We start from the raw sequence: 115,343 nt of genomic DNA, 5'->3' as shown, positions 1-115,343 counted from the left end.
ATTTATTGGTTTCTGGACTTTCTTTTGAAGATGGTGAAGTGTTTCTTGTGAGGGCGCATGGATTACCACCGGAAAAGATAAGGGAATATGAAAAAAAATATCGTGTAGTGAATCTAACATGTCCAATTGTAATGGATTTATTTGAAAAGGCAAAAAGATTGAGAGAGAAAGGCTACAAGATAGTTGTATTTGGGAAAAAAAGCCATCCGGAAATGATCGCTTTGAAAGGATATGTTTCTGATGCCATGGTTACTAAAGTTCCAGGCAAATTTGTTGAAAAAAAGGTGGCGTTTTTGAGTCAAACCACCTCATCGTTAGAGGAATTCAATGAATTTATATGTGAAACTACAAAAATATCAAAAATTAATGAATTGCTTGTGTGCAACACAATATGTGACCTTACTATAAAAAGGGAAGAAGAGGTGAAGAAACTTTCAAAAATATGTGACCTTATTATCGTAATTGGTGGCAAACATAGTTCAAATACGCTCAAACTTGCAAGGTTAGCTTCCATAAACACTTCTGTGCTTCATGTGGAGAGTGTTAATGAGTTAATTAATATTCCAGATAATGTAAAAAAAGTAGGAATTGTGAGTGGAACTTCTACGTCTGTTTACGATGTAGAAAAAGTTATAGATAGATTAAAAGAATTAGGAGGGATGCTGGAAAATGGACAACAGCTTTGAGAAGCTTCTGGGAGAGTACTTGTTTGATGAGGTAAAAAGAGGTTCTTTAGTGGAAGGAGTAGTCGTAAGAATTTCGGAAAGTGAAGTATTTATAGACTTTGGCTGGAAAGGGGAGGGGTTGGTACCTGCAGAGGAGCTTGTAAGATCTCCAAAAGATTATGGAATAGGTGAAAAGCTAACATTAATGGTTTTAAAAACTAACGATGAAGAGGGGACGGCATTACTATCAGAGAAAAAACCTCTTTTATCGAAATTAAGAAACGAAATTAAAGAAAAATATGAAAAGGGAGAAAAAATTAAAGGCGTTGTAAAACAGCAAATAAAAGGAGGGTACCTTGTATTAATTGAAAATGTTTTACCGGCTTTTCTTCCGGGAAGTGAGTCTTTAATAAAGCAAGGTGAAAATATTCCAGATGGTTTTCTTGAATTTAAGATCATAAAATTTGAATCCAGGGGTCGAAAGCAAAATATTGTCTTATCGCGAAAAGCGATAAAAGATGAATTTGTTAAGCGATTTTTTAGCGAAAGAAAACCAGGAGACGTTATAGAGGGAATAGTGGAAAACATCGAGAAATTCGGTGCTTTTGTGAGAATTGTTGATGGAATTGTTGGATTACTTCCAAACAGTGAAGTTTCGTATGACAATAGTATAACAGCGGAAGATGTAACGGAAATAGGAAAGTCCGTGAAACTTCTTATAAAAGAAATTGATAGGAATAATAAAAAAGTAACCCTTAGTTTGAAAGCGCTTATGCCAGATCCATGGTTGAATGTAGAGAAAAAATACCCGGTTGGGACTGTTGTTTCTGGAACTGTAAAAAGTATTTTACCTTATGGTTTTTTTGTCACTTTAGAGCCAGGTGTGGATGGTCTTGTGCATATAAGTGAAATATTCTGGGGAAAACCCGGGAAAATAAATGATGTAGTTTCAGAAGGAGATGTGGTAAAGGTAGTTGTAAAAGAGGTAGATAAGGAAAAAAGAAAACTTTCTTTGAGCTATAAGATGGCAAAAGGGGATCCATGGGAAGAAGTAGAGGAAAAATATCCTGTTGGAAATTTAGTAACGGGAGTCGTTGGAACTATTCTTACATCAGGTGTAATAATTGATCTCGAAGAGGGAATAAGTGGATATTGTCCTATCTCAGAATTGTCATGGCGATATATTGAAAAACCGGAGGAAATTGTTCGAATTGGGGAAAAAGTTAAGGCTGTTATAATTGATCTTGATAAAGAAGCAAGAAGAATTAGACTGAGTGTAAGAAAATCAACGGAAAATCCATGGGAAAAGTTTTCCAGAAAATATAAAAATGGAGATGTAATTACCGGAAAGGTATTAAAGGAAGTAAAGAAGGGGTATATAATCCTGGTAGAAGATATAGAGGTATACTTACCAAAATCACATACAATTTCAGTTAAAAATGTGGGTGATAGTGTTACGGGAAAAATTATCCGTTTTGTCCAGGATGGAGAAATATACAGAATAACTATAAGTGAAAAAGAACTGGTTGAAAAAGAAAAATTAAAAGAGCTACAAGAAGAAACGGAGAAAGAGAGGACTCTTTCTTTAGAAAGGAAGATAAGCGATGCCAACAGTATTAATAGTGGGAAAGAGTAATGTAGGGAAGTCAACACTTTTTAATAAATTAATCGGTAAAAGAAAATCAATTGTAGATGACAAAGAAGGCGTTACAAGGGATGCGGTTTCAGACCGCGTCTCTTATTTTGGAAAAGTTTTTGAAATAGTGGATACATGTGGAATATTTGAAATTCCGGAAGATTTAATTACTCAAAAAACAAAGGAAAATACAATTTCCATGCTTAAAGAGGCAGATGCAGCAGTTTTTATTGTTGATGGGCGGAAGGGGATAACTTCGGAAGATGAGCATCTTGCTGAACTTTTAAGGAAAAGTGGAATAGAGATAATATTTGTGGCTAATAAGGCAGAAAATGAACGCAAATACCAGGAAGTTTTACCTGATTTGTATAAATTGGGATTTGGTGATCCTATCCCTGTTTCTGCAGAACAGGGGAAAAATATAGATATTCTCATTGAAAAGATTATAGAAATTCTGGAAAATAAAGGCTACGACCTGGAAAGAACAGTTGAGGAAAAAGAAATAATACGTGTGGCAATTGTGGGCAGACCAAATGCGGGTAAATCTTCATTGTTTAATGCCATTCTAAGATCAGAACGCTCACTTGTTACACCTATCCCGGGTACAACTCGTGATGCAATTGATGAATTAGTTACAATAAAAGATAAAAAATATCTTTTTGTTGATACTGCCGGTTTCAAGAGAAAAAGTAAAACAGAGTACAAAAGTCTGGATATGTATAGTACTGTTCGCTCTATAAAAGCTATAGAAATGTGTGATGTGGCAGTTATAGTGATTGACGCGTTGGAAGGCATTACAAAACAGGATCAAAAAATAGCTGGAATAGCGGAAAACAGAGGGAAGGCAACTGTGATAGTTTATAACAAGTGGGATCTTGTGAGTCACGCCAGAGAACGTGTTGATGAGTATATGAATATGTTTTACGAAAAGCTTTATTTTGTGAATTATAGCCCTGTGATTTTTACAAGTGCTGTTAAATCTTCTGGAATTTCAAAGCTCATAAATGCTATAAATGACGCTTACAATGCTTTAAAACATCGGGTATCAACAAGCGCAGTAAATGCTGTTGTACAACGAATGATGATGTTCACACCACCTCCGCGTGGATTAAAAATATTTTATGGAACTCAGGTAGATATAAGACCACCAACTTTTCTGTTTTTCACAAACGGAAGGAAAGTGCCAGAGCATTATCAAAACTTGATTAGAAGAACTATACGTGAAAACATATATTCATTTACTGGTGCACCTATATTTCTTAAATTTAAATCGCACCATTAGAATGTGTTAATATATAGTTTAGAAAAACAAGAAGGGGGAGTTTGATATGAAAAGATTTTTTATGCTGGCTTTTTTAGTAGGGTTAATTGTTTCTGGATTTGCTTTTAAAGTTATTATGGTGACAGACATAGGAGGACTCGGAGATGGTTCATTTATGGATGGGACATGGGCCGGAATTGTTAAAGCTGCAGAAGAGTATGGACTTGAATATGAAGTTATTCAGTCAAAAGAACAAAGCGACTATATTCCAAACCTCAGCAAAGCTGCAGAAGAAGCAGATGTGGTCTTTGCTGTAGGTTTTTTAATGTCTGATGCCTTTTTCAAAGTTGCTCAGCAATATCCTGCAACGTATTTTGTTGGTATTGATTTCAGCTTTCCAGAAGAAAAAAACCTTCCAAATGTGATGACTTTTACTTTTAAAGAGCAGGAAGGTAGTTTTTTAACAGGATACCTGGCAGCGGGAATGACAAGAACAGGAAAAGTAGCAATATTAGGCGGTATCCCCATCCCTCCAGTCCAAAGATATGTTATAGGTTTTGAGGCGGGGGTAAAAGCGTATAACCAGATTCATAAGACTAACATCAAAGTGAAAAGTGTCTATGCAAATACATTTACTGATCCAAAAAAAGGTAAAGAATTTGGGCAGGCTTTAATAAGCGAAGGGTACGATATTATTCAACAAGCCTGTGGTGGTACAGCACTTGGGCTTTTAGAAGCGATAAAAGAAGAAAATCAAAAAAGAGCTAATATAGATAATCTTCCAGAATTCATTGATGACCTGTATAAAAATGGGGGAGTGTTCATGCTTGGTGGTGATATAGAACAGGAATGGCAGGCACCTGGACATATATTAGCGAGTGCTATTAAAAGAGTGGATGTTGCTTCCTATTTAGGTGTTGTTAAAGCTTATACAGGTGAATGGGAACCTGGCAATGTTGAACTGGGAATCAAAGAAAAAGGTGAAGGTATAAGTAGAATGCCATTTACCAAAGGTTTAGTATCAAATAAACTGTTGGCAGAAATTGTTTACATACAAAATCTTGTAGGAATTGGGAAAATAAAAATTCCTTCCACAGAGGAAGAATTAAAAGCTTTCTGGTTGAAGGGGATAGAAATTCCGTTTTGATAGGAGGTAGATTATGCATCGAGTATTAAAAATAACTGATGATATTTTTTATGCAGGTGTAAATGACAGGGACACAGTATTATTTGAAAATATCTGGCCTCTAACAAAAGGTGTGTCTTATAATTCATATCTCATCAGAGATGAAAAAAATGTGCTAATTGATACTGTAAAAATTAGTAAAGTTGAACAATTTGTAGAAAAGATCAGAGAAGTTTTAGGTGGTAAATCTCTCGATTATCTTGTAATAAATCATATGGAACCAGACCATTCAGGATCCATATCTTCCATAATCCACGCTTTCCCGGGTGTAAAAATAATTGGTAATAAAAAAACACGGGAATTTCTTAAAGCATTGTATGGCCTTAGCGATAATTTTGTTGAAATAAAAGATGGAGAAGAACTTTCCCTGGGAAAACATAAATTGAAATTTTATATAACTCCCATGGTTCACTGGCCCGAAACTATGATGACTTACGAGGTAACTGAAAAAATTCTTTTTTCAGGAGATGCTTTTGGAGGGTTTGGTTCACTTGATGGTGGCATATTTGATGATGAAGTTGATATAGATTATTATGAAAACGAAATAAGAAGATATTATTCAAACATTGTTGGCAAGTTTGGACCAATGGTTCAAAAAGCGCTTAAAAAACTTTCAGAAGTTGAAATCAAAATAATAGCTTCCACTCATGGACCCATATGGAGAAGTAACCCTCAAAGAATTATAGAGTCGTACGACAGGTGGAGCAGGTATGAAGTGGAAGAAGGAGTTGTTATAGCTTACGGATCAATGTATGGGAATACTGAGAAGATGGCTGATTTTATCGCGAAAGTTTTGGCCAAAGAAGGGGTAAAGAATATACGTGTTATGAACTCGTCGCAGGTTCACGAATCTTTTATAATAAACGAAATATGGCGATTCAAAGGAGTTATTTTTGGAACATCTACTTATAACAATGGCATTTTTCCTCCCATGGAAAATCTTATAATTAATCTTGCTCATAAAGGAATAAAAAACAGAATATTTGGAGTATTTGGGACATATGGATGGAGTGGTGGAGGTGTAAAAGGAATAGTTGATTATATACAAAGGAATAAATGGGAACTTGCATGTGAACCTGTAGAAGTTCAATTTTCTCCCGATGAAGAAGACTTTGAACGTTTGAGGGAATTTGCAAAAAAATTTGTAAAGAGACTGAGACAAATATAGACAATCCCCCGAACATTCGGGGGATTTATTTTGATGTTATGTAAATTATACGATTATTACCTCTTGATTAAAAAAAGTTTTGTGTTAAAATGGTTATTGAGAATAATTTTCAATAAATAAAAAACAAATTATGGGAGGGTGTTTTATGACGCTTGATAGAGTATTGCCTGGTTTAAGAGTTAGAATAGTGAAAATAAGAGAGAGCGACGTGTCGAATAGAATACTTGGAATAGGAATTATTCCAGATGTTGAAATAGAAGTTGTGCGTTCGTCTCCCATGGGTGATCCACGTCTTTATCGCGTTTTTAACAAATTGGTTACTCTTCGAAACTCTGAAGCAAAGCTTATTGAAGTAGAATTTTTGAGCAATTTTGTTCCCCTTGCTTATGTTTCCGATGGAAAATTTGAGGTTGTAAAACTTCTTGGAGGAAAAATGTTTCAACTGAAAGTTAAGAGGTTCGGGATAACTCCTGGTACAATTTTAGATATCACCAACGGGGAAGTGTTTATTAATTCAACAAAAATAGATTTAGGATTTGGAATTAAAGAGAAGATAATTGTTAGGAGGTTGTAGAAATGATCGTGTCTGTGGGGCTTGTAGGAAATCCTAATGTTGGGAAAACGAGTATTTTCAATACTTTAGTTGGAGCAAGGCAGTATATTGCAAATTGGCCGGGCGTAACTGTTACAAAAGTTGAAGGAGCTACCGAATGGCGTGGAAATATTCTTCGTATTATTGATTTGCCTGGAACTTACAGTTTGACTGCACAAAGTACTGATGAAAAGATTACAAGAAATTTTTTATTTTATTCTCCACCAGATGTGACTGTTTTAATAGCAGATAGTATAAATCCAGAGCAGAGTTTTTATCTCCTTATTGAGACTCTTGAAGTAACAACAAATGTTATACTTGCAATGAATTCTATTGATGAAGCAAAAAGGCTGGGCATAAAAATAGACCGATACGAACTTGAGAAACATTTCGGAGTCCCTGTGGTTTTCACATCTGCCAAAACGGGGGAAGGTGTATCAGAGCTGAAAGATAGGATTCTTGAAGTTGCAAAAGGGAAGGTTTCAAAAAAGGTTCTTTTTAGTTACGGTGAATTTGAGAAAAATATCACATCTATAGAAAAACTTATACCTGAAAATTTATATCAAAATAAAAGATTTGTAGCATTAAAAATCCTGGAAGGAGACAGAGATTTTCTAAAAGTTATAAACAGTAAAACAGAGCTACCAGAGGATTTTGTTGAATCTTCTAAGTCAAAAATAGCAACTGTAAGATATTCCCATGTAAGAAACGTTATAAAAGAAGCTTATTCTGGAGAGTCGTTGAGTATCCAGAAAACAATTAATGATAAAATTGATCATATTTTAACGCATAAATATTTTGGGATACCGTTGCTTATATTAATAATGTACCTTGTTTTTAAATTTACTTTTGATGTAGTTCAACCACTTTCTGACCTTCTGGATGTAGGATTTTCAGCGCTTGGTGAATATATAAAAAGTTTTGGGGATAATGCGTTTCTTTCATTAATTGCAGATGGAGTTATTGGTGGTGTTGGAGGTGTTCTCGTATTTATACCAAATATATTCGCATTGTTTTTCGCTTTAGGGATTCTTGAGGAGACTGGTTATTTGCCCCGTGCAGCTTTTGTTGTTGATAGGATAATGTATAAAATGAAACTTTCGGGAAGAGCTTTTATATCACTCCTTCTTGGTTTTGGGTGTAATGTACCTTCCATAATGAGTACTCGAGGACTTAATGACGAGAAAGAAAGAATTAGTACAATAATTGCCGCGCCGTTTGTGTCGTGTAGTGCAAGACTCCCTGTGTATCTCATGATAGTGGGAATTTTCTTTCCAAAATATAGGGGGGAAATTTTGTTCTCAATATATTTTGTGAGCATTTTGTTAACGGCTCTTTCAGCAATTATAATAAATAAAATATTTTTCAAAGGAGAGGAAGTTCCGCTTATAATGGAACTACCTCGTTATAGAATACCTACGTTGAAGAACATTTATATTTATATGTGGAATAAGGGGAGTCATTTTATAAAAAAAGCGGGAACAATAATATTTGCAACAAGTATTCTTGTTTGGTTTGTTTCATACTTTCCAGATAACGGAAATGTTGAAACGAGTTATGCGGCTTACATAGGAAAATTTTTGGAACCTGTGCTTAAACCGTTAGGATTCAACTGGCAGGTAGGAACCGCTTTGTTTTTCGGAGGAATTGCGAAAGAAGTTATAGTTTCCACTTTTGCAATGCTTTATGGTTTTGCTGAAGAAAATCTTCAAATGGCAAAAGTGGCGTTGACTACTTCATTAACTCCGGTATCAGCGTATGCATTACTTTTATTTGTACTTGCTTACATTCCGTGTTTTGCAACTCTTGCAACAATTCGCTCCGAAACTGGAAAATGGAAATGGGTCGCTGTTTCTGTGGGTTATAGTCTTACACTGGCTTATACACTTTCGTTAATTTTTGTTGGTATAATGAATCTATTAATAAAGTAGCAAAAGTTTATGAATTAAAACAAAATCAAATCAATCTCTAAGCCAATGGACGCAATATATGGAATTTATGTATTTTTATATTTATTCAAAAGTTCGTATAAGCTCAATTTTTTTGAATAAAAGTGTTTAGTGTCTAATTTTTCTAAAAACCATTTAAAACGTAACTTGAAAACATGCTTTCATGTGTTAAAATATTTGTGAACAAAACTAATTGGGGAGGGATAAAGTAATGAAAAAATACACAAAGACTCATGAATGGATTGATACAGATACTGGTTACATGGGTATAACAGAACATGCTCAAAAAGAGTTGGGGGATATAGTTTATGTGGATTTGCCTGAAGTTGATAAAGAGGTCGAAAAAGGTGAAATAATCTTATCAATAGAAAGTGTTAAAGCTGCAACAGATGTTTATGCTCCAGTTTCAGGAAAAGTAGTAGAAATAAATGAAGAACTCGAAACTTCTCCAGAGCTTGTTAATGAAGATGCAGAAGGCAAAGGATGGCTTGTAAAAATTGAAATTTCAGATCCTGCCCAGTTAGATGAGCTTTTTGACAAAGATGAATATTTAAAATTTATCGAAAGTGAAGGTGAATAAAAGTGCTTACAGTAACGGCTTACTCAACTCTGATGTTCATTGCTAATATAGTTCTTGGTGCTGTTCTGGTACTTGGAATAGTCCAGCAAGCAAAATCAACTTTTGGAATAGCAAGTGTCACCTCTATGGTTTATTTGATTATTTCGTTGTCTTTTTTTGCAAGTGGTGGTTTTACAAGATTTTTAACAAGACTCGGATTTTCTATTTCACCTTTTGCATACGCTTTGTTGAGCATAATTTCTATTATGTTACTCAAAAATTTTGGAAGTCTTAAGGTAAGGGAAGGTATGCGTTTTTCCATTGTAGCATCTTTGCTCATGATTTTAATATTGATTTTTGACTTTTTCTGGGTAGGAAATGCAGCAATGATCTCGTTATTTTCTATAGGATGGGCTTATGTTATAATGCTATTTGTTGGTTATACTCATAGAAATATAAAATAAGTGTTGGTTTTGTAATTAGAATGGGGGGGAACCCCCATTTTTTGTTATTTTTGCAATTTAAAACATGAGGTGAAAAAGTGCTGGATCGTTCTGTACTGAATAAAATTCCTGAAAAACCAGGAGTTTATATGTTTAAAAAAAATTCTGAAATTATATACATTGGAAAGGCCAAAAATCTTAAAAAACGTATTTCTTCACATCTGGCAAAAAGAGAAGAAAAAAGTGCTCTGATAGTTTCAGAATCAAATGAGATTGAAACAATTTTAGTTCTCAATGAACGTGAAGCTCTTTTGCTTGAGGCCGTTCTTATTTACAAACATAAACCAAAATACAATGTGATGCTAAAGGGAGCTGAATATTATCCATATATTAGAATAAGCAACGATCTATTTCCTTATGTTGAAGTGGTGAGGAACAAAAGACAATCTGGTACTCATTTTGGACCTTATACGAATGTATCTTTTGCAAAATTGCTTGTCGAAATACTGCAAAAGATTTTTAGATTTAGGACGTGTAAAAAGGATTTGATGAAAGTTAAAAGAAGTTGCATGGAATATCATTTAGGACTTTGCAGTGCACCCTGTGTAAAAGTGATTGATGAGAAAGGTTATACTGCTATTATTGAAAATTTGAAAAGAACACTTTCTGGAGATTTTAAATTTGTACGAGAGTTTGTTACAAAAAAAATGGAACATCATGCAAGAATGCTTGATTTTGAAAACGCTGCAAAATATAGAGATATGATGAATAGTTTTGATGAAGTGATAAAATCTCAGGGAATTATTCTTTCGGATAATCGTAATGTTGATTACATAGCCTATGAAGATAATAAGTTTGTTGTTATAAAAATGCGTGGAGGTATTCTTTTATCAAAGCTCATTTATGAAGCAGATGTGGATATTGAAGAGTTTCTGTATCAATTTTATTATGGGAAGGGAAGCGATCTTCCTGAAAGAATAGTTATAAAAGATCGTGGAAAATTGTCTTTCGAAATTCCGATAACCTTACCAGAGGATGAATCTGATGAAATTCTTTTGAAAATAGCATTTGAAAATCTGATGATTGAACTTGAAAAGGCTGTTATTTCGAGAGAGATATTGAAGCAAATGAAAGAAATACTTGGCTTAAAAAAACTCCCGGTGATTATAGAGGGAACAGATATTTCACATCTTTTTGGAAAACACACCGTTGCATCTCTTGTAGTTTTTGAAAATGGGAAACCTTTAAAGGAGAAATATAGGCGTTATAAACTTGGGAATATTCTTGATGATTATGAAAGCTTAAGGGTATTTGTAAAAAGGAGATATAGTAAACATGAAATTCCAGACTTAGTTTTTGTAGACGGTGGTAAAGGTCAGGTAAATGTTGTAAAAAATACCTTAAAAGAATTGGGAAAAGATGTTCCAGTAGTTGGACTGGCCAAAGAAAATGAGACAATAGTTACCGAAAATGGAATGATATCTTTACCAGACGATCATCCAGTGTTAAGAGCTTTTATAAAAATTAGAGACGAAACGCATCGCCTTGCCAATACTTATAACCAGAAATTACGTGAAAGCAGTTTAAGAAGCACCATTCTTGATAGTATAGAAGGAATAGGACCTAAAAGAAAGAAAAAACTTTTGAAACATTTTGGAACAATTGATGACATAAGACAGGCAAGTATGGAAGAACTGGAAAAAGTGATTGGGAAAAAATTAGCAAGAAGGATTAAAGAAGAGTTATAGAAGGATAAAGTTGATAATTAAGTGTTAACAATTAATTAATCGGAAGAATCTATGTTGAAACATTTTGACAAGTTGCTATAATATAAGAGAACTATTGAAAAGAAACCTTAGGAGGTGTATCCGGTTGACTGCGTACATTATAAGAAGACTTTTGTTACTTCCTCTGATTCTCTTTGGAGTGACCCTCATTATCTTTAGCTTCACTGAAATTCTTGGCCCAGACAAATTACTCTCAGCATATGTTAACCCAAACGTTTTTGACAAACTTTCCAACGAAGAACTTGACGCATTAAAGGCAAAGTATGGATTAGACGCTCCCATGTGGGAAAGATATTTCAAATGGTTAGGAGGAGTTTTAAAAGGAGACCTTGGTTGGTCTGTTACAGCCAAACAGCCTGTTGCTGATGCTATTAAAGAAAGGATACCTTATACAATTGAGCTAGCTCTTTACGCAATGATACCAGTTATAGGTGTTGGTATATGGCTTGGGGTTTCCGCGGCGGTGCATCGTGATAAATTTCTCGATCATTTTATAAGAATATTTGCAATTGTTGGTTGGTCATTGCCTGATTTTGTTTTCGGACTGATAGTATTAATGGTATTTTATTCGGTACTTGGATGGTTTCCACCTGGTACGTTAAGTAATTGGGCTGACGCTGTTGTGAAATCTCCAGAATTTAAAAATATTACTCATCTTGTTACTATAGATGCCCTGTTAAACGGTAGATTTGACATATTCTGGGATGCTTTAAGGCATTTAATTGGTCCAATTCTAACAATTTCATGGCTCTGGTGGGCATACCTTTTGAGAATAACACGTTCAAGTATGCTTGAAGTTCTTGGAAAAGAATATGTAAGAACAGCAAGAGCGAAAGGTGTTGCCGAAAAAGATGTTATAAATAAGCATGCTAAAAAGAATGCAATGATACCGGTGATTACTGTTGCTGGTGCAATGGTGATAGGTTTGTTATCAGGAACCGTTATTGTGGAAGTGATTTTCAATAGAATAGGAATGGGTAGGTTTACCGCGCAGGCTGCAACTCAACTTGATTATGCTGCGATTCTTGGTGGTGTGTTGTTCTATTCTACTGTTTTAATAGTTGGTAATCTAATAATAGATATACTTTACGCTGCAATAGATCCAAGAATAAGACTTGGTTAAGGAGGTGCTTGGAGAAGTGAATACTGAAACCAAAAGAATTTTAAGAAAACTATTTAAGAATCCATCAGCTGTTTTAGGTTTTTCTCTTTTGATATTTTTCACGTTAGTAGCGTTATTTGCTCCTTTGTTAGCACCACCAATAAATCCTTTATTTCCTGATGAAAACGGTAATCCAATGAAACTCGATAATCCATATATTATGCCAATTTTGAGCTGGAATTCGGATCCTGTGGCACCGAGTAAAGATCATCCTTTCGGTATGATTGCCGGGCGCGATATTTATTACGGGGTTGTCTGGGGAACAAGAACAGCGTTTAAGATAGGATTGATAGTGGTTATAGCTTCAACGCTTATAGGTCTTGTAATAGGTTCAATAGCCGGATATTTTGGAGGATGGATTGATGAAGTGTTGATGCGAATTACCGATGTTTTTCTATCAATACCGTTTCTTTTAGCGGCTATGGTTCTTACTACAATTCTTGGAAGTGGTCTTGATAAAGTTATGATCGCTATGATTGTATTTGGATGGATGGCTACAGCTCGTCTTATACGTGCAAACATATTACAGGTTAAGGAAGAACAATATGTTCTTGCTGCAAAAGCTCTTGGGATAAAGAATTTTGTAATAATATTAAGACATATACTTCCAAATACAATTTTCCCCGTTTTAGTACAGTCAACAATGAGATTGGGCTCGTTAGTTATAACTGCTGCTGCGTTATCCTTTTTAGGATTAGGAGCGCCTATAGGATATGCAGATTGGGGTTCAATGCTTAACTATACGAGAAATTATATACTTGGTGCAAGTGGTCAGGCATTTGCGTATTGGTACACAGTTTTCTATCCAGGTGTAGCGATGGTTCTGTTTGTGCTTGCATGGAATCTGGTAGGAGATGCTCTTAGGGATGTATTTGATCCGAAATTGAAATAAAGGAGTGATAGAATTGGAGAGGAAACCACTTCTCAGCGTGAAAAATTTAAAAACATATTTCTATACAGAAGATGGCATTGTTAAAGCTGTTGATGGTGTCGATTTTGAAGTTTATGAAGGAGAAACCTTAGGAATAGTTGGTGAATCTGGTAGTGGAAAAAGTGTTACTTCTCTTTCTATATTGAGGTTGCTGGATGAAAAAGGGAAAATCGAAGATGGTGAAATAATTTTTGAAGGAAAAAATCTTTTGGAACTTGATGAAGATGAAATGAGAAAAATAAGAGGAAATGATATAGCAATGATTTTTCAGGAGCCAATGGTAGCTTTAAATCCTGTGTTTACTGTAGGAGAACAAATAATGGAAGCAATTCTTCTCCACCAGGATGTAAGTAAAAACGAAGCGAGAAAAATGGCCATTGATATGCTTAAAAAGGTTGGTATTCCAGAACCTGAAAAGCGTGTTGACGAATATCCACATGAACTTTCCGGTGGTATGCGCCAGAGGGCAATGATCGCCATGGCTCTTTCCTGTAAACCCAAATTGTTAATTGCAGATGAACCAACCACTGCTCTTGATGTGACTATTCAAGCTCAAATTCTTGAGTTAATGAAGGAACTTCAAAGAGAATATGGTATGGCAATAATACTTATCACACATGATGTTGGAGTTATTGCTGAAAATGCTGATAGGGTTGTTGTGATGTACGGTGGAATGGTTATGGAAACTGCCGAGGTAAAAGAACTTTTCAAAGAAACGAGACATCCATACACATGGGGACTTTTGAACTCCATACCAAGACTTGATATAGAACAGGAAAGACTTTATAATATTCCAGGAATTGTTCCCGATCCGTTACACTTTCCACCTGGATGTAGGTTTAACACAAGATGTGAATTTGTGGAGGGAAAGTGTAAGAAAGAAATACCACCACTTTATGAAGTTAATAAGAATCACCTATCCAGATGTTTCTTCTACAAAAAAGTTGAAGAAGCGCAGAAAATTAACAAGGCTGGTGAAAGCGCATGAGTGATAAAAAAGTATTGGTAAGTGTAAAAAACCTTGTAAAACACTTTCCAATAAGAGCAGGAGTGTTCAAAAGGGTAGTCGCGTGGGTGCGTGCAGTTGATGACATTAGTTTTGATATATATGAAGGAGAAACGCTTGGATTAGTGGGTGAATCTGGTTGTGGTAAAACAACTGCGGGAATGACAATACTGAGGCTATATGAGCCTACTTCTGGAAGAATAATTGTCGGAGAAGAAGATACTACTTATTACTTTTTGCCCAGATATAAGGCAGCAAAATATTTAAAAAATACTTATGTAAAAAAGTTTGAAACAGAAGATCCAGAAACATTTACAGGAGTGGACAAGAAATATTATGAAATGTATAAAAAACTTGGTAAAGATGGCTTTTTAAAAGAGATGCTGGATAATATAAAGGAAAAGAGATCTGAATTTAGAAAAACCATGCAAATAGTTTTTCAGGATCCATATAGTTCACTCAATCCAAGACTTAGAGTGAAAACTATAGTTTCAGAAGGACCTGTACTTCATGGAACAATAAAAAAGTCAAATGTGATTGACAAGGTAAAAGAAGCTTTAGAAGAAGTTGGAATCCACGGTGGTCACATGTATAGATTTCCACATGAATTTTCTGGTGGTCAGAGGCAAAGAATTGGTATAGCAAGGGCTTTATTGATGAATCCTAAACTAATAGTAGCTGATGAAGCCGTAGCTGCTTTGGACGTTTCAATAAGATCGCAGGTAATAAATTTGATGCTTGACCTTCAGAAAAAACATAACCTAACATATTTATTCATTTCACATGACCTGTCAGTCATAAAATATATCTCTGATAGGGTAATTGTTATGTACCTTGGTAAAATTGCTGAAATGGCTCCAAAAAACATATTATTTGAAGAACCTCTGCACCCATATACAAAAGCTTTAATGAGTGCTATACCTGTACCAAATCCAGAGTATAAAAAGAAACGAATAATTCTTCAAGGAGACGTTCCAAGTCCTGTTAATCCTCCAAAAGGGTGTAGGTTCCATCCAAGATGTCCGGTGGCAAAAGAGATTTGTTCAAAACAGGAACCACAACTTAAGGAATTAAATCCAGGACATTATGTCGCGTGTCATTTCCCTGGAACGTTAAAATAACATTAAGATGATAATCTGGTATTTATTGAAAGAGACACCTTTTAGGTGTCTCTTTTTCATTAAATTAGGAATTTATCTTAATTATGTTGAAATATTTTAAAGGAATAGATCTATTTTTACAGGAGGTGTGTAAGCGTGCGTATAAACCATAATTTAAGTGCTCTTAATGCCTGGAGACAAATAAGTTTGACAAATGACAGTATGAGAAAAACTCTTGAAAAGCTTTCCTCGGGATTACGCATAAATAGGGCCTCTGATGATGCAGCGGGATTAGCAATAAGCGAGAAAATGAGGGGACAGATTAATGGTTTAAACATGGCCATTAAAAATTCACAGGACGCTATTTCACTAATCCAAACAGCTGAAGGAGCGTTAAATGAAATCCACTCAATTCTTCAAAGAATAAGAGAACTGGCAGTTCAAGCTTCTTCTGATACTAACACCGATGTTGATAGAGATAGTTTACAGGCAGAAATAGATCAATTGAGATCAGAAATTGATAGAATAGCTCGTTCAACAGAATTTAATACCAAGAAACTTCTTAATGGAAATCTCGAGAGTTTTCGCGCTTCTGCAGATGGTAAAGTAGTGAATGGCGGAATGATAAATTTGACTTTGAATACTGTAGGAACAAACGCAGTTGATGGGACTTATTTAATAGAAGTTGGGCAATTTTCAGGTTCTGCAACGAGTGCGCTGGATGCAAGAATAACACTTATTACTGCTGGTGGAACCACGTCTAAGGTTGTGAATTTTAGCAGTGGAGTTGGAACAATAGGAAATGTGACTTTAAGATGGGACGGTACCAGTTTAACTCTTTCAGATTTTGGTTCTTCTTTGCCAGTAAACGAAGTAGTTGATGCAGCGGTTGCCAGAATTGAAGGTGTAAATACAACTGGCAATCAATTGATTTTTCAGATAGGTGCTAATGAAGGAGCTAATATGGTTTCAGGTATAGATGCAGTGGATTCAAAGAATCTTGGTCTTATTAGTTCAGTAGTTGATGTAACTTCTCAGGATAATGCGGAAAGGACTATAAGTGTTGTGGATGCGGCTATTCATAAGGTTAGTACCGTTAGATCACAACTTGGTGCTGTGCAGAACAGACTGGAACATACTATAGCTAATCTTGGCGTAGCTGTGGAAAACCTCACTGCTTCTGAGAGTAGAATAAGAGACGCTGACATGGCAAAAGAAATGATGGAATTTACAAAACATCAAATTATTGTACAATCTGGTATGGCTATGCTTGCACAGGCTAATACTCTGCCACAAAATATTTTGCAATTGCTTAGAGGTTAAAAATCGCAAATTTCAGCTTTCTGAAAACTTGAGAATAAAAAAACTTAAAATATCGCCCTTTTTCAAAGGGCGATATTTTTTATTATAATCTCTTCAAAAAGGAGGGGAAAAATGAAAATAAAGGAAATAGTGCCAGTTGCTCTGGAAAAAGAACCTGCAGATTTGTTGATCAAAAACGCAAAAATAGTAAATGTGTTTACCGGAAGAATTGAAGAAACAAACATAGCTCTTTACAAAAAAAGAATAGCGGGTATTGGAGATTATAAAACGGCGAAAGATGTTATCGATGCAAAAGGGCTTTATGTTATCCCAGGTTTAATTGACGCGCATATACATATAGAAAGTTCCATGTTATCTCCCATAGAATTTGCCAAGGCTATTTTACCGCACGGGACTACCACAATAATAGCTGATCCCCATGAAATAGCAAATGTTTTAGGAACTGAGGGGTTAGAATACATAATAAAAGCAACTGAAGGGATACCGTTAAACGTTTATATTGCCATACCATCTGCTGTTCCGGCAACCGAGCTTGAAACTTCTGGAGCCAGACTTGGGCCTGAAGATATGGTCAGCTTTGTAGATAAATATCCTTTTAGAATAATAGCTCTTGGTGAGGTAATGAACTATCCTGGAGTGTTGAACTGTGATAGGGAGTTAATTGCGAAAATTGAAATTTTAAGACATAAATACAAAAAAATAGATGGGCATGCTCCAGGTTTGTCAAAAAAGGAATTAAATGCTTATATTGATGCCTTTGTACGTTCAGACCATGAATGTGAAAAAATCGATGAAGCTTTAGAAAAAGTTTCTCGTGGTATGCAAATTTTTATAAGAGAAGGTACTGCTGCAAGGAATTTAGATGCATTGTTACCGGCTGTGGATGTATTTAATCATCAATTTTTTTCCTTTTGCACAGATGATAGAGATCCTTTAGATATCGAAGAAAGAGGGCATATAGATGGTATAATTCGCGAGGCTATAAAACAGGGGCTGGATCCTATTCTGGCAATTCGTATGGCTACAATAAATACCGCTCGTTATTTTAATTTGAGAAGTATGGGAGCAATTGCCCCGGGATATAAAGCAGATTTAGTATTTGTGAACAGTTTAGAGAATTTTGAAATAGAAATGGTAATAAAAGATACAAAAATTGTGTCTGAAAAAGGAAAAATTGTTTCAGAGATTGCAAGTGTTTTTAATAATATTCCATCTACTGTTGGAAAAATTAACGTAAAAGAAATAGAGTTAGAAGACTTGAAAGTCAAGGATAGAGGTAAAAAAATAAGGGTTATAGGTTTGATAAGTGACTCTCTTTTGACAAAAGAGTTGATAATAGAACCTTCAGTTAAAAAAGGAGAGGTAATTCCAGTTGTTCAAAAAGATCTTGCGAAAATAGTTGTCTTTGATCGACATAACGCGTCCGGGTTTAGTATAGGATTTGTGAGCGGTTTAAATATAAAAGATGGTGCAATTGCAACTACAATTGGGCATGATTCACATAACCTTGGTGTTGTTGGTATGAACGATGCTGACATATATACAGCAATGCAAAGAGTTGTTAAAAATAACGGGGGAATAGTAATTGTAAAAAATGGGAAAGTGCTGGCTGAAATGCCGTTGCCAATTGCTGGATTGATGTCAGATAAATCACTTGATGTAGTTACAAAACAGCTGAAAGAACTGAAACAGGCTATAAAGCTTCTTGGATGTACAGATGATGTTCTTATGAATATACATTTTTTACAGCTTGCTGTAATACCGGAGTTGAAAATAACAAATAAAGGATTGGTTAAAGTTTCAAAACAGGAAATAGTGGATCTGTTTGTTTAATTGGAGGTGAAGTTGTGAAGTATATAGGTAAGAAAGTTAAGCGAATAGATGGGGCTGCCAAAGTACAGGGGACTGCCAGATATGCTGCTGATTATTATTTTCATAATATGCTTTATGGTGCAGTGGTGTATGCAAACAAACCTCACGGAATTCTTAAGAAAATTGACACTACAGAAGCAGAGAAATTGCCCGGAGTAGTATATGTTGCTACTTATAAAGACGTTCCTGGAAGTAATAAATTTGGAATAGTTACAAAGGATATGAATTTTTTAGTTCCAGAGGGTGATAAAGTTCGATTTGAAGGAGACGTTATAGCATTGGTAGCAGCTGAAACACCTGAAATAGCACAAAAGGCAGCAGAACTTGTAAAATTCGAAATAGAAGATTTGCCCCCAGTTCTTACAATTGATGAAGCGTTGAAAGACGATCCAGTTGTCAATGGCAAAACTAATGTGGCGTTTCATCGAAAAATAAGAAAGGGTGATGTGAGCAAAGCATTTAAAGAAGCTGATCTTATTATTGAAATGGATTTTGAGACAGGTTATCAGGAACATGCTTACCTTGAACCTCAAGGAGCTGTTGCGTTTTATACACCGGAAGATATTCTGGAAATTTACGTGACAGCACAATGTCCTTTTTATGTTCAGGAAGATGTCGCATCTATTTTGAATCTTCCCCTTAATAAAATAAACGTGATTCAAACAGAAACAGGTGGTGGTTTTGGTGGAAAAGAAGACGTTCCATCTTATATTGCTGCAAAGCCAGCGTTGCTATCATATCTTACAAAAAGACCGGTAAAAATTATTTATACAAGGGAAATGGATATAAAGGAAACGAGTAAAAGGCATCCGAGCAAATCAAAATACAAAGTTGCTTTTAAAAAGGATGGGACGTTAATTGCTGTTGAAACGTCGGTCTATCTTGATATGGGCGCTTATTCGACACTTTCGCCTATTGTTATGTATCGAACGACAATACATTCATGCGGTGCTTATAAAGTTCCAAATGTTTATGTGGATGTTTACGCCATATATACGAATAAAGTTCCATGTGGAGCATTCAGGGGATTTGGCTCGCCTCAGGTTTTATTTGCAATGGAGGCTATAATGGACGAAGCTGCCAAAAAACTTGGAATTGATCCTTATGAAATCAGATATAAGAATGCTCTGGATATAAATGAAGAAACAGCCACCGGCCATAAACTTGTATCTTCAGTTGGAGCTAAAAAAACATTAGAGCGAGTTTACAAAATGTCAGATTATCTGAATTTAAAAGAAAAGGTAGAGAAATACAATAAATCTAATACTTACAAAAAATTAGGACTTGGCTGGTCACACATATTTTATGGAGTAAGTCTTGGTTCTGGTGGGCAACACCTTGATGGCGCAGGCGCGAAAGTTCATGTGCATTCGGATGGGACTATAAATGTCATGATAGGAAATACTGAAATGGGTCAGGGAGCAAAAACAACCATGGCAATTATAGCCGCGGAAGTTCTTGGTCAGGATGTTTCTAAAATACATGTTATGCAACCTCAAACTCTTGTTGTTCAGGATAGTGGTCCTACTGTAGCGTCACGAACAACGGTATTCAGTGGAAATGCCGTAAAAATTGCTGCGGAAAAAATAAAAAGTAATATGAAAACGTTCCTTTCAAATTATTTTGGAGTTGGACATAATGAAATAGTTTTTGAAAATGGAAAATGCTATATACGTGATAAGATCTTTTCTTTTGACGAAATTGCTACCTTATGCAACAATAACAACGTGAAACTTGTGGAAATGGGATGGTTTGAAACACCAAAACTTCACTTTGACCACGAAAATGGAATAGGTGAAGCCTATGTTACTTACACTTTTAGTACTCAACTTTCTTTAGTAGAAGTTGATCTTTTAACTGGAAAAATTCAATTAAAAGAGGCTTGGGTTTGCCATGATATTGGAAAAGTCATAAACTATGATGGAGCCGTTGGACAGGTGCATGGAGGAGTAGTTCAGGGGATGGGCTACGCTGTTATGGAAGAAATCAAGATGAACAATGGACAAATTATTACAAACAACTTTAATAACTATTTAATTCCAACGGTGAAAGATGTTCCAGAAAATATACATGTGGATTTTGTGGAAGATATGTATCCTGAAGGTCCTTTTGGAGCAAAAGGGTTGGGAGAACCTTCGTTAATGAGTTCTCCACCTTCAGTTGCTAACGCAGTTTCACATGCTTTAGGAAAAAGAATACGGAAAATACCAATTGCAATGGAGGATATAATCTAATTTAAAAATTAAAAAGGAGGTTTTACAATGGCAAAGAAAATCCCCGTTGTTGGTCCAACGTTTGAAGAAATGCTACATCCGTGGAAGATTGATCCTGAGATAAGAAAAAGGGCTATTGAAATGAAGAAGAAAGATCCTTTACATCCTGTTAATTTGTATAATATAACGTGGAGAGACGAAAATGATGAGATATACTACTTTGTAATGCCGAAAGAGTTAACCGGGGTTGATGCAAACATAATAGTTTTATATGCTAAAAATTTTCCATCTGGAAGTCATAAAGTTGGTGCTACGTATTCTGTTCTGGCTGAAAAAACTGTTTCAGGTGAAGTTGATCCGCTAAAGCACACGTTGATATGGCCATCTACTGGAAATTATGGGATAGGTGGGGCCTGGGTCTCATCAAGAATGAATTATAAGTCTATAGTGATTCTTCCAGAATTAATGAGTAAAGAACGTTTTGAATTAATAAGGAAATATGGTTCAGAAGTTATAGCCACACCAGGGTGTGAATCTAATGTAAAAGAAATATACGACAAATCCAAAGAACTATATCAAAAGGATCCAGAACATGTAAGAATTTTGAATCAGTTTGAAGAGTTTGGGAATTACAGATTTCATTATTACGTTACAGGTAACACAATGATAGAACTCGTAAAAGAGAAGAAAATAGGCAATGGAAGAATATCGGCTATAGTTTTGGGAGTTGGTTCTGCAGGTACAATAGCAAGTGGCGACAGAGTAAAACAGGAGTTTCCTGAAACAAAAGTTGTAACTGTTGAACCATTACAATGTCCTACAATAGCTATGAATGGGTATGGTGGTCATGACATTCAGGGAATAGGAGACAAACACGTAACATGGATTCATAATGTTATGAACAACGATGCTGTTGTATTGGTAGATGACATGGATTCTAAAAAAATGTTACAGGTACTTAGCGACCCGGAAGGAATGAAATTCCTTAAGGAATTCGTTCCATCAGATGCTGTTGATTTTATCTCTGATAAATTTGGAATATCTGGTGTAGCGAATCTTATAGGGGCTATTAAAATAGCTAAATTCTATAACTTCTCATCAGAGGATAATATATTCATAGTTGCAACTGATAGTATAGAAAGATACAGATCAGTAATGGAGGATTTAACGAGGCAGTTTGGAAAATTAGATAGAGCAGAAGCAAAATCGAGAACAGAGAGAATATTACTTTATCAGGAACCAAGCTGGATATTTGAGGGAGACAAATGGAGTCGAGAAAGATGGCACAATCTTAAATATTACACATGGGTAGAGCAACAGGGAAAAACTGTTGAAGAACTTGACAAACAAAGAGATCAGGCATATTGGAGAGCCCAGCAGGAGAAAGTCTTTGAAACCAACAAGCTAATCGAAGAATACAGAGAAGCACATAAAAATGAATTAATGGAGATGTACTTTTCCGATTGAGGAGGGAAAACGTGACAAAACTATTTAAAAATATATCTTTTCTGTACACATTTGATGAAACCCTGGGAAATATTGAAAATGGATATATTCTCATAGAAGATAATATTATAAAAAAAGTGGGAAAAAATTGGGAAAATATTAAAGCAGATGAAGTGTATGATATGGATGGATATGTGGTGATTCCAGGATTTGTGAATACGCATCATCATTTGTTTCAGTCATTAACTCGGGGACTGGCTCCCGATAAAAAACTTTTTGATTGGCTTGTGTATCTGTACGAAATATGGAAATACATTGATGAAGAAGCTGTATACATAAGTGCAGTAATTGCAATGTATGAGATGATTAAAACAGGAGTTACCACTACAACAGATCATTTATATTTATATCCTTACGGCAACAACAAGCTTTTTGATGCTGAGATTGAAGCGGCGTTACGGACGGGTATAAGGTTTCACCCTACAAGAGGAAGTATGTCTCTCAGTAAAAAAGATGGAGGATTGCCACCAGATAGTGTTGTTCAAAAAGATGAAGAAATTCTTCAGGAAAGTGTAAGAGTTATAGAAAAGTACCACAATTCTGAAAAATATTCAATGTTGAGAATAGCTCTGGCTCCGTGTTCTCCTTTTTCAGTGACTCCTGAGCTTATGATTGAAACGGTAAAACTTGCTGAAAAATATGATGTTTTACTTCATACACATCTTGCTGAAACAAAAGATGAAGAAGAGTATTGCTTAGAAAAGTTTGGAAAAAGGCCGGTTGATTATATGGAAGAACTTGGATGGTTGAATTCAAGAGTATGGTTTGCTCACATGGTCTGGCTTAACGATGAAGATATTGAAAAACTCTCAAAATATAATGTTGGAATGGCACATTGCCCGTCTTCGAACATGCGTTTGGGTTCTGGTATAGCTCCTATTGTAAAGTTAAAAGATAAAATCAGAATAGGAATAGCTGTGGACGGAAGTGCCAGCAATGATACAAATAACATGATTTCAGAAATAAGAAATGCACTTTTATTACAGAGGGTAAGATACGGGGCTGATGCGTTAACCGTATCTGAAGTTCTGGAGCTTGGTACAATGGGCGGAGCAAAGGTTTTACGAATGGATGATTATATAGGAAAGATATCTCCTTTAATGGCAGCAGATTTTATTGGGTTTAAAATGGATAAACTTGAGTTTGCCGGAGGATTAAGTGATCCACTCAACGCAATCGTGTTATGTGATGCAAAACAGGTTGATTTATCAGTTATAAATGGAGTAATAAAAATAAAAGATGGAGAAATTCTTGATGAAGATCTTGAGTTGCTTATAAACAAGCACAATAGTATTTCAAAAAAATTAATAGAAAAAGCGTCAAAGTAGCATTTAGAAAAGTTAACAAACATAATTTGAATGTAACAATCAATATATACTTATGTCTATTAAATTTAAAAAGGCGGTAAAGGCGCATTACATGGGGACTTTTACCGCCTTTTTTTATTGTATAAAAAATTTTGCTTTAATGAGGTAATATGATAAATTTAAAATTGGTTTGTTGTAATTATAGCGGAGCGGAGCGAGAAAAGTGAGAATATATAACGAAAAACACATTCCTGTTCTTTTAGAAGAGGTATTAAAGCATCTTATCTGGAAAGATGACGGGATCTATGTTGATTGTACAGCTGGCGAGGGGGGACATACCAGAGCTATAGCGGAGCGAAATGATAAAATAAGCGTTTTGGGATTAGATGTTGATTCTGAGGTATTGGAGATAGCAGAAAAGAGATTGTCCCACCTGAATAATGTAAAGCTTTTTAAAGCTTCCTACATAGAGTTACCCGTCGTATTAAAAACCCTAAGTATAAATAGGGTAAGTGGTGTTTTGGTGGATTTAGGTGTATCTACCTATCAGCTTAAAGGCGAAGGTAGAGGATTTTCTTTTTCCAAAGACGAACCTCTTGATATGCGAATGAATCTGGAGCAAAAGAAAACCGCTTCTGATGTAGTTAACAATTATTCAGAAGATGAACTATCCAGAATAATATTTGAATTTGGTGAAGAAAAGAGGTTTGCCCGCCGGATTGCGAAATCCATTGTATCACATCGACCAATTAATACAACGTATGAGCTTGTGGAGGCTATAAAAAAAGCTCTTCCTATTGGTGAGCTTCGTCGTAGAAAAAGACATTTTGCAACTAAAACTTTTCAAGCTATAAGAATAGAAGTAAATTCGGAGCTCAAAAATCTTAAAACTTTTCTTAATTTAGTTCCCGAATATCTTGAGCCTCAAGGACGCATTGCAATAATTTCTTTCCACTCCCTGGAAGATCGTATTGTGAAGAATCATTTCAAAGAAGATAAGAGGCTATCAAGTTTAGCTGGTCCAATTGTACCGGGGCGAGAAGAGTTATCTGTGAATCCCAGAGCCAGAAGTGCTAAGTTGCGTGTAGCGGAGCGGAGATAGGAGGTGCGTTAAAATGACTGTTCACAAAGTCAAAAGAAAAGATCTGGCACATGAGGTACCTTTGGTTGATATTTTGAAATTGGTTATTCAGGTTTTAATTCCAGTGATATTGTTCGCTGGAATGATGTATGTAACAACTTATTTTTCTAACATAACACTAAAACTGGAAAATGAGAAACAGTTTTACGAAACAAAATTAATAGACCTCCAGAATGATCTTAATATCCTCGAAAAAAATATCGATAGTACAATGGTTGGTTTTGAGATCATAAAATAGAAATGAAGAATCCAAGATTAAATTTTATTCTTCTGATAATAGTCATAGTACTTTTTGGAATGTTCATAAAGTTAATAAGTTTTGACATAGTTAAAGCTGAAAATACGTACACTGAGAAAATACCGGCGCTTAGAGGAAATATTTATGATAGGCGTGGGAGGCTATTAGCGCTGAGTTATCCAGTGTATGTGGCGTATTTTGACGTGAAATTTTTCAAGGAATATTATAACCCGTCTTATGAAAATGACATAGAACATCTGGAAAACAATTTTAATATTAAAATGGATTTAAATAAACAATTTATCAAATTAGGAGAATCCATTGATAGAGAATTTCTCCTCAAGAAAGTTCCTCCTTCCTTGTTACCTTTTGTAAGTCTTGAATCTCAGGAAAAGAGAAAATTTGTGGGAAGTTTTGGATTGAATAATATAGTTGGTAATGTTAGAGATCACCAGGGAATATCAGGCATAGAAAAGTATTTTAATGATTTTCTTTCGCCCAAACAAAATGGAATGATTAAAGTTTCCTATTCTGGTTTTTTTAGTTTAAGTGCTACAATTTCTGATTATAGCCCTCCAGTAAATGGAAACAATTTAAATTTAACAATTGATTCTGATCTCCAGGCATTAATGTATGCCATTGCCGAAGATTCTTTAAAAAAATATTCAGCAGAGAGTGTTGGAATTATTGTCATGGAAACAAATACAGGAAAATTAAGAAGTATTGTTACAACAAGAAGATGGCCAGATTTTATAATGGGATATATTGAGCCAGGTTCATCTTTGAAACCCATTTTTTATGCGGCAATGCTTGATCTTGGTGTAGTTACGCCAGATTCAACCTACAATTGTCAGGGTTACATCTATCCTGATCCAGACATTGATATAAAAATTACTGACATTCACGCGCATGGTTTACTTGACCTAACCGGGGCCATAGCTCGTTCCTGTAATGTAGCTGCAATATTGACTTCGAAAAAACTTGTTAAAATGTATGGAGAAGAAAAATTATACGATGTATTGATATCTTTTGGCTTTGGTGCGCCAACAGGTGTAGAACTTCCTGGAGAAATTTCAGGAATTCTTAGAAAGGTTGAAAACTGGTCTAAAATAGATTGGGCTTATATTCCAATAGGTTATTCCATTGGAGTTACTCCTTTGCAATTGATATCAGCCTTTAATGCAGTGGTTAATGATGGAATTTATGTTTCACCAACGCTTATCGAAGGAAAGAGTGTTGTTCGTCGCAGAGTTGTCAGTAAAAAAAGTGCGCGTATAATCTTATCAACGTTAAGAGAAGTTGTGAAAAGCGGTACAGGAATTCTTGCAAATGTACCTGGAGTAGCGGTTTATGGGAAAACAGGGACAGCAGAAAAGAAACCAGGCTCTGGAGAGTATTATATGATATTTGAGGGATACTTTAAAAGTTCAGAAAAACAATATACAGTGCTTGTGTGGATTGATAATCCAGAAGGTTATACGCTCGCCGGAAATGTTGCTGCTCCGATTTTTGCAAAGATTGTAAAGGCTATTGTAAATCAGCAGCAGAGAAACAAACGATTATTAGTCACACCTGGAGTAGTTCCTGATCTTAAAGGATGGAATATAAGACAGCTGGAAAGTCTGGCAAGATATTTCAAAATCAAAATAAAAAGCAAGGGATATTATGTTATAAGTCAAAATCCATCACCCGGAAATATATCTGAAGAAATTGAGGTGAACTTGTCTTTTTCTTATCCCGAAAATTAAAATTCAATATAAGGTTTTATTTTTTCGAGAGTTACTTTTCCTATCCCACTTACATTTAACAAGTCTTCATAGGTGGTGTAGTTGCCATTTTCTGTTCTGTAATTTACTATAGCTTTAGCTTTCACCTTACCAATACCCGGGAGTGTTTCTAATTCCTGTTCTGTGGCAGTGTTTATGTTAATTTTTACATGCTCTTTTGATGCGTTGTTGGTGTTAATTTCTGCAGAATCATTAATGTATATTCTGTCTTTAATCTTTTCTAAAGTAGCAGTTCCTATTCCAGGGACATTCAATACATCTTTTATGCTCTTAAAAGGCCCAAATTTTTTGCGATAATCTACTATTGCCTGTGCTTTTGCAGGACCTATTCCGTGTAATGTTTTGATTTCATCAATGGAGGCTGTGTTTAAATCAATAATTTGATTAACGTATTTTCTTGGTTTATAGGTGACTTCACTACTTTTTAGTTTGTTCGGTTCTAATAATACACCTGAAAAAATTATTATAAGAAAAAAAACTACGAAAAACGCGCGATGTTTTTTGAGATTTTTTATTAACCTGGTAATATCAAATATGATTTAGACCTCCTTGTGTACAATAATTCCTGTATTTTACCATAGTAAAAAACTTGCATACCCAACTGTATGAAAACTGTCTCCAGAAATATCAGCGCTTGTTGTATGATGGATGAGCTTTACATTTTCAAAAAGCGGGATAATACTTGCAATAGGACCTATTCCACATGCGGAGATATTGTACTTTAAGGCTATTTCGTACATCCCTTTTATATCTTTTTCCAGGATTTTTTCAATCAATTTCGTATCCTTTTGTAATGTTATGTCTTCACTTTCATAATGATTCATATCTGATGATGCCACGAATAGTAAAGATTTTTCAACCTCCCATATTTCTTTTAAAGTTTTAGTAAGTTTTAAAACATTTTCGTATGATTGATTATTTACAAGTATTGGTACAATTTTGAATGATCCCAGAAAATACGATAGAATTGGTATTTGAACCTCCAGTGAATGTTCTGCAATATGCGAGCTATAATCTGGCACGATGAATGGATTATTTTCTATAAGAAAAGCTGCAAGTTTGGTATCAACAGCAAAATCTCCAAATGGAGTAATCCATTTTCCTTTATCCCATATTGAAAAAGTTCCTTTTCCAATTCCGGTGTGATTTGGTCCTATTAAAATAACAGTTTTGGGTTTACCAAAATCTTTTAGTTTAGAAATAGCAAATGCGGCTGTTTTAGCACTGTATATATATCCTGCATGTGGTAATATAAGTCCAACATTTTGTTTTAAAAATGATAATTCCATTTTTTCTTCAAAAAAGTCTTTTAATAAAGCTTTTAGTTGAAATTGTTCTTTCGGGTAAAATGTGCCTGCTACAGCGGGAATTCTATCAATCACTTATTTCACCACCTTCGCAGTGATAAAGACTATGATATTACGTTTAATGGTACTTTCTTTTTCTGTTTTGAAAAATTTTCCTATTATGGGAAGATCGCCCAAAATTGGAAGTTTTGAAACAGAGTTGCTTTTTTCCTCTCTGGTTAATCCACCTATTATCAATGTTTGACCATTTTTTAATGTTAAACTCGTATTAACTTCCCTTGTATTTTCTTTTGGTAGTCCATACGGGTTACTCACAGACCAATCAAAAGAGCTAACTTTGATTTGCAGTGAAAGATCTATGGTGTCATCAGCATTTATGTAAGGAGTTATACTGAGGCTTATTCCAGATTCTAAATATTGTATGGTTTCAGTTTGATTTTCACCCTGTTTGAGAATAATAGGATATTTGTCACCAATTAGTATATTTGCAGTTTCACCACTTTTAGCGACGATATTTGGGCTGGCAATTACATTGCTTTTTCCATTATTTTTTTCAAGAGCTCCAGCTGTGGTGTTTATGCCGATTTCTGCTTTCCCTATTTCATTTCCTATACTTATTAATTTTTTCATAATTTTGTCAATTCGAGCATCTCCAACGCCTATTCTTAATTGCATATCGCGATTTGTTATCGTTCCAAGATCCGAGATAAACATTGTTCCAAGATCTGAGACAAACGAATCCAGTGTTTCTTCATCTATTACTTTAACTTCTATAGAAGCTAATTTCACCTGTGAAATTTTTTCTATCAGTTGTTTTATTTCACCAGCAATTTTTGCATTTATACCAGTGGCGATTACAAGTCCACTATCCGTATCTATGTAGGTGCTACCGCCGTAGAATTTTACGAGTTCGTTTATTTTATCAGCGCCGCGCGGAACAGCAAATATAAATGAATCAACAGTTTTGGTAGCATTGCTGGTCTCGCTTACAAAATATAAATTGTTCTGTTTTTCTATATTTACATTATAATTTTCTGCTATTCTCTTAAATGTATCAAAAGTGATATCTTTAGCATAAATATTTACAGATTTATCCAGTTTTTTTGAAAAAACAACTGAATATCCTAATTTTTGCATTATGCTTTTTATGATTTCTTCAAGAGAAACGGATTCAGCGTTTATAGTAATCAATCCATCGTTTACCCTTATTGTGCCTTCAAGAGTTTTACTCAGTAGTTCTTTTTCGGATTTTTCAATAGGTGTTATAAAAACTATATTATCGTTTTTTATGATATTTACCTTAGATTTTAAAATCCTTTCAAAGTCTTCAAGTGATGAGTTATTTAAGACCATACTAATTGTTTCTGAAACTCCATTGACTACTACGGAATATCCAAACTTGTTATACACTTCTTTTACAAGAAAACTTATGGGCATATTTTCTGCTCTGACAAATAGTTTATTATTTTTTAGCTCAACAAGGTTTTCACTTTCGGCTTGAATTTTGATGGCATAGTATATGTCATCTTTTTTTTCGATCTTTACATTGTATGTTTTTAGAACAGTTATAAATTGTTCGAAAGATACTCCTTCGAGATTTATTGTAATAGGCGTTTCTGGTATGTTGGAAAGTACAATAGATTTTCCAAAATTTGTAAAAGTTTTTACTATTACTTCTGGTAGTGGTTTTTGATTAACTCTTATATATACCTTCTCATTTTCAACGTATATTTCTGGCTTCTCAATGGTTTTGGTTGATGCGTTTGTAATTGTTGTGATTTCATTTATTATGCTTTTTATAATATCGGGATTTCCATAAAAATACGCATAATTTCCAACTTTAGAGAAATTTACTTTGTTGTTGTACACATTTATAATTTTTGCTATATCTTTTTCGCTCAATTGCGTGGAAACTTTAACTATTGTCGCATCAGTTAACAGTCTATCTAAAATTGCTTTTGCAGAATCAATGTTTTGTTTATTTCCAACAAGTAAGCTTCCGGAATCAAATGTGTAAATCTTAACACCTGTTATACTTTCTATAGATGAGAGGAGTTCTTTCTGAAGAGGCTGTTTAAGAAATTCTGTGGAAACTTTTTCTGAAGACGATTGGATTTTTTCCGTAATGATAGTTTTTAAAAATTCTTCAGCAGATTTGATTTTTTCTGGTGTACCTTTTATGAAAAGTAATTTTACAGATGAATAATATTTAGCGTCTACATTATAATATTCTTTTAGAATATTTTCTATCTCTTGAGAATTTTCTAATAATACTTTAATTGTTTTAATTGTCTGGTTGTAGTACGAACTTTCTTTTTTTATTATTCCAAACCTTTTTATGAAATCCTTTGCAGGTTCAATATCGTATCCTATGAGAAGATAATTATCCCCGATTTTTGATATATCTACGTTGTACATATCTTTTATTGCTTTCTCCAGATTTTCGTCAATTATATAGTCAGTAATTACATAATATTTTTTTCCAAACTCTTTCCGCAGATTATTCAATTTGTTTTCAAACTCTCTTACTAAATCTTTTTTGACTGAAAATACTACAATTTCATCATTAATTTTGGTTCCAGTTGCTTCAAGTAAAGTTTGAAGCACCTCAAATGGAGGATCTGTTGGTAACAACTTTATAGTCAGTTTAGTGTATCCAGATTTCATTTGTTTTGAAACTAATAGTTTGATTTTATCAATCTCTTCTTCTTTTCCACTAATAAGATAATTTCCATTTGAAAGTTTCTTGATAATTGTTACTTTATATTTTTTTAATTCATTTTCATCTAAATTTACGATAGCAGTTTTCATTGAGGCTATTTCTAAGAATTGAATAAATCTTCTATAAATTTCGTCACTTACATAAAGTGTAACAAATACCTTGTTATTGCTCTCAGTAACTATTCCATCACTTTCTGAAATACCTAAATATCTAAGAGCGTTTTGAACTGTGTCTATTTTAACGTCTTCAAGTACCAGGCGATATGGATTTCCAACAGTATGATCTTTTTCCAAATTAAGTACTATTTCTTTCTTGGATTTCGGAACAACTATGTAATTCCCAAGTTTTTGAACATTTACACCCAGACTCGATAAAACTTCAAATATTCTGTCAGGATATTTAACTTTTATTTTTACAGTTGGTTCTTTTTCAAATTCTATTTCTTCTTTTAAGTAAGAAATCAGACGCCCTATTGTTTTTGCAGCCTCACTACTTGAGTAAATGGCTACTTTTTTTAGACCATCAAGGATTACATATTTTACACTGTAAATTTCAGAGATATTTTCCATAAATTTTGTTACAGTTTGCGTGGAAACACTGTAAGGATAATAATACCAGCTTTTTGTTGGTTTAATAGCTATTGCATCTGCTATCATTCTATGTTCTCTAACTCCTCCGTACACGAATATCTTCGATTTGTTTTCTAAATATTTAACGAATGTACCAGACGCAAGTAATGATTTTAACTTTTCAACGTTAAGTTCCCCTTCGTAAACCTGCCAATAACGTGCAAAGTTCTTTTGAATATCTTCAGGTGAACCTATGTATAAAGTTTTATTTGGACCATATGCATAACTAATTTCTGGATTATTAAGTAAAAGCAGTCGTAGACTTTCTTCGATAGTGGCGTTGTCAACCTTTAAATTCACAGTTTTCTCTCGAACACTTTCATAAAGTGAAATGTTTATGCCAAGTGCTTCAGAAAAGTCTCTTGCCACAATATCAAGGGATGCATTCACATATGAAAAACTAAAAAGTTTTTTCGAAACAGATCGAGGCATTTTTACATATATTTTGTTATTTAAAACATACCAATCTGCTTTAACAGGTACTATAGTAAAAAAGAAAATGTTAATACCGCCATTTGTGGAAATAATTTGAATGCCTTCAAGCGGACCTTTTGAAACAGGTAAATAAGTGTTTTCAATATACTCTTTTGAGATTTGCAAATAATAAACTGTTTTAGATTCGTTCCAGCCGAATTCCACATAAGATGGTGCAATTGGTTTATCAAATTCAAACACTGAAATTATTTCTCCGTTAGACTCGTAATAGGTAATGTTTGTTATACTTGCAAGAAGAATTAGAGAAAAACTTGTTAAAATTAAAATCGCTATTTTTTTCATTATATAAACCCCTCCCCATTATTGCTTTATCTTTATTATCTTTATATCACCTTCGGAGACGTCAAGTACAATCAAACCATAACTTAAAGCCTTTAATATGTGGTATCTTTTAAAAATTAAGTCTTCCTGCTTGAAAGTGTAAAAATTTCCTTTTGAGAGCAGGTGCACCATGTTTTGAGTATCAAATCGATAATATCCTATAAAATAGATATTTGGAACAGCCGGGATTTTATTAACTTCAAAATTATTTTCCTTTATGTTCAAAAGATATGGTTTAAAAAAATTAGTTGATTCAACATTTAAATTATATGATTCAAGAGCTTTAATTTTGCTAATATAGGTAAAGTCTTTAGAACTAATATTTACAGGTAAAATTACCGTTTCTTTTTTATTCCAGAACAGATAATAGGTAAGTAGCAATGATATCACCATACCTATTACTATTATCAGTATAATTAACTTTTGCTTCATTCCAGACCACCCAATTCTAAATACATATTCACGGTAACAGTTGATGGCTGGAAAATAATTGGAAATGGCGCTTGAACATTTAAGTTTAGCTTTTTAAAATAGATGGTTTTTGACGATAGAATTTCATTCAATAACTTTGCTGCTTCTTTATCTGTAGTTACAATTGAAATTTTATCATTTTTCAGGTTTATTTGTTCCAGTTTTTCCAGGTTAACTTCCTCTTCTAAATTTTTGCGGAGCTCTTTTAATTCATTAAAAAGTTTTTCGTATTTTGCAAGTGTTTGTGCAAATAACTGAGTATCTATAACGAAGGTATTTACAAAATTTATTGCGTTGAAAACAAAATCATATGTTACAAACGCAATTGTAACTCCAAGAATTATTACAGCTATAGTAAAAGCTATTTTTTTCGGTACGTTCATAAGTTCCCCCCCACTTGATACTTATAAAATTTCACTGCACCATAAATTCTCTTTGAATCAATAATTTTAATATCAACATCTTTATAGAGTTTTTTTAGTTCATTTTTAAGATTTTCAATGTTTATAAATGGTTTCGAGCTAAATTCATAAAATATAATAGTAAATCTTTTTCCGTCAAAGTTTATTTCTTTTATAAAATAATGCACATTATCTTCTTTATTTTGCTGAAGGTTATAAAAAGTATTGAAAAGCACTTTGATAAAAAAAGTACTTTTTACAGATTTTTCAATGGTATTTTTTATTTCATAGAGATTTCTTTCCAGGTTTTTGATCATTTTGTTATAGACTTTCTGTTGTTGTTCTATTTCTTCAGGATACAAGAACGTATCAGTTACTGTAACAGTGTTAAATACTTCAGGATAATTTGCAATTATTCCACTGACTTTCCAGTTGATCCACATTCGTTCGAAAAAATATAGAGAACTTGATGGTATAAGTGATAAAATTATCAGCAAAGCAAAAGTTGATATAGAAATTTTTTTAATTTTTCCACTGTAGAGATTTAACTTTTCCAAGCTCGTACCCCCCTCTCAGCAACAATCCAGTCAAACCTGTCAATGTATTTTTTTTGATTTGAATGATAAAATCTGGTGCCATATATTTTTCTCTTATAAGGGTTGTAAAGTCTATATTTTCCCGTAAAATTTCGTAAAATAGCGAAGATTCAGAAATAATGGAAATTCCTTCTACCATATCTATATTAAAATTTTCACCTGTTGTGTTTATTGTTACCAGCATATCCCTTTCTATTTCAGCTAATAAATCTTGCATTAGCACAGTAAAAATTTTTCTTGCTTCGCTTGTTAATTCTTCATTTCTACTTTCTTCTATTTCAAAGAGTGTGAAGCCTGTTTCGTCTAAAATTATCTGGGAAACGTTTTGAAGGGAGAGCTCTGAAAATCTTATATTTAAAAATTTATCGCTGTCCATTATTACAGTACCAGAGTACTCTTTTGAAAGAATAAAATAAATCCAGACACCAGGGAATTTTTTGACAGGCAATAGTTCTCTTAAAATATCGGGATATAAAATATCGGGTTCGGGGACATTTTTTTCGTAAATGTTTTCTAAAAAAAGCGTAAGGTCACTGTTTTTTATTACAAGTGCGTGTGTTATTCCTCCCTGAGATGGTAAATAATCGAAAAAGAACTCGTTTGTTTCCATGCTTATATTCTGGCTGATTTCAAATTTTAGAAATTTTTTCAATTCTTTTTCGTTGGTTATAGGAGGTGTTTCGATTTTTACGTGTAAGAGGAGATCCCAGGGGATGTTAACGACAATAATATCTTCAATGTGCTGTTTAAATTCTTTTTGCAAAACACCATAACTTGAAATTTTAAGCTTTTTCATTGAGTATTCTCCTATCATATAATTAAAAGTTTCATCTTGCTGTTCGAATGCTATTATGCGCTTTTGTAATAGTGACAATCTTATCATCTCCTGATTATGTTATTGCAAAAAACTAACTCAATTATTTAGAATTGACTTCAAATGAAATAGGTTCAATTGTAAAAATTCCAAATGTTCCACCATTGATCCATTTAAATGGTTTTATTCTAAGTTCAGTTTGATCAAAAAAATTTTCAGAGTATTCAACAGGGACGTTTATTGAATAATTACTAATGGAATAGTACATCATTCCTGTATCTTTGAAATAACGAATATAATCCGCTTTTGATTTCCATAGACCGGCATAAACAAAAGTACTGAAAAGCTCTTCTTCTAATAAGTTTTCATCTATTAGTGATAATATACTAATCAAAGACGTAGCAAAAATAAAACTAAATACGAATATTAGCACTATAAATTCGATCAATGACACGTAATTATCCTCCAAACGAAGATTGCATCTGGAATATAGCAGTATACATAGTATACGCAAGAAGAGCAATAAAAAGTCCAACAAAAGCTATCATCAATGGTTCAATCATTGAGAGTAATTTTTTTGTATCTTGGGTGATTTGCTCTTCAAAGAAATCAGCAACTTTGTTCATTATTGTATCCAGTTTACCAGTTTCTTCCCCTGTACCAACCATCTCATATATTATTTGTGGAAATACTTTTTCTTCTTTTAACGCCATTTTTAAAGTGCTACCATTTCTTACCTTTTCCTGTACATTTTTGATTTTTTTAATAAACGATGGATTGTTTGAAGCTTTTGCAGCCATTTCGAGCGTGTCTATTACTGATACGCCACTTCCAATTAAAACTCCAAATGTTCTACAAAATCTCTCCTGAGTTATTTTTTCCTTTAATTTTCTAACAGGAGGTATTAAATTTCCAAGAAAATTTTTGAAACTCTGACCATACTTTGTTTTCAAAAATAACGCAAACCCGACAATTGCCAATACTCCAAGTATACTTATGAGTGGCCAGCTTGTTAAAAACAAATGGTTTAGTTTTGTTAAAATACTAATAAGTCCACCTACTTGCAACGCGTTCCCGAAGACGCTAAAAAGTCTGGGAAGTATAAAAACACTAATAACTATAATAACTACAATTGCAAAACTTAGAATAAAAGTAGGATATACCATAGCTGATTTTACTTGTTGTTTCATTCTATTTACGCTTTCATAATAGTTTGAAAGTTTTTTCAAGGTGTCCTCGAGGACTCCACCTTCTTCACCAGCTTTTATCATGTTTATTAAAACTTCATCAAAAACATTCTGTTTTTCCAGAGCTTCCGAGAACGAACTTCCACTTTCAAGATCTATAGTTACCTGAGTAAGAACTTTTCTAAATCTTTTGCTGAAAATTTCTTGCTGAGACAGTACTTCAAGTGCTTCTTTAATTCGTACACCTGCACTTATCATAGTTTCAAGTTGTCGTGAAAATAGAACAATATCTTTCAGGGGAATTGTAAAAAGGTTCTTTAAAAATTCAAATCGGGTTTCAGAAGCTTTTGAAATCTCAAGGATGGCAAAACCGTTGTTTCTAAGCTGGTTAATAGCATCTCTTACGTTTTGAGCTTCTATAGTTCCTGATACCTTTTTTCCTTTTCGATTGTAAGCTACATATTTATAGTTCACTATTTCACCTCTTTTAAGGTGCCGTTTTTGAGTTCATAAACTTTTTTGTTTAAATCCTTGAACTGGTTTAAATCGTGAGTTACTACTATAAGTGTCTTTCCCAATAAACTCCAATTTTTCATCAGAGTTTTTATCATGCTAATTCCTGTAGAATCAAGGCTTGCTGTTGGTTCGTCCAATATCAAAAATTCTGGATTATGGGCAATTGCGGAGGCAATTGCCACTCTTCGTTGTTGCCCGCCTGATAACTCAAATGGGGATTTTGAAAGTAATTTTTTTTCTATTCCAGTAATGCTCAATACTTTTTCAAGATTTTCATCAATATTTTCCACGTCAAAATTCTTCATAGAAAACACTATTTCATCGATAACTCGTTCGGAAAAAAATTGATGTTCTGGAAATTGAAAAGCAATACCTATGTGTTTTCTAAATCTGTACGGATCTTTGAATGGGTTTTCGCCGTTAACCTTTATTTTTCCCGAAGTTGGCTTTAAAAGAAAATCAAGTATATACAACAACGTAGTTTTACCAGAACCTGTTCTTCCTGTTATAAAGACAGTCTCGCTGGCTTTAATTTCAAGGTTTATTTCTCTTAAAACTTCTTTCTCATATGGGGTTCCTTTAGCATAGGTAAAACTTAAATTTTCAAGTGTGATTTTCATTCTTTAACAGAAAGGTAGACTCTTATTCCTCCTTCTTTCCATGTATCCTTTACATTTCCAAAAATTTCATTCATAAATTCTTTTATTCTTTTTCCTCCCTTATTGTGAAACGCTACAATTTCTAAAGTTCCACCGTCTTTTAAGAATTCTGGAGCTTTTTCAACTATTTCCATCCAGACTTTTTTTCCTGCTACTATTGGAGGATTTGAAACAATGTGATCAAATACCATATTTTCCCATACGCTGTAAAGATTTCCTGCTTTTATGGTAGCTTCAACATTATTATCTTTTGCATTGATTTTTGCAAATTCTACTGCTCTTTCGTTTATATCGCTCATATAAAGTTCTATTTCCGGATATTCTTTCTTTAACGTAATACCTATAACTCCGTAACCACATCCAAGGTCCAGAACTTTTCCAGACTTGGCAATGGAATGTTCTATTAAAATTTTGCTTGCCTTGTCAATTTTTCCGAAAGAATAAACCCCACTTGGTGTTTTAAAAATATATTTATGAGCATTTTTGAGAATCAGTTCAGCATATTTTATACGAAGTGGAGTAGTCGGTTTTTGTGTATAATAGTGTTCGAACATTTCTACACCTCCAAAATTTTGTGTTCACCATAAAGAAGTGGTTTCTCATCTGAATAAACAATTTGTTCAACAACTTCTCCTACAAAGATAAAATGATCACCTGTTTCTGTAATTGATACTTTTTTACATTCAATATAAGCTATTGTCCCCTCTACTATAGGAATACCTCGAGAACTTAATTTATAGTTGATATTTTCGAATTTATTTTTATATCTCCCGGAAATTGAACCAAAATGTTCTGCGATACGACGGGCATTTTTCCCCAAAATGCAAATGCCAAAGATTTCTGTCTCTTTTAAAAGTTCAAAACTATACCGAGACTTTCCAATAGAAATTGCCACCATAGGTGGTTTAATGGACACGCGCGTTATCCATGCTACCGTTATACCGTTCATACCCCTTTTTGTATTAACTGTAATAACAGTAGTGGTTGTGTATAACTTTTTCAAGGCATCCATTTTCTCCCACCTTCTCTTATTTTTTATACAGTTTTTGTAATATTTCGATAATATTTTACCACAGGGAATTTAAAAAATAAATTATTTTCTGTAAAATCGTTATACTAAATCATAACATACTATTAAATGATTAAAAAACTTCTTTTTCCTTAGAATTTGTAAAGCTGTTGTGTAATACTGTAAGGAGTTAAATCGATTTTAAAGTAAAAGTTGAAATTATTGTCAAAATACATTTGTATTCCAAGTTTCGTGTAAAATTTTAACTTCAATAGGTATATTTCCTGAAAAAAGTGAAAATAGGCAGATTCTGTATTTACGCCAAAAGTCATTCCAAGATTTTTGAAAGTAAAATGCCACCAATCAAAACTTTCTGTTTTTAAAGTAAAAACAGTGGAAATATCGTATTTATAAACTTTAAACGTTTCAATATGGAAATCAAGAGAAACTTTTATTCCAGAAAATTTATTAAATGCCAGTTTTATATTGGTGGTAAACATAGTTTTTTGAATAGGATACAATGTAGAGGTTATACCAAAAGAGAAAGTTCTGGTAATATTGTAAAAATTTAACCCCAGCGAGAAAGAAAATTCAGCTGGTGAATTCTTAGTTTTCACTGACGAGTAAATGCCAAGTGTCCACTCAGGAGTAATTTCTAATATGTTGCTGCTAAAGCTAAGGGAAGCAGAACCTGAGTTGTTTGAAGAATTATACATAGCTTGAAAAGCAAAAGGCTCATAATTCATCAAGTAAAATCCTTGAATTTGCGTAGAGAGTGATTGGGTGTCATAATTGTATTTTATTGATGGTAATATTCCAAGAATATTATTCATTTTAAGGTCTGAAAATACATACAACCAGCCGAGTCCATAATGCTTTTCATTATCTGAAATTTGAATGTCTGGAATAGGGAGCCATGTTATAGGCTGAATAAATATCGAAAAATGCTTGATAAAATCGTTTTGTGCTTCTTTATGGGGGAATATTTTGTTGTTGAAAACATAGTAGTTATTTTTATATTTTTCCTTGTGCAGGTTATAAGTTGTTTTATATACTGCTGTTCCTTTTCCGTCGAAATAGCTAACGTAAAATATTGTATTGTCCTGTATAACAAAATCCATTATAAGACCTTTTTCTGTGAGTTTGTATAGTTTCTGTGACTTTAAATCGTAATAATATGCGTTCATATAAATGCTATCTTTTCTGGTAAAAACAATCCCGTTGTTCCAGAATTTGATGTAAGCTCCTTTCATTGCATCATCTGGTATCTCATACAAAAATTCTCCTGTATCTTTGTATATTAAGATTCTGTTGTCTGAAGTTAGTAAAGCAATCATATCTTTGCTTGCAGCCATATATCTTACAAATTTGGAGATTTTAATATTCAGTCCGGATATAGTTGTTGTTAATGTTTTGGGGTTGTAATATGATATGTATAATTTTTCCTTTGCAACGGCAAATGATGAAATATATCCTTCAGCTATCAATTTTGCTTTAAAGTCACTACTTGAGACTTTCCAGATTTGATTTAAAATCTTACCAAATCGATTTGTCTTTTTCAAAATATAATAGTTTTTTTCGCTAATTTTGAAATCAATCCATGAAACTTCTTTTTTTGAAAATTCAGTCCCATTTTCAGAAAATTCAACAATGTTTTTAAATACAAAAGGATTATAACTTGATACTGGTCCATATTGCTCTGTAAGTATTATTAGCTTTTCATTTGAACTTTCTATCTTTTTTATCCATCCGTTTTCAAGATAATAAATTAGTTCACCTTGTCCATAGCTTAGTTTTTCTCTGTTAGATTTTAGTGATTTGTACCACTCGTAATACAGTTCCTTTTCGCTTTTTCCAAATATTTCTTTGAAAATTTTGGTTTCATTTATCAGGGGTATTTCACCTGACATTTTTTTATGAAAATCCTTGACTTTATCTAATCCGTATTGATCAACAAGGTATTTATAAAACCCGCCAACGAAGTTATAGTAAAGCAATCCTCTTCGAAAATCATCAGCAGGATCAGAGCTGACATAAACAAGTTCTGGAAAATTATTTATATTGTGCTCATATAATCCGATAGAAAAAATAGGTGAGTTTAACCTCCCTGATTCTGGAGAAAAATTAGATTCTGAAAAAAGAGTAATACCTTCTATAAACGGTGAAAACAGGTTAGGATAGAGAGGTATTCCTGTGATATTACTTAAAAGAGTCATATTTTTACTTTGAAGTGTAAGATGAGCAATGTGCGTGAATTCATGAATTATTAAATATCTGTACCAATCCTCAATAGGGAGTTCTAAATAAAACCAATTTTCTGGTGGCCATACGTAAAGTGTAATAGTTTTATGAATAATAGGATTTGCAATGCCATTTGAAATGGTTCCTTTATCCTCTATAATAAAATGAACTCTTCCTGGATCGTTACCAACCAATTCTATAACCTGTTTTCTGATATTTTCAAAGATATTACCAACTAATATCGCTATATTTTTATACCCTTCAGGATAAAAAATATCAGCGTGAGGAAAAGATATGATTCCACCAAAACCAATGTGCAAAATAAAAAGAACGAAAAACCCTGTGATAAACACATAGCGCATCTTAAATTCCACCTTTCACGTGAATTTACAGGTTTCATAAAGAATTATACTTGAATTTTTTCAGAAAAGACACATAAATGAAAAATAAATCATGTTATAATTATTACGAACCCCCCAGGGGAGGGATAGAATGGCTAAATACGATAAAATTGCAAAGTTTTACGATAAGGCGGAAGGTTTTATAGAAAAAAGGGTATTTTCAAAATATAGAAAAAAATTATTTGAGTATGTAAATGGTTTTGTACTGGAAGTAGGAGTGGGAACGGGAAAGAACTTTCCATACTACCCAGAAGGTGTCAGAGGCTTTGCAATTGACGTGAGTAAGAATATGTTAAAAATCGCGGAAAAGAGGAAGAAAGAATTAAATCTTGAAAATATTGAGTTGCTGGAAATGGATGCTATGGATATCAAATTTGAAAATGATACTTTCGATACAGTGTTTTCCACGTTTGTTTTCTGTACAGTTCCTGATCCAATAAAAGCTTTGAAAGAAGTCAAAAGAGTACTTAAAAGAAATGGAACAGCGGTGTTTCTGGAGCATATGAAAAGCAAAAATATTTTATATAATATACCATTATATCTTATGCAACCTATGACAAAATTATTCCTGGGCACTTCTATGATAAGAGAGACGGAAGATAATATTAGAAGAGCCGGTTTGAATATTATCGAAGTTCAATATTTGTTTAAAGATATAGTTAGATTAATAATTGCCAAAAAGTAAAAGGAGGTCGAAAATCATGTTACCAAAGATTACTGAAAACATGACGTTAAAGGAAATTATGGAAATGGATGACAAGTTGTATCAGGCTATTCAGAAATATGGATTCGATACGTGCTGTACCAAAATGAGTACACTAAAAGATAGTTGTGAGAATAAGGGACTGGATTTGAACAAAGTTTTGGAAGAACTTAATGAAGTAGTTGAAGAAATTAATTATATAGAACAACTGATAAATGAATCTGAAGAATCATGAAATTGTTTAAAATGCAATAATTAGACAGGTAAGAATTTCTAAAAATTTGTTTATTCCTTGAAAAATGGGGTGGGCAAAAATGTGGGCAATAATTGGTGTTTTGCTGGGTGTGGGTTTATGGTTTGTTGTTTCTAAAAAGTTCTTTTCAAGTTCTTGCTGTAGTTCTAAAAAAGATCCCGAGCAACTTCTTGAAGAAAAATTCGCAAGAGGAGAAATAACCGAGGAAGAGTTTTTAAATGAAAGAGAACAGTTACGAAAGGGGGGCGAATCGTTATGAATTTAAAAGAATGGAGAAAAAGTTTGCCAGAAGTTACTGGTGGATTAGTTCGAATGCGTCAAAAAGCCTTAAGCGATGGTGAAATACCTTCGAAGTATAAAATACTGATGGCGCTAACAATGTCAATAGTGGCGAAATGTGAGCCATGTATAAAAGCATATGTGGAAAAATCAAAAAATGCAAACGTTAATGAAAAAGAATTTTTAGAAGCGCTGGAAACTTCCATAATGTTTGCAGGTTGTGTAGGTGAACAATGGGCATTAAAGGCGATGAAATATTGGGAAGATATAAAAATAGAAAAAGATGAAAATTGCTGTTCAACAGATGAATGACACTTGCTTTACTCCTCAACAAAGCAGATCTTGTTAGTCTTGCCAACCTTGAAGTTCCTTCGCACTCCATGCTCAGGACAGGTCTTGTTAACTCTCGCTAATCTCGCCAACCTTGCCAATTTTTGTGCTCATTTTCCTGATAAAACGTTATAATGTTACAATACTTTTTATCTAAATAATTCTGGTAGAATATTAATAAAAGAAGGTGGGTTAATGGATAGAAAAACCTTTTTAGAATTGCTATCAAGACGAGTGTTATTTCTTGATGGAGCGTATGGTACAGAGTTTTTCAGATATGGTATTAAGGAAAAGTTTGTCGAAATGCTTAATATTAGAGCCCCACATATCGTTTATGAGATTCATAAATTTTATGTGAAAGCGGGGGTGGATCTGTTATTAACAAATACTTTTAGTGCAAATAGGATAAAATTGGACTCGTTTAAAGCAGGGGATTTAGTCAAACGAATTAACTTAGAAGCGGTTAAAATTGCAAAAAGAGCCAGTACTTCTGAACAAATTATCGTGGGAAATATTTCTTCAACTGGAATGTTTATAGAACCATTAGGGAATATTTCTTTTGATAAGGCTTACACTATTTTCAAAGAGCAAGCGGGGATTTTGTTAAATGCAGGAGTAGATGCCATTTTAATAGAAACAATTTCCGACTTAAAAGAATTAAAAGCAGCTATTCTTGCTGTGAGAGATATTTCAGAAGAAATTCCATTGATAGCATGTATGACATTTGAAAAAAATGGTGTATCTATAACAGGAACCTCTGTAGAAATATTTGCAACCATTTTAAACGATCTGGATGTGGATGTAGTCGGAATAAACTGTACGCTTGAACCAGAGGAAATGTTATTTGTATTTTCAAAACTTGCAAAATATTCTAAAAAGCCATTATGTGTAAAACCTAACGCCGGGAAACCCATTTTCAAACGCGGAATATTATCTTATAGATTATCACCTGAAAGATTTTCCAGGTATATGGAAGAGTTTGTCAGAATGGGAGCAAATATTGTTGGAGGATGTTGTGGAACAGGACCAGAACATATCAAAGCTATGATTGAAAGAATCGGTTTTACAAAACCCCAAAAAAGAAAGATTTTAGTTGAAGAGTTTTTATCTTCAAGAACAATCCTGAAAAGCACCGAACCTTTTTTGATAATTGGAGAGCGAATAAATGTAAGTGGTAAAAAGAAATTTCAAAATGAAATTAAAGAAATGAATTTTCAAAGAGCTTTAGAGCTTGCAACAAAGCAGGAGCAAGAAGGAGCAACTGCAATAGATGTAAACTTTGGAATTGAATCCATTCTTAGTAAAGAACACTTTGCGAATTTTACAAAAGAATTGGATAAAATATCTACGATTCCCGTGTCTTTTGATATACAAACTTTTGAATTTCTTGAAACAGCTCTTAAAGAATACGTAGGACGCCCATTGATAAACTCGGCATTTTCAAATAGAAAACATCTTGAAAAAAGATTGGAACTGATAAAAAAATACGGTGGACTGCTTGTTGTCCTTTTAATGGATAAGGAAGTTCCAGAATCTGCTGAAGAAAGGCTTAATTTAGCGTTAAGATCAGTAGATATAATTAAGGAACACAGTATAAGTTTGAGTCGTATTTACTTTGATCCTATAGTTTTACCTGCTGGAGCAGGAAACGATTATCATGTAACTCTAAAAACTATCCAACTCCTATCTAAAAAAGGCTTAAAGACAATAATAGGATTATCAAATTTGACTTTTGGAATGAAAAACAGGGAAAGTATGAATGCAGCGTTTCTTGCATTAGCCGTAGAGTATGGCGCAAATGCGGCAATAATGAATCCATCCGAAAATGTTACAATGAGTGTTTTATCTGGGATTTTAATGTTAAATGGTAAAGAGTTAATAGCAGAGGAAATTAAACTTCCCGAAAATTCGTTAGTGTATTACATAGTAAATGGAAAAAAGGAAATGTTAATGGAGTTTGTAAAAAACAAACTTAAAAATACATCTCCTATTGAGATAAGTCAGAACTTTCTTGCTGAAGCCATGAACAAAATTGGTGAGTTATATGCTACAGGTAAAATTTATCTTCCTCAATTGATGCTGGCATCAGAAACTGTGAAACCTGTGTTTGAATATCTTAACTTGTTAATCGAAAAAACAGGTACCCAAAAATTAGGGACGGTGATGCTCGCAACTGTTCAAAATGACATTCACGATATAGGAAAAAATATTGTGGCTACAATCCTTAAAAGCGTTGGTTTTGAGGTAATAGACATTGGTAAAGATGTGCCAGTAGAAGAAATTATAAAACATGTGGTAAAGTTTAAGCCTGATATTCTTGGACTCTCAGCAATGATGACAACAACTGTTGGACATATTAAAGAAATTGTTGAAAAACTAAAAAAGTCTAAAGTGGAGACTTTCGTTATAGCCGGGGGTGCCTCCATGAATGAATTTCTTGCAAGAGAATTTGGTTGCTATTATGCGAAAAATGCAATAGAAGCGGTTAAATTATGTAAAAGTCTTATATCAAAGAAAACTAAACCAAAAGCATAATTTTCCCGGTAATTGCCGAAGGAAAGCTTTCAAAATTTTATAATAAATAACGTATTTGTGTAACTTTGAAATGTTATAATTTTCTTTACCTTTAAGTCTTATAAAAACCAGAGGAGGTGTATTATGCTCGATTTCAAACGCTTAGAAAATCTGTCGCTTCAATGCCGTGGAGATATTTTGAAAATGACTCATGTAGCAAATTCAGGCCACCCTGGTGGTTCTATGTCTTCAATTGATATTCTTGTAACTCTTTATTCATTCGCAAATGTTGATTCAAAGGATCCATGGAAAGAAAATCGAGATAGGATAATAATAAGCCATGGTCATATTTCTCCCGGTGTTTATAGTACGCTTGCTGCTTATGGATTTGTTGACAGAGACGAAGTCATATCCGGTTTCAGACATCCTGCGAGTATATTTGAAGGTCATATTACCAGAGGAATACCAGGCGTAGAATGGACAACGGGGAATCTTGGACAGGGATTGTCTGCAGGTGTTGGAATGGCATTGGCAGGAAAGTTGAAAAATTCCAGTTATCATGTGTACGTTGTTATGAGTGATGGTGAAAGTGCAAAAGGTCAGGTTGCGGAAGCAAGACGAACTGCTCGAAAATATAACTTAGATAACCTTACTGTTATAATTGACTACAATGATATACAAATTAGTGGCCATGCAAAAGACATCATGTATGTTGATTTAAAATCTGAATATGAATCAGCTGGTTGGAAAGTTATAGAAATCGATGGGCACGATCATAAACAAATTTACTCCGCTTTGAACATTGCAAAGAATGATGGAGCTCCTACTGTAATAATTGCTCATACAATAATAGGTAAAGGCGTATCTTTTATGGAGGATAAACCAGATTACCATGGGAAACCATTAAACGCTGAAGAGCTTGAAAAAGCTCTAAAGGAATTAGGTATAGAAAATGATACGAGAAAGTACATAGAAATAAGAGAAAAATTGCCAATAAAAGAACATGAAAATGTCAAGAAATCGTACAAGGTAAGTATAAATACGGGTAAATATAGAATCTACAATGATAAGACTGATAATAGAAGTGCTTTAGGAAGGGCTATTGCTGATCTTGCCGTTATTAATGATAATGTTGTGGCTATTGATTGCGATCTTAAAGGTTCTGTTAAACTCAATTATCTGGATAAAGAAAGGCCTGATAGATTAATTGAAATAGGAGTTCAGGAGCACAATGCGGCAACTCTGGCCGGAGCTTTAAGTGTGGAAGATTTCGTAACATTTTTTGCAGATTTTGGCGTTTTTGGAGTGGATGAAACATTTAATCAGCACAGATTGAATGCGATTAATAACACTAATTTAAAAGTTGTGGTAACTCATTGTGGAATAGACGTGGGCGAAGATGGAAAAACTCATCATGGATTGAATTACTTATCAGCCCCAACTGCCTGGTTTGGATTTAAAGTAATTGTCCCGGCTGACCCAAATCAGACGGATCGCGCTGTAAGGTATGTTGCTAAAGAATATGGAAATTTTGTTATAGCCATGGGGAGAAGTAAAATGGAACCTATCAAAAAGGAAGATGGTTCATTGTTTTTTGATGGAAATTATTCATTCACTTACGGGAAAATGGATGTAATAAGAGATGGGAAAGAAGTAGCCATTTTCACAATGGGATCAGTTGTTCCTCATGCTTTAAACGCAGTAGAAGAATTAAGAAAAGAAGGCGTAGATGTTGCGTTGATAAATGTATCATGTCCTTTAGAACTCGACGAAGAGATACTTACAAGATATGGTAGAGAAAAGATTCTGGTGGTCGAAGATCACAACACATTTAACGGACTGGGAAAATTAATAGCAGCCAAACTTTTTGAGATGAAAGTTTTACCTGATAAATTTCAGAAAATAGGTCTGGATCATTTCCCGGTGTCGGGAAGTTATAAATATTTATTTAAAATATACGGTTTAGATTCAGAAGGAATTAAAAAAGCTGTTAAGAGGTTATTGGAAGATTAAAATCACTTTTTAACAAAAAGGCTCCCGAAATTTTTGGGAGCCTTTTTTGTTGGCGAACAGCTTTTAAGGTTGCATAGCTGTAAATAAAGCCCAACCTGCAATTAATCCAGAAAGTACTGAAAGCACCATGGCAAAGATTGCTAAATTCTTTGAATTATTAAGAGAGTTATTAACATCTTCTACTTTAGTTGAAAGTTCTTTGAGATTTTCAGTGGTGTCTTTCTTTAAAGAATTTACTTCTTCTGAAACTTTTGTAATGTTGTTTTCAAGTGCATCAACTTTTGAAACTTTAGTTTCAAAATCAGCTATTTTATCATTCATTTTTTGTACTTTTGCACTAATTTCTGAAGAGAATGCCTGGAAATCTACCTTTATTTGTGAGATATCCCCGGAGACTGCTGCAATTTTAGTGTCTAATGCGTTCATGCTGGTGGTTAAATATTCTTCCAGGGAAGAAATTTTTTGATCGTATTTAACTATTTTGTCGGAAATGTTTTTAACATTTACTGATAAAGCGTTTATACTCGCAGAATTTGTTTCAACAGAGAGTTTTAAAGTTTTTACTGAGTTTATTTCGCTCAAAATATCGGTTTTAAATACACTAATGTCACCAGAAAGAGTATCAACTCTGGAAATTAATGCGTTGATTTGGGTATTAATAGTTTCAAGTTTTTTCTGGAAAGACTCTTTATCCACTTTTGCGTTAACCATTTGTTTTAATTGTTCCATATCACTCATTAAACTTGAAATATTACCTTTTAAACTCATCATTTCATTACTACTTGAAAGATTTTTTATAGAAGCTTCTAAAGCTGAAAGTCTTTCTAAGATAGATACTATTTTTTCTTCGTTGGACGATAATTTATTTTTTGAAGAAGAAATCTCTATAGACAAGCTCTTTACATCATTTCTAACATTAACCAGTGCTGTTTTTAATTCACTGACATCAGTCGAAAGAATTTGGACAGTATTTTTCATAGCAGATAAATCTTCTATACGATTCATAGCTGTACTCACAAGATCAGAAAGTGTCAAAAATTGTTCCTGCAATTTCCCCACGTTAGCTGCGCCAGATACAGCTTTGTCTATTCTCTCCTGAATATTATTCAATAATCTGTATAATGCCACAGCTACCTGGTATCTTGTCATTGCCTGGTTTCCCTGAAAAGTTCCATCGGGCATACCGCTAACTATTCCAAGTTTACTTAGCTCATTAACTGCATCAAAAGCCCAATGATTCACAGGTACATCTTTAAAAGCGCCAAAAATTGTTACACCAAGTAAAATAATTCCAAAAAGTAATGTTAATACCCTTTTCATCGTTAACACCTCCTAAATGATTTCTACCAATTTTTCTGGTATTTTATAAGCGGGTAATACGAAATCTGCATAACCTTCTTCTACCACAGCCTTTGGCATACCGTATACTACACACGTTTCTTTCGATTCGGCTATTACTTTTCCTTTATAGTATTTTACTTTAAAAGACCCTTTTGTTCCATCTTTTCCCATTCCTGTTAAAATAACAGCAATGGTTTTATCTTTATAAATTTCAGCTACTTTATCCAGTGTAAAATCCACAGCAGGTCTGACATTATTTATTTTATCACTGTTATCCAGATATAAAATACCTTTTTTATCGTGATACCTTACCCCGAGATGAAAGTTCCCAGGAGCCACGTAAACCCAACCTGGCTTTAATTCATCCCCATCCTCTGCTTCTTTAACATTTAAGCTGGAAATTTTGTTCAATCGAGCTGCAAGAGACTTTGTGAATCCAGGTGGCATATGCTGAACAATTATTATTGGCGCAGGAAAATTTTCAGGTAAAGCTGGGACAACCATATCTAAGGATTTAGGTCCACCTGTAGAGGAACCAATAACAACAACATGACTTGTGATTAAACTCTTTATTTTCGTTTTTGATACTACAGTACGTTTTCTGAATAACAATTTGTCAGTGTCTATATTCATTGAGTTTCTAATTTTTTCTATTAAATCGTCTGCAACTTTTCTGAAATTCATTGAAATACTTCCCGCTGGTTTTGTAATAAAATCTACAGCACCTAATTCCAGAGCTGTAATTGTTATATCAGCTCCTTTTTCTGTTAGACTGCTTACCATTATTATTCTCGCAGGCGCTCGCTTCATAATTTCTTTAAGTGCTTCGATACCGTTTAGTTTTGGCATTTCAACGTCAAGTGTAATAACATCGGGCTTATGTTTCATGGCAAGTTCAACGGCTTCAAGTCCATCTTTTGCTATTGCTACGACTTTCATATCTGGTTGTTTTTCTATTACATCTTTCAATATCATTCTCATAAACGCAGAGTCGTCCACTATCATTACTTTGATCGGTTCCGGAGCCATCTTTTCACCTCCAAAAATAGCGCCACCACCGGGAAAAATGCTACAAATGTTAACCCCAGCACTTTTGCGATTTGCAGATTCCATCCAAACAATCCTTTACCAAAAATAACCACTCCAACAACCACTGAAAACATAGCAGACCACAGAACTATTCCTGAGCTAATATCTTTTATTATTTTAACGATAGGATGAAACTCTGCAGAAAAAAAGTCCATAAGATTTTCAATAAGTGTATTGATTAATTCGGCTATAATCACAAAAAAAACTGCAAAAAACAGCCATATAAAATCATTTTCATTTAAAGGTAAAAATAAACTTATTAAAAGTACTGTAAAACCAATAAAAAAATGAATACGAAGGTTTCTCTCTTGAAAAATAGAAGTAACTATTCCTTCTATGGCATGAGAGAAAGAAGACTTTAAATTATTCGAACCCAATTGTACGCGGTATTTTTCTTTCGATTCTTGGTTTATATACTTTTTCTGTGAGAGTCGTTCCATATTTAATCGCCTCTATGTTATTTTCTATATGTGTTGGTTTCATGTTCTCCTTTATAGCTTCAATTACAGAATTAACATCAACCAACGAAGACGCTTTTATAGTCAACCCTAACATAATCATGTTTGCATACATTTCAGTTCCAAATTTTTCATATGAAAGTTTTGAGGCAGGTACCATAATTTTTCTTCTTGTCATTCTGAAAATATCCGGTGGATAACTGCTGATGTAAGTATCATCTACTAAAATTATACCATTATTTCTGACATTTTTGCATTGACTAATCATGGATGGATGTAAAATTACCAATACATCAAAAATTGTGGCTTTTGGAAAATCAATTGGATCACTTGAAATCAAGAGATCACAGTAACTTGGACCACCTCTAACTTGTGCAGTGTAATTCTGCGTTTGAATAACATGTTTGCCAGATTTTACGAGGGCTTTTGCTAAAATAAGCCCTGAGATTAAATTACCCTGACCGCCTATTCCTGCAATTCTTACAGAAAATGGTCTAACCAAATTTTTCATGATTTACACCTCCGACTGAAGCGCGAAAATTCTTCTATATTTTTCATAGAAATCCGGTTTTTGTTCTTTTTTCAACACTCCAATAACTATTTTCCCTTTTAATTCATCTTCAGACATATTCTGTGCTTTCTTTAATGTTACGGTATTCTTTTTGAAATAATCTAAGACTTCCCACGAATTTTTCATATTATTGTATCTTCCATAGTACGTGTGACAATTGGTAAAAACTTCTATTACACTCATACCTCTATGCAATAGACCTTCTTTTATGTAGTTTACAGTTAGAGCGTAATGGTATACAGTTGATCGAGCAACGTATGTGGCACCAGCAGATAGAGCAAGTTGAGCAATATCGAAAGGAGTCTCTACGTTGCCAAATGGCATGGTACTTGCAAAATGCTTTTCTGGGGTGGTTGGGGAATGTTGCCCTCCTGTCATACCGTATATCATGTTGTTAAAAATAATAACTGTAAGATCTATATTTCTTCTGCAAGCGTGAACAAAATGATTACCACCAATTGCTGTTATATCACCATCACCACCCATAACCACTACTTTAAAATCGGGACGTGCAAGTTTCACCCCTGTTGCAAAAGCTATTCCCCTGCCATGAAGTGTGTGAAGTGTATTGAAATCAAGATAACCTGTTACCCTTGATGAGCATCCTATTCCTGAGACAACAGCTACCCTATCTTTTTCTAAATTCAGCTGATCTGCAGCGTCTATAAAAGCTTTCATTATAATTCCATTTCCACAGCCTGGACACCAGACAGTTGGCCACCTGTCTATTCTTAAATAATCTACTAATTTATCCCTTTTCACCCAGTTCACCTCCTAATTTTTCGACAGATATGTTACAGGTTTTAAAGAGAAATTCAGTCAAAGAGTCGGGATAATCCTTTATAAATACAACCCTCTTTATACCAGCATTTATTATTAATCTTGCACAAACAGAGCATGGTTTATGTGTTACATAAATTGTGGCGTTTTCTGTGGAAATCCCAAATCTCGCTGCCTGTACAAGAGCGTTTTGTTCAGCATGGAGAGCGTAACATATTTCCTGGTTGTTTCCAGAAGGGATGTTTAAATCATCGCGAATACAACCTATACTATTACAATGGGGGAATCCAGAAGGTGGTTGATTATACCCTGTGGAAAGAATCCTTTTATCACGAACTATAACAGCTCCTACTTTTCTGTGAATACATGTGGAACGTTCCGCTATCAGCTTTGCTATTTTTGAAAAATATATATCCCACGGTTCCCTTTCGTCATTTACCTGAAGAATTTTGAGGTTTTGTAAATATTCTTCTATATTCAATATTTTCCACCTCTTAAGGAAACTTTCAGTTAAATTTTAATACAAAATGCTATTTTAGCCAAGAGCTTAAATAGAGAATTGTAATCGAAAAATTATCGTTAACCTGAAAACCCTTTAAAAATTTATCCGTTGAACACAAATACGTATTTATAGAATAATAAAATCTTATGATAAAATTATCCCTGCTTATGATAAAATTATTCTACATATATGTTAATGGAAAATGTTGAAAAAGTGTTTTTATGAACATAAAATAAAATCAACAAGTCTAAAGAATGCTTTGGAAAAAGTATAAGCATGAAATTTGAAACACAGCTCACTAAAAAATGAAAGGGTTTGAGAAATGGGTAAGATTCTTGTTTTAAATACCGTTTTTGAACAGCTTCAATGTGCTGTAATTGAATCAGGAAAGTTGGTAGAACTGTTTTTTGAAGAAAATGAAAAGCTTGCAGGAAATATATATCTTGGACGGCTTGACCGGGCTGTTAATGCCCTTGAAGCTGTATTTGTAAACATTGGTGAAAGCAAAAATGGTTTTTTGCGTATGAAAGACATTTCAAAAGCATATCAGGATTTTTTTAAATTGAAAAAATTGACTCCAAAATTAAAATTGCTGGTTCAGGTAAAAAAAGATCCAACGGGAAGTAAAGGTGCTCAGCTTACCACGAACATAAGTTTGGCGGGAAGGTATGTGGTTATATTCCCATTTTCTAATACTAAAGGAGTTTCAAAAAAGATAATCGATGAAGATGAAAGAGAACGTTTGTATAACCTGGCAAATACTTACAGTGAAAAGTACAAATTAGGAATAGTGCTAAGAACAGCTTCAGAGGGAGTTGATGAAACACATATAGAAGACGAGATAATTACACTTGTTGAAACCTGGGAAAGTATACTTAGTACGTTTAAAAGAGCCAGAAAACCCCGATTGCTTTACAGCGAAAAAAGTGCAGCAGATTATATTTTTAAAGAAAAGCTTTCAAGGGATGTAGAACTTATAATAACGAACCTGCCAGAGCATGTTCAAATAATTTCCAGATATATAAAAGGTTACCCAAAACGACCAAAAATAGAGATTATAGATGGAGATACATTCCAGTACGCGGGAATATACGAAAAATCTAAGGAGCTTTTTAGAAGGAGGGTAAATTTACCATCTGGTGGTGAAATTATAATTGACAGGACAGAGGCCCTTACTGTAATAGATGTGAATTCAAAACATTTTGTTTCCGGGGAAAATCAACAGGAAACTGCATTTCGTACAAATCTTGAAGCTGCAGAAGAAATATGCAGACAACTTCGATTGAGAAACATAGGTGGTATAATTATAATCGATTTTATAGATATGACGTCTCAGGAAGCCAAAGAAGCCGTTTTGAATAAAATGAAAGAAGAAACAACAAAAGATAAAAGCAAGATAGAAATTTTAGGATTTACAAAATTGGGTCTTTTGGAGCTTACGCGTAAAAGAACTATACGTTCATTCGATGAACTAACTGGTGTTAAATGTCCATCGTGTAAAGGATACGGTTTCGTTCCATCACCCAAAATTATTATACGAGAGTTGTTCGACAAATTGTCTGAAAAGCCCGAAAATGTGAAAGAAGTTATAATTAAATTGCATCCATCTTTGAAAGAGTACATAAGCAGAAAAGATGTTAAAAAGGCTGTTAACATGGAAGTTCATATACATTTTACGCATTATAATCCTGCATCGTTTGAAATCACCTGGAAAAAATAAAGGGGGAATAAGCTGTGAAAAAACTGGAATTGATATTTAAAGAAGACAACAAAAAAATTTTTGTGGAAGAAGGTACAACTCTTTTGAATTTTGCAAAAGATTACCAGAAATTTTACAAGTCTCCTATAGTTGCCGCCAGAATTAATAACTCTATAGTTGAGCTTTTCAGACCATTAACACGTTCAGGTGTAGTGGAATTTATCGATGTAAATACTACAGATGGATTTAGAATATACCAGAGGGGGCTATTATTCATTTTGCATGCGTCCATCAGAGAGTTATTCCCTGGTTATAAGTTAAAAGTTTCCCACAGTATTGGAAGAGGAATTTACTGTGAATTGAGAGATCATGATAGGAAATTGGTGCTTTCTGAAGAAGATGTCAAGCGTATAAAAAGTGAAATGGAGAAAATCATTGAAAATGATTACGAATTCAAAAAGCACGAACTATTTAAATACGAAGCTTTTAAATTATTTGAAAAAATGAAATATGAAGATAAAGTTAGCTTATTAAAGTATAGAAAGAAAAAAACAATAAAAGTTTATGAAGCAGCAGGACATTTTGATTATTTCTATGGTTACATGCCACCAAGCACAGGTCTTCTAAAACATTTCGATCTTGTAAAGTATAGCGAGGGATTTGTATTAGTGTTACCTAAATTTGATAATGGTAACCCCATTTGTGAGTTCAAACCTCTTCCAAAGCTTTCAGCGGTCTTCCTTGAGTATGAAAAATGGTTAGAAATAATGAACATAGACAGTGTAGGAGATTTAAATAGTCTCATAGCCAGAGGTGAAAGAACAGTAACTGATCTTATAATTATGGCAGAAGCTTTACATGAAAAAAGAATAGCGATGATTGCAGAAGAGATAAAGCAAAAACCAAAAGTTCGACTGATTCTTATAGCTGGCCCCTCTTCCAGCGGAAAAACAACCTTTTCTAAACGCTTAATGGTACAACTTAGGGCAAGCGGATTAAGACCAGTAACAATCTCTCTTGATGACTATTTTGTGGATCGTGAAAAAACTCCAAGGGATGAAAATGGAAATTATGATTTCGAGGCATTGGAAGCTCTTGATGTAGAGCTTTTTAATAAAAATTTATTGGAGCTTTTCGAAGGAAAAGAAGTAGAACTTCCTCGATTTGACTTTACAACCGGGAAAAGAAAGAAAAATGGAAGATTCTTGAAAATAGATAAAGACCAACCAATAATTGTTGAGGGAATTCATGGACTCAATCCAAAATTAACGGAGATGGTACCGGAAGAGTTAAAATTTAAAATTTATGCCAGTGCACTTACACAATTAAACCTGGATAACACAAATAGGATACACACTACTGACACACGGCTTCTCAGGCGATTGGTAAGAGATAGTAAATTCAGAAATCATGATGCTCTTGCTACATTAAAGATGTGGCCAAATGTTAGAAGAGGGGAGGACAGAAACATTTTTCCTTTCCAGGAAAATGCAGATGTAATGTTCAATAGTGCCCTGGTTTATGAAATAGCAGTGTTGAAAATGTTCGCTGAACCGTTGCTTATAGCTGTACCTGATAGCGAGCCAGAAATTTCGGAAGCAACAAGATTACTCAAAATTTTAGATTATTTCCTTCCAATAACCAATTTGGAGGATATTCCAAGAACATCTTTAATTAGGGAGTTTATAGGAAGGAGTGTGTTTAGATATTGAGACTTCATTTGATTTTAATGCTTGCTGTAGCATTACTCAGCATAAGCCTGGGTGTAACCATTAACATAGGTAAATTATCTGTTGAAGCTACAGAGGTAAATTACAATACTATTGTTGAAATTTTGCAATTGTATACATCTCAATTGTCTTTACAAAAAATTTCTCTTGGGGAAGTAGGTACGTTTAAATACGTTGAATGGAACGATCATTTGCTGGCTGTATCTAATGATGTTTTCGTTTTTGATGGAGCAGTGGTCAAAGAAATTGATTTTCAAAAAATTTTCGATTTTTTTGAAATTAAATATCTAAAAGAAGGAGATAATATAAATCTTGTTACAATGTATATTGAAAAGCTCACTGACTATTCAAATCTGATACAGATTGATTATCTTGGTAAAAATAACCTTGAAACTTTTTTGAATAATAACACACTGTACATTAAAACGGACGGATATACATATATGAATAGATTGTATGTGCCCGGTGAGGTAGTCTACACACATAAATATGAAAATGCAAATAGTTTCGAAGAAAATTTTCTTCCAAACCGAACTATAATTCAAATTTACACAAATTGGGAAGTAAAAAAATACGTTTTCAAATCTCTTGGTGATACCATAACAAATCTCGATTCTGATTCTTTTGTTGTTTTTTACGTAAATAGCACAATGAACGCAGTTTTTGTGAGAAATTACAGTCCGGATTTTGGAGGCAGTGACTGGGAAAGATATGCTTTTAGCAAAAATGTAGCTGAAAACTTAGCCACTAAGTTTAAATTCAAATTGTTTTATGTTCCTTTTATTCAGCTTCCAATAGAGAATCCTGGAATAGTAATTTATGGACCAGAAGAAACCTGGGAGGAAGTTAAAAAATATTTGAAGGGTGATTAAACATGAAAAAGATTGCAGTAATATTTGTTTTAGTTTTATTTATTTATTCTTTTTCTTTTTCAGCAAAAATTGCTTTTGTAAATAATAATGATATAATCTTTGTAGAAGATAGTTCGGAAAGCCTACAAGTGGAGGATTTATTTAAAAAGCTCAGCAAACCTCCCGTTGGATATTCAACTTATATTCCGACTGATCTGTTAAATGCGTATTATTTTGTCGAAACTTCGCTTATTATTGACATAAATTTTTCGCTTATACAATCTTATTCTCTGGAAGAAGAAATATATTTGTTTTTGCAGATGATGTATACGTTATTTCAAAATGTTCGTGGGATAGATAGAATATACATTTTAGAAGATGGGAAACAGACAAATTTACTTGTTAGATATATAGATATAAGATGGTCTTTTCCACGTGATCTTTATAAAAAATGAAAATTATTTTTGTTATTTATTATCATTTAGAAAAGGGGGATTAACAAATGGCGGAAAAGTTTAACCTTCAGGACAAATTTCTTAATATCCTGCGTATTAACAAAATACCGGTAAAAGTGTATCTTGTTAATGGATTTCAAACAAAAGGAATTATAAGATCCTTTGATAGTTTTACAATGCTACTTGAAAACGGGAACCAACAAAACCTCATTTATAAACATGCTGTGAGTACTATTATGCCAGATACTTACGTGAAAATAATGAAACAGCAAGAAACTTCTGAAGAAAGTGAGAAAAAGGAGAGTGAGAAAAAAAGTAGTGAACAATAAATGTTTGTTAATTGGTATTTCCGGGTATGAACAGGATGTACTTGATTCGTTGCTTGAACTTGAGCAGTTGTGCAGAACGCTTGGATTGGAAGTTGTAGACAAATTTTATCAAAAGAGAGTAAAACCAGATCCGTCCTATTATCTTGGAAAAGGTAAACTTAACAAAATCAAAAACTTTTGCAAAGATGAGAATATAGAAGTTGTAGTAACAAATGACGAAATAACACCTGCACAGAAAAGAAACCTGGAAAAATTTTTAAATGTGAATGTTTTAGATAGGACCCAGGTAATATTAAGAATTTTTTTGAAACATGCTACTACAAATGAGGGAAAACTTCAGGTAGAAATTGCAAAATTAAAGTACGAGTTACCATACATTGTTGGTAAGGGGAAAGAGTTTTCAAGACTCGGTGGTGGAATTGCAACTCGAGGCCCTGGAGAACAGGAAGCAGAATACACCAAAAGGTATATTAAAAAAAGAATCCGAATTTTAACAAAAAAGCTGGAACAAATTAAAAAGAACAGAGAAATTAAAAGAAAAAAAAGATTGGAATCGTATCACGGAATAATTTCCATTGTGGGTTATACAAATGCTGGAAAAAGCACTTTGTTGGCTCAACTTTCGCAGGAAAACGTTTTAATAAAAAACGAGATGTTTTCAACACTGGCACCTTTATTGAGGAAGGTTAAGCTTCCTTCGGGGCGTTATGTCATTTTTAGTGATACAGTAGGTTTTATTAAAAAATTACCTCATACATTAGTCGAGTCATTTCATTCAACGCTTGAAGAGATAGTACATTCTGATTTAATATTAATATTACTTGACGTATCTGATCATAACTATCAGAAAAAATTGAAAATAGTACATGAAGTTTTATACGACATAGGAGTTTACAATAAACCTTACATCCTTGTATTTAACAAAATAGATCTATGTTCTGAGGACTATCTTTCGGTGGTAAAAAAGAATTACCCAGAAGCGATTTATATATCGGCAAAAAAAAGACAAAATATAATTGATTTGTTATTGAAAATAGATAAGTTCTTTGATAAAATGGAAGAGAGCTTAATTTTGGATGTTCCATTTCCTAAAATAGGTGAAGTAATGAAATTTCGTGATGCACTAAATCTAAACGTTATTGAAATGAGAAACAATAGTTATAAATTATCGTTAAAAGGTCCAAAGGCAGTCTTGCATCAAATAAAAAAAACAATACAAGGAGGTTTTTAAATGAAAAAACTGCTTCTTTTAGTATTATTAGTGGTAGGATTAAGCTTATTTTCAGCTTTTATTCCACCAGTTGAAGATAGTTATCTTACGTCTACTTTTGGTGAATTTAGAAGCACCGGGACAGCTGCACACTTTCACGGCGGAATTGACTTCAGCACTTTTTTAAGAGAAGGCGTACCAATAAGAGCTATTTACGATGGTTATCTTGCAAGAATTGAGATAGATGATGATAACATTTATGGCAACGTAGTGGTATTGCAGCATCCAAATGGTTACAGGTCCCTTTATGCTCATCTAAGCGCTTTTGCTCCAAAAATTCAAAAGCTTGTTGATAATCTTATAGCAGAGTTTGGTAAGCAAAGAATAGTTGTTGAATTTTCTGAAGAGAATATAAAATTTTCGCAAGGTGATGTTATAGGATATTCAGGAAAAACTGGAGAAGCAGTTCAACCGCATGCTCATGTGGAAATAAGAGACAGAACAGAAGAAACATTGTATAATCCACTTGATTTCATAAAAATCGATCCTCCAAAAGGAGAAATAGTTGTGAAAGACTTAATAATAAATGGTAAGCGGTACGATTACGAAGAAGGGAAAACATACCAGTATTCAGGAGCGTATCCTAAAATAGCGGTAAATGCGTATTTTCAAATTAACAGAAATTTAATAGGTTTGAATGATATAAAACTTTACTTTTCAAATAAATTGGTGTATCATATAATGTTCGATAGTGTACCTATGTCTGAATTTGAAAAAGCTTATACAGTATATACTGATGATTCCATTGCATCAGGTTATGTTTACCGGGCTTACTATAAGTTATATCCGGAAAAAATTGGCTCTGTTGTAAAAGAAAATAATTTCCCCGAATTTAAACCATCAGGTGACATTATACCTGTTACAATAGAACTTTCAGATGCATGGGGAAGGAAAAAAGTGTTAACTTTTAACTTAAGAAGGTGACATTGTGTTCTTTTTCAAGAAGAAAAAGAAAAAAGAAGCAGATCTTGAAATAAATCCTTTTTATAAAGATAAGAAAAATCTGGTAGTGTATCTAAGATGTAATAAATGCGGAGAAGTTTTCAGGAGTCATTTAAGAAAGGGATATGATTTTATAATAAATTATGAAAATCCAGATGTTCCATATAGGATAGAAAAACTTTATGTGGGTTCAAAATGTCCTAACAAAATCGAGATAAAAGCACAATTCACTGGCTCGTATAAGCCAGTGAGCATAGAAATAAGCGGTGGTAAGTTTATTACAAAAGAAGATTACGAAAAGGAGGTTGAGGAATGAAGAGACTCTTTACAAGTGAAAGTGTTACCGAAGGTCACCCAGACAAGGTAGCGGACCAGATCAGTGACGCTATCTTGGACGCGATGCTTGAACAGGATCCAAAGTCCCGTGTAGCTGTGGAAACATTAGTGACAACCGGGATAGCTATTGTTGCCGGTGAAGTTACAACAAGAGCTTATGTAGACATTCAGGATGTTGTAAGAAAAACTATTATGGATATAGGATACACCAGGGCAAAATATGGATTCGACGGTGAAACCTGTGCTGTTGTTTCATCGATTCACAGTCAGTCTCCAGATATTGCCCTTGGAGTTGATAAAGCATTAGAAGCTAAAAAAGGTGAGCTAAAAGCTGAGGACGAGTTGGAAATTGTTGGTGCAGGCGACCAGGGAATGATGTTTGGATACGCAACAAATGAAACGGAAGAATTTATGCCTCTTCCTATTGTTCTTGCACACAAACTTGCAAAAAAACTCAGTGAAGTCAGGAAGAATGGCACAGTTCCATTTCTTAGACCTGATGGAAAAACACAGGTAACAGTTGAATATGATGAAAACGAAAAGCCCATTAGAATTGATACTGTATTAATTTCTACACAACACGAGCCTGATGTTACGAATCAGGAAATTGAAGAAGCTCTTATAAAACACGTAATAGATCCCGTTTTACCTGAAAATTTAAGAGATGATAACCTCAAAATATTGGTTAATCCTACAGGAAGATTTGTTCTTGGTGGTCCTTCAGCAGATACCGGGCTTACTGGAAGAAAAATTATTGTAGACACTTATGGTGGAGCAATTCCACATGGTGGAGGAGCTTTCAGCGGAAAAGATCCTACAAAAGTTGATCGCTCTGCACACTATTTTGCACGTTATGTCGCTAAAAATGTTGTGGCAGCTGGACTTGCCGACAAATTTATAATACAGGTGGCCTATGCAATAGGAAAAGCTCAACCTGTTTCAATTATGATCAATACCTACAACACAGCAAAAGTAGCTGAGGAAAAAATTCTTAACGCAATACTTGAGCTTTTTGATTTTAGACCTGGGGCAATTATTAAAAAGCTTGATCTTTTGAAACCTATATATAGAAAAACCGCTGCATATGGACACTTTGGTAGAAATGATCCTGAGTTTACCTGGGAAAAACTTGATATGGTTAATGAGTTGAAAAAATTATTATAATACGAAAAAAGAAATAAGAGGGAGGTTCGTTTGGTATGCCTAATATAATGTCTGCAAAAAAAAGAGTAAAAGTTTCTGAAAGGAATAGACTTATAAACAAAGCATATAAAACCAGAATGAAAACCGCAATAAAGAAAGTTTTAAAAGCAATTGAAGACAAGAAACCTGTAGAAGAAGTAAAAGAACTTTATAAAAAGGCCCAGAGTAGTATTGATAAAGCAAGTAAAATAGGCGCGATTCATAAAAATCAGGCTTCAAGAAAGAAGTCAAGATTGATGGTCAAAGTAAATGAATATTTGTCTGCTTCAGAGCAATAAATACGGAGGTGTGGAAATGTCATTTCATTACACAGTTGAGATGGCAATTGACGAAATAAAATCTAAAATAATTTTATCAAATCCCGAGATAAAGAAAATAGCCAAAAAACATTCCACGGAAATTAAATATGAAGATGGAACATTAACGCTAACTTGTGCTGAAAATGAAGACCTTGACGAAGAACTTGTGAAAAAAATTCTTTCACTTATAAAAACTAAAGTAAAAGCAAAGGCATATTTATACGATGGAAAATCAAAGATTGAAATTTTTAGTGGAAAACTTGATCCAAAGAATCCATTTGGTCAATCTAAAGAAGATATAAAAGAAAGAACCATAGAAAGTATTGAAGAAGAAGAGTTTAGTAATGGAATATCTCTGGACGATTTTGATAGTTACGACGCATTCGATGAAGAATAATAAAGATAGGGAATATAAACATGGCTCCTGATTAATAGGAGCCATGTTTTTTTATTTAAGTTTAAGAATTTAATTCTAACTGTAAAATTTCCCGTACACGATTGTAATCATCTCCGAAGAATCTGTCGCCACTTATTTCCACAGTAAATTTAGAAAAGAACTCTTCGATAACTTCCGATGAGCGGGCCGGTTTTCTGCACTCAAGCGCTACTTTTACCAGCATTGCTTCAATCGATAATAAAGATACCAGGTTATCAAATATCTTTAAGAGTTTTCTTGAAGCGGTTGCTCCCATACTCACGTGATCTTCCTGATAACCTGAAGTTGGTATTGTGTCAATACTTGCGGGATGGGCTAATACCTTATTCTCATTGCACAAAGCTGCAGCAGTATATTGCCATATCATGTAACCGGAGTTTAAACCCTCTTTCCCGGAAGCTAAAAAGGGCGGCAATCCTTCATTTACCTTTGGATTTACAAGCCTATCAATTCTCCTTTCGATCATATTTCCCATATCGGTTAACGCTATACCTACAAAGTCTGCGACCAATGCAACTGGCTCTCCATGAAAATTACCTCCACTTATTACATCGTTCTCAAAAACTAAAGGATTATCAGTTGAGGCATTTATTTCATTTTCCACTACTTTTTTGGCATAATTTAAAGTGTCCAGAACTGCTCCATAAACCTGTGGTATGGTTCTAAGAGTGTATGCATCTTGAATGCGATTGCAATGCAGATGCAAATCTCTTAATTTACTTTCTCTAAGAAATTCTTGAAGCCATGAGGCAATTTGAACTTGACCATCATGATTTCTAACCTTTTGTAATCTTATATCATAAGCTGCAGGTGTTCCGTATAGCGCATCTACAGAAGCGGCTGCTATTAACGTTGCAATTCTCATAAGCTTAAGGGAATCTCTTACAACCAGGCTTAATATGGAGGTTATGTACTGGGTCCCATTTAACAAACTTAAACCTTCCTTTTCCTTCAATTTCAATGGTTTTAATTTCAATTTTTCTAACACTTCTCTGGTTTTGACTTTTTTCCCGTCAAAAAGCACATAGCCTTCACCAATTAACGTCATGGCAATGTGTGCAAGAGGTGACAAATCTCCGCTTGCTCCAACACTACCTTTTTCTGGAACATATGGAATAACGTTATTGTTTAAAAATTCCAGTATTTTCTCAACAACAATTGGTCTAACACCAGAAAACCCCTTTGCAAGTGAGTTTGCCCTTAAAAGCATCATGGCTCTGACAATATCATTGGAAAGTGGTTCCCCAATATTTGCCGCATGAGAAAGTACAATATTTTTTTGCAAAGTTGAAAGTTCGTTTTCGCTGATTCTGACGTTAACAAGAGCACCAAATCCTGTATTTATCCCATACACAGGAGCGCCTTTTTCCAAAATCTGTTCAACAACTTTCCTTGATTCGAGCATTTTATTAACAGCATCTTTGGACAGAGTAACTCTTTCACATTTTCGAGAGACTTTATGAACATCTTCTATAGTAAGGCTGTTTCCATCCAGGGTTATCAAGATTCATCCCTCCTCCACAGACTGGATATTATTCTTTTCTGTGTACCTTGCAAGGATGTAAAGTAAATCGGATAACCTATTCATATAAGCCAAAATTTCTTTTCGCACTTTTTCAATTTTTGAAAGGGATACAATTCTTCTTTCGCAGCGTCTAACAATCGTTCTTGCTATATCTAAATAAGCTCCAGGAATTGTAGCTCCAGGAAGTACGAAAGAATTTATACTTACTTTTGTCTCATAATACTCCACTTTTTTAGTTAAACTGTCTACTTCTTTCTTGCCTATGGGTTCTATATATTTTTCACCTTTTGCAAGCTCAGCAGCTATTTTAAAAAGTTCTTTTTGAATAGATTCGATTAATTTTTTTTCTTCACCTGTTAAATAACACTTTACAATTCCCAAAAAAGAAGTTAATTCATCAATTGTTCCATAAGCTTCCACTCTAATGTTATCTTTATCTACTCTTTCACCATTTGCCAAACTTGTTTTTCCAGAATCTCCAGTTTTTGTAGAAATCATTTCATCACCCCACAATACTTTTTATAAATTCGCTAAAATATTCAAGCTGCTTTTTTATTGTTTCTAAATGCTCAAAATTTATTGACAACAGTCGAAGAGCTTCTATAGGAAAAAGTTCGAAAATGTATTCAAATTTTTCAACACTTTGTTTTATACGTTCAACATTTTCTGTCAAATAGGCATCTATTTTTAAACTTTTGCTTTTTAACTCTGAGAAAAATTTTTGAAATTTATCAAATTCACATGTAGGATATACATGGTATATAATGCTTTGAGTAAGTGAAAGTTCATAAGAATACTGCTGGCAAAGTTTGTAAAGCGAGAAGTATATAAGAACGTCTAAAATCTTTTCCATGCCTTTAAAGTAAAGTAGTTGACCATTCTGGATAATATAATCGGTATTGATTTCTATGATTATTCCTTCGTCTGAAAACGAATTTTCTATTCTAAGCATTTCAGGAGGGAAAATCATCTTTGATTTCATAAATTCATTGGCTACGGTATTTCTTATTAAAAAAAGTTCCCACAACTTTGAAGTTAAATTTGGAAGTTTAACGGCACTTTCACTTTCGCCATTTATTTCAATAACACGAAAATTTTTACCTTTGAATGTTGTCATGCTCTGTTTTGTTATTTGTTTATTGGCAAGTAATAACGATGTTTTTCCAAAAAAATCTACTTTATACCCCCCGTCAACTTTTATGATTATGGGCACTAAAAAATCTATAATCTCCTGAAAAGAAAAACTTGCATCAAATAGAATAGTCAAAATTCACTCCCCCTTCAGTACTCTTTTAATTTTTCTTACCCCTTCAAGCATTTTCTCTTTATCTTCAAGATTTGTCAGAATCTCTTTTACAATCAAAAGAGCTTTAGAAAGTTTTTCAGACTTTTTCTTAAATTCCCTTTCCAATTTTCTTTTATAAATAAAACCATCATAGATCAAAATCAGTGATAATGGAACAAAGAAAAAGTATAATAGTACATGTTGGATTGGTAACGCCTTTATAATCACTGCTTGCAAGTTTTTTTGCAGCGATATTCTTTTCAGTAAAACTCTTTTACCTTCAAAAAATCCTTTTTGAATCGTCTTTGTTAAACTAAAAAGATTTTCTATTTTTTCCCCAAAAAATTTGTCTGTTATAATAATCCCCTGGTAATTGTAAATGATAAAATTTCCGCTAAAATCCGGGATTTTATACCATTTTCCATCTTTTACATAAATCAACATCTTTTCGTTATTTATCTCTACAAAGTTTATTTCTTCTTCGTTTACTTTAACGTTATATAAGTTACCCTTGTAGTATATACTTTCCTGTTCAATTACATAACCACTTGGCTTTTTTAAATTAACAATACTTTCTATTAACATAAAATAAAGTTTTAATTCATTACGAAGCATATGTTCCAGATTTTTGATATCATAAAATGTATAAGATAAACTGCTCAAATATATCAAATATGGCATGATAATCAACAAAATAGCACAAAAAAGAAAAAAGGTTTTTCGCATTCTTCACCTTCTTTCAGGAGCTATAAGTAATCCCATAATAAGAAGATCTATGTATCTATTGTTTATTTTTACAGCATTTCTTTTAATCCCCTCTATTTGAAAGCCAAATTTTTCGTATAATTTAATCGCTCTTTTGTTAGTTTTCATCACCTCCAGTTGAATTCGAGTAACCTTTTTGGTAATAGCCCATTTTATAGCGTTTGAAATAAGGTTTTTTCCGATACCAACTCCCCAGTAATCTTTCAGAACTGATATTCCAAATTCTGCAACATGTCTCATTCGCTTTTTTTCATGGATCAACATAGTAATTTCCCCAACAATCTTTCTATCAAACTCCGCAACTAAGTGAAGTCTTAACGGATCAGTTATATAAATTTTCACATATCTCCTTAAAGTTTCATAATTGGGTAGCTCATCAGGTGAAGTTATAAGATAATGTGTTTCACTAACAACTTTTTTTCTGAATTCGTAAATTTTCTTAACATCGCTCAGTTGAACAGGCCTTATTATAATTTCATTATATTCCACTGCTTCTCACGCCTTTAACTAATCTGCTGAACCATTATTTTTTTTGACATCAACAACTTCAAGTTTAATATGTTTTTTCATACTTTCCAGAAGTTTGAGAACCTCATTTTTAAAAGCATCAGGAACTATTATTCTTAAAATCCCGTTTTCGTATTTTCTTATATTCATCATATTATCTTCTGTTTCCAGAACATAACTCAAAAAATGAACATCTTCGCGTGAAATTTTTACCAGGATGTCGTATTCCATTTATTTCTCACTCCCACTACTTTTTTTCTCAGTATCTTGTTTTAAATACGGACATTTACTTTCAAGTTTTCCTTTAGTAACATATTCTTTAAAATGGGCGATAAAAATGGGTTTTTCAGAAGGACATTTGTTCATGAATTTTGCAAACTGAAGAAATCTTGTCACAACCTCTTCATCCATGTCAAAGTATATTTTCCAGCAGGCATCCATGGCTTTTTCAGGATTTATTAACATTACTTCTGTAAAGAATTTGTATACAGCTTGAAGATTTTCGTTTTCCTGAACAGCTATCATTTTTCCTTTAGCAGTTAATGTAATTGCCCCTCTTCTTTCATAATATATAAGTTCTTTCTTTGCAAGGGAATCTAAAGATTGCTTTGCAGAAGGCATTTTTACATTAGCATACTCAGATATTCTTTTCAATCTTGTCCAGCCCATTTCGTTTAACGTTAAAAACACCATTAACAAATACTTTCTTTCAGCGCGTGTCAAAGGTACAGATGTTCCCATCAATATATCAGACCTCCTGTCAATAAGATGCGTCTAATTCGATTATATCATATACTTTTAATTCCAAATAAAAAAGGGGGACTTCCCCCTTTATACCTTTTTCAATCCAGAGTGAGGTAGGTCTGTAAGAGTTTTAAGGTAGCCTCTATGGCATCTATGTGAGTTCTTTCATAACTATGGGAAGCATAAATTCCGGGGCCTACTAATCCATGCTTTACGTCGTGGCCTGCCCTTAATGAGCTTTCAACATCAGAGCCGTAGTACGGGTAAATGTCTACACTATAATTAATTCCTGCAATATTTGCTGCGTTTATTAATTTAGAAACTATTTCATAATCGTAAGGTCCTCCTGAATCCTTCGCACATATCGATGCAGAAAAAACATTTGATTCTAAATCAGCTCCAACAGCGCCCATATCAACCGAAATAACCTCTGTAACATCCTCAGGTATTCCTGAAGCTGCTCCATGTCCAACTTCCTCATAAGAAGTGAACATCATATAGACTTTCCTTTTAGGCTCTGTTGTGAAATCTCTTATTGCTTTTGCAAGTCCCAGTAAAATTCCAACTCCTGCTTTATCATCTAAGTGTCTGCTCTTTATAAACCCGGTTTTTGTTACCACAGTTCTTGGCTCGAAAGAAACAAAATCACCTGGCATAATGCCAAGCTCTAAAACATCGTCTTTGCTATTGACTTTCTGATCCAGCACAATTTCTATAGTTTCCTCTGTTCTTTTTAAAGAATTTACATCGTTAAATACATGTGAAGATGGATGGGTTAGGTATATTGTCCCGGTGTACTCTTTTCCTTCTCTTGTGTGAATTCTACAATTTTCATTTTCTATAGTGGAAAAAGAAAATCCACCGATTTTCGAAATTGCCAGTCTTCCATTACTTTTGATGGATTTTACCATAGCTCCCAGAGTGTCCACATGAGCTACAAGCATTATTCCATTTTCTTCTTCTCCGTTGAGCTCTACAACAAGATTATTTTTATTTGTTATTTCGTACGTGAATCCAAACTTTTTAAATTCTTCCACAAGATAGTTAATAATCTTTTGAGTAAAACCTGTCGGGCTGGGAATTGAACATAATTCTACAATTTTGTTTACAGCATAGTGAACATAATCCATAATTTTACCTCCTCAAATACTTGTTTACGATTTTTTCTTTTTCGAAAGTTTCGAAGAATTCTTCAAATTCTTCAAAGAGTATACTATCACTTTCATTAAAAGAAAAATAAAGCATGGCATTAGTAATTTTGCTTATTTTGCCATAATGTGGATTTTCTTCCAATATTTTCTGAAGAGAGAAATAATCACTTTTTTTCCCATTATACTCATACACAGGGACTTCTATTATTGGAAAATCTCCCGAATAACTTATTCCTATATCTATCACCGCTTCATTTACAGCTTTTGCGATCTGATTATAATCTTCAAATTCTACATATTCTATTTTATGATTATACTTTTTTGCAAAAGCTTCCATTATTCCGGGAATAATTCCAACATAAGAATCGCCGTATTTTTCACATATTACAGGTACAACAATTATTCCTACACGTACCTTAGAATGAATTTTTATTGCCAGCAAATAGACAAAAGTTGTTAGAAGAGCTCCTAACATTGCTTCTGCTAAGGCTACATCAGGAGCAAAATACAACGTATAAATGGCGACAGCAAGTATACTGAGAGCAGTTCGCCACAAAAAAGAATGAAAGGGTTTAATTCTAATGATTGCAAGCGAGGCAAATAAAACAGCTACTAATAAAAAGAGTACTCTAACGATTTGCACGTCTTTGCCCCCTCTTTGAATACGCAACAGCAATATAATATGAAACCATTGGAGACCACACAATTAAAATTATTATTGCAAGTAATCCTTTAAAGAAAAACACCTTTGAAAATAGAAAGGATATTAACATAAACATTCCGCCAATACTGTCTCCTGCACCTATATAGTGAAGGCGTTTTAATGTTGAATTTTCAAAAAATGCAAAAATATTCCCTGCGACCATTATTATAGCCCCTGCCCACAAAAATATTTGTTGAAAAAGATTCATTCCATGTCACTCCTTGCAAGAAAAGAAGCTATAATAAGTCCTCCACCAGTTCCAAATAATAAATATAAAATTCCAACATCGTACAGGAACTTATCTTTATTAATAAACGAAAAAACCAGAAGGAACAACGATATTTTCGTTGATAACGCTAATAGTGGGACAACTTTTTCCCAGATGTTTTTACTTTTCACCATCATAAAACTATTTAGAAGAATTGCCATTAAGATTAGAATCAAGATGCTCACAAGTTATCACTTCCTATCTTATGTACATAGAGATAATCCTCATCATGGTCAAAAACTAACGTTTTTGGAGTAAACGTTATGTATATAATTCTTTCAAGCATTTCAAAATTATCTTTATATTCCAGATGATAAACAGTTTCTTTTTTTAGAAAAAAAATTTCAACTGTTTCTATTATAGCCTCTGGAATTTTTTGGGCAACAGTTCCTATTAGCCTCAAAAAAGGAAACTTCCCCGGGTAAATTATTAACGCTAAGGCTGACGAGATTAAAATGTTATAAAAAAAATACTCAATTCCTGTCAATATAGTTAAAAAAAAGCTCCCAAACAAAATTGTCAGTATTAAATTTAGCATCTGAAAACCTCCTTGCTTATAATTTTACCATATGCTTAATTTATGCCTGAAAAATATTCTGTTTTTATTTTGAGGGATTTGAGAGAATAGCTTTAAGATAACAATATACAATGAATATTACGAAAATCCCAACCGCTGAGTTTAATTTCAAAAATCAAAGTATGTAATCTTCATAAAAGAAATTTAACAAGATTTTTCTCAATATTTTTTCCAATTACATAACTTGACTTATAAAATTCAATTTTGTATAATAATTTCGTGTTTTTTAACACAAAGTTATTTTGATTTACACTTTTGAAAAGGAGGGGTCGCTTTATGAAACGTTTACTTGTCTTTGTTGGGTTGTTGTTAACATTATTCATATTTGGTGAAGCTGTTGTAAACTACGCTCTTTTAGAGGATATTACCACCACAAACATCTGGAACCTGTTGGGATCTGGTTCATCTGCCTGGAACTTTTATGTTCAGCTGTGGAAGTATCCAGCATTGTTAACCATGAATAAAGACGGTATGCTTATTCCATCAGCAGCTGCAGAAGTTCCCAAAATTGTAGAAGAAAATGGAATGTACACGGTAACAGTGAAATTGAGAAAAGATTTGAGATGGAGTGATGGTTCTCCGTTTACTGCAAACGATGTTGTATTTACATACAATACTATTCAAGAATTGCAAATCCCTGGTGGAAACTGGGTAGGCGCATATGAACCAACAAAAGTAGAGAAAATAGATGAATGGACTGTGAAATTCTATTTCAAGGAAAAAACCACAATGACAATTTACTATGACACTCTCATGACTGCCATTGTAAGCAAAAACTTCTGGGCTCCTTATGTAGAAAAAGCTAAAAAGCAGGAAAATCCAGTAAACTGGTTGTTGAGCCAGGAAGTAGTAGATCCCGCTATTACAGCATTGAATCTTGGAAAAATAGAAAAAGGTGCATTTGTAGAAGTTAAAAGAGTAGTGGAAAAAGGTTTCTATTTGCCAGAGGGTGAAGAAAATCTTTATTATGAAAACGGCGGATTTGTAATTAAGAATCCTACCACCGGTTTTGAATGGACAAGCAATAATCCTGCACCAGAAGGTTCCGTAAAATTGAAAGTTGTAAATGGACCATATATAGACAAGATAATTTACAGAATATATGGAAACAAAGCTGTTGCACTGCAGGCTCTTCAAAAAGGAGATGTTGATTTTGTATTGAATCCTTTAGGATTGACCTCAGGTGAATTTGAGTCGTTAAAAGGAGTTCCAGGAATCAAACTTACAGTAAATCCATCTCTTGGATTTAGATATCTTGCTTTCAATATGAGAAAATATCCGTTCAACATAAAAGAATTCAGACAGGCATTAGCTGCATTAATCGATAGGGATTACATTTGTAACAGAGTTCTTCAGGGAAAAGCTATACCACTTTCCACGCCAGTTCCACCTGCAAACACTTTCTGGTACAACGCAGATGTCAAAACAATTGGTGAAGGACTGAGCAGAGGAGAAAGATATCAGCTTGCTATTGAACTTCTGAAAAAAGCAGGATTTAGCTGGGATCAGGAACCAGTAATTGATCCTTCAAAAGCAGCTAACCCGGTTGTCAAACGTGGAAAAGGCTTAAAGGGACCAGATGGTAAATACGTTCCTGACCTTGAACTTCTCGCTCCGTCTGGAGAATACGACCCAATGAGAGCTACAACTGCTATTTATATAGAACAATGGGCAAAAGATCTCGGCCTTCCTATTGATGTTAAACTTACAGACTTCAACGAAATTGTTACCAGAGCATTTGACGAAGTTGATTTTGATATGTACATGCTTGGCTGGGGTATTGGAAGAGTCCCAACGTACTTCAAGAGTTTCTGGAAATCAGATCAATCCGCACCTGAAGGTTTCAACACTCCAGGTTACTCCAATCCAGAATTTGACGCTCTTATTGATGAATTTGAAATGGCCGATTCCTTTGATGAAGCGGTAGAAGCTATAAAAGAAGCACAGGAATTACTCGCAGAAGACCTTCCATATATTATCCTCTTTACAACTCCAATTTATGAAGCGTACAGGGATACAATTGAGTTCCCATTCACAGACACACTTGATGGTATTCAAAATTACAATGGTTTCCCGGAAAATGTGGTAAGAGTTAAATAAATATCTGTTACGCCCTCGGCCCGTCTGGGCGGGGGCTTTAATTTTTCAATAAAAAGGAGAGGTGAAAATGAATATAAAACTATTGATTCAGCTAATAGTAGGAATATTTTTTGTTATATCATTGTTTTTTGAAAGTCTCTCGTTTTTTGGATTTGCAATACTTTTACCACTACTTGCCGTTCTAATTACGTTATTTAATGCTGAAAAGTTTTATCACTATGTGTTTTTAGTAATCTCTCTTGCTTTGTATTTGTCTGCTATTTTTAACTTTAAATATTTCTTTGTTTTTAGCCCACGTTTTAACTATATCCTGTTTTTCATTTTGTATTTGTTTTCATTACCACTTCCTGGATTGTTTAAATTCATACGAAATAGGTTATATCAAATGATAATTTTACTTGTGATATACGTCACAATAGTATTTTTCATCTTCCTTTTAATGCCTGGAGATTACACAACAAAGTTTTTAGATCCAAAACTGATGAAACAACCTGAAATGTACGAAAGAATTAAAAAACTTTTTGGTGTTGACGACCCGTGGTATGTAAAGTATGCAAAACACATGAAAAATTTCTTCAATTTGGAACTTGGTATATCTTTTTCAGAATATCCCAAACCTGTTGCAGAGATTATTGGAGAAAGACTTCCAAGAACTGTATTTTTATTTTTAATGACTACATTATCTTCTTATCTTTTAGGATATAATCTTGGGAAAAAAATCGCATGGAAAAGAGGTGGGGTGTCCGATAAAGTTGCCACGTTTGTGGGAATAATATTCTGGACGATTTTCACTCCCTTTTTCATGCTTATTATGATCTGGCTTTTTGGGGTGGTCTTAAAAATATTCCCAATTAGTGGATTTATAGAACCCTCTAAATGGTTGAATGTTACATTCTCCTCTCAAGATGTATTTATAAAGCTATTATGGAGTTCAATAGTACTTGTGATGTTCTGGAGCGTTGGCATACTTTTTGCATCATTTATGAAAACCAAAAAAACTAAGAATGCTGCGATGTTGACATTCACGTTTGGAGGAATAGGCAGCGTATTAATATACTGGCTGACAAATGGTTATGGATATTATGCCCTTGATATTATTTACCACGTTATTCTTCCTGTTATATCGTTGACCGTTCTTGGATTTGCCGGTAGTATGCTGGTTATGAGAGATACAATGCTGGAAATTATCAAAGAAGATTATATAACAACAGCAAAAGCTAAGGGACTTCCCGACAAAGTTGTAAGAGACAAACACGCTGCAAGAACCGCGCTCTTACCATTAATTACAAGTTTTGTTTTAGCTCTTGCCACAACTGTTAGTGGGGGAGTAATTACTGAAACAATGTTTTCATGGAAAGGGATGGGATTAACTCTTTTGAACGCAACACTTCTTCAAGATACCCCGCTTGCCATGGGGTGCTTAATTTTTACAGGTGTTTTTGTCCTTTTTGCGCACCTTATTGCTGACATTTTATATGCAATATTAGATCCAAGGATTAGATACTGAAGGGGTGAAATTGAATGGCTAAAGAATCAATCACCAAAATAAAACTGAAATTATTTTTGAAAAATACAAAAAGAAACTGGGAACTGTTTAAAGAACACAAATTGGGACTTTTCGGACTAATTATAATTATCGCATTTGGACTATTTGCCCTATCATATCCAATAGTGTGGCAATTTGTAGATAAAAGCATTTATGATCCTGTTACAGGCACTGATCCACGAGTTCAGGATATATCGTACGTCTCTAAATACATGTCTCCATTAAATGTTATAAAAGGTATTGAAATCCCGGCGGCTACATTGTTCACTTACTCTTTTTTAGACCAGGGAGAAGATTTCAAAAAGGCAATAGAAAAACGAATAGACGTTGCTCAAAAAATATTTGTGAACTTAGATTATGCACAGGCATTTAGACCTATTTTAGATGCCATTGTAGATAATTACATTCCAATGAAAGAAAGAATGAGATACCAGAATCAAATCTCCCAGCTCCTTGATCAGGGTTTAATTGAAGTTAAACCCTTAGCAAACATTTTGGAAATTGGCAATAGAAAAAAATTCTCACTAAGTGATTTTAAAAAGTTAGTCAAAGAGGTAGATACAGAGACATTAGCAATGGCTCTTGCACCTTACAAATCTAAACGAGAAGTTTCACGAATAACCTTATGGTTGAAAATAGCAAAAGGTTCTGAAGAACAGAAAAAATTCAAAAACCTATTAAGAAAGGACTTTTCAGAAAAAGAAATCAAAGAGGCACAAGAAAAGATTTTTAGCGTTGTTTCAAATTTAGTAAGAAAGAGCTTAATAAATGTTCAAATTTCCGTGGCCAATCAAAAGGATCTTGAGGAAATAATAAAAACCGAAAAGGTTCCTGTACAGGATTTAGCAAAAGCAACAATATTCAATGTTCTTGTTGATATTTTAACCTATTCTAAAATTTCTGGAGATTATGATTCTTTGATAGCAGCTTTAAAAAATTCACAATATTCAGAATTGTTAAATTACGCAGAAATAAGAATGCCTGATCTTTCCAACGAAGAAAGTAAAAAATCTAATTATGAAAGGGTTAAACAATACCTTGAAGAAATAGAGACGTTATTTTCACAATTAGACATAAAAGCCAATTACAGCGAACCTGTTAAACTTCTTGACGTACTTTCCGGGATAAAATTAGCGATTTTAACATTTGATTTTTCACCTGAATTTAGGGCAAAAGTTGAAACAGCACTTTCAAACTATCCGGACATACAGTATGGATTTAGAAAAGAGCTTGAAGCATTGTTTATAGAAGTGGCAAACGCCAGAGCTTTTATGGCAAGCATAATCTCTGACATTACTGAAGAATCCCCTGAAAATATCAAAATACCTGATGTTTATTTGAATATTGATTTTACTCAGCTAATACCTGCCATGGACAAACCTGTAGTATCTTTACTTTCCTTTGCGACAAAAAATACAAAACACTATAACCTGATAATTTCAAATATAGAAAATGCAGGTGATATAAATTATAAAAGATTAGATATAGTAAAGAAGATGAAAGAACTTTCAAAACCCATTAATTCAGTAAAATTACTTCTACCTGACTCAGATATTAAAACACCTATATCCAGATATCTTTTTGCTAATCTTGTGAAAGATCACATAAAGTATCTAAAAAACAAAGAATTCTGGACAGATGAATTCAAAGATTACATAGCCTATAACCAGAATGATCTTGGAGATGTTGTAAAACAACTAAATTCAACGTTTGAAATTAGCCAGAAAGAAGCTAAAGAATCAGTTGTAAATCTTTACAATAATCTTGCACTTAACTCAAAACTTGGAATTCAACATCCACTTCCACCTAATAGATGGCATTTACTTGGAACTGATCCTGGTGGAAGAGACATATTCATGCAGCTTTTAAGGAGTACCCCAAGTGAATTTATGCTTGGTTTTCTGGCAGCTTTAATAACCGTTGTGATTGGAACTATAGTTGGTACAACTGCCGCATACTTTGGAGGAGCTGTTGATACCTTATTCATGAGACTTGCTGATTTGATCTTATTATTCCCGGGTATTGCTTTCTTGATAGTTCTCTCTGGGTTTTTCCAGATTAATTTGTTCTGGCTTGCGCTTATTCTTGGTCTTCTTGGAGGGTTCGGTGGTATTACATTGGTTATTAAAGCTCAGGCGTTAACAGTAAAAGTAAAACCATATATTGAAGCTGCAAGAGTAGCTGGCGGAAACAATGCATACATCATCTTTAATCACATAATCCCCAATGTAATGCCTTTATCTTTCCTGTATATGATGTTTAATGTTACTGCCGCAGTGTTTTCAGAAGCTGTTTTAAGCTTCTTTGGACTTCTCAGAATTAGAATAAGCTGGGGTATCATGATCAACACCGCCTGGACTTCTGGATACTTATCTTCTGGTAATATAGGGGCGTATTGGTGGTTATGGGTTCCAGCTGGTTTGATAATAACAATTTTCTGTTCAGGATTTTATTTCCTTGGAAGAGGACTTGAAGAAATTGTCAACCCAAGATTAAGAAAGAGGTGATTTGTGTGCCAGTATTAGATGTTCGAAATTTAAAAATGCATTATAAAACCAAAATGGGATATGTTAAAGCTGTCGATGGTATAAATTTTACTCTTGATAGTGGAGAAAGCCTGGGAATTGTTGGAGAATCAGGTTGTGGGAAAACGTCTGTTTCAATGACTATGCTGAGACTGTTACCAGAAAACGGAGAATTTAAAGGAGGAAGCGTTCTTTTTGACGAAGGAAACGGTCCTGTAGATTTAGTTACACTTCCAGAAAATGAAATGCGAAAATACAGATGGAAAGGTCTTGCAATGATTTTCCAGGCTGCGATGAATTCATTAAATCCTGTTTACAAAGTTGGAGATCAAATAGTTGAGGCGATTCTAACACATTATCCCGATATGAACATAGATGATGCGAAAAAGAAAGTAGCAAAACTGTTTGAACTGGTAGGGCTTGATCCAAAAAGGATGGAGCAATATCCTCATCAATACAGTGGTGGTATGAAACAACGAGCTGTTATAGCTCTTGCTTTATCATGTGATCCAAAAGTTATTATAGCCGATGAACCAACTACTGCCCTTGACGTTATTGTCCAGGATAAAATCTTGAAAGAAATGAAAAAAATTCAGAAGAAACTCAATATGGCTATGATTTATATTTCCCACGATATAGCTGTTATTGCAGAGGTAAGTGACAAAATAGCTGTGATGTATGCCGGAAAATTTGTAGAACTGGCAGATTCTGTAACAATATTCAAAAATCCAATGCATCCATATACATACCTTCTAATGAACGCGTTTCCAAGTATTGTTGGTGAAAAGAAAGAATTGTTTACAATTCCCGGTGAGCCACCAAATCTATTAGAGCCACCAAAGGGTTGTAGATTTGCTCCCAGATGCCCATGGGCAACAGACAAATGTAGAGAAGAAGAACCCGAATACAAATTAATTGAAAATGGGCATTATATAGCATGCTGGCATCCACTAACGGAAGAGGTGAGAGAAAATGCAAAAGCACAGCTCAAATGATATTATTTTAAAAGTTAAAAGTTTGAAAAAGTTTTTCGCTGCCGACAGAGGATTGTTTATGAAAGTAAAGCATTTTGTACACGCGGTTGATGATGTAAGTTTTGAAATAATCAGGGGAAAATCCCTGGGATTGGTTGGAGAATCAGGCTGTGGAAAAACAACAACAGGTAAAGTGATTGTTGGTTTAGAAGCTCCAACAGAAGGAGAAATTTTCATAGACGGTAAGGAAATACACGAATATACATCAAAACTGGAATATCACAGAAAGGTTCAAATGATCTTTCAGGATCCATATGAATCTCTAAATCCAAGAATGACTATATTTGACATCATTTCAGAACCTCTTAACATACATAATATAGGCAACTTGCAGGAAAGAGAAGAAAAAGTCAAGAACCTTCTTCAAGAAGTTGGATTGACACCACCATCAAGTTTCATGTGGAGGTATCCTCATGAATTATCTGGTGGTCAAAGACAAAGAGTTGCTATAGCAAGAGCATTGGTTTTGGATCCAACATTCATTGTTGCAGACGAACCTACCTCCATGCTCGATGTTTCTGTTAGAACAGGGGTTATGAACCTGATGATGGAACTCCAGGAAAAGCACGGTATGAGCTATTTATACATAACACACGATTTTGCTGTAGCAAGATACATGTGTGATAAAATAGCTGTTATGTACCTTGGAAAGATCGTCGAATACGCTAATACTGAAGAATTACTTTCAAATCCTATGCATCCTTACACAAAAGCATTATTAACAGCAGTCCCTGTTCCAGACCCTGAGTACCAAAAAGGTGAACCTGACATTGTTGGTAGTGTAAGTAAACCTATAAATCCACCTCCAATATGCAGGTTCTATGAAAGATGCCCGCTTAAAGAAAAAATCTGTAAAACTCAACATCATCCCGAGTTAAAAGACCTTGGAAATGAACATTATGTAGCATGCCATCTTATTGGCAAATAAATATTGTAAATTCAAATTTTTATAACAAAGCTCCCTGATTTTCAGGGAGCTTTGTTATAATGCATTATTTACACTTTTGAAGTACGTTGCAAATTATGATATACTGATTCCGTAATAGAACCGGGATGGATAAAAGCTTTAAAATAATTTTAAATACGCAATTTAGCTTTGAAGATATTATAAAATTCAAAAAGGAGGAAAAGCCTTGGAGAAATACATCACTGAAAATTTAAATGAAAGATATTTCAGAATACGCTGGAAAATACCGCTGGCAGGATTTCTTTTAGCGCTAATGGGTGGACTTTCTTATGCCTGGGGAGTGTTTATCGTACCTCTGGTTGAAAGATTCGGATGGTCTACAACAGAAGCTACTTTACCGTTTACTGTATTCATGGTGATTTTTGCTCTAACAATGGTTCCAGCGGGTAAACTTCAGGACATGTGGGGACCAAAAAAAGTTTCAGCAATTGGTACAATATTATTCTTTCTGGCTTATATTTCCGCATCGTTTGTGGGACATTTCCCTTATAGCTGGTGGTTAATAATAACATATGGAATCATAGGTGGAATATCATGTGGATTAACTTATGCATGTGTTGCGCCCCCTATAAGGAAATTTTTTCCTGATAAACCTGGAATGGCTGTATCGTTTGGAGTTATGGGATTTGGTTTAGCAGCTCTTATGTTTGCCCCACTTAAAGCTGGTTATTTAATTCCAAATCATGGAATAGAAGGCACCTTTGTTATAATTGGAATATCCACTCTTATTGTACTTTCAGTTGCCGTTTTATTGATAGAAAATCCACCTGAAAACTGGAAATTACCGGATTCTGTTCTAAAAAAAGTTAAGAGTTTAAAGCACCCTGATAAACCTCACAACGAAGTACCACCAACAATCCTTATAAAAACTCCTATTTTTTATGTAATGTGGTTAGTTTTAGCACTTGTTGTTACAGGAGGAATGTTGAGTATGAAACTCATACCTCCGTATGGTGAACTTATTCTTGGGTTATCCTCCATGGAAGCGGCATGGGCTATTGCGATTTTTTCCGGAGTTAACGGCCTTGGCAGACCATTAGCAGGATTTCTCAGTGATAAACTTGGAGTTTTAAGAGTGATGATAACAACATATATAATGCAGATGATAATATTGATTTTATTTCCAGTATTTGTTGTAACCTTTCCAATGTTGTGTATAGCAGCAGCAATTACAGGATGGGGCTTTGCTGTTACTCTGGCACTATTTCCAGTTTTAACAGCCGAATATTTTGGAACAAAAAATCTGGGAGTTAATTATGGTCTTGTGTTTACAGCTTTTGGAGTAGGTGCAATATCACCAACAATTGGAGCCTGGATATACGATATGACAGGAAGTTACTTCCACGCATTTATATCAGCAGGAATACTATCAGGAATTGGAGCACTTTTATGCATGCTTCTCTTAAAAAAATTGAAACCTTATAAAGTGGTAGAAAACTAACCTGATAAAAACCCTATTTAAAAAGAATTATAATCAAGCCTTTCCTTTAAATTTTCACTTATTAAAAAATTACTATTCTTTGCGTTTCTTAAAGAAAATGTCGTCCCGCCATATGCGGGGCTCTTATTTTTTTCATTGCTAATTTATTAATGCCACTTTTATATTTTTTAAATTACGTGGATTTCACAATTAAAAATATGGTAAAATTTATGTTGAAAAAGGTTATAAAGAGAGTGTTCTTAAACAGGTTATAACTTAAGAAGAAACAATTAAAAAATTCATATATGTAAAATATGAGATTAAATGGCTTGTAAGAAAAGAAATATGGTATTATCCTTTGGAGGCAATAGGAGAAGCTTTGCTAAATACTTTAATCCACTGATTGTGCATATTTTTTATATTGAAAATTTCAAGAAAGTGGTGATATTTATGAAACTTGAAGAAATAAAGAAAATACTTTCTGAACACAAAGAAGAATTGAAGGATAAATACGGGATAAAATCGATTGCAGTCTTCGGTTCCTTTGCTCGTGGAGAGGAAAAAGAATTAAGCGATGTGGATATTCTTGTTGAATTTGAAAAAAACATAGGATGGGAATTTGTGGACCTGTGTGAAGAATTTGAAAGACTTCTTGGTGTTAAAGTCGATGTGGTAACAAAAAATGCTGTATCAAGTAAACCGCTTTTGTGGGAATCAATTAAGGAGGACATTGTATATGTCTAAAAGAAATGCGAAGTTATTTATTGAAGATATGCTTGACGCCATTAATAAAATAGATAGATACTGCAAAGGAATTAAAAATTTCGAAGAGTTTGAAAAACAGGAGATGATAGTTGACGCAGTTTTGAGAAACCTCGAAATTATAGGAGAAGCAGCGGGAAAAATTCCTGAAAATATTCGCAAGAGATATTCTGAGATACCATGGAAAAGAGTCGTGGGATTAAGAAATGTAGGTATTCACGGATACTTTGCAGTCGATTTGCGAATAATATGGACAATAATCAGCAAACAAATCCCAGAATTAAAGAAGATGTTGGAAAAGATAAACGATGAAATATAAGTTTGTTGTTTCGCGGCTATAAACTTTTTCACATGGTGTATTTCATTTAAAAAATTCTATATCATTGGGGTTGAAAAGACAAAACATTGAAGGCTTTGAAGGTATTACACTTGAATAGTTAAAAAGACCTCATTTTTCTGTTCCAAGAAATCCTTTAATCGTGCACATCTTTTATCTTGCTGGTTTTATAGAAGAAATGGGTTCAGGGACAGGTAGAATAATAGAGAACATGAAAAAAGTAGAACTTCCAGAACCAGAATTTAAAGAAGAGATGGATGATTTTTCCGTTTATTTTAGAAAAGACATTTACACAGAAGAATATTTGAGGGAGCTTAGGTTAAATGATAGACAGATAAAGGCAGTGATGTATATTAAGGAGAAAGGTAAAATAACGAATAAGGAGTATCAGAAATTTTTTGAGGTTTCCAAGGCAACACCCATAATTTATTTAAACCTTTGAAAAAAGAAACATTCATTACACTCTTTTGAACCAAAAAAGAGTCAAATATGAACCAAATGAGCCAAAAAAAGAATCAAGACGGAAGGTGAGGCAACTGAAAAGAAAAAAAGAAAAAATACAAATTTTGTTTTAAAAGGTGATATAGAAGTTCCTGTGAAAAATCCGATCAACTGTTGTTTTAGAATAATAAAATAGTAAGATCCTAAAAACTATGGAATGCAGCGAAATATTACTTTTGCCCATATAATCATAAAAAAGATACTTGCATCTTGCGAACGGAGGAGTGGCTTTACATGAAAATAGAAGAGTTTAAAAAGATTTGGAATGACGACAACTATTTGGATATAGCAATAAATGAGTATCTTAAATTTAAAGATAATCCACAATATAATGAACAATATAAAAAAGAAATTCTATCTGAGTTGAATAATTACTTACAGAATAAAAGAATAACTATTGACAATGTAGTAGAAATAATTGAAAAATTGAAGAATGCTAACCCCTCAAAAGGTTCGTTTGTTTATTGGGCCCAACTTGATAGTTTGTATAAAATCTCACTAAGTTATCCTGAAATTGTTATGAAAGCTTTAAATGTTTTGTATGATGAAACAGTGAATTTAGTTGAAAGAATAAAAATTTTTGAAAGTATTTTTAAAGTTAATAAATTAAGTTTTTCTCCTGGAACGCCGTTGATAGGTTATTTACTTGCAAGTTATAATTACAAAAAGTATCCGATATTTAAAGATAAAATATTCAAAAATTTTCTTGAGCTCTTTAATATTAATGAGAAATACAGTGATAAAGCCGAGAAATATTACTATTTTTATCAATTATGTTATATATTAAAGGAATATTTTGAAGAGAGAAAGTATTTGGAAAATCCTGATGTTTTAGATATTCAAGACTTTATATATTGTCTTTCCGCAGATGATTATTATAATTTCACTTTTGATGTTGACTTAAAATATCTTCAGATGATAGCAAAAACAATAGATAAGTTCGAAAATAATGATGAAGAATTTATAAACTACGTAAATAATCTTGATAAAAGTTATTTAAAAAAATTCCATGATAAGTATTCTGGAAGTGAAAAAGTAAATCTCATTAGGTTTAAAATTGCAGAAAAGTTATTAAATGGTGAAAAGTTAGATTTAAATATTTTGGAAAAAATTAAAGGTGAAATATCAAAAAAATATAAAAAAAATATTTTATTACCATGGGACAATTTTAAAATACTGTTCCCATTTTTCTACGAAAAATACAAAAAAAGGGATGACCGTATACTTGAAAGACTTCTAAATATTTTAAAGGATTATATAGAAAATAACTTAAAAATAACTTTTGGACTAAAAACTCATATAGTCAATTTTTATGGTTCTCAACCTTTTGGAACTGACCACTGCTGGGGTGCAATATATCCTTCAAATATGAAGAATCATCAACAAGCTGTTCAATTAGGTATTGCTATTTATCCTACTTTTATTGCTTTTGGATTATGGAGAGGTTCTAAATTGCAAAAAAAGGACAAATCACTAAAATCTGAAGAAGATAAAGAACACGTTATTGATTTTTCTATTTTTAATAAAGTTATAAGGAAATACGAAAAAGTTATAGATAAATTTTTTGAATATAACAAGCTTAAAGAAATGGGGCCCAATGAAAATGGGGGGAAAGAAAAAAAGGAACATTTTATTGATTGGAATAAATATTTAACAGTTTCACAATTGTATTTTGAAAACCAAGATAACTTATTATCCCAAATATCTACAGCATTAAAATCTGGAAAACATATCATCCTTATTGGCCCTCCAGGAACCGGAAAATCAAAGCTCGCAAAAGAAATATGCAATAGTTACGACGTTGATTATAAGATGGTAACTGCAATGTCTGATTGGTCAACATATGATACGATTGGTGGTTATAAACCAAAAGAAGACGGTACATTAGAATTTGTAGAAGGAATATTTCTTAAAATGTTAAAAAGCAAAAACAATGATAAACTTTACTGGTTAATTATTGATGAAATAAACAGAGCTGATATTGATAAAACCTTTGGACCTTTTTTATCTGTGTTAACTGGAGATGAAGTTGAATTAAGTCTAAAATCTCGTTCAGGTAAAAATATAATAATTAAACCTGAATCAGATGAAGAACAGAAAATAGATGGAGATAATATATATATCCTTCCAAAAAATTTTAGAATTATAGGAACAATGAATACATACGATAAAACATCGTTATACGAGTTAAGTTATGCATTTATGAGACGTTTTGCATTTATCTATGTTGGAGTTCCAAAAGTTATTAGTGAAGAATTAGTTGAAAAATTATTAAATAAATGGAGTATAGAAGATAAGAGTATAAACGAGATAAGTTTAAAAGAAGCTTTATTAGAAATTTGGAGAACAGCAAATAAATACAGAAAAATTGGTCCAGCAATAATAAAAGATATTGCAAATTATGTAAGTATAGAGGGAGACTACGTTTCAGCCTTAATACTATACTTACTTCCTCAATTTGAAGGCATTTCCGAAGATAATATTAAAAAATTTATCGAAGAGCTTTACAATTCAACCATTGAACAGTTTAAAGAAAAAGAAAAAAGGCAAATACTTGAAAATTTTATATACGACTTTTTTGGTGTGATTATCGATGAAAACGCCTAAAGAGGTAATTATTAAAGAAATAAGTGATGATTTAATAACATATGTAAAAAATGGACATTTTTCACCAAATACTTTTTTGAGAAAACTCAATTTAAACATTGAGAATTTTGAGAGATTAATAAAACTTCATTTTATCCTTTTAGATGAAGTTAGAGAATATGTAAAGAGTTTGCCGTTTTTAATTAGAACATTAAAAGTTTCTTCCTCAATGAATGAACAAAATTCAAGAGAAAGCATAAAAGGAAAAATTAATTGGCAAAAAACTATTAAAGAAAGGTTGAATGTAGGTTATAATGACAAAACGCTATTTTCTGTCAGTGAAAGAAATAAAGAATACAACACAAAAGAAAATATTGTTTTAAAAAAATTTATAGAAATTTTATATACAATAATACATTATGAATTGAATATGGTTGAATTTGAAAAATATGAGTGGTATAAAGATGGAAAAGAGATTAATAGGATTGTAAAGGATGTTTATGAAAAAAATATATACTTGAATAAAGTAGATACAGGAAATATAAAAATCACAAATAGAATGCTTGAAAATGTGAAAAGAAATAGAAATTATATTTATAACAAAACCGCTAAATTATTTAAGTTATATAGAGATTATTTAAGTTTTAAAGTAAATAAATTGCGCTTAAAAGAACTTTTCGAAAAAACATTTATTGAAATTGCTGATGAAAATACTCTATTTGAATTATATTGGGTAATAAAAGTAATAAAAAATTATCAGAAGGATTATAAGATGTATATAATGGATGTCAAAGAAAATAAAGTAGCAACCTGGGAAGATAATGAATATTTGTACATAATATATCATAATAGCACAGGTTCAAATGAATTGGTATTTAAAGTATATAGAAATGAAATTGAGGATTCAAAAGTAAAAGATGAGTTTTTTAAAAGACAAGTTATGATTTTTGACCAATTTAGAACAATAGGTTCTAAATTATTTGATGATAGAGAAATATCTGAAAATGTTTGGCAGGGTAGGCCAGATATTTTAATAGAAATTAGAGATACAAGAACATATGAGTTGAAAAAAGTTATTATAGGTGAAGTGAAATATACAACCGATAAAAGTTATATTTTACAAGGATTAAAGGAACTTCTTGAGTATATTTATTTTTTGAAAGACAAAAATGGCGAGTTTATCTATAGAACTACTAATCAAAAATTAGAAGTGAAAGGGATTTTGTTTACAGATAGAATAGAACATGATTATATAAATAATGAATTAGTACAAGTGATTAGTTATGGTTCTAATGTGAAATTTTAATTTAATAAGTAGGTGAATTATGAGTTTTAAAGATTTGAATTTAAAAAGAAGTTATTCTTCCGACTCAGATGATATTTTAAATGAATTTTATTTGCCGATTTTAGAAAACTCGATAAGCTATTGTCGCTTGTCAGGTTTTTTTACATCTGAATCTTTATCGTTAGCCGCAAGGGGAATAGTTGGCTTAATTAAGAATAATGGGAAAATGAAATTAATTGTATCTCCAAAATTATCATATGGTGATTTAATAACAATAAATAGTGCTCTTGGCAGTGTAAAATAAATGCTGTAAAAAGAAAAAAAGCCCTGTATCCTGTAAAATAGAAATAACAATACATTACTTAAGGAGGGATACAGGGCTATAAAAGAACACATCAATTTACCTGAATATATTATACACCAATTTCTACGGGATAATGAAATGGGAATGAGGCAAATTCTAACCTGATTTTTAAACACTATTATGGAATATGAGGCTAAAATACAAGCTGGTACTTCTTACTATGAACGAAGTACATCAAGAAAAGCACACAGGAATGGGTAAAGAAAAAGAACACTATTGATGGATATAAACGAAGAATGGTGAACTGGAAGAAGGTATCTTGATATGACTGATTAATGTTTGTAATGAAGTGCAAGTTTTTTTTACAGCAATTACTTGACAGAACCGTAAAGTGTATGTATTTAATGGGTTGAGAAGATAATAATGATTGGGGCAATTTCTTTAATATATTTATTTTGCTAGATATGCAAATAGAAGGTATCTTTATAAAAATCACTAAATAGAAATTAAAGTTTTTTTGTTTGTGGATGATATAGATGTTGACGTAACAGCACTAAAAAGTAAGGACGTCAAAATATCTAAGACATATAGTAAAGTAGTAAAAATATAATATTAGTTACGCAAAATATTAATTGAAAACAGTAGCAATTAAATAAGCAAGTATAAAATAAAGGAAAGGATTGGAGGAATTTAGCTATGAGGAGTAAGACTTTAATAGAAGAACTTCCAAAAATAGTAGCAGAAGGAAGAAGAGAAGCTGAAAGAATATTGGATCAAATAGCGAGTGGTAAGAGGCTTGCACTTCAGACAAATGAACTTGTTTTGCCTGCCAAAGATGTTTCGGGGCTTTTTAAGGATAAAGTGCCTGAGTATAAAGGTGAAGAATGGTTAAATAGGCTTATTTATGGAGATAACTTGCTTGTCATGCAAGCTTTGCTAGCCGGTGATGAAGAAAGTGGATTGCCCTCTATGAGAGGGAAGATAGATTTAATTTACATTGATCCTCCATTTGATAGCAAAGCTAATTATAAAGTGAAAATAAATCTTCCGGGTTTCGAAGTAAAGAAAAATCCTGCTGTAATTGAGCAATTTGCTTATGCTGATACATGGAAAGATGGGACTGTAAGTTATTTAAAAATGCTTTATCCAAGACTGGTCTTAATGAGAGAACTCTTAAGTGAAAAAGGTAGTATTTATGTTCATGTGGACTGGCACGTAGGTCACTATGTGAAGATAATAATGGATGAAATTTTTGGAAAAGATAATTTTAGAAATGAGATAATTACACGAAGAGGTCAAACGAAAAATTTAGCTTATCAATTTAAAGAATTTAAAAGAATGAATGTTTTCTATGATACAATACTGTGGTACTCTAAAACTATCGATTCCTATTTTAATCCACCTCTTAAAGAAGCAGCAGACTATCAACGTGTTGGAAGATGGCAAAGTATGTGGAATAATGCGGATAGACCGACGATGAGATATAAATTACTGGGAGTTAAAATTACTACTGGACAGTGGAAATGGTCAAAGGAAAGAGCTTACAGAGCAGTAGAAAATTATAAGAAATTTTTAGAAATAAGTAATAAAACTGGTGAAACATTAGAAGAGTATTGGATAAGAACTGGAAAAAAACTTGAATTTATTAGAAGAGAAGGGAATGCAAAACCTCAATATTGGGTTCCACCTCAAGAAAAGGTAATTTGTGACAACAATTGGTTAGATATAAAAGGATATGATTACTCCTATGGATTCAAAACACAGAAAAGCGAAGAGCTTTTAAAGCGTATTATTCTTATGGGTTCCGATAGAGGTTCTGTTGTAGCAGATTTTTTTGCTGGTTCAGGAACTACCGCAGCAGTTGCTGAAAAACTCGGTAGGAAATGGATAGTTAATGATATAGGAAAACCTGCATGTATGATAATGCGTAAGAGGATGATAGATATTGATGCTAAACCCTTCCTCTATCAATCAATTGGTGATTATCAAAAGGAAGTATTTGCTTCTTCAAAAATTTATAAACGAGTTGGAGATTTAGCTCATGTAGTATTACAGCTTTACGGAGCAATACCGTTTCCATTGGAAAATAATCCAAGCAATAATTTAGGATATGTCAAAGAGGGTAAGATCCTTGTGTATGTGGACTCACCGAACAAAATTACCGGTAAGAGCACTTTGAAAAGAGCACAGGTGCTTAGAGAAACTTTTATGGGTGGAGGTTGGAATAAAGTTATTGTTCTTGGCTGGAATTTTAGTTTTGATATTACAAGTGCTATTCAAGAACTCAATGACCCAAAACTAGAAGTTTTGGTTATACCTCCGGACCTAATCAATAGGTTAAAGAAACAGGGATATGATAAATTAGCCGGTAAAGTAAGATTTTCTTCGCTACAATACTTATCTATTAAACCTATCAGAATAGAATCGGTTAGTGAGGAAGAAGAAAAATTAATAGTTGAACTTGAAAATTATGTGCTGCTTTCTCCTGATAATGTTCCATTGGATGAAAAAGATAGAGAAAAACTTAAAGAGATAATGAACAAAGATCCTCTTGCTTTAATTGAATATTGGAGCATAGATCCTGATTATGATGGAGAAGTTTTTAGAAGTAAGTGGCAGGATTACAGAGAAAATACAGCCAACGATAGCGATCCATACAGGGTTATTACGAGGGCGGAGCTAATCGTTCCTAAAAAGAATAATAGAAAAGTCTGTGTAAAAGCTGTTGATGTGTTTGGCTTTGAGAGTGTGGTTATAGAGGAGGTAAGATAATGCCTACGCCTATAAATACAGGAACAAGAGATGTCCCGTTAAAGTTCGCGAGGGTTTTGACTGAAAAAGTTAATTATGAATGGGAAAATGGGGATTTTTTGGCTAAAGTATCTCCTGTAACCCAGAATTTATTGACATATTGGTTTACAGAGCCATTTACAGACAATAGGAATTTTAACTTTCATGAAGGGCAAAAACAAGCAATTCTTAATACAATTTATTTGCACGAAGTTTTAGAAGTTTCCTCCGTGATAGAAATGTATGAAAGGATTTCTCCAGAACTTATACATGAAATGGATATAACACTTTTAATGAAAGAAAAATACAATATTCCCAAGTATGCCATAAAGATGGCTACAGGAACTGGAAAAACTTGGGTGATGCACGCTCTTCTTATCTGGCAATATCTGAATGCAAAATTTGAAATTAAAAAAACTGAGAGATATTCAAAAAACTTTCTTTTAGTTGCTCCCGGTTTGATTGTTTATAACAGATTACTCGATGCTTATTTGGGAAAGGAAAATGAATCCGGAGAGAGAGTTTTTGAAACTTCAGATATTTACCGCTTCAGAGAGCTGTTTATTCCTCCATCTTACAGGGATATTATTCTTGGTTTTGTTCAAAGTAGTGTCGTCAAAAAGGAAGAGATAGGTTCAAAAGTTACTGGGGATGGATTGATTGCTATTACTAATTGGCATTTATTAATGGAAAAAGAAGAAAATGAAGAGAAGGGATATACCCCTCTAGAGGACGTTAGAAACATAGCAAATGAATTATTACCAATTTCACCTGGTACAACGGCAGGACATTCGTTGGAAGCACTTGATAATAATTACTTTAGAGGAAAAGAGATAGATTTTCTTGCAAGACTTTCTAATTTGGTAGTGATAAATGATGAAGCTCATCATATCCATGAGAACAAGTCTTACGGTGAAATTATGGAAGTGGAATGGCAAAAAAGTTTGAACAGGATAGCTGAAAACAAAGGAAAAAACTTTATCCAGATAGATTTTTCAGCAACACCTTATGATGTAACTGGAAGTGGACGAAACAGAACAAAACATTATTTTCCTCATATAGTTGTAGATTTTGACTTAAAAACTGCTATATGGAAAGGGCTTGTTAAAACTATCGTGATAGATAAGAGAAAAGAAATAGCGACTTTACCATTGGACTTCAAAGCTATAAGGGATGGGAAAGAAGTTATCGAACTTTCAGAAGGACAAAGGCTAATGATAAGAGCAGGATTACAGAAATTGAAAATCCTTGAAGAACAATTTACAAAAATTCGTCCAGATAAACATCCTAAAATGCTTATTATTTGTGAGGATACAAAAGTAGCCCCTCTTGTAGTAAATTTTTTGAAAAAAGAGGGTCTAAGTGAAAATGATATTTTGCAAATAGATTCTAATAAAAAAGGAGAAGTTCCACAAAAAGAGTGGGATAAAATAAAGCAAAAGCTTTTTAACATTGATAAATATGAGAAACCAAAAATTATAGTTTCTGTTCTTATGCTGAGGGAAGGCTTTGATGTAAATAATATATGTGTAATTGTGCCACTTCGCTCTTCAGAAGCTCCAATTCTTTTGGAACAAATAGTAGGAAGAGGACTTAGATTAATGTGGAGAGAAAAGGATTTTGAAGAAGCAAAATTAGAAAATAGAAGAAGACTTTTAGTAGAGAAAAAGGAGCCTATAAATTATTTAGATATACTTTCAATAATAGAACATCCAAAATTTATGGAATTTTATAATGAACTAATGAGAGAAGGAATTGTAGCTGAAGTAAAAAATTCACCTAAGAATAGGGGTCATGTCCTTGGAGATATTATCAAAGTTGGTTTAAAAAATAATTATCAAAAGTACGAACTTTTCTGGCCAATAATAATTCAAGAACAAGAAGAAGTACTTAGATTTGAGAAACTTTCAATTAATGATTTACAACCATTTAAGCTTTTTCCATTAGAAAAATTGAAACAATATGTTCCAGAAGATGGAGAAGTGTTTTATTCTGAAGAATTAACTGTAAAAACAAGATTTGGTGATTATAAAGTAAGTAAGAATATTTTTAATGCAAATGGATATAATGAGCTTCTTGCCAGAATAGTGGATACTGTTACTAATGCTATTTGTAGGATAGGAAAGAGAAAAATCAAAGAATTTCCTTTAATGCAAATAAATCAAGTTGAACTTGCCAAGATTATTGATAAATATATAAGATATAAGCTATTTAGTCAAGAATTTGATCCTTTAAAAGATAATAATTGGCGAATTCTCTTGTTGCATAATAATGGTGTTTTAGAACATATTTTAAGAGAAATCAGTAAGGTAATTTTCAGTATGCAGAAAAATGTTGATGTTATAGAGGCAATTGTAGAAAAAAGAAATTTTTCAGAAGTAAAAGAATTAACAATGAGAGAGAATTTTTCTCTTAAACTTACAAAAACAATTTATGAACGACTTTCATACCCTTCAAATAAAGGAGGTTTTGAAAAAGAATTCATGCTTTTTATTGATCGCGATTCTTCAGTAGAGACGTTTATTAAGATTTACGAACATAAGCATACATTTGCCCATATTCTTTATATAAGGAACAATGGAATACTCTCTTTATATTTCCCAGACTTTTTAGTTAAAACTAAAAAGAATATGTATGTTGTTGAAACTAAAGCAGACAAGGATATAACAGTTCCGAATGTAAAGCAAAAACAGTTAGCTGCCCTTGAATGGGTAAAAAAGATAAATAAATTAAGGCCGGAGCTTCGAATGGAATGTAAATGGAAATATGTATTGCTTGGTGAAAATACGTTTTATGGTTTAAAGGATAATGGAGCTTCTGCAGAAGAAATTCTTGAGTATGCAGCTAACTATACTGATAAACAATTGACAAATAAAAATTTATTTGAATTCTAAAATTTTCTTTACAAGTTATGCATTTATTTTTAAAAACACTTCCAAATGAAAATTTATGAAATATAGCAATAACCAATATTGGATCAAAAAATTGTAATAAATGATTAATTTTGATAAAAAAGAAGTTATTAAAATCACAGGACATAAATTGTTGCTAATAGTTTTTAATAAGGTTTAAAGATGAAATAAAATCTGCAGGTAAAGCTGATACAGGAATAAGGGAAAAATTTCTTCCTTTTCTAGTAAGGAATTATAAAAGAATTAATAATTTTATAAAGTATTATTTGATAAATGCAAATCTAAAATTAGAAATCTTTTTGACGTTAAGACAAGTTATTATGGGAGTGTGTGTTATTACGATTTTTCAGGGTGGGAGAAAGAAACATGGGTTTAAAGAAAAGCATATTTGATAGTTATTCTGAAAAAAAGCTTTTTGAACATATAGATTCGATATGGAAAGATAAATTAATCATATATCCTCAATTGCCATTTACGAAAATTTTTGATATAAAAAAATTAAATGTTGATCAAAAAGAAAGGAATTTTTTATTAAAAACAAATATTGATTATACAATATGTGATAAAAACTACAAACCACTTATGTGTATTGAGTTTGATGGTATAGGTCGAGGGTATAGTAAAGAAGGCAAATATATTCAGTTAAAAAAAGATTTAAAGAGAAAAAAGAGAAAATGGAAATTAGAATTGAAATTGAAAATAGCAAGGGAACATTGTTTCCCGCTTTACATAATTTCCTACGAAGAAGTAGAATATATATCTGAGGAAATCCATTTAGCAGTTATTGATGGAATTATTGGACAAACAATTGCAAATATGCAAATTCCAATAAAAATAGGCGAATATTTAAAAGATAATCAAGATATTTTAAGTTCTATGGGTGAATATGAACGTAATGAATTTATTCAAGATTTAGTGATTTCTGCAGAGGTAGAACAAGAATTAACTTGGGATCCAATTGCCAAAAAGGCAGCAGAAATTGGAAATATTTTATTTACAAATGGAATTACAAACAATTATGGATACCGATTCCTATCAAAACCTGAGTTACCAAATAAAAGAATAAATTCGTATAACAGAATAGAGTGGATTGGCTGTGAGGCTTGGTGTGAAACACCAAAAGGAAAAATAACATCAAAAGTCTGGATAAGAAATTTTGAAGGAATATTGGTTTCGCCGTTAAGTATTGTTAAAAACATTGCAGAACTTTCAGTTTATTATAAAACAGCGATTAAGAATGGAGTAAAAATTTTAAAATGATACCAAATTTTAATTTTCATTGATTAGTTTTTTGCATCAGTTTTTTTGTTTAGGAAAATATGGGTTATTTAATAGATAGAAAATTATGCAGAATTTTATTATCGCTGAGTAAAAATTTAGAAAATGAAAAATAAACAAAATAAAACTAATTAAGAGAATAATGTATGATAAAGGTAAATTTGAAACGTCAAAAAACAAGAAATTGATAATAAAATATGAATGTGAATCAAGTGACTTTTGATAAAAATTATTATGTGCTGACATTTACAGAAAAAATCTTTTAATTGATAGTAAACAATTTAAATAAAATAATTATTTATATAGAACATAAAATTCCCGGCAAATGCCGGGAATTAAACAAGTTAATATGTCTGAAAAACAAAAAGTTAAGAACCAAAACCTATTGTTACTGCTCCAATTAATAAAATAAGTCCAATCATAAGAATTATATTTGTCAAATTTCCAGAATTTGAATCTTCTAATCTAATTACCGTAGAAATGTCACGTTTTTGGCCTTCAATTTCATATGTTATTAATAAAGTTCTGTTTGAAGGAAAAGCAGTAATTGCTTCTAAATACCAACCTAAATTAGTACTATAGTGTAAGTGGGAATCAGGTACCACTTCATAAGTAATGTGTGAGTTTGGTGGAATAATTAAAGGTCTGTTATCTTTGCCTACATTCATGACTCTAGTCTGTGAATTAATAAGATAAGTTAAACTATTCCTATTATCAGTAAATACACTTTCCTGTAGTAAAATTTTTATAGTTTTATCTGTCTTATTTGTAATATCAAGTTGAATTGTGTTGAGAATATTACCAACCCACATACTATTTTTAAAACTTATAACAATTTTCAGATCATCATTCTCTAAAACAGTTCCAGAGACAACTTTTGGAACAGCATAAATATTCAAAACTAACAACATTAACAATACTAATAGAAAAAATTTTTTCACAGCAACCACCTCTTCTACATGATTGTATTGAAAACATATTCAAGTAAGATAAAAACATTATAAACGTTGTAATGAAAAATGATATGTAGATTTGTAGGATTTTGTTGGTGATTTAAAGAATGGTCTATTAAAAGTAATTATTTGTTCTCACCTCTTTTATGTTATTTATGCCAGTAGTTTTATTTATCAATATTAACTAGAAAAAATTATAACACATTTTTTGTGAAGCAACGATTTTGTAACTAAAAATTCATTAATTATCATTAATTGAATTTAAATTGTCGAGTTTTTTAAAAAACTTGCTTTTGAATGTGTAAATTACTGCAATTTCTTCATTTAAGATAATTCTTTCATGATGAAAAGCTTTGAAAAAAAAACAATCAATTATGTTTGAATAAACGCAAGCAAGTGACATTGGTGTTGCAAATGGAGTTGATAACAAGGACTTGAAAAATGGAATCTAACAAGAAAAAGAGAAAAATGTAAAAAATATTTGATTCCATACTATTCCTCAGCCTCAAAGATATTCAGAGGTACTTGAAAAAATCAGGTTCTGTCAAGAAAGTGCTGTAAAATTCCCTGTATCCCATAATGATCATTCATCCATATCAAGCTCCCTTCTTTTCATTATCCATTCTTCATTCATGTTTCTTAATATTTCTATTGAAAGTCTTATTTTTGAATCATTTCGAAAAATTTATGGTATAATGGTTCTGCCGCAGAACTATTTTATATTAATTTGGTTCTGTATTAGAACCATCAGGAGGATAATGAAATGATTCTGGATGAAATAATTGTAAGACTTGAGAAGTTTCAAGAAAGGCTATTATTTTTATTGCCTAAAAATTACAGGCCGTTTTTTGATACTATACCAGATGCAAAAAATATAATGATTGTAGGGCCGCGTGGTACTGGTAAAACTACTTTTTTGCTAAAAAATATAAAAGAAAGAAATGCTCTTTATATTTCTGTTGATAATCCAATTGTTTCAACTGTTCCGCTGTTTGATTTAGTTGAAGCGGTGTTTTTAAAGGGATATGATAGTGTTTTCATTGATGAAATACATTTTGCTAATAATTGGAGTATGCATTTAAAAGGTATTTACGATGTTTTTCCTGAAAAAATTGTTTGGGTAAGCGATAGCAGTAGCATAGTGCTGCAGAAAGGAGTGGCTGATCTTTCAAGGCGCTTTCCAATTATACACATGCCTTTGCTGTCTTTAAGAGAATATATATATTTAACTACAGGTAAATTATTCCCTGTGATAAATCCTTTTGAATATGAATTTGAAGATGTAAAAACGATTATTTCCGAAATAAATATTCTAAAATATTATTACGATTACTTGGACCATGGATTTAGGCCCGTATTTTTGGAAGGTACAAATATGTATGAAAACAAACTACTTAAAATTATTGAAAAATCCATACAGGCAGATGTTCTATTTCTAATTCCACAATTACGTGAAAATCATTTGAGAATTTTAAATGCAATTGTTGGATATCTGGCAATTTCGAAAATTCCAAGGCTTGTAATAAATTCATTATGCAGGGAATTTGGTATAGGAAAAGAAAAATTATATCAACTAATAAACGCACTTGAAACTGTTAATGTAATTAGAATTATTAGAAAAGAAAGAGATTTTAAATTAAATTCAGCAGGTTCAAAAATATTTTTGTATGATCCAGGTACATACAAAATATTTAATGGTGAGATTGGTAATGTAAGAGAAGCATATGTAGCTACTTTGTTTTCAGAAGCTGGAAAAGATGTTTATGCTTCAAAAAGTGAAGAGTATGGAGATTTTCTTATTGATAACGTTCTTATTGAAGTTGGAGGCAAAAATAAAAAAAGAAAAAATGCAGATTTTGTTTTAAGAGATGATATAGAAGTTCCCGTTAAAAACTCTATACCTTTATGGTTGATTGGATTTCAATATTAATCTATTTTTCAACTTTCTCAAAAGTGGGGGAAATCACATGTGCGATACTTTTGTAGCATTGTCAAATGTAACAAAGGATAATTCAATAATATTTGCAAAAAACAGTGATAGAGAACCTGCTGAACCTCATATTGGTATTTTTGTTGAAAGAAAAAAACATAATGAAAAGAAAGTAAAATGTACATACATTGAAGTTGATCAGGTTCCTGAGACATATGCATGTATGCTTTTTAAACCATCCTGGATATGGGGCGCAGAAATGGGAATTAATGAGTATGGGGTGGTGATTGGAAATGAAGCAGTATTTACAAAATTAATTTCAAAAGAAGAATCTTTAATTGGTATGGATTATGTTAGACTTGCACTTGAAAGATCAAAAAATACAGAAGAAGCAGTTGAAGTTATAATTAAGTTACTTAAGCAATATGGCCAGGGTGGAAAATGCGGGTATAAAAAGAATTTAACATATGATAATTCATATATGATAGTTGATTTTAATAAAGCATTTGTTCTTGAAACAGCAGGAAGGGAATGGGCAGTAAAAGAAATAAAAGATTTTGATTCAATTTCCAACTCATTGAGTATTAAAAAAGACCATTTTAAATCATCTGTAGGAAAAGATATAGATTTCAAAGCAACTTTTGAAAGAAGACTGATTGCAAAAGTTGCTTCAGGTGATTTTAGAAGAGCTTTAACACGTGAAGAATTAAGAAAGAGAAGAGGTAATATAGACTTAAATAATGTTTTTAAAATAACCAGAATACATACAAACTCAAAAAATATATTCAATGGTTCAATGAAAAATATTTGTATGCATGCCTGGAGTTTGATATCAAGTGAAACAACTGGAAGTATTGTGGTTAAATTAAAAGATGGAGAAATACAAATTTTTGCTACATTAAGTCCTCGCCCTTGTTTATCAGTTTATAAACCACTTTTATTTAATGGCAAATTTTTATTTTCTGAAAATGAAACAAGAAAAGCTATTAAATACTGGCAAAAGAGAAGAAAATTAGTTTTAGAACTTTCAAAAAATAAGACTCTTGCTAATGAGTTTATACTTCAAAGAGATAAACTTGAAAAAAGAGCTTTAAATATGGAATGGAATGAAGGAAACATTGAAGAAATTTGGAAAGAGGAAGAAAAGTTAATTAGTAAGTTTTTATGAAAAAAGTTCTTTTTTCGGGATTATTTTTTGAATTTAATGTTTTTTAAGCACCGAAAACTGAGCTTTTCGGGTTTTTTTTATTTTAAATATACACAAAAATTTTAAAATAATTAAAGGTGATAGAAAATGGAGAAAGATATTAGATATACAACTCAGCTAAAAAAGAATATTAACAGAGAATTTGTTTATACTTTTTTGAGTAACTTTAATTTAATTTCTACCGTGTGGATGCTCTATTTAGCATATAAAGGAATGAGTTTAACCCAGATAGGAATATTAGAGGGGATATTCCATATTACTTCATTTTTAATGGAGGTTCCAACAGGTGCTATAGCTGACATTTTTGGAAGAAAAACAAGTAGAACATTAGGCAGAATAATGTGGGTTGTATCTAATATAACAATGTTATATGGAAACAATTTTTATAATTTTGCTATAGCTATGTCCTTAATGGCTTTATCGTATAATTTAGAATCTGGTGCTGGACAGGCCTTAATATATGATTCTTTAAAAGAAATAAAACGGAAAAATGAATATATGAAGATTGCCGGAAAAATTGAATTAATAACTCAAATAGGTATGATTAGTGGATATGTATTAGGTGGATATATTGCGAAAATAAAATATGAGCTGGTTTTTATTTATGTAATTATTTTAGGATTAATTGCAATTATTCAATCATTAACATTTAAAGAACCTAAAATAAAAGAAGAACATCAAATAAAATCATTGAAAGCTGTTTTTAAAAATGCATATGAAAGTTTAAAATATTTAAAAAACAGAAAGGATGTCTTATATTTAATCTTTTTTATAGAAGGTATGTTTGTAGTTGGAACTACTTTGTTTTTTTATTTACAAAATTATTTTTTATCAATTGGGTTTAATCAGTTTGAAATAGGGATAATAATGGCAATATCAGGTCTATTTAGTGCTACTATGTCATATTTTTCACACAGAATTGAAAAAAGAATAGGGTTAAAAGTAATATTAATGGTATTGCCTTTGATTTATTCTTTATTGTCCTTTGGTTTAGTATCAAAGGCACCATACATTTTCAATATATTAATGAGTGGAATTGTTGGAATACTGTTTATCGTTTATAATGACTTTGTTAACAAAAACATACCTAGTGAAAAAAGAGCAACTATTCTTTCAATGTGTTCAATGGTTTATAGCTTTTATATGATTATAATCTTTCCACTTTTCGGTAAGTTTGCTGATTTATTTTCATTTAAAAGTTCATTTAAAACGTTATCAATAGTAATCTTAATTTTTAGTATAATAAACGTAGCTGTAAATTTGAAAAGTAAGAAGTTTAAATATATCAGTAAAAAATAAATATTAGGGAGGAAAATATGCAAATAGGAAATTATATTTGTAAAGATGTAAATGGTATAACAATCTGTCAATCGAGATTATTGTTTCAGTTTAAAAATTTAAACCATTTTATTACTACAAGAAAGATTAAAGTGGGAAATACTGATATTAAAGACCTAGATTTGTCATTTAATAATGAAAATTTTCAAGAACATTATAACCTGTTATCTGATAAATTGGAACTTGATTTGAATAGAATGGTTTTTACTAATCAAGTTCATGGTAAAAAAGTTGAATATATTGATGAATCATATTTAACTGGAGTATATTGGAATAACGTAATAAAAGGGACAGATGGATTAATGACCAGCACAAGAGGTATTTTCCTGGTTACGAAATATGCTGATTGTATGCCTATAATCGCATATGATCCTATTAAAAATGTTGTAGGTGTTGTACATTCAGGATGGCGTGGAACTTTAATTGAAACACCAAAAAACTTAATTATGAGAATGGTTGATATATTTAATTGTGCACCCCAGGATATTTTTGTAAGTATAGGGCCATCAATTGGGCCAGAAAGTTTTGAGGTTGGAACGGATGTTGCAGAAAAATTTATAAAAAAATATGGAAATCAAATAGTGAAACTAAAAGATGGGAAAGTATATATTGATTTGTGGAAGATAGCGGAAATTCAATTAAAAGAGGTTGGAATTATAAATATTGAAAATTCAATGATTGATACATATGTAAATACTGAGTATTTTTATTCATATAGAAAAGAAAAAACACACAAAAGATTTGCTGTTTTTGTGGGATTGTTAGATTGAAAGTGAGGTTGTAGGCATAGGGTAAAATTTAAAAGATATGAGAACAACATTTTAGTTAAATATTAAAATATATTTTGGATGTCTTTTACAATGCAAGCCCCAGAATTCCTTGCAATTAATTTTATTAATTTTCTAATTTTGCTCTTTTGTTGCCTTTCCTTTCTTTACATTTTAAGTTCCTTGTTTGGTTTGTTTTACTGTTGCTATGTCTACATTTCTAAAACAAAAAAGCCATATGCCAATTCCTATTGACATATGGCCATCATTTTTATAGTCTAGCAAATACTGTTAACTTTGGTAATAGTAAATCACGAAATCATTTTAAATTAACGTATGTAATTGTATTTGCTGCTGTAATCATTGTCATTAAAATGGCATTTAAAAAAGCAGCAGTGTACACATTTCCAGTTTTCTTAAATAAGTATTTCATATAAACAGTTGCAACTAATAAAGTTGGAATAAGTGCAAATAACAATATACTTGTTAGTGATTGATCAGGGCAAAATGCTCTTCCAGTTGCAAAGAGTAGTCCATAGTGAAGCGATAAATAGACTACTAGTCCCCCAAACATTTGAACAAAAGCAATCACGTATCCTTTCCATCCTTTAAATTGATTAGATAGAGCATTTACGACTACAGTCATAACAAAATAGAATATAAAATAAAGGGGTATATATCTAAGTGCAGCACTTAGATGCCATGTTTCAAACGTTTTTACTGCCCAGGTCCATATCCTAAAATCGGTTTTAAATACGGCGTCTACAATGTAAAGAACTAAATATGACAAAAAGACTGCGAAAATTACAGTAATTAACGAAGCAACAATTGTTTTTGGGTTTACCAAAAAACCATATTGTTTAGAATTTGCACCTGCAGGTTTCTTTATAGTAAAGTAATTAATTAATTCTATTATCAATACTACTTCGGCAACAACAATTGCCCAGTAAAGAATTTGATTGGTTGTTGGTTGATTAAAATAACTATTTAGTTTAAACATCTTATTTGAGTAAATAATAGTTAATAACAAACTTAAATTTGCTAAGATTATTAAGATTGTTCCCAAGATTGTAGATTTTGCTTTTTCTTTTCTTTTAAATGCAACGATTAGTCCTATCACAGTTGCAGCAATCATTAATGTTATCGAAGCATATTTTAAAATAGCCATACCTAATCCTGTTTTATCCATCAATGTTGGAAAGAATAATGCGGGGAATGATATAGCGAATATGGTTAAACTCCATAAAACGATACCCGATTTTTTGGAGATGGAGCCTTTAAATATTTCAACAGGTGTAGTTTTTGACAAAGAAAAAAATGGTAATTTTATAAGTAATAAAATTAATGCAATTGGCAACATAAAGAATCCAATTAATGCAATGAATTCTGAATATTCTTTTAAAAACCAAATTTGGTTTGTTTTTGATAAATCAAGATTTAGTAAATCAGCATACTTTGCAAATGCACGGGAATAAAACTCAATTTGGTGACCTGTTGTGGTATAAGAGAAATGATTCCATGGATGAATTTCATATGGTTCAAAAATTACTCTTATTGATCCGTTTTTTAAAGTATAGAAGGTATCTTGTTTTGGAGCTGGAGGATTACCCAAAAAGGCTTGTCCTTCAGTTGTTTTAATATAATCTTTAAAAACAACTGTTTCACCAGTTTTTCTGGCTTCTGGATCAAAGAAAAAATCATCATAATGTGCAGCTACAATTCCAATTGGTCTAGGACCGTATGCTTGGAATGCCACATCAGCGGTAACTCCAATATAACTTGAAATACTATAATCTGAAGCCATCGGTAATCCAGCATATATTTTTCTAATACCTGTTTGTGCAAAGTCTTGTTCATCTCTTACAATTGCCATAGTCGTTGAAAAACCACCCATTGAATGTCCTGCCACTGCTATGATTCCATTTCCTTTTTCATCCTTCAAAACATAATTTTGTTTGTACATGTATTGTACAGCGTCATACAAACTTACAGGCCAAAAAGTAAAGAATGCACTGGAAGCTTTATATTCTTTCCCATACAAAGAATGGCCATGTTCATACATATCAAGTGCAAGAACTATAAACCCTCTTCTTGACATTTCAATTGCTCCCGCATCTTGCATTTCGGCAGAATTTAAATAACCGTGAGTTGTAATTATGGTGGGTTTAGGATTGTTGGAATTTGCATCTTTGGGCATGTAAAGTAACCCAGAGAGTGTACCGTTTTCCGTCTTAAATTTAATGCGGGTAACTTTGACTTTATAAAACGAAGTGTTAAACATATGAGCCAAAAAACTTCCCAGAATTATCAGGACTAATGATATCACAAGTAACTTTTTGACATTGTCTTTCCTACTTGTACTCATTAAACTCCCCCCCTTTTTAAAAAAAGTAGATTTATTCTTAACAACATAAATTAAAAAATAATCATCTATTAATCACTGATACACAACTCTTTTATAATTGCCAAACCGTACGAGAAAGATTATATCACAAAAATTAAGTTTAAATAATTTTTTTATATTTTTTTCGCGCACTTTATTTCCAATAACAACCATGTGATTTAAAAAAATCTTTTAGATCAAGTAAATATGAAAGAATTTTTGAAGAAGTAGAAAAATTCAATATAATTAATAATGTTGTCGAAAGACATGGAAATGACAATAGATACTTCAACTTTTCTAAAAGTAATTAGAAATATTTCTTGTAAAGCATGCTATAATGATTAAAAAAGGCCATTATAAAACATCTAAAAAATTATCTTTTTTGCTTAAAGAATTTATTTTTTCAAAGAATTAAAAGAAATATAAGGTTTACTTTTTAATATCTGGAAATTTATTAAAAATGTAGGTGATAAAATGATAAATTCAGAAATTAATTATTTCTTAATTTCTGTTTCAAATAGTAATAATCTTGAATTGTGTAGAAAATATGCTATAGCTGGATTTACAAATAGTATCAACGGATTTTGGACATACTCTGACATAAATATAGGAGATTATATTTCTTTTCTTTACGGCGCAAAAATAAAAGACTTATATCGTGTTACTAAAAAAATGGCTTTTAAAAATGCAGATCAACTTCCTCCTTGGCCTTTAATAAAATTCAAAAGTTCAGGTAGAATATACTATTTCCCGTTTAGATTATATTTAGAAAAAGTAAGAAGTTTAGATGAATCATTAGTAAGAGCTGAGTTTTCGTATGTAGCTGAAAATTTATTATTAAGAGGAGGATATAGGAAGACTCATTTTCAAGCTGATCTAACAACATTACACAACGTTTCAAGTTTTGGAAAAATAAACAAAGGAAATCCAGAAACTTTGGAAATTAATTCCGAAACGTTTACTCCCAAGATAGTTTTCAGCAAAGAAAATGAAGAAATACCATTTAAATTTAGTTTTCACGAACTTATTCTTCAATCTCTAATACGTAAAAAAATAAAAAATTTCTTACTAAAAGATATTTTAGAAGCTTTTAAAGAAAGTTTTTCTATAGATGATTTTGAAATTTTAGGCGAAAAAGCCCTACCTGAAGGATTTGTTGACATTTTTATAAAACTAAAGTACCCAATAGCTATAAACAGGTATATATTAGTAGAAGTTAAGACAGGAAAAGTTACTACAAACGATATTAAACAATTGCAAAATTATTTGAACCAGTTTGGGAAAGAAGCTCTCGGAGGGGTTTTAATTGCTAAGGATCTTCCAAAATTAATACACTTAAAGGATAATAATATTGTTTACGTGAGATACTATTTTGAAGATTTAGACATTAATGACGTTTATTCATTCGAAGAGCTTTTAAAAATGTTAAAATTTACGATTGTATAAGAACAAAATTGTTAGTAGTCAACAATTTACTATAAGATCATTTTTGAACATCTCTCATGCAGTTTTACCTTTTGGTAATCTTTTATATAATTCACCTATTAATTGAGATTTTCCACCAGCCCATTTTAGAAACGGTTTAGCATTAGTGTCATTATACTTAACATGTACGTCTGGAAATAACACGTAATCCATTTTCAGCCACTTCCTTTTTATTTTTCCAAAATAATTATAACACAAGAACAGAAAATAGTTTTGGTTGTAAAATGTTGTCTTTGTTCTTCTTTTTCAGGGTATTGTATAAACTTTTGCAATACTTTTTGTTTTTATTGTACGCTTCCTTATTTATTAAAATTGTTTTATTATTTTTAGACGTTTGCTTAAAATCACGTCTTTTTGGTATAATATCAGCACAATGAGAAAAGACTACAGGAGAATTTTTTCACGTTCAGAAATTGTTCTTGAATTTAATGCTTTTTTGGGGAAAGTCTTATTAAAACTTGGTTTAACATTTTCAAGCGCAGTTCCATCCCAAAGGAGGAATCAGGATGAAGGTTCTATTAATTGCTATTAGACCATTTTCATTTGTAGCCAGTTTTTTGCCTGTAACTGTAGGAGCTTTGTTAGCAGAAAGGTTCAATTTTTCACTTTATTTTTTATCACTTTTAGCAGCAATTTTAATTCATGCTGGTGTAAATACGACAAATGATTATTTTGATTTTAAAAAAGGTGTTGATAATAAAAATTCTTTAGGTTCCAGTGGATTATTGATTAATGGTCAAGTTAAACCTTCAAAGATAGTAACTATAAGTATTGTTTGTTATATTTTAGGGACACTTCTGGGATTATATCTTGTTTTAAAGGTTGGCACAGGCTTAATCTGGTATGGAATTGTAGGAATTCTTTTTGGTTATTTGTACACTGGGAAACCTTTACAGTTAAAATACAAAGCGTTAGGTACGTTTCAGGTGTTTATATTGATGGGGCCATTAATGGTTTTGGGCTCCTATTATGTTCAGACAGGGCAATTTTCATATAAAGCTTTATTACTTTCAATTCCTATAGGTTTGATGACAGATCTTATTTTACATGCTAATGAGATTAGAGACTCACAATTTGACAGCAAGGTTGGAATAAAAACACTATCAATTATTCTTGGTGATAAAAAAGCTGCGAATTTATATTTTATACTTGTAGTTTTAATATACATTTTGTTTATTGTTTTGTATTTAATGAAAGTTTTTAATGCTTTTATATTGTTAAGTTTTTTAGTCCTTCCATTATATATATCCATTTTTAAACTTCTGAAAGAAAAAGCCTTAGGTAAAAAATCTCCAAAAGAAATAGCAAATGTAGATAAGATGGGCGCATTAGCAGAAATGGTTATTACTGTAATAATTATTGTTTCAATGTTGAGGTGATTAATAAGTGAAAAAGATAAAGTCAGGAAGTTTTGTATTATTGGTTATTTTCCTATTTTTCGGTTGGTATTTTGCATTCCAAACAAATTTGTTTGATTTCTGGATAAGAATGACGTTAACAACATTAGTCGCGGCAGTTCTTGCTATTATCATGGGGGGAAAAGTAAACATTGTTCCTAACAGATTAGAAATACCTATTATTATAATTGTAAGTATTTTTAGTTATGTACTATTTTTAATCTTAGACTTAATATCATCTTTTATACCGCTTTTCAACGCGCATATTAATTCCGTTTACAAACTTTCAGAGGGACAAAACGTGTTAAAAGTAGTTATTACTTTATTATTAATTGCATTCTTTGAAGAAATAATCTGGAGAGGGTTTATAACCGAATATTTATTACAAACTCTAAATATTGTACCTGCTATATTTATTTCTTCTATACTGTATTCAGTTGTACATATCTTTACGGGGAATGTTGCATTAATAGGTGGAGCATTTTTCCTGGGATTGATTTTAGCCTTCGTTTACACTATTACAGGGAAAGTAAGCACCACAGCATTTATACACGCGATATGGGGATTATTAGTATTCCTTATATTCCCTTTTGATTGATATAAAGCCGTAGGAAATGAACATTATTGTTCGCATCGGAGGTGTATGCTGTTGATGAAAATAAATGGCCAAAATCAGTTTGACAACATAGAAGAAAAAGATTTAGAGTATGTCAGGAGTAAAATTAAAGAAACATTGAAAAATTCTCTACCTGAAAATGTATATGATTCTTTACCTCCTTCCGGGAAAATGCTCAGGGTAAGACTGGCAGTAATGCTTTTTAAAAAATTCTTTAAAAAATTGAGTGAAGAACATATTAAAAGTTTAGTTGCTTTAGAACTTGTTCATCTGGCTTCACTGTTACACGATGATGTAATTGATCATTCTGTTATGAGAAGAGGTAAAGAAACCATAAATGTTCTATTTGGTGATACTACCGCAGTAGCTGTGGGAGATATAGTATTGGTATTAGCATTTGAACTGGTAGAAGAAATCGGGATCGAAAAACTAAGAAAAGCATTTTTAAAAGTTATTAAAATGATGTCAGTAGGTGAGATGTTAGAACAACTTAATAAAGGGAAACCTATCTCGAGAAAAACTTATTTTGAAATAGTAAATGGAAAAAGTGGAAGCTTGTTTGGACTTTCAACCTGGATTCCTTCAATTTTTAAAGGCGATTCAAACAATGATTATTACAAAATTGGAGAAAAACTGGGACAATATTACCAGGTGGCTGATGATATTTTAGACTTTGAAAAGCCTGAAAAAGTTGGAAAATCAACTATGCTTGATATAAAAAATGGAATAATATCTTATCCAATAATACTGGCCTTTGAAAAAGAAAGTTCACTTGTTAAAGCTTACGAAAAAAATGATTGGAAAAAAGTTTATAATTTCATAATAAACAACAAAATTTTGGAACAGGCAAAAGATGAATTAAATGGAATGATTACGAAATTTGTACAAACTTATTCGTGGTTAAACAATTATGTGATGGGCATTTTTAACCAGTTTTTCAAATAGGTACTATTCTACTAAAGGAGGTAGAGAGTATGTTTGTTGATTATTTAACACTTTTTATGGGTGATATTGTTGCGGGTTTTGCTTTGTTATTATTCTTTGTCTGGTCGGGAATGGAACCTGAAAAAAGCAAATCATTTTCTCCAGCATTTGGTGTAGTTGGGCTTATAGGAGTTATTGCAGGATTGCATATGGTACTAACATGGCCACTTCCAGGCGTACATAACATTGTATTTGGTGAGGCATTTACATTATATGGATTTGTATTTCTTGCAGCGGCTTTTGCACTTGCAAAAGGATGGGATTTAACACCAGTTACAATTTTTGCTCTTGTAGCAGGTATTTATGCAGTAATCTTATCGGGGGCTATTTTGAAGTATGATATTACAAGAAATCCAGTCGAAACTTTCCTTGGATACCTGGGTACAGGCTTAACAGGTATTCTAAGCCCTATTGTTTGGAAACTTAGAGATAACAAAATTATAAAAGTACTGGCAATTATTCTGCTTGTTTTGACTCTTTTAGCCTGGTTTATCACCATGGCTGGTTCATTAATTGGTCATACAGATCCACAGGGAAGTTTTGGAAAATGGGTACCTCTTCCCATGAAAAAATAATTTAACTTTCCTATGGTAAAATCATAAAATCTAAAAGCAGGGAGTCTGCCACTCCCTGCTTTATTCTTTTTTATTCAATTTTGACCTTTTCACATATTTGAAGGTTACGCAAATTTTGTGAGAAACTCTAAAAAACAGTACTTCAGTGAAAGGTTATGTTAAAATATAGTAGGGGGTGTTAAATTGAATTTTATTGAGAAATTTAAACCTTTTGTTTACAAAGATGAATTTATTGAACTTCCCTATCGTTTATTTATACCTTCGTTAAAAACTCAAAAATTATATCCTTTGATTGTATTTCTTCATGGAGCTGGTGAAAGAGGAATTGATAATGTTAAACAAATTACCGCAAATCAAGGTGCAACGATTTGGGTTTCTAATGAAATTCAACGTGAAAATCCATCCTTTGTTCTTGCGCCTCAATGCCCTGAAAATAGCTGGTGGGGAAATTATCCAAAAGATAATGAAGCTTTTGAACCTAATTCAATTTTATATACAGTTATGCTTGTAATCAATAAATTGATAAGAGAATATCCAATTGACGAAGATAGAATTTACATAACCGGGTTATCAATGGGAGGCTTTGGGACAATTACGCTGCTAAAAGAATTTCCTGATAAATTTTCAGCAGGGGTTATTGTTTGTGGAGGAGGTAATCTAAAAAACATTGAAAAAATTAAAAACATTCACTTATGGTTTTTCCACGCCGAAGATGACTCAATAGTTCATGTGAATTTTTCAAGGAAATTAGTCAAAGCCCTTAAAGAAATCGGTGGTAAAGTTAATTATACAGAATATCCAGAAGGTTTATTAAAAAACATGGGGCACGATCCTCACGAGTCATGGGTTCTGGCATATCAAGATAAATCTATGCTCAAATGGTTATTTAGTAATTTTAAAGGGGGAGTTGTGTGATAAGTACTCTTAATTTAGTAATGGTTTCATTAGTTACAATGATTCTTGGGATCTTAATCGGGTATCTTTTTGGGTACAAATTGGGACAAAAAGAGAAAATTTCTCAGGAATTTAATAATCAATTATCAACTATTAACAATCTTTCAGTTCAAATAGCAGAGTTAAAGGCAAAATATGAAGAAATAGAAAAGGCAAGAATGGAGTCTGAAAAGCAAAAAGAGAAAATAAATGAGGAAAAGGAGCGAAGATTTAAAGAATTTATTGAAAACACGCAAAAGCTTTTTTCCGAGCTTAGCGAGAAGACCATAAAAATAGATGAGGAAAAAGATAAAAGAATTAGTTCTCTTGTTCAACAAATGAAAGAATTTTTTGAAGAGCAAAAAGAAAACACTGAAAAATTTTTATTGGAACAAGGTAAATCAAGAGAAGAAATTGAAAAAAGACGTGATGCTCAAATAGAAGACATGAAAAGAATGATATCTATGTTTGCAAAAACAGTTTCAGGTACCAAAACAAGGGGTATTACTGGTGAAATTTTGTTAAAAGAAGCATTGAAAGATTCCATAAAGGTAGGACTAATAAAGACTAATTTAAAAACACAAAACGGTGAAGTAGAATTTGCCTGGGATTTAGGCGATGGAAAATATATTCCTATTGATTCAAAGTTACCTGATGTTTTTCAACTATTAGAAAAATACAGTAAGACTGAGGAAATAAGCGAGAGGGAGAAAATTAAAAAAGAAATAATCAACAAGGTAAAAAAGCAGATTCAAAATGTGCAAAAGTATCAAAATCTTGTAAATACTATCGATAGTTGCATATTAGTTGTACCTGAGGCTATTTTAGAACTTGCACCCGAATTAATAAGTTTAGGAAAAGAGAATAACGTATTCGTATGTAGTTATAAAGATGTCTTTGTCATTGCCCATACATTACAGGATAAATATATAAGATTGAAAGAAGAGGGAGATATAGGAAGATACAAGCAAATAATTGAAATCTTACTCCAGCTTATGGAAAAAATTAATAAAAAAACCACAGCAATCGACAGAGCCATTACTCAGATTCGTAACGCGAACGATGAAATAAAAGAAAACGTTATTAGAGCAAAAAGTACTGAAGCCTTTTCATCTATAGATGTATCAAAAAATAAAAATTGAGGAATAAAATCTCAATACTGCATAAGCAGCCTTTTGACAAGGGATAAATTTCCTGTCACTCCTTTCTATTAACCTTCTTACAAACTTTTCCCACATTATAAAAAGGATAACTACATTATTTTATGTTCTTATCAAAATGAATATTTACGAAAAAAATAGTTGCAATATAATGTACCTTATATTGCAACCATGTTTTTCAATCATTTTTCATCAAAAAATATTCTTAATTTTTCCGATATGTGCCGCCAATATATACATTTTTATACCTTCTTATAGCAAATTCTTTGTATTTTAAAAAATAAGGCCGCGGAAATTTAAAAGACATCATATAACATACCCGCGGCATTTTAAAGGAGCTTATTTTCGAAAATAAAGCGTATTTCGCTAAGCGAATTATATGTTAATATTCATGAATGATCCTCTGTTAACCATGTATAAATTAACCGTGCATAAATTCTGATAAATTTTTTAAACGACTCTAATGACCAATTCTCATTTGGTTGATGCATTGCAGTATCTTCACCAGGAAATGTCGCGCCAAATGTCACACCGTATGGCACCCTCCTTACATATGTTCCACCACCAATTGCAATTGGCTCGCTTTCATCGTTTGTGACACTTCTATACACGTTTAGCAATGACTTAATAAGGGAACTATCTTTTGAAACATACAGGGGTTTACTATGGGACTTTTCCTCTATATCAAACCCTTTCAAAGCTTCTTTTATCTGGATAGTTATCATCTCTTCATTAAAAAAGATCGGATATCTTATATTTATAATCGCATATAAACGATCCTTTTCGAACCTTAATATTCCAAGATTACACGTTAATTGCCCACTTATTTTATCTTCACCAAATATATCCAGACCTTTTCCATTTACATCTTTTCCTATTTTTTCAAATAAAGTTTCAAAAATCCAATTTCCCGGCCCAAAATCAATTTTTGTTAACAACTCTAACATACAAGATGCAGCATTTATTCCAAGTTCTGGACTCGCACCATGCGCAGATTTCCCTATTGACCTTATTGTTATTTCATCGCCATTTACTGTATACTCAAATGAACAATTACTTTTGTGATTTTTAATAGTGTATTCTATTTCATTAACTTTTTCTGTTTTGATAACTACTTCACAGGTTTCAGGTACTACATTTGGTGCAACTCCTGCGTTCATCTTCAATAACTTTGTATGATAATCATTTTTCAGGCCAGTTGAGAGTTGATACGTAACATTTCCTTTTTCTGCAAATATAACGGGAAAATACCCATCTGGAGTAACAGCAACATCTGGATAGGGTTGCTTTTTAAAATAGTATTTTAAACAATTTGAACCGTTTTCTTCGTTTGTTCCAAAAACTATTCTTACTGTGTTTTCAGGACTTTCAACCAATTCTGTAGCAATTTTAAGCGCATATAAAGCACCTATGCTTGGACCTTTATCATCAGAAACTCCTCTGCCATACATTTTTCCGTTTCTAATATTCAATTCATAGGGATTACTGTTCCATTTTTCTAAATCACCTTCAGGTACCACATCTAAGTGTCCGAGTATTGCATATAGCTTACCTTTATTTCCATAAGTTACATGCCCCGCATAATTATCTACATTTAGAGTTTTGAAACCAAGTTGCTCACAAATTCTAAGAGTTTCCAACAGTGCTTTTGCAGGACCTTCCCCAAACGGCATATTCTCTTCTGGAGTGTTCATAACAGACTTTATTCCTACTATAGTTTTTAGTGAATCCAGAGCCTGTTCAAAATATTTCTCAACTAACAAATCAATCTTTGAACCAATTTTTTCGTCCATATCCTTACCTCCTTTTTTTAAGTTTTACCAGAGAGCTCTCCTTTTAAGGTAAGTTTATCATAAGTTTCATCAAACAAAAATTCCCAAAGAAGGATTTTTTCTTTGTCATCCCGAGGAACGAAGTGACGAGGGATCTTTTTTTAATAACACACGCCAATTAAGATTCCTCACCCTTTGGGTTCGGAATGACATGCGAAAGTTGGATTCCTTCCTCGAAATGACGCAGGAGAGAATTTCTCGCCGTTTACGCTCTTTGGAATGACTATTCCTTTTCTGTCATTCCGAACGAATGTGAGGGCGATGTCATCCTGAGCGTAGCGAAGGATCTCTTTTACCAATCTTGCTAACTCTCGCTAACTTCACCAACCTCGCTAATCTTGCCAACATTATTCATGATATAATCTATTCATACTTAAAAACAAAAATTTCCATACAAAATGGAGGAAAAATATGAAAAGAATTGAAGATTTAAAAAAAGAACTGGAAAAGTACATTGAAGAGGAAAAATCAAAATTTTTAGCTAAATTTTTTCAAGCATATCCTGGTGGTTATGGTGAAGGTGATAAATTTTTAGGAATTCGTGTTCCTTATCTGAGAAAAATTGCAAAAAAATACCGAAATCTTACTTTTGAAGAAACTGAAAAACTTTTGAACTCAGAATATCATGAGCATCGTCTTACTGCTGTATTTATTCTTATTCACAAATTTAAAGGATCTCCTGAAAAGGTTGTCAGTATATACCTTTGTAACATTGAAAAAATTAACAACTGGGACCTGGTTGATTCTTCAGCGCCACATATTTTAGGTAGATACTTAGATAATAAAGATAGAAAAATTTTGTACGAATTTGCATCATCGAACAATTTGTGGAGACAAAGGATAGCAATTATAAGTACACATTATTTTATTAAACAGAACGATTTTAACGACGCGATCAGAATTGCTGAAATTTTAGTTAATCATAAACACGATTTAATACATAAAGCAGTTGGATGGACATTGAGAGAAATTGGAAAAAGAGACAAAAATCTGGAAATAGAATTTTTGAAAAGACATTACAAAGCCATGCCCCGTACAATGCTTAGATACGCTATTGAAAAATTTCCCGAAAATGAACGAATAAAATTTCTGCATGGAGAATTTTAGAAAAAGGAAGTTTGAACAAATATACAATTTCGTGCATTTTTACCTTCCTCTTTTTGTCCATTTGTATTTTACCATTTGCATTACTCCTCGGAATAACATATGTAGGATATTTTTTGCCATTATGCTCCCTGTAATGACCTTCTTTTTTTGTCATCCCGAGGAACGAAGTGACGAGGGATCTTTTTTTAATAATACTCGCCAATTAAGATCCCTCACCTTTCGGGTTCGGAACGACACAGAGGGGGAATTTCTTACCAACTTCGCTAACCTCGCCAATTTTGTCAATCTTTCAGTAACTAAAGTTAAAATATTTGTGAAAAAATACACATACTGTTTCACAGGATTAACTTCCATGAAACCAATTAGCATTGAAATCATGGTATATTATATGTGAAGTAATTCACATTTTATCGGGAGGTGAGCATTATGGTAGAAAGTAAAGTAGACATCTACAATGTTTTTGAACTCAGAAGTAAAACTACCTGCTATTTTGGTGTTGGAGCTATAAACAAAATTAAAGATATTGCAGATGCACTAAAAAATATTGATGTGGATAAAGTCATAGTTGTTACTGATGAAATTGCATACAAAGTTACTGGTGCATGGGATGTTATTGAACCCGCTTTGAAAGAAAAAAATGTGGAATATGTTATGTACACTAAAGTAAGTCCAAATCCTACTGTTGAACAAATTGATGAGGCAACTAAATTGGGTAAAGACTTTGGTGCAAAAGCCGTAATAGGAATCGGTGGAGGAAGCCCCATCGATGCTGCAAAAAGTGTTGCTATACTTCTTGAGTATAAAGATAAAAGCGCAACTGAATTATACGAACAAAAATTTATTCCAACGAAAGCTGTACCTATAATTGCAGTTAATACAACTCATGGAACAGGCACAGAGGTTGATCGATTTGCGGTTGCATCAATACTTGATAAAAAATATAAGCCTGCTATTGCATACGATTGTATTTATCCTATGTTTGCAATAGATGATCCTGAATTGATGAAAACATTGCCTTACAATCAAACAAAATATACTTCAATTGATGCGGTTAATCACGTAACTGAAGCAGCTACTACTCTGGTTGCAAGTCCCTATTCTATACTTCTTGCGAAAGAAACTATAAGACTTATAACCAAATATCTTCCTCAGGCACTTGCACACCCTGAAGATCTTACCGCAAGGTACTATCTATTGTATGCTTCAGCTATTGCTGGTATATCTTTTGATAATGGACTTCTTCATTTTACACACGCTCTTGAACACCCTTTAAGTGCTGTAAAGCCTGACCTTGCTCATGGGTTGGGTTTGGCCATATTGTTACCTGCTGTAGTAAAACATATCTATCCTGCACAACCAGAAGTACTGGCTGAAATTTATGAACCAATAGTACCGGATCTTAAAGGTGTTCCTGGAGAGGCTGAAAAAATAGCAGCTGGTATAGAAAATTGGCTATTTACATTGGGAATAACTGAAAAATTAGAAGATATAGGCTTTAAAGAAGACGATATTCCACATCTTGTAGAGCTTGCAATGAATACCCCCTCTCTGGGTTTATTACTTAGTATGGCTCCAGTTAAGGCAACAAAAGAAGCTATTACAGAAATTTACAAAAATTCACTTAAATCAATTTCAAAATAACAATAATCATCATTTACAAATAAGCCCCTGTTTATCAGGGGCTTATTTAGATTTACTTAAGTTATACAAACAGATTATATACAAAACCAATGGCAAGAGAAACTAACACAGGCATAAACATTAATTTTACAAACTCAACAAATCCAAACTTTCGGTGTATTTGTTTTTCAAGCATACTAACAGCCACTATATTTTGAACAGCGCCAAGCGGTGTTAAATTGGTCGCAAAATTAGCACCTATTGCAAAAGTCCACCAGAGACTTTGTGAAAAACCATTGGCTACCAGTATTTTTATTACAGGAGCGATAATAAGCGCAGCTGGAACATTGTTCAAAATCGGAGCAGTTAAAATCGCTAATCCATAAATTACCAACATGCTTAAGATAGGAGCAGATTTTAAAGGTAAAAGAGCATTAGCAATTGTCTGAGTTACACCTATCTCTTCTAATGCATAAGACATTATATACAACCCGGCAAAGAAAAATAACATGTCCCAGTCAATATGCTCAGCCACACTTTCATAACCATCACTAAAAATAACTATTAAAAATGTTCCACCAAGCAAAGCTATAATACCTAATTCTACATTTAAAACGTTGTGCAACATAAACAGCAGGATAGTAACCAAAAAAACTCCAAGAGATGTATACATCATAGTCCAATTGGTAACAGCAGCTTTTTCATCCATTTCTTTTAACTTTTCGATACGCTCTAAAAGTTCTTTATCAAGTTTTATACGTCTTCTATAATATATAAGAACACCAATAAATGCAAGAATAGCGACTGGTCCCATTCTGATAATAAAATCATTAAAAGAATAACCACTTATAGAACCAATAACAAGGTTTAATGGACTCCCAATTAATGTCCCGGCACCACCTATATTATCCATAGCCAGAGTTAGCATCATAAGTGGTATTGGATTAAGTTGAAGAACATCTGCTATAAAGAATATCATTGGAGTCATAACAAGAATAGTTACCACATTATCAAGGAAAGCAGATGTTAACGCAACTATTACCATTAAAAAACTGAGGGTGAGATAAAATCTCTTTCCACCTATTTTAACCACTTTTACAGAAAAAAATTCAAAAAAACCAGATTTGCTTAAGAAGGCTACAATTATCATCATTCCAGTAAGCAAACTCAAAGTGTCAAAATCCACAATACGACTTATATTTTCAAATTCTATACCTTTAACAAATTTAAAAGCAGCAATTACCAGGGCTAAACCAAAAGTAATTGCTGCTTTGTTCTTTCTACCAAAAATTATAAAACCGTACGCTATTACAACAATTAACAGTGTGAATACACTTTCAAGCTGCATCTCACCATCTCCTACTTTAGTTGTAATATTTTCCTTTTATATATTATATAATAACATTTTCAATGCAATTAGAATATTACTGGTGTAACATTTATAAGACATATAATAAAATTTCTGGAAAATAAAAGAGAAATTTTTACAATTTTTCAACCAATAATCACCTTCAAACTGTTAAAATGGACTTGATATATCCAGATTACAAATATTCAGATCCTATGGAGGTATAGTAATGAAGATAATGTATTTTAAAAACGATAATTGCTCTGTATGTAGAGCCGTTCTTCCAAAAATAGAAATTATTGCAAAAGAATATAACATTAACTTTGAAATTATTGATGTTGTAACAAATCCAGAAATAGCAGGCCAGATGTTGGTGTTCACTGTACCAACTTTAATTTTCATTGATCAGGGAGTTGAACTAAAAAGATTTTCAAGAAACTTTGGTATACTGGAAATAAAAAATTTTATTGAATGTAAATGGTAAAATACAAATGGACAAAAAGAGGAAAATAAAAATGCACAAAAATGTACATAAATGGTATCCTTCCTTTGGGAGGAGGGATACCAAAGATGGAGAAAATCAAACAACATTTGCAAATGTTAAGGGGGATGAATTTGAAACCTAACTTTTCTGAACTAGCAAGGATATATGGGATAGATAGAAGAACTGTAAAGAAGTATTGGGAAGGTTATCAGGGAAAGCCTAAAACTAGAAACAAACCCAGTAAGCTGGATAAATATTTTGAAAAAATAGCGATGTTAATGTCAATTAAAGGAATTACAATTAGAGCGGCATATGAAAGATTGAGAGATGAAGAAGGAGATGTAATTGGAACATATTCGAACTTTAGGAAATATGTAAAAAGGAAGGGGTTGAGAGCTGAGAAGAATTCTAAAGGACATCCGAGGTTTGAAACTTTACCTGGTATTCAAGCTCAAGTGGATTGGAAAGAAAATATGAGATTACATTCAAAAAGTGGTGAAGAATTTGTAGTAAATGTATTTAATTACAAATTGGGATATTCAAGATACTGTTACTTTGAATACAGACAAAGCAAAACACAACAAGATATTTTTGAATGTTTAATCAACGCATTTAAAGCTACAGGTGGTGTTCCTCAAGAAATACTATTCGACAATATGAAATCTGTTGTAGATATTACCGAAAACGGTAGAAAAATAAACAACAAGATGAAAGCTTTTGCGAAAGATTTTGGGTTTAAAATTAAATTATGTAAGCCAAAGCACTCATATACCAAAGGGAAAGTAGAATCAGCAAATAAATTTTTAAATTGGTTATTAGCATATAATTACGCTTTTGAAAGTGAGGAAGAATTAAAGGATATAATCAGAAGGATAAATAAAAAAGTCAACACACGAATAAATCAAGCAACTAATGTTCCACCACTGTTGTTGTTTCAAAAAGAAAAGGAGTATTTATTCCCACTACCAAAAAGACATATCATTGAATCATATGTAGATTATTCTGTCAAAGTTAAAGTCCAAAAAGATTCATTGATATACTACAAAGGGAATAAATACTCCGTTCCACCAGAATACATAGGAAAAATAGTTAATTTAAAAATCAATGAGAACTACATCTATGTGTATTATATCACAGAGTTAATAGCAGTACACGAAATAACAGGTAAAAAAATTAATTATCTTAATAACCATTATATGGCATTAATGAGAAAGCATATAAAAAGCGGCGAAGAATTAAAAGAAGTATGTGAGAATAATTTAAAAAATCTGGATAAATTCTTGCAGGAGGGAAATGTATGAATGTTTATATAAAATTACAAAACAATCTGGAAGAATTGAATCTGGTAAATATGAAAAATAATCTGGATAAATATATAACCCTTATAAATAATGAAGAAAAAAGCATAGTAGAAGCATTATATGAATTAAGTGAATTAGAGTTAAAAGCAAAGAGAAAAAGAGCTATTGCTTCAATGGTAAAAGTTGCTAATTTTCCTTTTTTGAAAGGAATAGAAGATTTTGACTTTGATTTTCAACCTGGAATAAATAAACAACAAATCTTAGATTTAAAAAGCTTAAGATTTGTGGAAAATAATGAAAATATATTATTTGTAGGTACTCCAGGAGTTGGTAAAACGCATCTTGCTGTTTCATTGGGAATTGAATGTGCAAAACATAGATACTCAACATATTTTATACATTTTCAAGAATTAATAGCTCAATTGAAAAAGGCTTTAAAAGAAAATAGATTAGAAGTAAGACTAAAACATTTTGCAAAATACAAAGTATTAATAATAGATGAAATAGGATATTTACCAATAGATAAAGATGGTGCAAATATATTCTTCCAGTTAATCTCAAAAAGATATGAAAAACATTCAACGATAATAACAACCAATACACCGTTTTCAGAGTGGAGTGAAATATTTGGATCCCCTGTCCTGGCTCAAGCAATCCTGGATAGACTACTGCATCATTCCCACGTAATTTCAATTAAAGGTGAATCATATAGATTAAAGGAAAAACTCGAATTTTTCTCTAATTCTTCTAAGCAATAATACTTTTTTTGTCCATTATTATTTTCCCTTTTTTATGCATTTTTATCTTGACTTTTACAATTGAAAGATATTTTGAACTCTCATCTTGAAAAAAGTAAAAAGGGGGAAGTCCCCCTTTTTACCTTCTAATACTTCTATTTGCTTAAAGAATATCTTTGATGATTTTTTCCAGACTTTCAAGGCTGTAATAATTTTTTCCAATTTCAAAGTTTTTGTTAACTGTATATTCATATAACTCCTTATTAAACAATATCTCAAACAGCTTTAGAGAAGCTTTTTCTATTATATCTTCCTCTACTTTTACAATAT

The 115,343-nt window shown here is 32.6% G+C and carries 106 protein-coding genes and 2 pseudogenes (2 of these 108 cut by a window edge); 71 read left to right on the top strand and 37 right to left on the bottom strand.

The genetic code is table 11. The annotated features are described in order from the left end of the window. The 22 genes from ispH to JYK00_RS07865 form a co-directional block, all read left to right on the top strand. Positions 1-686 carry the 3' portion of a 4-hydroxy-3-methylbut-2-enyl diphosphate reductase gene (gene ispH / locus JYK00_RS07970; RefSeq protein WP_207566383.1) on the top strand. Its footprint begins 139 nt before the window's first position, so the window shows 686 of its 825 coding nt (coding positions 140-825); its start codon lies off the left edge, out of view; it ends in the stop codon at positions 684-686. Next, the gene (locus JYK00_RS07965) at positions 670-2,301 is read left to right on the top strand and encodes a S1 RNA-binding domain-containing protein (protein ID WP_207566382.1); all 1,632 of its coding nucleotides are present in this window, start codon (positions 670-672) and stop codon (positions 2,299-2,301) included. Before ispH ends, JYK00_RS07965 begins: the two co-directional genes overlap by 17 nt. Then, positions 2,270-3,583 carry a ribosome biogenesis GTPase Der gene (gene der, locus JYK00_RS07960; RefSeq protein ID WP_207566381.1) on the top strand — a complete coding sequence of 438 codons (1,314 nt, stop codon included), beginning with the start codon at positions 2,270-2,272 and terminating at the stop codon, positions 3,581-3,583. The genes JYK00_RS07965 and der overlap by 32 nt, the downstream gene beginning before the upstream one ends. 46 nt (positions 3,584-3,629) lie before the next feature. Continuing rightward, positions 3,630-4,709: a BMP family lipoprotein gene (locus JYK00_RS07955; protein ID WP_207566380.1), complete on the top strand. Its 1,080-nt coding sequence runs from the start codon at positions 3,630-3,632 to the stop codon at positions 4,707-4,709. Positions 4,710-4,722: 13 nt separating this feature from the next. Continuing rightward, entirely contained in the window at positions 4,723-5,916 is a 1,194-nt protein-coding gene (locus JYK00_RS07950) for an FprA family A-type flavoprotein (protein WP_207566379.1), read from the top strand. Between the two features lie 145 nt (positions 5,917-6,061). Next, the gene (locus JYK00_RS07945; protein WP_207566378.1) at positions 6,062-6,490 is read left to right on the top strand and encodes a FeoA family protein; all 429 of its coding nucleotides are present in this window, start codon (positions 6,062-6,064) and stop codon (positions 6,488-6,490) included. 2 nt (positions 6,491-6,492) lie between these two features. Then, positions 6,493-8,439 (top strand): ferrous iron transport protein B, encoded by a 1,947-nt coding sequence (gene feoB / locus JYK00_RS07940; RefSeq protein WP_207566377.1) that lies wholly within the window; start codon positions 6,493-6,495, stop codon positions 8,437-8,439. Between the two features lie 229 nt (positions 8,440-8,668). Next, positions 8,669-9,037: a glycine cleavage system protein GcvH gene (gene gcvH, locus JYK00_RS07935; RefSeq protein ID WP_207566376.1), complete on the top strand. Its 369-nt coding sequence runs from the start codon at positions 8,669-8,671 to the stop codon at positions 9,035-9,037. 2 nt (positions 9,038-9,039) lie between these two features. Next, positions 9,040-9,480, top strand: coding sequence for a hypothetical protein (locus JYK00_RS07930; protein WP_207566375.1), 441 nt, complete (start codon positions 9,040-9,042; stop codon positions 9,478-9,480). 77 nt (positions 9,481-9,557) lie between these two features. After that, positions 9,558-11,207 (top strand): excinuclease ABC subunit UvrC, encoded by a 1,650-nt coding sequence (gene uvrC, locus JYK00_RS07925; protein ID WP_207566374.1) that lies wholly within the window; start codon positions 9,558-9,560, stop codon positions 11,205-11,207. A 124-nt stretch (positions 11,208-11,331) separates the two neighbouring features. After that, on the top strand, positions 11,332-12,369 hold the full coding sequence (locus JYK00_RS07920) for an ABC transporter permease (RefSeq protein WP_207566373.1): 1,038 nt from the start codon (positions 11,332-11,334) through the stop codon (positions 12,367-12,369). A gap of 16 nt (positions 12,370-12,385) precedes the next feature. Continuing rightward, a complete protein-coding gene (locus tag JYK00_RS07915) occupies positions 12,386-13,300 on the top strand; it encodes an ABC transporter permease (protein ID WP_207566372.1) in 915 nt (304 codons plus the stop codon). Between the two features lie 13 nt (positions 13,301-13,313). Further along, positions 13,314-14,327 carry an ABC transporter ATP-binding protein gene (locus tag JYK00_RS07910; protein ID WP_207566371.1) on the top strand — a complete coding sequence of 338 codons (1,014 nt, stop codon included), beginning with the start codon at positions 13,314-13,316 and terminating at the stop codon, positions 14,325-14,327. Beyond that, the gene (locus JYK00_RS07905; RefSeq protein WP_207566370.1) at positions 14,324-15,466 is read left to right on the top strand and encodes an ABC transporter ATP-binding protein; all 1,143 of its coding nucleotides are present in this window, start codon (positions 14,324-14,326) and stop codon (positions 15,464-15,466) included. The genes JYK00_RS07910 and JYK00_RS07905 overlap by 4 nt, the downstream gene beginning before the upstream one ends. A 135-nt stretch (positions 15,467-15,601) precedes the next feature. Further along, complete coding sequence (locus JYK00_RS07900) at positions 15,602-16,768, top strand: flagellin N-terminal helical domain-containing protein (protein WP_207566369.1); 1,167 nt, start codon at positions 15,602-15,604, stop codon at positions 16,766-16,768. A gap of 111 nt (positions 16,769-16,879) precedes the next feature. Beyond that, positions 16,880-18,601, top strand: coding sequence for an adenine deaminase (gene ade / locus JYK00_RS07895; protein ID WP_207566368.1), 1,722 nt, complete (start codon positions 16,880-16,882; stop codon positions 18,599-18,601). Between the two features lie 14 nt (positions 18,602-18,615). Next, entirely contained in the window at positions 18,616-20,874 is a 2,259-nt protein-coding gene (locus tag JYK00_RS07890) for a xanthine dehydrogenase family protein molybdopterin-binding subunit (protein WP_207566367.1), read from the top strand. A gap of 27 nt (positions 20,875-20,901) precedes the next feature. Continuing rightward, positions 20,902-22,320, top strand: a complete 1,419-nt coding sequence (locus JYK00_RS07885; protein WP_207566366.1) for a PLP-dependent cysteine synthase family protein — start codon at positions 20,902-20,904, stop codon at positions 22,318-22,320. An 11-nt stretch (positions 22,321-22,331) separates the two neighbouring features. Beyond that, the gene (locus tag JYK00_RS07880) at positions 22,332-23,687 is read left to right on the top strand and encodes an 8-oxoguanine deaminase (protein ID WP_207566365.1); all 1,356 of its coding nucleotides are present in this window, start codon (positions 22,332-22,334) and stop codon (positions 23,685-23,687) included. A gap of 202 nt (positions 23,688-23,889) precedes the next feature. Further along, on the top strand, positions 23,890-24,768 hold the full coding sequence (gene rsmH / locus JYK00_RS07875; protein ID WP_207566364.1) for a 16S rRNA (cytosine(1402)-N(4))-methyltransferase RsmH: 879 nt from the start codon (positions 23,890-23,892) through the stop codon (positions 24,766-24,768). Positions 24,769-24,781: 13 nt separating this feature from the next. Continuing rightward, a complete protein-coding gene (locus JYK00_RS07870; protein WP_207566363.1) occupies positions 24,782-25,045 on the top strand; it encodes a hypothetical protein in 264 nt (87 codons plus the stop codon). Between the two features lie 2 nt (positions 25,046-25,047). Then, positions 25,048-26,793, top strand: coding sequence for a penicillin-binding transpeptidase domain-containing protein (locus tag JYK00_RS07865; RefSeq protein WP_207566362.1), 1,746 nt, complete (start codon positions 25,048-25,050; stop codon positions 26,791-26,793). On the opposite strand, the gene JYK00_RS07860 is transcribed toward JYK00_RS07865, so the two are convergent. The 13 genes from JYK00_RS07860 to JYK00_RS07800 all read right to left on the bottom strand — a co-directional run bounded on the left by JYK00_RS07860 (position 26,790) and on the right by JYK00_RS07800 (position 40,562). Continuing rightward, positions 26,790-27,293, bottom strand: a complete 504-nt coding sequence (locus JYK00_RS07860; RefSeq protein ID WP_228288227.1) for a ComEA family DNA-binding protein — start codon at positions 27,291-27,293, stop codon at positions 26,790-26,792. The two genes, JYK00_RS07865 and JYK00_RS07860, sit on opposite strands and share 4 nt — an antisense overlap. Positions 27,294-27,404: 111 nt before the next feature. Next, positions 27,405-28,214: an AmmeMemoRadiSam system protein B gene (gene amrB / locus JYK00_RS07855; protein ID WP_207566361.1), complete on the bottom strand. Its 810-nt coding sequence runs from the start codon at positions 28,212-28,214 to the stop codon at positions 27,405-27,407. Continuing rightward, complete coding sequence (locus JYK00_RS07850; protein WP_207566360.1) at positions 28,215-32,267, bottom strand: type II and III secretion system protein; 4,053 nt, start codon at positions 32,265-32,267, stop codon at positions 28,215-28,217. Between the two features lie 18 nt (positions 32,268-32,285). Further along, positions 32,286-32,738 (bottom strand): hypothetical protein, encoded by a 453-nt coding sequence (locus JYK00_RS07845; RefSeq protein ID WP_207566359.1) that lies wholly within the window; start codon positions 32,736-32,738, stop codon positions 32,286-32,288. Next, the gene (locus tag JYK00_RS07840; RefSeq protein ID WP_207566358.1) at positions 32,735-33,160 is read right to left on the bottom strand and encodes a hypothetical protein; all 426 of its coding nucleotides are present in this window, start codon (positions 33,158-33,160) and stop codon (positions 32,735-32,737) included. Before JYK00_RS07840 ends, JYK00_RS07845 begins: the two co-directional genes overlap by 4 nt. Then, complete coding sequence (locus tag JYK00_RS07835) at positions 33,157-33,735, bottom strand: hypothetical protein (protein ID WP_207566357.1); 579 nt, start codon at positions 33,733-33,735, stop codon at positions 33,157-33,159. The genes JYK00_RS07840 and JYK00_RS07835 overlap by 4 nt, the downstream gene beginning before the upstream one ends. Beyond that, positions 33,701-34,570 carry a hypothetical protein gene (locus JYK00_RS07830; protein ID WP_207566356.1) on the bottom strand — a complete coding sequence of 290 codons (870 nt, stop codon included), beginning with the start codon at positions 34,568-34,570 and terminating at the stop codon, positions 33,701-33,703. The genes JYK00_RS07835 and JYK00_RS07830 overlap by 35 nt, the downstream gene beginning before the upstream one ends. Positions 34,571-34,691: 121 nt before the next feature. Continuing rightward, on the bottom strand, positions 34,692-35,042 hold the full coding sequence (locus JYK00_RS07825) for a hypothetical protein (RefSeq protein ID WP_207566355.1): 351 nt from the start codon (positions 35,040-35,042) through the stop codon (positions 34,692-34,694). A 4-nt stretch (positions 35,043-35,046) separates the two neighbouring features. Further along, complete coding sequence (locus JYK00_RS07820) at positions 35,047-36,249, bottom strand: type II secretion system F family protein (RefSeq protein WP_207566354.1); 1,203 nt, start codon at positions 36,247-36,249, stop codon at positions 35,047-35,049. Beyond that, a complete protein-coding gene (locus tag JYK00_RS07815; RefSeq protein ID WP_207566353.1) occupies positions 36,249-36,911 on the bottom strand; it encodes an energy-coupling factor ABC transporter ATP-binding protein in 663 nt (220 codons plus the stop codon). The genes JYK00_RS07820 and JYK00_RS07815 overlap by 1 nt, the downstream gene beginning before the upstream one ends. Then, complete coding sequence (locus JYK00_RS07810) at positions 36,908-37,504, bottom strand: class I SAM-dependent methyltransferase (RefSeq protein ID WP_207566352.1); 597 nt, start codon at positions 37,502-37,504, stop codon at positions 36,908-36,910. The genes JYK00_RS07815 and JYK00_RS07810 overlap by 4 nt, the downstream gene beginning before the upstream one ends. A gap of 2 nt (positions 37,505-37,506) precedes the next feature. Further along, positions 37,507-37,962: a flavin reductase family protein gene (locus tag JYK00_RS07805; protein WP_207566351.1), complete on the bottom strand. Its 456-nt coding sequence runs from the start codon at positions 37,960-37,962 to the stop codon at positions 37,507-37,509. Between the two features lie 149 nt (positions 37,963-38,111). Further along, positions 38,112-40,562 (bottom strand): hypothetical protein, encoded by a 2,451-nt coding sequence (locus JYK00_RS07800; protein WP_207566350.1) that lies wholly within the window; start codon positions 40,560-40,562, stop codon positions 38,112-38,114. Between the two features lie 130 nt (positions 40,563-40,692). On the opposite strand from JYK00_RS07800, the gene JYK00_RS07795 reads away from it, so the two are divergent. From JYK00_RS07795 to JYK00_RS07770, 6 genes are all read left to right on the top strand, one after another. After that, positions 40,693-41,286 carry a class I SAM-dependent methyltransferase gene (locus JYK00_RS07795; RefSeq protein ID WP_207566349.1) on the top strand — a complete coding sequence of 198 codons (594 nt, stop codon included), beginning with the start codon at positions 40,693-40,695 and terminating at the stop codon, positions 41,284-41,286. 16 nt (positions 41,287-41,302) lie between these two features. After that, on the top strand, positions 41,303-41,539 hold the full coding sequence (locus JYK00_RS07790) for a hypothetical protein (protein WP_207566348.1): 237 nt from the start codon (positions 41,303-41,305) through the stop codon (positions 41,537-41,539). A gap of 79 nt (positions 41,540-41,618) precedes the next feature. Further along, entirely contained in the window at positions 41,619-41,816 is a 198-nt protein-coding gene (locus tag JYK00_RS07785) for an SHOCT domain-containing protein (RefSeq protein WP_207566347.1), read from the top strand. Continuing rightward, positions 41,813-42,148, top strand: a complete 336-nt coding sequence (locus tag JYK00_RS07780) for a carboxymuconolactone decarboxylase family protein (RefSeq protein WP_207566346.1) — start codon at positions 41,813-41,815, stop codon at positions 42,146-42,148. Before JYK00_RS07785 ends, JYK00_RS07780 begins: the two co-directional genes overlap by 4 nt. Positions 42,149-42,361: 213 nt before the next feature. Beyond that, positions 42,362-44,701, top strand: a complete 2,340-nt coding sequence (locus JYK00_RS07775) for a homocysteine S-methyltransferase family protein (protein WP_207566345.1) — start codon at positions 42,362-42,364, stop codon at positions 44,699-44,701. Between the two features lie 123 nt (positions 44,702-44,824). Beyond that, positions 44,825-46,693, top strand: a complete 1,869-nt coding sequence (locus JYK00_RS07770; RefSeq protein WP_207566344.1) for a transketolase — start codon at positions 44,825-44,827, stop codon at positions 46,691-46,693. Positions 46,694-46,756: 63 nt separating this feature from the next. Here JYK00_RS07770 and JYK00_RS07765 read toward each other — a convergent pair whose 3' ends face one another. Genes JYK00_RS07765 through JYK00_RS07740 form a run of 6 tightly spaced genes read right to left on the bottom strand, consistent with a single transcriptional unit; the run spans position 46,757 to position 51,413 of the window. Then, on the bottom strand, positions 46,757-48,013 hold the full coding sequence (locus tag JYK00_RS07765; protein ID WP_207566343.1) for an S-layer homology domain-containing protein: 1,257 nt from the start codon (positions 48,011-48,013) through the stop codon (positions 46,757-46,759). Positions 48,014-48,025: 12 nt separating this feature from the next. After that, positions 48,026-49,063 carry a protein-glutamate methylesterase/protein-glutamine glutaminase gene (locus JYK00_RS07760; RefSeq protein WP_207566342.1) on the bottom strand — a complete coding sequence of 346 codons (1,038 nt, stop codon included), beginning with the start codon at positions 49,061-49,063 and terminating at the stop codon, positions 48,026-48,028. Continuing rightward, positions 49,039-49,563 (bottom strand): diacylglycerol kinase family protein, encoded by a 525-nt coding sequence (locus JYK00_RS07755; RefSeq protein ID WP_207566341.1) that lies wholly within the window; start codon positions 49,561-49,563, stop codon positions 49,039-49,041. The genes JYK00_RS07760 and JYK00_RS07755 overlap by 25 nt, the downstream gene beginning before the upstream one ends. Further along, positions 49,487-50,092: a 2-oxoacid:acceptor oxidoreductase family protein gene (locus tag JYK00_RS07750; protein WP_207566340.1), complete on the bottom strand. Its 606-nt coding sequence runs from the start codon at positions 50,090-50,092 to the stop codon at positions 49,487-49,489. Before JYK00_RS07750 ends, JYK00_RS07755 begins: the two co-directional genes overlap by 77 nt. Before the next feature lie 3 nt (positions 50,093-50,095). Further along, positions 50,096-50,914, bottom strand: a complete 819-nt coding sequence (locus JYK00_RS07745; RefSeq protein WP_207566339.1) for a 2-oxoacid:ferredoxin oxidoreductase subunit beta — start codon at positions 50,912-50,914, stop codon at positions 50,096-50,098. Then, the gene (locus JYK00_RS07740; protein ID WP_207566338.1) at positions 50,901-51,413 is read right to left on the bottom strand and encodes a deoxycytidylate deaminase; all 513 of its coding nucleotides are present in this window, start codon (positions 51,411-51,413) and stop codon (positions 50,901-50,903) included. Before JYK00_RS07740 ends, JYK00_RS07745 begins: the two co-directional genes overlap by 14 nt. 343 nt (positions 51,414-51,756) lie before the next feature. Between JYK00_RS07740 and JYK00_RS07735 the strand changes: the two genes are divergently transcribed. From JYK00_RS07735 to JYK00_RS07685, 11 genes are read left to right on the top strand one after another with little or no spacing between them, the layout of a single operon-like run. Then, a complete protein-coding gene (locus JYK00_RS07735) occupies positions 51,757-53,154 on the top strand; it encodes an Rne/Rng family ribonuclease (protein ID WP_207566337.1) in 1,398 nt (465 codons plus the stop codon). Between the two features lie 14 nt (positions 53,155-53,168). Continuing rightward, positions 53,169-54,845, top strand: a complete 1,677-nt coding sequence (locus JYK00_RS07730) for a nucleoside kinase (RefSeq protein WP_207566336.1) — start codon at positions 53,169-53,171, stop codon at positions 54,843-54,845. Continuing rightward, positions 54,842-55,735 (top strand): DUF4941 domain-containing protein, encoded by an 894-nt coding sequence (locus JYK00_RS07725; RefSeq protein WP_207566335.1) that lies wholly within the window; start codon positions 54,842-54,844, stop codon positions 55,733-55,735. Before JYK00_RS07730 ends, JYK00_RS07725 begins: the two co-directional genes overlap by 4 nt. A gap of 2 nt (positions 55,736-55,737) precedes the next feature. Continuing rightward, entirely contained in the window at positions 55,738-56,169 is a 432-nt protein-coding gene (locus tag JYK00_RS07720; RefSeq protein ID WP_207566334.1) for a GerMN domain-containing protein, read from the top strand. Positions 56,170-56,216: 47 nt separating this feature from the next. Further along, positions 56,217-56,498, top strand: coding sequence for an RNA chaperone Hfq (gene hfq / locus JYK00_RS07715; RefSeq protein WP_207566333.1), 282 nt, complete (start codon positions 56,217-56,219; stop codon positions 56,496-56,498). Next, positions 56,473-57,729 carry a GTPase HflX gene (hflX, locus tag JYK00_RS07710; protein ID WP_207566332.1) on the top strand — a complete coding sequence of 419 codons (1,257 nt, stop codon included), beginning with the start codon at positions 56,473-56,475 and terminating at the stop codon, positions 57,727-57,729. Before hfq ends, hflX begins: the two co-directional genes overlap by 26 nt. Next, positions 57,730-58,692 carry a M23 family metallopeptidase gene (locus tag JYK00_RS07705; protein ID WP_207566331.1) on the top strand — a complete coding sequence of 321 codons (963 nt, stop codon included), beginning with the start codon at positions 57,730-57,732 and terminating at the stop codon, positions 58,690-58,692. A gap of 1 nt (position 58,693) precedes the next feature. Next, positions 58,694-59,026: a hypothetical protein gene (locus JYK00_RS07700; protein WP_207567665.1), complete on the top strand. Its 333-nt coding sequence runs from the start codon at positions 58,694-58,696 to the stop codon at positions 59,024-59,026. After that, positions 59,023-60,210, top strand: a complete 1,188-nt coding sequence (gene metK / locus JYK00_RS07695; RefSeq protein WP_207566330.1) for a methionine adenosyltransferase — start codon at positions 59,023-59,025, stop codon at positions 60,208-60,210. The genes JYK00_RS07700 and metK overlap by 4 nt, the downstream gene beginning before the upstream one ends. 35 nt (positions 60,211-60,245) lie before the next feature. Further along, positions 60,246-60,527: a 30S ribosomal protein S20 gene (gene rpsT, locus JYK00_RS07690; protein ID WP_207566329.1), complete on the top strand. Its 282-nt coding sequence runs from the start codon at positions 60,246-60,248 to the stop codon at positions 60,525-60,527. 16 nt (positions 60,528-60,543) lie between these two features. Further along, positions 60,544-60,945, top strand: coding sequence for a hypothetical protein (locus tag JYK00_RS07685; protein ID WP_207566328.1), 402 nt, complete (start codon positions 60,544-60,546; stop codon positions 60,943-60,945). A gap of 61 nt (positions 60,946-61,006) precedes the next feature. Here the strand turns inward: JYK00_RS07685 and hutH are convergent, their stop codons facing one another. The 12 genes from hutH to JYK00_RS07625 form a co-directional block, all read right to left on the bottom strand. Continuing rightward, positions 61,007-62,488 (bottom strand): histidine ammonia-lyase, encoded by a 1,482-nt coding sequence (hutH, locus tag JYK00_RS07680; RefSeq protein WP_207566327.1) that lies wholly within the window; start codon positions 62,486-62,488, stop codon positions 61,007-61,009. 3 nt (positions 62,489-62,491) lie between these two features. Continuing rightward, a complete protein-coding gene (locus tag JYK00_RS07675; RefSeq protein WP_207566326.1) occupies positions 62,492-63,007 on the bottom strand; it encodes a cob(I)yrinic acid a,c-diamide adenosyltransferase in 516 nt (171 codons plus the stop codon). Positions 63,008-63,011: 4 nt separating this feature from the next. Continuing rightward, positions 63,012-63,776 (bottom strand): hypothetical protein, encoded by a 765-nt coding sequence (locus JYK00_RS07670; RefSeq protein ID WP_207566325.1) that lies wholly within the window; start codon positions 63,774-63,776, stop codon positions 63,012-63,014. 3 nt (positions 63,777-63,779) lie between these two features. Continuing rightward, positions 63,780-64,520 carry a hypothetical protein gene (locus JYK00_RS07665; protein WP_207566324.1) on the bottom strand — a complete coding sequence of 247 codons (741 nt, stop codon included), beginning with the start codon at positions 64,518-64,520 and terminating at the stop codon, positions 63,780-63,782. Positions 64,521-64,523: 3 nt separating this feature from the next. Continuing rightward, positions 64,524-65,048, bottom strand: coding sequence for a GNAT family N-acetyltransferase (locus tag JYK00_RS07660; protein ID WP_207566323.1), 525 nt, complete (start codon positions 65,046-65,048; stop codon positions 64,524-64,526). A gap of 18 nt (positions 65,049-65,066) precedes the next feature. Next, the gene (locus JYK00_RS07655; RefSeq protein ID WP_207566322.1) at positions 65,067-65,297 is read right to left on the bottom strand and encodes a DUF4911 domain-containing protein; all 231 of its coding nucleotides are present in this window, start codon (positions 65,295-65,297) and stop codon (positions 65,067-65,069) included. Continuing rightward, on the bottom strand, positions 65,298-65,807 hold the full coding sequence (locus JYK00_RS07650; RefSeq protein ID WP_207567664.1) for a metal-dependent transcriptional regulator: 510 nt from the start codon (positions 65,805-65,807) through the stop codon (positions 65,298-65,300). Positions 65,808-65,908: 101 nt separating this feature from the next. Beyond that, entirely contained in the window at positions 65,909-66,940 is a 1,032-nt protein-coding gene (locus tag JYK00_RS07645; protein WP_207566321.1) for a M42 family metallopeptidase, read from the bottom strand. Between the two features lie 4 nt (positions 66,941-66,944). Then, positions 66,945-67,604, bottom strand: coding sequence for a hydrogenase subunit MbhD domain-containing protein (locus JYK00_RS07640; protein WP_207566320.1), 660 nt, complete (start codon positions 67,602-67,604; stop codon positions 66,945-66,947). After that, positions 67,591-67,872: a monovalent cation/H(+) antiporter subunit G gene (locus JYK00_RS07635; protein WP_207566319.1), complete on the bottom strand. Its 282-nt coding sequence runs from the start codon at positions 67,870-67,872 to the stop codon at positions 67,591-67,593. The genes JYK00_RS07640 and JYK00_RS07635 overlap by 14 nt, the downstream gene beginning before the upstream one ends. Next, positions 67,869-68,117, bottom strand: coding sequence for a hypothetical protein (locus JYK00_RS07630; RefSeq protein ID WP_207566318.1), 249 nt, complete (start codon positions 68,115-68,117; stop codon positions 67,869-67,871). Before JYK00_RS07630 ends, JYK00_RS07635 begins: the two co-directional genes overlap by 4 nt. Continuing rightward, positions 68,114-68,470 carry a hypothetical protein gene (locus JYK00_RS07625; protein ID WP_207566317.1) on the bottom strand — a complete coding sequence of 119 codons (357 nt, stop codon included), beginning with the start codon at positions 68,468-68,470 and terminating at the stop codon, positions 68,114-68,116. The genes JYK00_RS07630 and JYK00_RS07625 overlap by 4 nt, the downstream gene beginning before the upstream one ends. Before the next feature lie 315 nt (positions 68,471-68,785). On the opposite strand from JYK00_RS07625, the gene JYK00_RS07620 reads away from it, so the two are divergent. The 16 genes and pseudogenes from JYK00_RS07620 to JYK00_RS07550 all read left to right on the top strand — a co-directional run bounded on the left by JYK00_RS07620 (position 68,786) and on the right by JYK00_RS07550 (position 90,838). Beyond that, the gene (locus tag JYK00_RS07620; protein WP_207566316.1) at positions 68,786-70,609 is read left to right on the top strand and encodes an ABC transporter substrate-binding protein; all 1,824 of its coding nucleotides are present in this window, start codon (positions 68,786-68,788) and stop codon (positions 70,607-70,609) included. Positions 70,610-70,676: 67 nt separating this feature from the next. Next, complete coding sequence (locus JYK00_RS07615) at positions 70,677-72,116, top strand: ABC transporter permease (protein ID WP_207566315.1); 1,440 nt, start codon at positions 70,677-70,679, stop codon at positions 72,114-72,116. A 14-nt stretch (positions 72,117-72,130) separates the two neighbouring features. Beyond that, entirely contained in the window at positions 72,131-74,662 is a 2,532-nt protein-coding gene (locus JYK00_RS07610; RefSeq protein WP_207566314.1) for an ABC transporter permease, read from the top strand. Positions 74,663-74,697: 35 nt separating this feature from the next. Next, complete coding sequence (locus JYK00_RS07605; RefSeq protein WP_407701731.1) at positions 74,698-75,675, top strand: ABC transporter ATP-binding protein; 978 nt, start codon at positions 74,698-74,700, stop codon at positions 75,673-75,675. Next, positions 75,653-76,642: an ABC transporter ATP-binding protein gene (locus tag JYK00_RS07600; protein WP_207566312.1), complete on the top strand. Its 990-nt coding sequence runs from the start codon at positions 75,653-75,655 to the stop codon at positions 76,640-76,642. The genes JYK00_RS07605 and JYK00_RS07600 overlap by 23 nt, the downstream gene beginning before the upstream one ends. Positions 76,643-76,847: 205 nt before the next feature. Beyond that, positions 76,848-78,122, top strand: coding sequence for an L-lactate MFS transporter (locus JYK00_RS07595; RefSeq protein ID WP_207566311.1), 1,275 nt, complete (start codon positions 76,848-76,850; stop codon positions 78,120-78,122). Positions 78,123-78,551: 429 nt separating this feature from the next. Then, entirely contained in the window at positions 78,552-78,845 is a 294-nt protein-coding gene (locus tag JYK00_RS07590) for a nucleotidyltransferase family protein (protein WP_207566310.1), read from the top strand. Continuing rightward, entirely contained in the window at positions 78,838-79,182 is a 345-nt protein-coding gene (locus JYK00_RS07585; protein WP_207566309.1) for a HepT-like ribonuclease domain-containing protein, read from the top strand. Before JYK00_RS07590 ends, JYK00_RS07585 begins: the two co-directional genes overlap by 8 nt. Positions 79,183-79,318: 136 nt before the next feature. Beyond that, positions 79,319-79,642: pseudogene (locus JYK00_RS07580) on the top strand (ATP-binding protein); the annotation flags it as partial. Positions 79,643-79,935: 293 nt separating this feature from the next. Further along, positions 79,936-82,308: an AAA family ATPase gene (locus JYK00_RS07575; protein WP_207566307.1), complete on the top strand. Its 2,373-nt coding sequence runs from the start codon at positions 79,936-79,938 to the stop codon at positions 82,306-82,308. Further along, complete coding sequence (locus tag JYK00_RS07570) at positions 82,295-83,593, top strand: hypothetical protein (protein WP_207566306.1); 1,299 nt, start codon at positions 82,295-82,297, stop codon at positions 83,591-83,593. Before JYK00_RS07575 ends, JYK00_RS07570 begins: the two co-directional genes overlap by 14 nt. Positions 83,594-83,612: 19 nt before the next feature. Then, positions 83,613-83,876 (top strand): phospholipase D-like domain-containing protein, encoded by a 264-nt coding sequence (locus JYK00_RS07565; protein WP_228288146.1) that lies wholly within the window; start codon positions 83,613-83,615, stop codon positions 83,874-83,876. 138 nt (positions 83,877-84,014) lie between these two features. Next, positions 84,015-84,134: pseudogene (locus JYK00_RS09795) on the top strand (IS256 family transposase); the annotation flags it as partial. Positions 84,135-84,572: 438 nt separating this feature from the next. After that, on the top strand, positions 84,573-86,648 hold the full coding sequence (locus JYK00_RS07560) for a site-specific DNA-methyltransferase (RefSeq protein WP_207566305.1): 2,076 nt from the start codon (positions 84,573-84,575) through the stop codon (positions 86,646-86,648). Further along, the gene (locus tag JYK00_RS07555; protein ID WP_207566304.1) at positions 86,648-89,560 is read left to right on the top strand and encodes a DEAD/DEAH box helicase family protein; all 2,913 of its coding nucleotides are present in this window, start codon (positions 86,648-86,650) and stop codon (positions 89,558-89,560) included. Before JYK00_RS07560 ends, JYK00_RS07555 begins: the two co-directional genes overlap by 1 nt. Positions 89,561-89,944: 384 nt before the next feature. Then, a complete protein-coding gene (locus tag JYK00_RS07550; protein ID WP_207566303.1) occupies positions 89,945-90,838 on the top strand; it encodes a DUF2726 domain-containing protein in 894 nt (297 codons plus the stop codon). Positions 90,839-91,224: 386 nt separating this feature from the next. On the opposite strand, the gene JYK00_RS07545 is transcribed toward JYK00_RS07550, so the two are convergent. Beyond that, the gene (locus JYK00_RS07545; protein ID WP_207566302.1) at positions 91,225-91,797 is read right to left on the bottom strand and encodes a hypothetical protein; all 573 of its coding nucleotides are present in this window, start codon (positions 91,795-91,797) and stop codon (positions 91,225-91,227) included. Between the two features lie 775 nt (positions 91,798-92,572). On the opposite strand from JYK00_RS07545, the gene JYK00_RS07540 reads away from it, so the two are divergent. The 4 genes from JYK00_RS07540 to pgeF all read left to right on the top strand — a co-directional run bounded on the left by JYK00_RS07540 (position 92,573) and on the right by pgeF (position 97,054). Then, positions 92,573-93,739, top strand: a complete 1,167-nt coding sequence (locus tag JYK00_RS07540; RefSeq protein ID WP_207566301.1) for an ATP-binding protein — start codon at positions 92,573-92,575, stop codon at positions 93,737-93,739. A 37-nt stretch (positions 93,740-93,776) separates the two neighbouring features. Next, positions 93,777-94,907 carry a carcinine hydrolase/isopenicillin-N N-acyltransferase family protein gene (locus tag JYK00_RS07535; RefSeq protein WP_207566300.1) on the top strand — a complete coding sequence of 377 codons (1,131 nt, stop codon included), beginning with the start codon at positions 93,777-93,779 and terminating at the stop codon, positions 94,905-94,907. Positions 94,908-95,033: 126 nt separating this feature from the next. Continuing rightward, a complete protein-coding gene (locus JYK00_RS07530; protein ID WP_207566299.1) occupies positions 95,034-96,245 on the top strand; it encodes an MFS transporter in 1,212 nt (403 codons plus the stop codon). Between the two features lie 17 nt (positions 96,246-96,262). Continuing rightward, positions 96,263-97,054 (top strand): peptidoglycan editing factor PgeF, encoded by a 792-nt coding sequence (gene pgeF / locus JYK00_RS07525; RefSeq protein ID WP_207566298.1) that lies wholly within the window; start codon positions 96,263-96,265, stop codon positions 97,052-97,054. Between the two features lie 316 nt (positions 97,055-97,370). On the opposite strand, the gene JYK00_RS07520 is transcribed toward pgeF, so the two are convergent. Beyond that, a complete protein-coding gene (locus tag JYK00_RS07520) occupies positions 97,371-99,416 on the bottom strand; it encodes an alpha/beta hydrolase family protein (RefSeq protein ID WP_207566297.1) in 2,046 nt (681 codons plus the stop codon). 492 nt (positions 99,417-99,908) lie between these two features. On the opposite strand from JYK00_RS07520, the gene JYK00_RS07515 reads away from it, so the two are divergent. After that, positions 99,909-100,880: a PDDEXK family nuclease gene (locus JYK00_RS07515; protein ID WP_207566296.1), complete on the top strand. Its 972-nt coding sequence runs from the start codon at positions 99,909-99,911 to the stop codon at positions 100,878-100,880. A gap of 54 nt (positions 100,881-100,934) precedes the next feature. Here the strand turns inward: JYK00_RS07515 and JYK00_RS07510 are convergent, their stop codons facing one another. After that, a complete protein-coding gene (locus tag JYK00_RS07510; protein ID WP_207566295.1) occupies positions 100,935-101,072 on the bottom strand; it encodes a hypothetical protein in 138 nt (45 codons plus the stop codon). 353 nt (positions 101,073-101,425) lie between these two features. On the opposite strand from JYK00_RS07510, the gene menA reads away from it, so the two are divergent. The 6 genes from menA to rmuC all read left to right on the top strand — a co-directional run bounded on the left by menA (position 101,426) and on the right by rmuC (position 106,566). Further along, positions 101,426-102,298, top strand: coding sequence for a 1,4-dihydroxy-2-naphthoate octaprenyltransferase (menA, locus tag JYK00_RS07505; protein ID WP_207566294.1), 873 nt, complete (start codon positions 101,426-101,428; stop codon positions 102,296-102,298). A gap of 7 nt (positions 102,299-102,305) precedes the next feature. Next, positions 102,306-102,914, top strand: coding sequence for a CPBP family intramembrane glutamic endopeptidase (locus tag JYK00_RS07500; RefSeq protein ID WP_207566293.1), 609 nt, complete (start codon positions 102,306-102,308; stop codon positions 102,912-102,914). A 54-nt stretch (positions 102,915-102,968) separates the two neighbouring features. Further along, complete coding sequence (locus JYK00_RS07495) at positions 102,969-103,877, top strand: polyprenyl synthetase family protein (RefSeq protein ID WP_207566292.1); 909 nt, start codon at positions 102,969-102,971, stop codon at positions 103,875-103,877. 29 nt (positions 103,878-103,906) lie between these two features. Continuing rightward, on the top strand, positions 103,907-104,491 hold the full coding sequence (locus JYK00_RS07490) for a DUF981 family protein (protein WP_207566291.1): 585 nt from the start codon (positions 103,907-103,909) through the stop codon (positions 104,489-104,491). 183 nt (positions 104,492-104,674) lie between these two features. Beyond that, on the top strand, positions 104,675-105,406 hold the full coding sequence (locus JYK00_RS07485) for a carboxylesterase family protein (protein ID WP_207566290.1): 732 nt from the start codon (positions 104,675-104,677) through the stop codon (positions 105,404-105,406). Continuing rightward, on the top strand, positions 105,403-106,566 hold the full coding sequence (gene rmuC / locus JYK00_RS07480) for a DNA recombination protein RmuC (protein ID WP_207566289.1): 1,164 nt from the start codon (positions 105,403-105,405) through the stop codon (positions 106,564-106,566). Before JYK00_RS07485 ends, rmuC begins: the two co-directional genes overlap by 4 nt. A 407-nt stretch (positions 106,567-106,973) precedes the next feature. Here rmuC and pepV read toward each other — a convergent pair whose 3' ends face one another. Continuing rightward, positions 106,974-108,377 carry a dipeptidase PepV gene (gene pepV, locus JYK00_RS07475; RefSeq protein WP_207566288.1) on the bottom strand — a complete coding sequence of 468 codons (1,404 nt, stop codon included), beginning with the start codon at positions 108,375-108,377 and terminating at the stop codon, positions 106,974-106,976. A gap of 450 nt (positions 108,378-108,827) precedes the next feature. On the opposite strand from pepV, the gene JYK00_RS07470 reads away from it, so the two are divergent. Both JYK00_RS07470 and JYK00_RS07465 read left to right on the top strand, forming a co-directional pair. Next, positions 108,828-109,523, top strand: coding sequence for a DNA alkylation repair protein (locus JYK00_RS07470; RefSeq protein ID WP_207566287.1), 696 nt, complete (start codon positions 108,828-108,830; stop codon positions 109,521-109,523). 426 nt (positions 109,524-109,949) lie between these two features. After that, entirely contained in the window at positions 109,950-111,164 is a 1,215-nt protein-coding gene (locus tag JYK00_RS07465) for an iron-containing alcohol dehydrogenase (protein ID WP_207566286.1), read from the top strand. A gap of 61 nt (positions 111,165-111,225) precedes the next feature. On the opposite strand, the gene JYK00_RS07460 is transcribed toward JYK00_RS07465, so the two are convergent. Continuing rightward, positions 111,226-112,491, bottom strand: a complete 1,266-nt coding sequence (locus tag JYK00_RS07460) for an ArsB/NhaD family transporter (protein WP_207566285.1) — start codon at positions 112,489-112,491, stop codon at positions 111,226-111,228. A 229-nt stretch (positions 112,492-112,720) separates the two neighbouring features. Between JYK00_RS07460 and JYK00_RS07455 the strand changes: the two genes are divergently transcribed. From JYK00_RS07455 to istB, 3 genes are all read left to right on the top strand, one after another. After that, positions 112,721-112,975 carry a thioredoxin family protein gene (locus JYK00_RS07455; RefSeq protein WP_207566284.1) on the top strand — a complete coding sequence of 85 codons (255 nt, stop codon included), beginning with the start codon at positions 112,721-112,723 and terminating at the stop codon, positions 112,973-112,975. An 86-nt stretch (positions 112,976-113,061) separates the two neighbouring features. Then, positions 113,062-114,276: an IS21 family transposase gene (gene istA, locus JYK00_RS07450; protein WP_207566283.1), complete on the top strand. Its 1,215-nt coding sequence runs from the start codon at positions 113,062-113,064 to the stop codon at positions 114,274-114,276. Next, positions 114,273-115,034, top strand: a complete 762-nt coding sequence (gene istB / locus JYK00_RS07445) for an IS21-like element helper ATPase IstB (protein WP_207566088.1) — start codon at positions 114,273-114,275, stop codon at positions 115,032-115,034. Before istA ends, istB begins: the two co-directional genes overlap by 4 nt. 142 nt (positions 115,035-115,176) lie before the next feature. Here the strand turns inward: istB and mggS are convergent, their stop codons facing one another. Then, positions 115,177-115,343, bottom strand: the 3' end of a protein-coding gene (gene mggS, locus JYK00_RS07440) for a mannosylglucosylglycerate synthase (protein ID WP_207566282.1). Its footprint extends 1,129 nt past the window's final position; only the last 167 of its 1,296 coding nucleotides appear in the window; its start codon lies off the right edge, out of view; the stop codon is at positions 115,177-115,179.

This window comes from Thermosipho ferrireducens, assembly GCF_017358165.1.
GTDB classification, from domain to species: domain Bacteria; phylum Thermotogota; class Thermotogae; order Thermotogales; family Fervidobacteriaceae; genus Thermosipho_B; species Thermosipho_B ferrireducens.
This window is presented reverse-complemented; position numbering and strand designations above follow the sequence as displayed.

What these genes read in the sequence shown, in the direction of transcription:
- JYK00_RS07965 (WP_207566382.1), top strand. Translation starts at nt 670, where the DNA reads ATGGACAACAGCTTTGAGAAGCTTCTGGGAGAGTACTTGTTTGATGAG.
- der (WP_207566381.1), top strand. Translation starts at nt 2,270, where the DNA reads ATGCCAACAGTATTAATAGTGGGAAAGAGTAATGTAGGGAAGTCAACA.
- JYK00_RS07955 (WP_207566380.1), top strand. Translation starts at nt 3,630, where the DNA reads ATGAAAAGATTTTTTATGCTGGCTTTTTTAGTAGGGTTAATTGTTTCT.
- JYK00_RS07950 (WP_207566379.1), top strand. Translation starts at nt 4,723, where the DNA reads ATGCATCGAGTATTAAAAATAACTGATGATATTTTTTATGCAGGTGTA.
- JYK00_RS07945 (WP_207566378.1), top strand. Translation starts at nt 6,062, where the DNA reads ATGACGCTTGATAGAGTATTGCCTGGTTTAAGAGTTAGAATAGTGAAA.
- feoB (WP_207566377.1), top strand. Translation starts at nt 6,493, where the DNA reads ATGATCGTGTCTGTGGGGCTTGTAGGAAATCCTAATGTTGGGAAAACG.
- gcvH (WP_207566376.1), top strand. Translation starts at nt 8,669, where the DNA reads ATGAAAAAATACACAAAGACTCATGAATGGATTGATACAGATACTGGT.
- JYK00_RS07905 (WP_207566370.1), top strand. Translation starts at nt 14,324, where the DNA reads ATGAGTGATAAAAAAGTATTGGTAAGTGTAAAAAACCTTGTAAAACAC.
- ade (WP_207566368.1), top strand. Translation starts at nt 16,880, where the DNA reads ATGAAAATAAAGGAAATAGTGCCAGTTGCTCTGGAAAAAGAACCTGCA.
- JYK00_RS07885 (WP_207566366.1), top strand. Translation starts at nt 20,902, where the DNA reads ATGGCAAAGAAAATCCCCGTTGTTGGTCCAACGTTTGAAGAAATGCTA.
- JYK00_RS07870 (WP_207566363.1), top strand. Translation starts at nt 24,782, where the DNA reads ATGACTGTTCACAAAGTCAAAAGAAAAGATCTGGCACATGAGGTACCT.
- JYK00_RS07865 (WP_207566362.1), top strand. Translation starts at nt 25,048, where the DNA reads ATGAAGAATCCAAGATTAAATTTTATTCTTCTGATAATAGTCATAGTA.
- JYK00_RS07850 (WP_207566360.1), bottom strand. Translation starts at nt 32,267, where the DNA reads ATGAAAAAAATAGCGATTTTAATTTTAACAAGTTTTTCTCTAATTCTT.
- JYK00_RS07845 (WP_207566359.1), bottom strand. Translation starts at nt 32,738, where the DNA reads ATGAAGCAAAAGTTAATTATACTGATAATAGTAATAGGTATGGTGATA.
- JYK00_RS07840 (WP_207566358.1), bottom strand. Translation starts at nt 33,160, where the DNA reads ATGAACGTACCGAAAAAAATAGCTTTTACTATAGCTGTAATAATTCTT.
- JYK00_RS07830 (WP_207566356.1), bottom strand. Translation starts at nt 34,570, where the DNA reads ATGAAAAAGCTTAAAATTTCAAGTTATGGTGTTTTGCAAAAAGAATTT.
- JYK00_RS07815 (WP_207566353.1), bottom strand. Translation starts at nt 36,911, where the DNA reads ATGAAAATCACACTTGAAAATTTAAGTTTTACCTATGCTAAAGGAACC.
- JYK00_RS07810 (WP_207566352.1), bottom strand. Translation starts at nt 37,504, where the DNA reads ATGTTCGAACACTATTATACACAAAAACCGACTACTCCACTTCGTATA.
- JYK00_RS07805 (WP_207566351.1), bottom strand. Translation starts at nt 37,962, where the DNA reads ATGGATGCCTTGAAAAAGTTATACACAACCACTACTGTTATTACAGTT.
- JYK00_RS07800 (WP_207566350.1), bottom strand. Translation starts at nt 40,562, where the DNA reads ATGCGCTATGTGTTTATCACAGGGTTTTTCGTTCTTTTTATTTTGCAC.
- JYK00_RS07795 (WP_207566349.1), top strand. Translation starts at nt 40,693, where the DNA reads ATGGCTAAATACGATAAAATTGCAAAGTTTTACGATAAGGCGGAAGGT.
- JYK00_RS07790 (WP_207566348.1), top strand. Translation starts at nt 41,303, where the DNA reads ATGTTACCAAAGATTACTGAAAACATGACGTTAAAGGAAATTATGGAA.
- JYK00_RS07785 (WP_207566347.1), top strand. Translation starts at nt 41,619, where the DNA reads ATGTGGGCAATAATTGGTGTTTTGCTGGGTGTGGGTTTATGGTTTGTT.
- JYK00_RS07780 (WP_207566346.1), top strand. Translation starts at nt 41,813, where the DNA reads ATGAATTTAAAAGAATGGAGAAAAAGTTTGCCAGAAGTTACTGGTGGA.
- JYK00_RS07775 (WP_207566345.1), top strand. Translation starts at nt 42,362, where the DNA reads ATGGATAGAAAAACCTTTTTAGAATTGCTATCAAGACGAGTGTTATTT.
- JYK00_RS07770 (WP_207566344.1), top strand. Translation starts at nt 44,825, where the DNA reads ATGCTCGATTTCAAACGCTTAGAAAATCTGTCGCTTCAATGCCGTGGA.
- JYK00_RS07765 (WP_207566343.1), bottom strand. Translation starts at nt 48,013, where the DNA reads ATGAAAAGGGTATTAACATTACTTTTTGGAATTATTTTACTTGGTGTA.
- JYK00_RS07760 (WP_207566342.1), bottom strand. Translation starts at nt 49,063, where the DNA reads ATGGCTCCGGAACCGATCAAAGTAATGATAGTGGACGACTCTGCGTTT.
- JYK00_RS07755 (WP_207566341.1), bottom strand. Translation starts at nt 49,563, where the DNA reads ATGGAACGACTCTCACAGAAAAAGTATATAAACCAAGAATCGAAAGAA.
- JYK00_RS07750 (WP_207566340.1), bottom strand. Translation starts at nt 50,092, where the DNA reads ATGAAAAATTTGGTTAGACCATTTTCTGTAAGAATTGCAGGAATAGGC.
- JYK00_RS07735 (WP_207566337.1), top strand. Translation starts at nt 51,757, where the DNA reads ATGGGTAAGATTCTTGTTTTAAATACCGTTTTTGAACAGCTTCAATGT.
- JYK00_RS07720 (WP_207566334.1), top strand. Translation starts at nt 55,738, where the DNA reads ATGAAAAAGATTGCAGTAATATTTGTTTTAGTTTTATTTATTTATTCT.
- hfq (WP_207566333.1), top strand. Translation starts at nt 56,217, where the DNA reads ATGGCGGAAAAGTTTAACCTTCAGGACAAATTTCTTAATATCCTGCGT.
- JYK00_RS07705 (WP_207566331.1), top strand. Translation starts at nt 57,730, where the DNA reads ATGAAAAAACTGCTTCTTTTAGTATTATTAGTGGTAGGATTAAGCTTA.
- metK (WP_207566330.1), top strand. Translation starts at nt 59,023, where the DNA reads ATGAAGAGACTCTTTACAAGTGAAAGTGTTACCGAAGGTCACCCAGAC.
- rpsT (WP_207566329.1), top strand. Translation starts at nt 60,246, where the DNA reads ATGCCTAATATAATGTCTGCAAAAAAAAGAGTAAAAGTTTCTGAAAGG.
- JYK00_RS07685 (WP_207566328.1), top strand. Translation starts at nt 60,544, where the DNA reads ATGTCATTTCATTACACAGTTGAGATGGCAATTGACGAAATAAAATCT.
- JYK00_RS07675 (WP_207566326.1), bottom strand. Translation starts at nt 63,007, where the DNA reads ATGATTTCTACAAAAACTGGAGATTCTGGAAAAACAAGTTTGGCAAAT.
- JYK00_RS07665 (WP_207566324.1), bottom strand. Translation starts at nt 64,520, where the DNA reads ATGCGAAAAACCTTTTTTCTTTTTTGTGCTATTTTGTTGATTATCATG.
- JYK00_RS07655 (WP_207566322.1), bottom strand. Translation starts at nt 65,297, where the DNA reads ATGGAATACGACATCCTGGTAAAAATTTCACGCGAAGATGTTCATTTT.
- JYK00_RS07650 (WP_207567664.1), bottom strand. Translation starts at nt 65,807, where the DNA reads ATGGGAACATCTGTACCTTTGACACGCGCTGAAAGAAAGTATTTGTTA.
- JYK00_RS07645 (WP_207566321.1), bottom strand. Translation starts at nt 66,940, where the DNA reads ATGGATTATGTTCACTATGCTGTAAACAAAATTGTAGAATTATGTTCA.
- JYK00_RS07635 (WP_207566319.1), bottom strand. Translation starts at nt 67,872, where the DNA reads ATGAATCTTTTTCAACAAATATTTTTGTGGGCAGGGGCTATAATAATG.
- JYK00_RS07625 (WP_207566317.1), bottom strand. Translation starts at nt 68,470, where the DNA reads ATGCTAAATTTAATACTGACAATTTTGTTTGGGAGCTTTTTTTTAACT.
- JYK00_RS07620 (WP_207566316.1), top strand. Translation starts at nt 68,786, where the DNA reads ATGAAACGTTTACTTGTCTTTGTTGGGTTGTTGTTAACATTATTCATA.
- JYK00_RS07615 (WP_207566315.1), top strand. Translation starts at nt 70,677, where the DNA reads ATGAATATAAAACTATTGATTCAGCTAATAGTAGGAATATTTTTTGTT.
- JYK00_RS07610 (WP_207566314.1), top strand. Translation starts at nt 72,131, where the DNA reads ATGGCTAAAGAATCAATCACCAAAATAAAACTGAAATTATTTTTGAAA.
- JYK00_RS07605 (WP_407701731.1), top strand. Translation starts at nt 74,698, where the DNA reads ATGCATTATAAAACCAAAATGGGATATGTTAAAGCTGTCGATGGTATA.
- JYK00_RS07600 (WP_207566312.1), top strand. Translation starts at nt 75,653, where the DNA reads ATGCAAAAGCACAGCTCAAATGATATTATTTTAAAAGTTAAAAGTTTG.
- JYK00_RS07590 (WP_207566310.1), top strand. Translation starts at nt 78,552, where the DNA reads ATGAAACTTGAAGAAATAAAGAAAATACTTTCTGAACACAAAGAAGAA.
- JYK00_RS07585 (WP_207566309.1), top strand. Translation starts at nt 78,838, where the DNA reads ATGTCTAAAAGAAATGCGAAGTTATTTATTGAAGATATGCTTGACGCC.
- JYK00_RS07575 (WP_207566307.1), top strand. Translation starts at nt 79,936, where the DNA reads ATGAAAATAGAAGAGTTTAAAAAGATTTGGAATGACGACAACTATTTG.
- JYK00_RS07570 (WP_207566306.1), top strand. Translation starts at nt 82,295, where the DNA reads ATGAAAACGCCTAAAGAGGTAATTATTAAAGAAATAAGTGATGATTTA.
- JYK00_RS07565 (WP_228288146.1), top strand. Translation starts at nt 83,613, where the DNA reads ATGAGTTTTAAAGATTTGAATTTAAAAAGAAGTTATTCTTCCGACTCA.
- JYK00_RS07560 (WP_207566305.1), top strand. Translation starts at nt 84,573, where the DNA reads ATGAGGAGTAAGACTTTAATAGAAGAACTTCCAAAAATAGTAGCAGAA.
- JYK00_RS07555 (WP_207566304.1), top strand. Translation starts at nt 86,648, where the DNA reads ATGCCTACGCCTATAAATACAGGAACAAGAGATGTCCCGTTAAAGTTC.
- JYK00_RS07550 (WP_207566303.1), top strand. Translation starts at nt 89,945, where the DNA reads ATGGGTTTAAAGAAAAGCATATTTGATAGTTATTCTGAAAAAAAGCTT.
- JYK00_RS07540 (WP_207566301.1), top strand. Translation starts at nt 92,573, where the DNA reads ATGATTCTGGATGAAATAATTGTAAGACTTGAGAAGTTTCAAGAAAGG.
- JYK00_RS07535 (WP_207566300.1), top strand. Translation starts at nt 93,777, where the DNA reads ATGTGCGATACTTTTGTAGCATTGTCAAATGTAACAAAGGATAATTCA.
- JYK00_RS07530 (WP_207566299.1), top strand. Translation starts at nt 95,034, where the DNA reads ATGGAGAAAGATATTAGATATACAACTCAGCTAAAAAAGAATATTAAC.
- pgeF (WP_207566298.1), top strand. Translation starts at nt 96,263, where the DNA reads ATGCAAATAGGAAATTATATTTGTAAAGATGTAAATGGTATAACAATC.
- JYK00_RS07520 (WP_207566297.1), bottom strand. Translation starts at nt 99,416, where the DNA reads ATGAGTACAAGTAGGAAAGACAATGTCAAAAAGTTACTTGTGATATCA.
- JYK00_RS07515 (WP_207566296.1), top strand. Translation starts at nt 99,909, where the DNA reads ATGATAAATTCAGAAATTAATTATTTCTTAATTTCTGTTTCAAATAGT.
- JYK00_RS07510 (WP_207566295.1), bottom strand. Translation starts at nt 101,072, where the DNA reads ATGGATTACGTGTTATTTCCAGACGTACATGTTAAGTATAATGACACT.
- menA (WP_207566294.1), top strand. Translation starts at nt 101,426, where the DNA reads ATGAAGGTTCTATTAATTGCTATTAGACCATTTTCATTTGTAGCCAGT.
- JYK00_RS07495 (WP_207566292.1), top strand. Translation starts at nt 102,969, where the DNA reads ATGAAAATAAATGGCCAAAATCAGTTTGACAACATAGAAGAAAAAGAT.
- JYK00_RS07490 (WP_207566291.1), top strand. Translation starts at nt 103,907, where the DNA reads ATGTTTGTTGATTATTTAACACTTTTTATGGGTGATATTGTTGCGGGT.
- pepV (WP_207566288.1), bottom strand. Translation starts at nt 108,377, where the DNA reads ATGGACGAAAAAATTGGTTCAAAGATTGATTTGTTAGTTGAGAAATAT.
- JYK00_RS07470 (WP_207566287.1), top strand. Translation starts at nt 108,828, where the DNA reads ATGAAAAGAATTGAAGATTTAAAAAAAGAACTGGAAAAGTACATTGAA.
- JYK00_RS07465 (WP_207566286.1), top strand. Translation starts at nt 109,950, where the DNA reads ATGGTAGAAAGTAAAGTAGACATCTACAATGTTTTTGAACTCAGAAGT.
- JYK00_RS07460 (WP_207566285.1), bottom strand. Translation starts at nt 112,491, where the DNA reads ATGCAGCTTGAAAGTGTATTCACACTGTTAATTGTTGTAATAGCGTAC.
- JYK00_RS07455 (WP_207566284.1), top strand. Translation starts at nt 112,721, where the DNA reads ATGAAGATAATGTATTTTAAAAACGATAATTGCTCTGTATGTAGAGCC.
- istA (WP_207566283.1), top strand. Translation starts at nt 113,062, where the DNA reads ATGGAGAAAATCAAACAACATTTGCAAATGTTAAGGGGGATGAATTTG.
- istB (WP_207566088.1), top strand. Translation starts at nt 114,273, where the DNA reads ATGAATGTTTATATAAAATTACAAAACAATCTGGAAGAATTGAATCTG.